The sequence below is a fragment of the Micromonospora sp. WMMD1219 genome (assembly GCF_049315215.1).
Lineage (GTDB): Bacteria > Actinomycetota > Actinomycetes > Mycobacteriales > Micromonosporaceae > Micromonospora > Micromonospora tulbaghiae.
In genome coordinates this window covers 5,229,774-5,343,273 of sequence record NZ_CP186057.1, presented here as the reverse complement: position 1 = coordinate 5,343,273, position 113,500 = coordinate 5,229,774, and the positions used below count along the sequence as shown (strand labels likewise).

Sequence of the window (113,500 nt, the reverse complement as noted above, 5' to 3'; positions counted from 1 at the left end):
GTGACGCCGACGCGCAGCCGCTCTATCAATGGCTCGTCGAGGGTGTGCACACCATGCCCCTCGACAACGGTGTGCGGGGCAGCAAACGTTCGGGGTTCGTCCTGTTGCGTTTCACCCGCTTTCCGACCTCCGACGGGGACGTGATCGTGCGTCTGACCGCAGCGGAGACCGACCGCGCCCTGGACGGCTCACCTCTCGACGACGACGGGGTGTCGGTTCCTGACGGGTAGATTAGGTGACCAGGCCGGTGCGGTACGCGTACACCACCGCCTGTACCCGGTCCCGCAGGTCCAGCTTCGTCAGGATCCGCGACACGTACGTCTTCACCGTCTCCTGGCTGATCACCAGCCGCGCCGCGATCTCACTGTTCGACAGCCCGTCGGCGATCAGCCGCAGCACCTCCAGCTCGCGCGGCGTCAGCCCGACGTCCGCAGGCGTCCCCTCGGCCGGGCGGATGCGCGCTGCGTACCGGCCGACGAGCTGCCGCGTCACCTCGGGCGCGAGCAGCGCGGCGCCGGAGGCGACGGTGCGGATGCCGTGCAGCAGCTGCGCCGGTGGGGCGTCCTTGAGCAGGAACCCGCTCGCGCCGGCGCGCAGCGCCTCGTAGACGTACTCGTCGAGGTTGAACGTCGTCACCACCAGCACCTTGACCGGGTGGGCGACGCCGGCGCCGGCCAGCAGGCGGGTCGCCTCGATGCCGTCGAGCACCGGCATGCGGACGTCCATCACCACCACGTCGGGCCGCAGGCGGCCGGCGAGGTCGACAGCGGCGCGGCCGTCGCCGCACTCACCCACCGCCTCCATGTCCGGCTGCGCGCCGATGATGGTGGCGAATCCGGTACGGATCAGGGCCTGGTCGTCGCAGACGAGCACCCGGATCGGGGCGGTCACGACGCGCTCCCGGTGGGGATGCGGGCCCGGACCACGAAGCCGCCACCGGCCCGGCGCCCGGCGTCGAACTCGCCGCCGAGCACCGTGACGCGCTCGCGCAGCCCGGCCAGGCCGCGTCCGCTGCCGCCCGGACCCGCGGCGCGCGTGCCGGGGCCGTCCGTGCTGATCTCCACCGTGATCTCCCTGTCGCCATGGTGTACGTGGACGGCGGTGGGGCGGCCGTGGGCGTACTTGAGCGCGTTCGTCAGCGCCTCCTGCACCACCCGGTACGCGGCCACCTCCGCGCCGCCGGTCACCTCCGCCGGGCTGCCCTCCTGCGTGAACTCCACCGGCTGCCCGGCCCGGCGGGTCTGCTCCACCAGGGCGTGCAGCTCGCCGACGGACGGCGTGCGTGCCTCCGTACCGTGGTCGGGGTTGAGCACGTCGAGCAGCACCCGCAGGTCGCCGATGGCGCGGCGGCCGGTGTCGGTGACGGCGGTCAGGGCGGCGTCGAGGCGGTCGGGCGCGGCGGTCAGGTAGCGGGCCGCCTCGGCCTGCACCACCATCGCCGTCACGTGGTGGGTCACCACGTCGTGCAGCTCGCCGGCGATGCGGGCGCGTTCGGCGGCGCGGGCGGTCTCGGCCACGTGCCGGCGGCGTTCGGCCTCGGCGATGCGGTTCTGCCGCAGCCACGACCCGGTGCCCCAGGCGAGCGCCAGCAGCAGGTAGAACGTGGTGAAGCCGACCACCCCTTCGGTCGACCCCTGGCGGTCGAGGGCGACGGCCAGTCCGACGTACGCGAGGGAGCCGGCGAGCACCGTGGTACGGCGGACCCGGTCCAGGTGGGCGCCCGCGCTCAGCAGCGCGACGGCGAGCGCGGCGCCCGCGAAGGTGTGGTACGCGCGCACCTGGTCGATGGCGAAGCCGAGTGACACGAGGGCGAGGGACAGCGCGGGACGGCTGCGGCGCAGCGCCAGCGGAAGGCACTCCAGCGCGATCACCACCACTGTGAGCGCGTCGAACGGCCGCGCGGGCAGGTCGCCGAGCTGCGTACCGATGCCACGCAGCGGTGGGGTCACTGATGCGAGCGCGATCACCAGCGCGAGCGGGAGATCCCGGACCGTGACGGGCCAGTGCCGCCACGAGTCCGGGAGCATCCGTCGGGTGATCATCAGGAGACCGTAACGCTCTCCGCCGGGGCCTCGACCGCGCGGCGGCGCCGCCGCACGATGTGGCCGCGGCGGTGGGCCAGCCAGAGGAAGACCACAGTCAGCGCCGCCCCGGCGGCCACCGTGTAGAGGCTGCCCTCCGGCCCGAAGTCGCCGCCGCTGAGCAGCGTCGAACCCGACGTGCTGGCGTCCAGCAGCCCGGTCGACTCGCCGTTGCCGGAGACGACGACGCTGAAGACGCCGCCGGCGGCGAAGTTCCAGCCGAAGTGCAGGCCGATCGGCACCCACAGGTTGCGGGTCGCGGCGTAGCAGGCCGCAAGCATGAACCCCGCCTCGATCGCGATGGCGGTCGCGCCCCACAGGCTGGCGTCCGGGTTCAGCAGGTGCATCAGGCCGAACAGCACGCCGGTCAGCAGCAGCGAGAGCCACGTACCGAGCCGTTCCTCGACCAGACGGAACAGCAGACCGCGGAACATCAGCTCCTCGGTCACCGCCGCGGCGGCCATGAACCCGAACATGCCGACCGCACCGGACACCGAGCCGATGCCGTGTATGTGGTAGCCGCCCATGAGGGCGATGTTGACGATGACCGCCGCGAACATGGCGAAGCCGATCAGCACCCCGCGATGGAGCCGGGCCGCAGCGCCGTCCCGGGCCAGCTCCGTGACCTCGCGGCGTTCGGTACGGCGCACCACCCACCCGTACACCATGATCGCCGCCGCGGCGGTCGCGACGCCGAGGATCAGGCTGAGCCAGGCGTTGTCCTGTGCCGCGACGACCGCCCGGCTGCCGACGAGACTGACCGCGACGACGGCCAGGAGCTGCTTCACCACACGCATGACGATTCCTTCGACAGGTCCGCGGCCGGAGCGCCGCGGTTCACCTGGAACGCTATGGATTCGCGGGTCGGGAATCGTCACCGTGCGGTGGACACTTGCGGGTAGCTCGCACGGGGGACGAGCGCGGCGTTCGGGGCGTGCCCTGAGCAGAACGGCTGGCCTCGGGACGGTCGCGGCGGGCAGGCTGCCGGCATGGCGACGGGCTTCGGCGGTGAGGTGGCGACCTACTACGCACGGCATCGGCGCGGCTATCCGTCCGAGGTGCTCGACGCGCTGGCGGCAGTCTTCCGTCTCGGCGGTGACGACACGGTGGTCGACCTCGGCTGCGGCACCGGTCAGTTGAGCCTCCCGCTCGCCGATCGGGTGGCCGCGGTCATCGGCGTGGATCCGGAACCGGACATGCTGGCGATCGCCCGGCGTGCCGCCCTCGACCAGGGAATCGGCAACGCCACGTGGGTGCTCGGCAGCGACAGGGATGTGCCCGCGTTGTCCCGGCTGGTCGGCGAGCGGACGGTCGGTGCGCTGACCGTCGCCGTCGCCATTCACTTCATGGACCGCGACGCCCTGTTCGCGGCGGCCCGGCCGTTGCTGCGCCCCGGCGGTGGCATCGCCGTCGTCACCAACGGCGAACCCCTGTGGACGCAGGACGCCGATTGGTCGCGCGCGCTGCGCGAATGCCTGGAGCGGATGCTCGGCCACCCCGTCACGGCGCGATGCCAGACCGACGAGGACGGGCGTCGGCGCAACCGGGAGGCGCTCGTGCGTGCCGGCTATCGGTACGAGGAGACGTCGGTGCGGTACGACGCGCCACTCACCGTCGACGACATGGTCGGCGGCGTCTTCTCCGCCATGTCCGCCGAAAAGCTACCGACTGACCAGCAACGCGAACGCTTCGCCGCCGAGCTTCGGGATGCGCTCGGCGGGAGGACCGAGGCGACCGAGAGTGTGCGGGTCTGGTTGCAGTGTGGCGTGCGCAACGAAGGCTAGCTAACTCGCGAAGAGCATGCGTTGCGGGAAGTCGCCCCCGGCGCGCCAGGCGTTGACGATTTTCGCGGTGATCGCGCTGGCAGCGGCATTGAAGTCGCCGTCCTCGACTCGCGCCCGCAAGGTCTGCGGGTCGATGACGAGGATGCGGTCGAACCGGTCCTCGAACCCGAACTCGTAACGCACCTCGCCCGCCGGGGCCTCGACCCGGCGGGCAGCGACCATCATGCCCATGTCGCTCATTCTCCAAGTCTCGAATAGTCCTCGTACGTGGGCCCCGGGATCGAGTCTTCCCAATTCGCGATCCGGTTCGCAGCGAGATGAGCTTCCCGGTAGTCGGCGTGCGGGTTGTCAAGGTAGTACCGCGACTCCGCCAACTCGTGCTCCAGGAGCTTCAAATCCTCCGGCAACGGATCACCGCGCCGCAGACGTAGCCATGCCTCGGCCATCGGCGCACTCGGGTCGTACCGTTGGCGAACGATCCCACCGGCATAGTCGTCCATCGGGTGCTCCTCGAAGAAGATGTGTCGGCGGATCTGCTCGACCTCTGCAGGTGAGAAGCCCCGGGATCCGTCGAGGCGAGGGGCATCAGTGAGATTGCGTGCGACGGCTTCGGCATCCTCGTGTCGGCGGATCGCCTCATAGGCGTCCTTGGCCCAGTTCTCCTGCCGGTCGTAGTCGGACAGATTCCGCGGCCGGCTGGTATGGCCACCATGGATTCCGTCGACAGGCACGTGCGGACGCCCGGGGGTGGAACGGGTTAGCCGGCTCAGCGCCTCGCGGAGCTTCTCGATCAGGTCGCCGAGCCGGCGCATCTCCGGCATCAACCGCCGCAGACTCGCCAGCAGCCCTCGCAGCAACCGCCCGATCCGCGCCGCCCACGACGCCACGGTCGTCGTCACCTGCTCGACCACCAGCGGCGTCGCCAGCCCGGCCGTGGCGACCAGTTCGGCCGCGTACACGATCAGCCGGGACACGCAGGCGGCGATGGCGTCGCGGACCAGCAGCCGCACGGCCGCGACCAGGCCGGCGGCGCCCTCGGTGATCGCGGCCATCGCCTCGGCGCCCTGCGCCAGCCCGGTGACGGCCTGCTGCTGCTCGGCCGCCCAGCGGCGGTAGCCGGTGGCGGCGGCGCCGGTCCAGCCGGCGACCTCGGTACGCACGGCGTGCGACAGCTCGGCGGCGTCCTCGCGCAGCGACGCGGCGACGTTGCGCCAGGTCTGCGCGTGCGCGGTGATCTCGGCGGGGTCGCCGGCGAGCCAGTCGAGGGCCTCGCTGAGCGGCTTGACGTGCTCGATGAGCCAGGCGATGCCGTACTGGAGGAGGACCCCGGCGGGGTCGGACACGAGCGCGAGCGCGTCGAGGCCGGCGCTGACGACGCCGAGGCTGCCGTCGATCCAACTGCCGGTGCGGACGCCCTGAGCGATGAGTTCGATGTCCTCGCAGATCCATACGCCGGCCCAGGGACTCGGTCCGGAGTCCGCCGCGGCGGCGACCAGCGGGTTCGTGGTCACCGCCGCTGCCGTACCCGGTCGAGCAGGTCGGCGGCGTGCGCGTCGGACGCGCGGTAGCGCTCGGCGCTCGACCGCAGCCTCCCGGCGGTGTCCCGGACCGAGGCGGCGGCGGTGCCGATGCCGTCGGTCAGGGTCCGTTGGAGGCCGTCGAGCAGGACCGGCATGATCGCGCAGAGCTGCCCGTACGCGTCGGCGCTGAGCCGGACGTGCTGCCCGGCCTGCCGCGCGGTGTCGATGCTGTCGGCGCAGCGGCCGAGGTGGGCGGCGTGTGCGGTCAGGTCGTCCGGGTCGACCCGGAGGCCGTCACCGGCCGGCATCCGGCGTGCCCGGGTCGGGGTCGAGACGCCGCTGGTGGGTCTCGACGATGGCCCGCGCGGCCGGGTCGTCCGCGCCGAGGGCGTCGGTGGTCGCATCGGTGAGCCGCCGCAGCAGGTCGGCCCGGGCGTCCCGGGTGACCGTCAGGATCTGCCGGGCGGTGTGTGCGGCGGAGTGCTGCCGGACGCGCTCGTCCAGGCGCAGATCCGCCAGCAGCCCGTTCGCGTCGACGGTGACCTCGATCAACCCGTCGGCGGTGCGGGCGGTGCCGGTGAGCGCCTGTGTGCGGGCGGACAGGTCGCGGGCGCGTTCCGCCCGTTCGGCCAGCGACGACTCCCATTCGTCGAGCCGTCGTGCCGCCGCGTCCAGCGCGGCCTCGTCCGCCCACATGACGACCCTCCCCAGAGGACTGCGGTCACCGGCACGGTAGCAACCCGTCGCGCTGCGTGTGGGCCCCGTGACGTCACCGCGACAAGCGCGTTCCCCTGTGGAGGGACGTCCCGGCGAGCCGGGCGTTGCTAGGGTCTGGTTGACCGTGACGGGGAGGCAACGGGATGACACAGGACGCCACGGCCGACGACTACGCGGCGCGCGTCTCCGGCTATCGCGAGGAGCTGGCGGCCCTGCGCGCCGGCGGGCCTGCCGCCGGCGTCACCGCCGAGGCGCACGGCCGCGCCGCCGACGGCCAGGTCGAGGTGACGGCGGAGGACGGGCGGCTGCGCTCGGTGGAGCTGGCGGCGCCGTTGATGCGGCTGTCCGAGGACGAGCTGGGCCGCCTGGTCGAGCAGGCGGTGAACGACGCGCTGACCGCGTCGCGCAGCAGCCTGGCGAGCAGCGAACCGGCGCCCGACCTGCCCGCGCTGGCCGGAAGCCTCGGGGCCGTCCTCGCCGAGAGCGAGTCGGCGATGCGCCGTCTCCACGGCGCGATCGCCGAGGCCGTCGCCAAGGCCGGTCCGGCGACCGGGCTCGGCGGGGATCTCCCGGCGAACGGGCCGGCGGACCTCCTGCACCAGGTCATGGGCGTGCTGGGCGCGGCAACCGGCGGGACGGCCGACGACGGCGGGGCCGAGCGGTGGAGCGGGTCCGATGACGCCGGGACCGTGCGCGCGGAGGTCGACGGCTCGGCTCGGCTGACCCGGCTGGAGGTCACCAGACCGCCCCGCCGGCTGTCCTCGGCGGAGCTCGGCGAGTCGGTGGTGGTCGCGGTCAACCGCGCGCTGGAGCAGATCCCTCAGGCGGCGGCGCCGCAGGGGATCGGCTCGGCCGCGCTCGACGCGCGGCTGCGCGAGCTGCAGGAGGCGAGCGTCCGCCAGATGTCCGCGCTCACCGGCGCGCTGACCGGCGTGATGCAGTCCATCCGGGAGCCGGGACGATGACCGACGGAGGGGAGCGCTGATGGCTCGCGAGATCGAGATCGATCCCGAGTCGATCATCGGGGCGGGTGACGACATCGTCGCCTCGGCGCAGCGTATGCGTGCCGCGCTGTCCGCGTTCGACGCCGAGCTGGCGGCCTTCGGCACGCCGTGGGGCAACGACGACCTCGGCTCGCTCATCGGGATGGTGTACGAGACGATCCGCGACCTGGCGCTGGAGAGCTACGACGCGAACCTCGTCGAGATCGAGGACATCGGCAAGCTGAGCCGGGTGATGGGCCTCAACTACCAGGAGACCGAACGCATGATCACTGAGAGCCTCGGCCGCTTCCGTGAGGTGCTCGGCTGACATGGGAATGACCCTGCCCGGAGAACTGGTGTCCCTGCTCGGCATGCTCGGCTACACCTGGCCGGAGGCCGACGAGACGAAGCTGCTGGAGATGGGCCAGGCGTGGCTCGCCTTCCCGGACCGGCTCCGTGCTCCGGTGGCCGACGCCGACCGGTCGGCGCAGCAGATGTGGACCCAGAACCGCGACGACGCCATCGAACGCTTCCAGACGAGCTGGCAGGCGGCGGACTCGGCGAAGACCAACCTGGACGACGGGGCCTCCGCGGCGGCGCTCATCGGGACCGGGCTCATGGTGTGCGCCGGGATCGTCCTGGCGTTGAAGATCAACGTGATCGTGCAGCTGACGCTCCTGGCCATCCAGATCGCGCAGGCGGTCGCCACGGCGGTGGTCACCTTCGGTGCCTCACTGCTGGAGATCCCGATCTTCAAGCTCATCACCGGTGTCCTCATCGACCAGTTGCTGAACATGGCGACCGAAGCGGTGCTCGGTGGGTAGGCGGGGAAAAGCCGGTCTCTTCACACCGGTGGAGAAGTGGCTGCGGGCCCGGATGCGGCACCGCCGCTACGCGCACATCTTCCGCGGTCACGTGAACACCAACGCCAATCCGCCCCGGGGCACCGGCTTCCACCACCGGTTCATGGGGGAGAACCCGCCGGGTGCCCGGGTCCGCGTCGACGCGGACGGCCGCGAGATGATCCTCGAACGGCACGCCGACGGCACGTACCGCGCCCGCGTCGACGTGCAGGACGACGGCGGCGTCTGGCGTCAGAAGCGCGGTTCGAGCACCTTCTTCCCGGACAACTGGACGCCGCAGCGGGTCGACGAGACGATCGAGGGCGCGTTCCGGTCCGGCGGCCCGCACCCGGACGACCCGAACAAATGGCAGGGGAGGGCCAACGGGCTGCTCGTCGAGGGCTTCTACAATCCCGGTGGCACGACGTGGTACTCGGCTTGGCCGGTGGGGGGACGCTAGCTGTGGGTGACATCCAGTTCGGGCGCAATCAGAACGGCGCGCCCACCATGACCAGCGGCGACGCGCGTTTCCGCCCGTTCGCCTCCCAGCTCGTCAGCGACATCCAGACCTACGCCCCGGACTGCCTCGAGCTGCTGCAGTGCATCGACGACGTGATGTCCGGGCGTTCGGACTACGAGGAGTACGAGGGCAACTCCGCGGTGGTGCGCTGCACGCCGACCGGCGTCAACGTGGACAGCCTCGGACCGGTGCCGTCGGGGGCGTCGTACACGGTCGACGAGGCCCGCACGGTGATCCTCGCCTACTTCGACTTCCTCGCGCCTACGCCTGCGGAGAAGAAGCGTCACCTCGCCACCTGGGAGCGGGAGCACGGCGGCCCCTTCCCCGGGCGGCACCTGCTGCGTCTGGCCGGCTGACGCCGCTCAGCGGGCCAGCCGGGCGATCGCCGCCACCGACCGGTCCACGTCGGCCTCCGTCGTGGTCGCGTTCGACACCGAGATCCGCATCAGCCGCCGTCCCCGCCACGTCGTCCCGCCCGCCCAGCACGTCCCGTCGGCCTGCACGGCGGCCACCACCCGGTCGGTGTGCGCGTCGTCGCGGAACCCGACGAGCACCTGGTTGAGCACCACGTCGTTCGCCACCTCGAACCCGGCGGCGGTCAGCCCGTCGGCGAACCGCCGGGCCAGCGCGCAACACCGCTCGACAAGGGCGGCGACGCCGTCGCGGCCCAGCTCCCGCAGGCCCGCCCAGACCGCGAACCCACGGGCGCGGCGGGAGGACTCCGCGGTCAGATCCGCGCCCACGGGCACCCCACCGGAACCCACGAGGTACGCGGCCGTGTAGGACATGGCCGCCGCGTGAACGTCGGGCCGGGCGCAGAACGCGAACGCGGTGTCGTACGGCACGTTCAGCCACTTGTGGCCGTCGCAGGCCCACGAGTCGGCCGCCTCCAGCCCGTCCACCAGGTGCCGGGTGGCCGGACTGGCGGCCGCCCACAGCCCGAACGCGCCGTCCACGTGCGCCCAGCCGCCGTACCGGTGGACCAGGTCGCAGGCGCGGCGCAGGTCGTCGCACGCGCCGGTGTTCACGTTGCCCGCCTGCAGGCAGACGATCGTCGGTCCGGGACCGGCGTCGCGCAGCGCCGCCGCCAGCGCGTGCGGGTCGACGGCGCCCTGCGGGCCGGCCGGCACCGGGCGCAGCGCGTCGGTGCCGAGGCCGAGCAGCCGCAGCGACCTGTCGATGGTGGCGTGCCGTTCGGCGCCGGCGAACACCCGGACCGCCGGTGCGCCGTGCAGCCCGCGTCGTTCCACGTCCCAGCCGGCGTCGGCGAGCACCTGGTGGCGGGCGGCGGCGAGCCCGGCGGTGTTCGCGGCCTGCCCGCCGGTGACGAACCCGGCCGACGCGGTCGCCGGGATGCCGAGCAGCTCCTTGAGCCAGGTGCCGGCGGCCGTCTCGGCGGCCACCGCGGCGGGGGAGGTGACGGCGTTGAACGCGTTCTGGTCCCACCCGGCGGCCAGCATGTCGGCGGCGGTGGCGGCCGGCGAGGCGCCGCCGATGACGAAGCCGAAGTAGCGCGGCCCGGCGGTGGCCACGAGTCCCGGTTCGGCGGCGGCCACCAGCTCCGCGAGCACCTGCTCGGGCGGGGTGGGCGCGTCCGGCAGCGGGCCGGCGAACGCCCGGGCCAGCGCGGCCTGGTCCACGGGTACGCCGACCGGCCGGTCCGGCAGCGACAGCCGGTAGCCGGCCGCGTGGTCGGCGGCGCGCCGGAACAGGTGCCTCAGCTCGTCCATCGCCGCACCTTAGCCGAGGACACGTTCCTTGCGAGCTGCCCTCATGAACCGTCCTGGCCGTCGGACACGCCGAGTGCGGCGTCGAGGCGGCCCAGGTGCGCGGCGACCGGCCCGGCGGTGAGCAGGCCACTGGCCGCCCCGGCCAGCTCACCCGTCGCCGGCGCGAGCGCGTCCCGCGCCCGGAGCATCGCGTCCCGGTCGCCCAGCGCTACGGCGGCGCGGCCGGTCAGGCACCACAGCGCCTCCATGAGCAGGTCACGCGGTGGCGCCGGGGTGCGACGCAATGCCTTGGCGGCCTCCTCGCGCCGGCCGTCGGCGAGCAGGAGCAGCGGGCGGGCCCAGGGCGCGTACGGGCCCCAGTCCGTGTCCGCCGGGAAGACGGCCGGCAGGTCGTGCCACACCCGCAGGCAGAGCAGTGCGAGCGGCGCCAGCCCACGTTCCACGCCGGGCATTCCGCAGCCGGCCAGCGCGGTCGCCCACGACCGGTACGCGGCCTCCGCCTGCGGATACGCGGCGCCGGTGGCGGCGGTCCGCATGGCCCGGTAGCCGCCGGTGAACACGCCGACGAGCGGGCTCTCGTGCCGGGCGGCGAGCCGGTCCGCCGCGTCGGCGTGCGCGTCGGCGGCGGTGAAGTCGGCGAGCGCGCCGCGCGCCTGCACCCGGATCAGGTGCCCGAGGATCTCGGCTGTGGCCAGGCCGTGCCGGGCGGCGAGCGCGACCAGTTCGGCGCCGATCGCGTCCCGCTCGGCGGCCAGCCCGGCCCGGTGGAACGTCTGCATGTACACGCCGTTGAGCGCCTGCGCCAGCAGCGCCGGGTCGGCCACCCGGCGGGCGATCGCCTCCGCCTCCCGCGCCGCCTGCGCCGGTCCGGGCGACGCCGTACCGCGGGACTCGATCGCGACGGTGGCCAGCAGCCGGGCGCGGGTCGCCTCGGGCGCGTCCGGGCCCAGCCCGGCGAGGGCCCGCTCCGCCGCCGCGACCACCCGGGCCGCCTGCGCCGGGTCGTCCGAGCGGGTCCAGATCGCCGGTACGTCGTACCCGCCGATCACCCGCGCGGTGAACTCGGGGTCGCCCAGATGTTCGGCCGCGGTGATGGCCGCCTCACGCTGGTCCCGGGCGGCCTCCAGTCCGCCCGGCCCGGTGACGGCGAGGCTGCGCAGCATTCCGACGGTGGACTCCAGCCGGGCCCGCGCGCCGGGCACCACACTGCGCTCGTACGCGGCGGCGGTCTCCGCCCAGACCCGCGCCGGACCGGTCGGTTCGGGTTCGGCCTGGCGCAGCAGGTCGGTCTCCAGCCGCCGCAGCCGCGATCCCGGGTCGAGGCCGAGCTGGTCGCGCAGCAGTTCCCGGGCCCGGCGCAGCACGGCGAGCGCGTCGGCCTGCCGTCCGGCCCGGTAGAGCGCCGACGCCAGCAGCGCCCACCCCTCTTCCCGCCACGGGTACGCCGCGACGTGGGCGTCGAGATCGGGTACGGCGTCGGCGGCCCGGTCCAGCGCCAGCAGCGCCTCGGCCCGGCGCTCCACGGCCGTGAGCCGGATCTGGTCGAGCCGGGACCGTTCGGCGTGTGCCCACGGCTGGTCGAAGTCGGCGTACGCGGGTCCGCGCCACCAGCTCAGCGCCTCGTCGAGCCGGTCGAGCGCGGCCCGGGGCGGCGTGTCGGCCGCTGCGGTGACGGTGTCCTCGAACCGCCAGGCGTCGACGGTGTCCGGTTCGGCGCGCAGCGCGTACCCCGGTCCGTCGGTGACCAGCAGCCGGGCCGGCTCGCGTGGCGGACGGTGCGGTTCCAGGCGGCGGCGCAGCGCCGCGACGAACGTGCGGACGGCGCCCACCGCGCCGGCCGGCGGGTCGTCCCACAGGTCGTCGACGATCTGCCCGACCGGCACGGTCCGGCCCCGGGCGGCGACCAGCCGCGCCAGCACGGCCCGGTGCCGGGGCCCCTTGAGGTCGACCGGCGCACCGGCGTCGTCCCAGGCCGTCACCGGACCGAGCACACCGAAACCGACAGGCACCGACCCTCCTCGACCAGGGGTCACCGTATCGCGCTCATCGGTTGCTCATCCGGCGCCGCCACGCTGGACCGGTACGACGAGACGAAAGAGGGATCGAGATGAGCACCGCCATCGCGGGATTCGACTACCAGCGCGTTCCGGTCGCCGAGGGCGTGACGCTGAACGTGGCAGTGGGTGGCTCGGGCAGCCCGGTCGTGCTGCTGCACGGCTTCCCGCAGACCCACCTGATGTGGCGGCACGTCGCCGCCGACCTGGCCGGCGAGCACACGGTGATCTGCCCGGACCTGCGCGGCTACGGCGCCAGCGACAAGCCGGCCGCCGCCACCGAGGACACGTACAGCAAGCGGACCATGGCCGCCGACGTGGTGGCGGTGGCCCGCGCGCTCGGCCACGAGCGGTTCGCGCTCGCCGGGCACGACCGGGGCGCCCTGGTCGCGGTCCGGGCCGGTCTGGACCACCCGGACACCGTCACCCACCTGGCGTCGCTGGACGTGCTGCCCACCCTCGACATGTGGGACGTGCTGCACGGCGTGTCCGCGTCGGTGGCGTTCCACCTCTACCTGATGGCCCAGCCGCCCGGCCTGCCCGAGAAGATGATCGCGGGCAGCGCCGATGCGTTCTTCGGGCACTTCCTCGACGCCTGGGCCGGTGACCCGGCGGCCATGCCGGCGGAGGTGCGTGCCGAGTACCTGCGGGCCTCCCGGGAGGCGGTCGACTCGATCGTCGCGGACTACCGGGCGTCGGCCGGGATCGACGTGGCGCACGACCGGTCGGACCGGGACGCCGGGCGACGGCTGGCCATGCCGGTCACCGTCATCCAGCAGGACTGGGGCGCCGCGCTCGGCTACGACGCGGCGGCGGTGTGGCGGGCGTGGGCCCCGGACCTGGAGCACCGCACCACCACGGCCGGGCACTTCATGGCCGAGGAGGCGCCGGGCGAGATCGCCGAGGCGCTGCGTGCGCTGCTGAAGCGCTAGGTACGGCGGTCCGGGCGCGCGTGGCGCCCGGACCGTCCGCCCCCGTCCGCTCAGCCGGCCCGTCTCCGGACGTGCCACAGGCCGAACGCCGCCAGCAGACCGGCCGCGCCGAGGTGCAGCGCCAGCTCGATCCACTGGAACGCCCAGAACCGGCGGTTCGGCTGGTAGGCCAGGTCCACGTGCAGGTCGAGCTTGCCGAGGCAGACGGCCGTGTCGCCGAACGTGCCGCTGGCGCCGGTGCGCGGCGGGTCACGGAAACAGGTGCCGAACGCCTCGTCGGAGAGCTGCCGCCCGTCGGCGGTCCGCAGCGGGCTGATGTCGGTGACCCACGCGCCCGGCACGTCCAGCCCGCCGACGACCGGCGAGCCGGTGATGCTGCCCAGGTTGCGGGCCCGGTTGACCGCCTCCGAGGTCATCGGCACGGTGACCCGCTCCGGCGGCAGGTAGTGCGGGCGCAGCAGGTTCGGCACCGCGAGCTGCACCACGACCACGGCCAGGAACACCACTGCCATGGCCGGCAGCGTGCGGCGCAGCACCAGCCCGGCCACCACGCCGAGGACGAGGCCGAACACGGCGTACCCGACCGGCGCGATGCCGCGCGCGCCGAACAGCACGGTGCTGAACCGGTCGCCGGCGACCCGGTCGACGGGCGCGGCCGCCCAGGTCAGCAGCGCGCCGAGCACACCGGCGACGAGCGCGGCGGCCACCGACAGCACCGCCAGCTTGACCGCCAGCCAGCGGCGGCGCGGCACGCTCTGGTTCCACACCAGCCGGTGCGTGCCCTGCTCCAGTTCCCGGGCCACCAGCGGCGCGCCCCAGAACGCGCCGATCAGCGCGGGCACCAGCGCGAACCCGCCGGCGAGGAACAGCATCGTCTGCGCGTACCGGTCGGGCAGCCGGGCCGGATCGGGCACGGCCCGGATGTCCGCGCCGAGACGCAGCAGGTAGGCGCCGGCCAGCACCAGCGCGACGACGCCGACGAGCGCCGGGAGGCGGAACTGCCGCAGCGTCATCCGGATCATCGGGTCACCGCCGGGCGGGCGGTGGCCCGGGACAGGTACGCCAGGACCAGCTCCTCCAGCGTGACCGGCGCGCCGTCGCGTACCGCCGGGCCCCGGACCACGACGCGGCCGGGCTCGGCCCAGACCACCTCGGCCCCGGCGGGCGCGGCGGCGGTCTTGCGGTGCGTGGCGAGCAGGTCCGGGACCGGGCCGGCCACCTGGACCCGGGCGGCGCAGAGCACGACCAGGTGGTCGCAGACCTGCGCCACGTCGCCGAGCAGGTGCGAGGAGAGCACCGCCCCGGCGCCGAGTTCCCGCACGAAGCCGACCAGCCCGTGCATGAACTCGCGGCGCGCGAGGGGGTCCAGCGCGGCGGCCGGCTCGTCGAGGATCAGCAGTTCGGGGCGCTTCGCGGCGGCCAGCGCGAGGGCCAGTTGCGCGCGCTGGCCGCCGGAGAGCCGGCCCGCCTTCTGCGCCGGGTCGAGGCCGACCTCGTCGACGCGCCGCCGGGCCAGCGCCGCGTCCCAGGACGGGTTCAGCCAGGCGCCCATCCGCAGGTGCTCGGCCACGGTGAGGGAGGCGTACACCGGCGTGTCCTGGGCGACGAAGCCGACCCGGGCCAGGTGCGCGGCGTCGGCGGCCGGCGGCGAGCCGAGCACCGTCAGCGAACCCGAGGTGGGCGCGATCAGCCCGCAGGCCAGTTGCAGCAGCGTGGACTTTCCGGCGCCGTTGGGGCCGACCAGGCCGACCACGTGCCCGCGCGGAACACTCAGGTCGCAGTCGGCAAGCGCGGTGCGGCGGCCGTACCGTTTGGTCAGCCGCTCGGCGTGCAGGGCGAGTGGTGGATGCATGCGGCTCATCCTGGGCACGCCGCGACCGGCGGACATCGGTCCGGAGCAGGGTCCGGCGCGCGGCGGCCCCTACTTTCGGCCGGTCCGCTGCGGCCGGCGATCTCCTAGCGTGCTGGGCATGGCTACCGAACGGCTCACCCGGGTGGCGGCGACGGCGGGGCTCGCCGTGGTGCTGCTCGCCGCGATCGGCGTCCAGGCGGTCGCGATCGCCGCGAGCTGGGGACTGCGGTACTGGCTCGCCGGCGGCACGGCCGCCGTCGTGGTCGGCGCGCTCGCTCTGGTACGCCACCGGCAGCGCGTCGTCACGGCCGTTGCCGGACTCGTCGTCGCCGGGTCGGCAGTCGCCGCCGCCCGGCTGTTCGACCTGCCGACCGAGCCGGGGCCCGCGCTGGCGATGGCGTCGGCCGTCCTGGTCGGATCGGCGGTACGCGCGCTGCCGCCGCCGCCCGCCGGGCTGATCGCCGCCGGTGGGCTCGTGGTGGCGGCCGGGGCGTGGCCGGCCGCCCGGCCGGGGGCGGGCGGGTCCGGGGTGGTGGCGCTCAACGCCCTGTGCTGGCTCGGCGGGGTCGCCGCCGGGCTCACGTTGCGGCTGCTCGACGAGCGGGCGAAGATCACCGCCGAGCGGGTACGCCGCGACGAGCGGCTGGAACTGGCCCGGGAACTGCACGACGTGGTGGCCCACCACGTCACCGGCATGGTGGTGCAGGCGCAGGCCGCCCACCTGGTCGGGCGCCGGGATCCGGCGCGCGCCACGGAGTCGCTGGCCGGCATCGAGGCGGCCGGCGGCGAGGCGATGCGGGCCATGCGCCGCCTGGTCGGGCTGCTGCGGGACACCGCTGACGCGCCGCCGGCCTCGGCCGGTACGGAGCAGATCGAGGAACTTGTCGAGCGGTTCCGCCGGCAGGGCCCGCCGGTGCGGCTGCGGCTGCCGGAACAGACGGCCTGGCCGCCGGAGGTCACCAGCACCGTGCACCGGATCGTCCGGGAGGCGCTGACGAACGTGGCCCGCCACGCGCCGCACGCCGCCCAGGTCACTGTGGACGTGGCGCGGGAGCCGGACGCCGTGGTGGTCGAGGTGACCGACGACGCGTCCGGCGCGCCCGCCGGGTCCCGGGACGGATACGGCCTGATCGGCCTGCGCGAGCGGGTCGAGGCCCTCGGCGGCACGCTGCGCGCCGGTCCCCGCCCGGATAACTCCGGGTGGTCGGTGCGGGCGGTCGTGCCGAACGGGAGGGCGTGATGACGATCCGGGTGCTGCTCGCCGACGACCAGGCGATGGTCCGCGGCGGGCTGCGGCTGATCCTGGAGGACCAGCCGGACATCTCGGTGGTGGCCGAGGCGTCCGACGGCGTCGACGCGGTCGCCCAGGCCCGCCGGCTGCGCCCCGACGTCTGCCTGGTGGACATCCGGATGCCGCGGCTCGACGGTCTCCAGGTGACCCGGGCGCTCGCCGGGCCCGGGGTGGCCGACCCGCTGCGCGTCGTCGTGGTCACCACGTTCGACCTGGACGAGTACGTCTACGGCGCGCTGCGCGGCGGAGCGGCCGGGTTCCTGCTCAAGGACGCCGGACCGGCCCTGCTGGTGGAGGCGGTCCGGGCGGCGCACCAGGGCGACGCGCTGGTCTCCCCGTCGGTGACGGTCCGGCTGCTGCGCCACCTGACCCCGCCCGCACCACCCCGCGACGACAGCCGCCCGGCGTTGTCCGAGCGGGAGATCGAGGTGGTGCGCGAGATCGCCCGGGGCCGCACCAACCTGGAGATCGGTGCCGAGCTGTTCATCTCGCTGAGCACCGTCAAGAGCCACGTCTCCGCGGTGCAGACGAAGCTCGGCCTGCGCAACCGTACCGAGATCGCGGTCTGGGCGTGGGAGCACCGCATCGTCGACTGAAATCATTGGCGGACGCCATACCGTACGTTGTACGTTAGTGCCCTCGTCGACGGAGGGGACACAGACGTGGAACACGCGATCCTCGCGGAGGGCCTGCGCAAGCGGTACGGGGACACGGCCGCGCTGGACGGATTCGACCTGCGGGTGCCACCCGGCACCGTGTGCGGGCTGCTCGGCCCGAACGGCGCCGGCAAGACCACAGCCGTCCGCATCCTGGCCACGCTGCTGCGCTTCGACGCCGGGCGGGCCGAGGTCGCCGGCTTCGACGTGGCGGAGCAGGCCGACCGGGTACGCCACCGCATCGGCCTGGTCGGGCAGCACCCGGCCGTGGACGAGGCACTGAGCGGGCGGGAGAACCTGGTCATCTTCGGCCGCCTGTTCCGCCTGGACCGGGCTGGGGCGAGACGGCGCGCCGACGAACTGCTCGACCGGTTCGGGCTCGCCGACGCCGGCGGGCGGCCGGTACGCACGTACTCCGGTGGCATGCGCCGCCGGCTCGACCTGGCCGCCGGCATGATCCTCGCGCCGTCGGTGCTGTTCCTCGACGAGCCGACCACCGCGCTCGACCCGCGCGGGCGCAACGAGGTGTGGGGGGCGGTACGCGACCTGGTGCGCGCCGGCACCACGGTGCTGCTCACCACGCAGTACCTGGACGAGGCCGACCAGCTCGCCGACCGCGTCTGCGTGCTCGACGCCGGCCGGGTGATCGCCGAGGGCACCCCGGACGCGCTGAAGTCCCGCCTCGGCGGCGACCGGATCGAACTGGTCGTCCGCGACGTCGCCGACCTCGCCACCGCCGCCGGACGGCTGCGCGCGGTCGCCCACGCCGAACCGGCGGTCGACAGGGACCGGCGGGCGGTCAGCGCCCAGGTCGGCGACCGGGCCGGCGCGCTGACCGAGGTGCTGCGCGCACTCGACGCCGACGGCGTCGGCGTGGCCGACGTGGCGCTGCGGCGACCCACACTGGACGAGGTGTTCCTCCAGCTCACCGGCGTGCCGTCCGCCGCCCGTGCCGGCGTGGAGGTGACCGCGTGACCGCGACGGTGACCCCGGCCCGGCGCCCGTCCCTGGCCGGTGACGGCCTGACGCTCACCGGGCGCGCGCTGGCGCACTGGCGGCGCGAGCCCGGCCCGCTGATCGGCTCGCTGGGCTTCGACATCCTGATGGTGGTGATGTTCGCGTACCTGTTCGGCGGCGCGCTCCAGGTGCCCGGCGGCGGCAGCTACCGCGAGTTCCTGATGCCCGGCATGTTCGCCATGACCATGGTCTTCGGCATCAGCATGACCACCATGGCGGTCTCGGCGGACCTGGACCGCGGCGTCACCGACCGGCTGCGGTCCATGCCGGTGTCCCGGCTGGCCCCGCTGCTCGGCCGCGCGGCCGCCGACCTGATGTTCGCGGTGGTGACGCTCGCCGTCATGCTGCTCGTCGGCCTGGCGGTCGGGTGGCGGGCGCGCGGCGACCTCGGCGACACGCTCGCCGCCTTCGGGCTGATCCTGCTGCTGCGGTTCGCGCTGGTCTGGGTGGGCATCTTCCTCGGCCTGACCGTGAAGGGGCAGAGCGCGGTCACCGCCGTGCAGACGCTGGAGTTCCCGCTCGGCTTCCTGTCCAGCGCGTTCGTGGCGCCGTCCACCATGCCCGCGTGGCTGGGCGCGGTCGCCGAGTGGAACCCGCTGTCCGCGACCGTCGGGGCCACCCGGGAGCTGTTCGGCAACCCCGGCTGGGGCGGCGACTCGTGGGTGGCCGCACACCACCCGCTGCTGGCGGTGCTGTGGCCGCTGGTGCTGGTCGCGGTGTTCCTGCCGCTGTCGCTGCGCCGCTACCGGGCGCTGAGCCGCTGAGCCGGACCCCGGGGCGGCAGCGTGCCGCCCCCGGGGCGCCGGTCACGGCCCGGTGAGCACGACCAGCTCGCCGGTGGCCCGGGTCATCGCGACGTACCGGTCCACCGCCCCGGCGATCACGTCGCCGAACGACTCCGGGTCGACCAGCACCACCAGGTCGAACTCCAGCCCCTTGGCGAGCACCGGGCTCAGTGACCGGACCCGGTCCGAGGCCGGGAACGCCGGATCGCCGATGACGCACGCGACGCCCTCGGCGTGGGCGGCGAGCCAGCCGTCCACCACCGCGCGCAGCTCGGCGCGGTCGCCGTACCGCACGGGGGCGCCGTCGCGGATGGACGTGGGCACGTTGGCGTCCGGGAGGACGGCCCGGATCACCGGCTCGGCCGCCGCCATCACCTGCGCGGGGGTGCGGTAGTTGACGGTCAGCGTCGCCACCTCGACCCGGTCGAACCCGGCCCGCGCCAGCCGCTGCGGCCACGACTCGGTGAACCCGTGCCGCGCCTGCGCCCGGTCACCGACCACTGTGAAGCTGCGCGACGGGCAGCGCGCCAGCAGCATCTGCCACTGCGCGTCGGTCAGCTCCTGCGCCTCGTCCACCACGACGTGCGCGAACGGCCCCGCCAGCAGGTCCGGATCCGCCGCACTCAGCGCGCTGGAGTCGACCAGGCTGGTCCGCATGTCCTCGCCGTACAGCATGGTCATCAGACCCTCGCCGTCGTCGTAGGCGTGCGACGCGATCAGCGCGTCGACCACCGTGTCCATCTCGACGCGCTGCGCGGCCAGCACCGCCTCGTCGCGGCGCCGCCGCAGCGACGCCTCCGGGTCACCGACCCGCCGCCGGGCCGCGTCCAGCCACGGCAGGTCCGCCACCGTCCAGGCCCGGGCGTCGGCCCGCCGCAGCGTACGGATCTCCTCGACGCTCAGCCAGGGTGCGCACCGGCGCAGGTAGGCGGGCACCGACCACAGGTCGGCGACCACGTCGAGCGGGTCGAGCAGCGGCCACGCCCGGCCGAACGCGGTGGCCAGTTCGCGGTCGCGTCCCAGGGCCCGGCGCACCGCCTCCTCCGGCTCGTCGCCGCGGTACTTCTCCACCAGGATCGTCAGCAGTTCCTCCCACACGTCGTCGCGGGCCTCGTTGTGCGGGACGCCCGGCCCGGCCGCCTCGAACGCCGTCCGCCAGTCGTCGGCGGTCAGCCCCAGCTCGGCGTCCCCGACACCGACAGTCATCCCGGTCGTGGGTGGCTCCTCGTAGAAGCGGACCGCGGCGTCGACCGCCCGCACCGGGTCCGCGGACGCCTTCAGCCGGGCCACCGCCGGGTCGGTCTCCGGCGCCGCCGCCGCGCACTCCGGCACCAGGTCGGCCAGGGTGCAGATCTGCACGTCCTCCTCGCCCAGGCTGGGCAGCACGTCGGAGACATAGTTCAGGTACGGCTGGTGCGGCCCGACCACCAGCACCCCGCCCCGGCGCTCGCCCAGCCGCGGGTCGGCGTGCAGCAGGTACGCGGTGCGGTGCAGCGCCACCACCGTCTTGCCGGTGCCGGGACCGCCGTCGACCACCAGCGCGCCCCGGGAACCGGCCCGGATGATCGCGTCCTGGTCGGCCTGGATGGTGCCGAGCACGTCGCGCATCCGCGCCGACCGGGTCGCGCCCAGGCTGGCGACGAACGCCGACTGGTCGTCCAGCGCGGCGTGCCCGGCCAGACCGTCGGCGGTGAACACCTCGTCCCAGTAGTCGGTGATCCGGCCTCCGCTCCACCGGTACCGGCGGCGGCTGACCAGGCCCATCGGGTCGGCGTGGGTCGCGCCGAAGAACGGCTCGGCAGCGGGGGAGCGCCAGTCCAGCAGCAGCCGGCCGCCCGCGCCGTCGGTCAGGCCGAGCCGGCCGACGTACACCGGGGCCGCGCCGTCCGCGCCGACCATCCGGCCCAGGCACAGGTCCAGGCCGTAACGGCGCAGCGTACGCAGGCGCGCGCTCAGCCGCCGGACCTCCTGGTCCCGGTCGACCGCCTGCCGGCCCCGGCCGCCCGCGGCCCGGCGCGTCGCGTCGAGCCGGTCGGTCAGGTCGGCGATCGAGCGGCGCAGGCTGTCCGCGATGGCGGCGAAGTGCCGCTCGTCGGCGGCGATCAGGCCCGGGTCGGCCTTGGCCGACAGACGCTCGGGAAGATCGAAAACGCTTGTGGTGGGCAGATTCAACTCGTCTCCGATCACGGGCACGGCCGAGCCTCCGCTCTTCGCGGCTTTTCGAATGCCTCGGCAATGGGTTACGGCCGGCAATTGTGCGCCGTCACCCGGGTCTTGCGGCAAGACCGGGGGTGCGCTATATGTTGGTAGTGGCGGGAGAACCCGCCATTCTTTTTGCGCGGACAATTCTCGGGCTCCCCTTTTCCGGCGTCCCGCCGGCGGCCGGTGCCCGGCGCGGCCGGTAGGATGACGGCACCATGTCGAAGGAGCGCCGGCGCAAGGCCGATCCCGCCCGCAGCCTGGCCCTTCTCTGGCGTACCCGGGAGCCGGCCAGCCGCGGCGCCGGTCCCGGCCTCAGCGTCGACCGGATCGTGCGCACCGCGATCGAGATCGCCGACGCCGAGGGCATCGACGCGCTCACCATGCGCCGGGTCAGCGAGGCGCTCGGCGTCGGCACCATGTCCGTCTACACGTACGTGCCGGGCAAGGCGGAACTGCTCGACGTCATGGTGGACACCGTCCTCGGTGACCTGCCGCGCCCGGCCGACGTGCCGGGCGGCTGGCGCGGCCGGCTGGAGCGCATCGCCCGGGACAACCTCGCGCTCTACCGGGCCCACCCGTGGCTGCTGCGCGCCGAGACGACCCGGCCGGTGCTCGGCCCGAACGTGCTCGCCAAGTACGACTACGAACTGCACGCCGTGGCGGACATCGGGCTCGACGACGTGGAGATGGACGCCGTTCTCACGCTCCTGCTGGGGCACGCCAAGAACGCGGCCCGGGGCGCGCTGGACGTGGCCGAGCTGGAACGTGAGACCGGGATGACCGACGACCAGTGGTGGCAGACGCACGGCCCCTGGCTGGAGAAGTTCATGACCGCCGGCAGTTTTCCGCTCGCCGCGCGGGTCGGCACCGCCGCCGGGATGGCGCACGGCGGGGCGTACGGACCGGACCACGCCTTCGAGTTCGGTCTCCAGCGGGTGCTCGACGGCATCTCGGTGGTGGTGGCCGCCCGCGCCGCCGACGAGCCGGAGCCCGGGAAGACCTTGTAATCCTACTAGTTAAGTAGGAAACTCTCACTGGGTCGATGATCCCCTGTCACCCGTCGCCTCCGGCTGCCCTCCGTCGCCCGCGCGTACCCGTAGGAGCCCCTCATGAGCAACGCGCCCACGCCACCCGAACCGCCCACCGCAGGCACGTCCCGGCTCGCCTTCAGCGAGGACTGGGCCGCCACCGTCCTCGGCCTCGCGCTGCTGCTCCTGGTGCTGGCCGGTGCGATCCCCGCCGGGCTGGTGCCGTGATGGCCGCCGCCCCGGAACCCGCCGTCCGCAGCACCGCCGCCGGGCCGCCCGCGGCCTCCACCGCGGATGCCCCGGCCGCCGCGACCCCGGACCGACCCGCCGGTACGCCCGCGGTCGCGCCACCCCGGGCCGACCTGCGCACCGGCGCGTTCTGGGCCTGGACCGGCCTGGGCCTGCTGGTGGTGCTGGGTCTCGCCGCGCTCACCCGGTACCTCGAACAGAACGTGCCGGTCTGGGCCGAGGGCAGCGCCATCGAGGACGTGGCCGGCGCGGTCGAGTACCCGGTCTACGCGATCCTGCTCGGCCTGCTCGGCAACCTGGTCGTCACGGTGACCGGGCTGCGGGACCGGATCTCCGCCGCGTTCCGTACCGAGTTCTTCATCAAGACCGGTCTGGTGCTGCTCGGCGCCTCGATCAACCTCGCCGTCATCGCGAGCGCCGCCGGGCCCGCCATCGCCCAGGCGCTGCTGCTGATCAGCGGCGTGTTCCTGTTCACCTGGTGGCTGGCCGGGCGGTTCGGCCTGGACGAGAAGCTGCGGGCGCTGCTCGCCTCGGCGGTGTCGATCTGCGGAGTCAGCGCCGCCATCGCCGCCGCCGGTGCGGTACGGGCACGCCGCGAACAGCTCGCGTACACGGCCAGCCTGGTCATCGCGTTCGCGCTGCCGTCGATCTTCCTGCTGCCGTGGCTGGCCGACGTGCTCGGCCTCTCCGACGCGGTCGCCGGCGCGTGGATCGGCGGCAACATCGACACCACCGCCGCCGTCACCGCGGCCGGCGCGCTCGCCGGTGAGGACGCGCTCCAGATCGCCAGCATCGTCAAGGTCACCCAGAACGCGCTGATGGGCGTGGTCGCGGTGGCGCTCACCGCGTACTTCGCGCTGCGCGTGGAGCGCCGCCCGGACGCGCCGCGCCCCGGGCTGGGCGAGCTGTGGCGCCGGTTCCCGAAGTTCGTCCTCGGGTTCGTCGCCGCCTCGGTGATCGCCACCTGGTACCTCGACGCGGCCGGGTCGGACGGCAAGGCCACCATGGCGATCGTCACCGACCTGCGGGTCTGGTTCCTCATCCTGGCCTTCGTCAGCATCGGCCTGGAGGTCCGCGTGTCGTCGCTGCGCGAGGCCGGCTGGCGGCCGGTGACCGTGTTCGGCGCCGCCACCGTGTTCAACCTGGTGCTGGCCCTCGGACTGGCGTCGGTGCTGTTCCACGGCTTCACGGTCTGACCGCCGTCCGTCCCCGTACACCTTGGAGGAACGCCGTGCCCGAGCCCGCCGACACCCCGGTCGATGCCGACGCCGACGCGCTGCGGACGCTGCTGCGCCACCAGGCCAGCACCGTCACGGTGGTCACCGCCGCCGGACCGCCCGCGGCCGGGTTCACCGCCACCTCGTTCACCGCGGTGTCGCTGCGACCGCCGATCGTCTCGTTCTGCCTGGACCTGGGCTCGTCGAGCTGGCCGGTGGTGTCCCGGGCGCGGCACGTCGGTGTGCACCTGCTCGGGCACGGCCAGCACGAGGTGGCCCGGAGGTTCGCCACCAGCGGGATCGACCGGTTCGCCGAGCCGACGCGGTGGCGGCCCGGCCCGGAAGGGGTGCCGGTCCTCGACGACACGCTGGCCTGGCTGCTGTGCCGGGTGGTGGACCGGGTCGTCGTCGGGGACCACGCCGTCGTGCTGGCCGAACCGGAACTGCTGCGGCACGCCGACGTCGGTTCGCCGCTGCTCTACCACCGGGGGCGGTACGCCGGGCTCGCCGACACGACCGACCCCGGCGACCGCCGCTCCGCGGCCTGAGCGCCCGGGGCCGGGCGTCGCTATCGTGGCCGCGTGATCACCTGCGTCGTGCACTACACGATCGACCCCCGCGCAGATCGAGGCGTTCGAGCGCTTCGCCCGCGCCTGGATGCGGCTGGTGGCACGGCACGGCGGCGTGCACCACGGCTACTTCCTGCCCGCCGAGGGCGCCAGCGACCGGGCCGAGGCGCTGTTCAGCTTCTCCAGCCTGGCGGCGTACGAGCAGTACCGCGCCCGGTTCGGGGTGGACCCGGAGTTCGTCGCCGCCGACCGGATCCGCGACGAGTCGGGCTGCGTCCTGCGGTACGAGCGCACGTTCATGCGTCCGCTCCTGCCCACCGACTGACACCCCGACCGGCCCGGCTACCGAGGCGGGCCCGGGGGCTCCGCCGCGGCGGCGTAGCGGCGGGCCAGGCGGGCGAACGCCTCGCGCAGCTCCGGCGGCCCGACCACCTCGATGTCGGCGTCGTAGCGGCCGAGCACGGCGGCCAGCCCGGGCCACGACCAGGCGCCGAGCACCAGCCGGCAGCGGTCCGGGCCCAGTTCCTCGACGATCCCGTCGCGGGTCCACCCGGACACCACGCGGGCGGGCAGGTCGAGGATCACCTCGCCCCGGCAGGGCCAGTCACCCGGCCCGGTGGCGCCCTTGAACCGGCCGGCGACGTACGCGGCCACGTCCCCGCCGGGCAGCTCGCGGGGCGTGAACCGGGGGCCGGTGGGCGTACGCGGGCTGATCCGGTCGACCCGGAACGTGCGCCAGTCGTCGCGGTCGAGGTCCCAGGCGACGAGGTACCAGCGCCCACCCCAGGTGACCAGGTGGTGCGGCTGCACCCGGCGCGGCGGCCGGTCCGGATCCGGTGGCGCCGTGGACACCGCCTCGTAGTCGAAGCGCAGCTCCTCGCGGGCGTGCACGGCGGCGCTCAACGTCATCAGCAGCGCCGGTTCCACCCGGTGCCGGGCGGGCGTGCCGGCGCGTTGCGCGTCCACCACCCGCAGCGCGTCCACCCGGTGCCGCAGCCGCGCGGGCATCACCTGCCGCACCGTGGTCAGCGCCCGCGCGGCCGCCTCCTCGATGCCGGTCACGCCGCCGGCGGCGGTCTGCAGCGCCACGGTGAGCGCGACCGCCTGCTCGTCGTCGAAGAGCAGCGGCGGCAGCGCGGAACCGGCACCCAGCCGGTAGCCGCCGTCCGGCCCCTTGGCGCTCTCGATCGGATAGCCCAGCTCGCGCAGCCGGTCGACGTCGCGGCGCACGGTACGCGGGCTGACCCGAAGCCGTTCGGCGAGCAGCGAGCCCGGCCAGTCCCGTCGCGCCTGCAACAGGGACAGCAGCGAGAGCAGTCGGGCGGAAGTCTTCGGCACGACACGCATTCTGCCGCGAGAAGAGGACACTTCCTGACCGCTACGCCTGCGAGGGTGGACCCGTACCCGATCAGGACCGGAAGGAACCGATGACGATGACCGGCACCACCACGACCCCCACCACCCTCGACGCCGAGCGGGCCGACCTGCTGGCCGAGCTCGCCGACGCCCGGAACATGCTGATCAACACGGTGCGCGGCCTCACCGACGAGCAGGCCGGGCAGAAGCCGACCGTCAGCGCGCTCTGCCTGGGCGGGTTGATCAAGCACGTCGCGTCCACCGAGGAGGCGTGGCTGCGGTTCGTGGTCGAGGGCCCCTCGGTGATGTCCTTCGCCATGCCCGAGGGCGTCACCTGGGAGGACTTCATGGCCGGCCGGGCCCGCGAGCTGCCGCAGTGGGCGATCGACCGGGGGCGGGACTTCCAGATGCTGCCCGAGGACACGCTGCCGGCGATCCTGGACCGGTACGCCCGCATCGCCGCGCGTACCGAGGAGATCGTCGCCGGCGTCGAGGACCTGTCGGCGACCTGGCCGGTGCCCGACGCGCCGTGGAACGAGCCCGGTTCGGTCCGCAGCGTCCGGCGGGTGCTGATCCACGTCATCGCCGAGACCACGCAGCACGCCGGGCACGCGGACATCCTGCGCGAGAGCATCGACGGCCAGACCACCACCTGAGCCGGCCGGAGAACGAAGCCGTGACGGTGCTCGACCGGCGCACGCTCAACCGGGCGACGCTCGCCCGGCAACTGCTGCTCGACCGCGCCGCCCTGCCGGTGGCCGGCGCGGTCGAGCACCTGTGCGGGTTGCAGGCCCAGGAGCCCCAGGAGCCGTACGTCGGGCTCTGGTCGCGGCTGCGGGCCTTCGACCCGGCGGTGCTGTCGGACCTGCTGGTGCGCCGCCGGCTGGTGCGTACCCACCTGATGCGCCGCACCGTGCATCTGCTCGCGGCGGACGACGTGCTGGCCTGGCGGTCCCGGCACGACGCGATGCTGCGGCAGCGGGTGCTGGGTGTCTACCGCGGCGAGTTCGACGGGGTCGACCTCGACGAACTCGCCGCGGCGGCCCGGGACGTCCTGGCCGACGGCGAGCCGCGCACCACCGCCGAGGTCGTGGGGGCGCTCGCCGCGCGCTGGCCGGCGACCGACCGCCGGGCGCTCGGCGAGATCGTGCTCGCGCTGGTCCCGGCCGTGCAGGCGCCGCCGCGCGGGCTGTGGCGGACCACGGCCGGCGTCCGTACCGTCGCTCTGGCCCGGTGGCTGGGCCGCGACGCCGACCCGTCCGGCTCCGACGGCGACGACCCGGCCGGGCGGGCGCTGGTGCGGCGCTACCTGGCCGCGTTCGGCCCGGCCGCGTCGGCGGACCTGCGCGCCTGGTGCGGCCTCGCCGGGCTGCCCGCGGCGGTCGCCGCGGTCCGCGACGAGCTGGTGGCCTTCCGGGACGCGCGCGGCCGCACGCTGCTCGACCTGCCGGGCGCGCCCCGGCCCGACCCGGACACCCCCGCGCCGGTACGGTTCCTGCCCGCCTTCGACAACGCCGTGCTCGGCTACCACGACCGCAGCCGGATCATCGACGACGCCCACCGCAACCTCTCCGTGGCCGGGGCCCGGTTCGTGCTCGTCGACGGCCGGGTCGCCGCCACCTGGACGGTCGACGCGGGCGTCGTGGTGGTCACGCCGCTGCGCGCGTTCACCCGCGCCGAGCGCACGGCCGCCGCCGAGGAGGGCGCCGCGCTGGCGTCGTTCCTGTCCGAGGGCGACAACCAGGGGGTACGCGTCGCCGCGAGCTGACCGTGGGCTGCCGGTCAGTCGCGTACGGCGCGGCCCATCCGGGTGACCGCCTCGGTGAGCACGGCGGGGGAGGTGGCGAAGTTGAGCCGCACGAACCCGGCGCCACCGGCGCCGAAGACGTGCCCGGAGCTGAGCGCCACCCGGGCCCGGTCGAGGAACATCCGCGCCGGCCCGGCCAGATCGCTGGCCACCCCCGGGCCGTCGCCGGCCTCGGTGGGCACGCCGAGGTCGCGGCAGTCCAGCCAGGCCAGGTACGTGCCCTCGGGCGGCCGCCACGACACGGTGGGCAGGTGCTCGGCCAGCAGCGACCCGAGCAGCGCCCGGTTCGCGTCCAGGCCGTCGAGCAGCCGGTCCAGCCATGGACCGCCGGCCCGGAACGCGGCGGTGTGCGCGAGCACGCCGAGGTGACTCGGACCGTGGCTGACCTCCTCCGGCATCCGGGCCAGGTCGTCCGCCGCGTCCGGCCCGGCGACCGCCAGCGCCGCCTTGAGCCCGGCCAGGTTCCACGCCTTCGACGCCGACACCAGCGCGAACGCGTTCGCCGCACCCGGCACCGTCAGGTACGGGGTGAACCGCGCGCCGGGCAGCGCCAGCGGCGAGTGGATCTCGTCGGCCACCACCCGTACGCCGTGCCGGGCGGCCAGCTCGGCGACCGTGGCCAGCTCGTCGGGCCGGTGCACCACGCCGGTCGGGTTGTGCGGGTTGCAGAGCAGGAACGCCGGCCGGTCGCCGATCACGCGGGCGCGCCGGAACGCCTCCTCCAGCGCGGCCGGGTCGAGCCGCTGGTCCGCGCCGAGCGGCGCCTCGATCACCTGCCGCTCGGCGTGCGTGACGAACGCGTAGAACGGCGGGTAGACCGGGGGAGTGACCACCACCGCGTCACCGGGGCCGGTGACCAGGCGCAGCACCTCGACCGTACCCATCATCACGTCCGGCACCAGCGTGGCCCGGCCGACCGGGAAGTCGGCCCAGCCCCACCGCTGGGCGGCGAACCCGCCGACCGCCTCGGCGTACGCGGTGCCGTACGAGTAGCCGGTGTCGCCCAGCTCGACCGCCCGGCGCAGCGCCTCGGCCACCGGCGGCGCCAGCGGCACGTCCTGCTCGGCGACCCACAGCGGCAGCACGTCCGGCGGGTACAGCCGCCACTTCACGCTGGTGCGCTGCCGGAGCTGGTCGAGCGTGAGCTGGGTGAGCGGGTTGCCGTCCTCGGCGGAAACGACCATGCGACCCACCCTAGGTTCCTCCTACGATCGCCCGATGACCCACCCGGCGTACCCGGTGCGCACGTCCCGGCTGCTGCTGCGCCCGGTCACCGTCGACGACCTCGACGACGTGCACGCCTGGCAGCGCCGCCCGGACGTGGTCCGCTGGATGGCGGGCGCCGCGCCGCGTACCCGGGCGGAGTCCCTGGCGTCGGTGACCGCGATGGCCGGCGAGGACGCGCTGCGCGCGGAGGGCGACTGCCTGACGCTCGCCGTGGTGCGCGGCGGGCGGGTGATCGGTGCGGTCGAGCTGGTCTGGCGCAGTGCGGCGGACCGCACCGCCGAGCTGGGGTACGTCTTCCACCCCGATCACGCCGGCCGCGGGCTGGCCACGGAGGCGGCCGGCGCGCTGCTGGACTGGGGGTTCGGCGAGTTCGGGCTGCACCGGGTGGTGGCCCGCTGCCACGCGGACAACGAGCCGTCGGCGCGCCTGATGGCCCGGCTCGGGATGCGGCGGGAGGCGCGGCACGTGCGCAGCTACCGGTTCCGGGGCGGCTGGGCCGACCAGCTCGTCCACGCGATCCTGGTCGACGAGTGGCGTCGCCGCTGAGCCGCCGGATCAGGAGACGGCGACCGGGTCGCCGACCCGGATCTCGCCGGTGCTCAGCGGGACCAGGCGGACGCCGAACCACGTCTTCCCGTCGTGGCGCCGGTGCCGGGCCAGCGTGCGGATCGGCTCCTTCCCGCCGGCGAGGGTCTCCGGGTCGATGAGCGTCACCGAACAGCGGTCGCAGCGTTCGGACACCCGGAAGTCCACCGCGCCGATGCGCACCCGCGTCCAGCCGTCCTCGGCGAACGGTTCGACCGGCCCGTCCAGCACCACAGTCGGCCGGAACCGGGCCATCGCCAGCGGCTCCGGCGCGGGCTCGCCGCGTTCCAGCGCGCCCTCGACGATCCAGTCCCGCAGCCGCCGCAGCGACGGCAGTGTGGCCACCAGCAGCGGTCCGGCGTCGGACAGGTTCAGCGGATCACCGGGCCCGCCGCCGTGCTCGGCCGACATCGGCCGGCGGCGCGGGTCGTCCAGCCAGGCCAGCCGTACGGGCCGGCCCAGCCGCGCGGAGAGCCAGTCGTGGGCCTCGTCGGTGGCGAGCCGGACCGTGTCCAGCAGGGACACGTCGGTGGCGACCGGCGGCCCGTCCACCGGTTCGGCGACGGTCAGCGACGACCCGTCGCGGGCGGTGAGCGTGATCGACCCGGAGCCGGGGGCGGCGGTCAGGCCGAGCAGCGCGGGCAGGGCGGTCGAGCCCAGTTTGCCGCCGTCGGGGCGCAGCACCAGCCAGCGGCGGTCGTGACGCAACCCCCACGGCTCGACGTCGGCCCGGTCGACGTCGACGCCGCCGAGGGACTTGACCGGGTACAGGTGCACCGAGGCGAGTCGCGTCACCACGCCCTCAGCCGATCTTCGGGGAGGCGCGGTCGATGATCGCTGCGAGGTCCAGCCCGCCCGGCAGCGTCCCGTACGCCTGCCCGTGGTCGCCGTCGAGCCGGGACGCGCAGAACGCGTCGGCGACCGCCGGGTGGCCGTGGCGCACCAGCAGCGCGCCCTGGAGCACCAGCGCCAGCCGCTCCACCACCCGCCGGGCGCGCAGCTCCAGGTCGGTGTGGTCGGCGAGTTCGTCGCGCACCCGGCGCACCGCGGCGTCCAGCCGGGCGTCCGCGCCGGCCGCGGCGGCCACCTCCGCCTCGTACGCGGCGAGCACCTGCGGTTCCCGGGTGAGCGCGCGCAGCACGTCCAGCGCGGCGACGTTGCCGGAGCCCTCCCAGATCGAGTTCAACGGCGACTCGCGGAACAGCCGCGGCATGCCGGACTCCTCCACGTAGCCGTTGCCGCCCAGGCACTCCAGCGCCTCGGCGGCGTGCCCAGGCCAGCGCTTGCACACCCAGTACTTGCCGACGGCGAGGGCGAGGCGCTTGAACGCGGTCTCGCCGTCGTCGCCGCGCGCCGACCGGTCGGTCGCCCCGGCCAGCCGCATCATCAGCACTGTGGCGGCCTCGGACTCGACGGCCAGGTCGGCCAGCACGTTGCGCATCAGCGGCTGGTCGGCGAGGTAGTCGCCGAACGCCCGCCGGTGGGTGGCGTGGTGCACGGCGGTGGTGACGCCGTGGCGCATCCCGGCCGCGGCGCCGATCACGCAGTCGAGCCGGGTCAGGTTGACCATGTCGATGATGGTGCGCACGCCCCGGCCCTCGTCGCCGACGCGCCACGCCACCGCGTGCTCGTACTCGACCTCGGCGGAGGCGTTGGAGCGGTTGCCGAGCTTGTCCTTGAGCCGCATCAGCCGCATCGGGTTGCGGCTGCCGTCGGGCAGCACCCGGGGGACGAGGAAGCAGGTGAGGCCGCCGGGCGCCTGCGCGAGGGTGAGGAACAGGTCGCACATGGGCGCCGAGGTGAACCACTTGTGCCCGACGAGCCGGTAGCTGCCGTCCGGCTCCGGCCGGGCCGTGGTGGTGTTGGCGCGGACGTCCGAGCCGCCCTGCTTCTCGGTCATCGACATGCCGGCGAGCAGCCCGCGCTTGGTCTGCGGCGGGCGGAGCCCGAAGTCGTACTCGCGGGTGGTGAGCAGCGGCTCGTAGCGGGCGGCCAGGTCCGGGCTGTGCCGCAGCGCGGGCACTGCCGCGTACGTCATCGAGATCGGGCAGCCGTGCCCGGCGTCGGGCCGCCACAGGTAGAAGCCGGCGGCCCGGGCCACGTGCGCGCCCGGCCGGTCGTCGGCCCACGGCGCGGCGTGCAGGCCGTGCCCGACGGCGGTCCGCATCAGCTCGTGCCAGGACGGGTGGAACTCCACCTCGTCGATCCGGTGGCCGTACCGGTCGTGGGTGCGCAGCACCGGCGGGTGCTCGTTGGCGAGCCGCCCGTGTTCGGCGGCCTCCTCACCACCGGCGAGCCGGCCCAGCTCGTGCAGCCCGGGCAGCGCCCAGCCGGCGCCCTCGCGGGCCACGCCGTCGCACAGCGCCGGGTCGTCGGCGGTGTCGTGGCCGACCATCGGCGGGACCTGGTTGACGACCTCGTGTGTGGTCACGGCGGCAACTCCCAGCGCTGGTGGCGGATCGGGTCGGGGCCCGGATTGAACCACCGTTCACTCCGCACCGGCAAGCACTCGACGACAAGTCAATTTGGCTGGATTCGTTTGACATGATCCGGCTCGGAGAGAAGACTCGCCGAAACTTTCTTTTGTCCGGGAAGTCGCTAGGGGGGCCTGTGTCCAGGAAGAAGCTCGGCGCGCTCGGCGCCGCACTCACACTGACAGTCGGCGTCCTGTCCGGATGCACCGGCGGCGAGGCGGTCGACGTCGGCGGCGGGGGGAACGCCGGCGGCGCCGGCGGGGTCCTCAACGCCGCGATCGGCGGCGAGCCGGACCAGCTCGACCCGCACAAGACCTCCGCGTACTACAGCTTCCAGGTGCTGGAGAACGTCTACGACACGCTCGTCGAGCCGGACGCCGACCTGAAGATGGTGCCGTCGCTGGCGACGAAGTGGACCACCAGCGCCGACCAGCTCACCTGGACGTTCACGCTGCGCGAGGGCGTCACGTTCTCCGACGGGTCGCCGCTGACCTCCGAGGACGTCGTCTACTCCTTCGAGCGGATCATCAAGGAGAAGCTGAACAACGCGTACAAGTTCGCCACCGTCAAGTCGGTCACCGGGCCCGACCCGGCCACGGTGGTGGTGACGCTGAGCGCGCCCACGCCGAACCTGCTGGCGAACCTCGGCGGGTTCAAGGGCGTGGCGATCGTGGAGAAGTCCAACGTCGAGTCCGGCAAGGTGAAGACCGCACCGGTGGGCAGCGGCCCGTTCAAGGTGGCCGGCTACACCTCCGGCGACAGCGTGAAGCTGGTGCGCAACGACTCCTACTGGGGCGAGAAGCCGAAGCTGGACGGCGTCACGTTCACCTTCGTCAAGGACCCGACTGTGGCGTTGCAGAACCTGCGCAGCGGCCAGGTCCAGTGGACCGACAACCTGCCGCCCCAGCAGGTCGGCTCGCTCAAGGACGACGGCGACATCACGGTGAAGTCGGCGCCGTCGACCGACTACTGGTACGTGGCGCTCAACGAGGCCCGCAAGCCGTTCGACAACCCCGAGGTGCGGCGCGCGATCGGGTACGCGCTGGACCGCGAGGCGATCACCAAGGCGGCGAAGTTCGGGCTGGCCACCGTCAACCAGACCGCCATCCCGAAGGCGAGCGCGTTCTACTACGACTACGCGCCCTACAGCCACGACCCGGGCAAGGCGAAGCAGATGCTCGGCCAGGCCGGCGTGAGCAACCTGACCATGGACCTGATGGTCACCAGCGAGTACCCGGAGACGGTCACCGCCGCGCAGGTCATCGCCGCGCAGCTCAAGGCCGTCGGCATCACCGTCAAGATCCGTACGCTGGACTTCGCCCAGTGGCTCGACGAGCAGGCGAAGGGCAACTTCGACGGGTTCATGCTCGGCTGGCTCGGCAACATCGACCCGGACGAGTTCTACTACGCCCAGCACCACAGCGGCGGCACGTTCAACTTCCACAAGTACAAGAACCCGGCGGTCGACAAGCTGCTCGACGACGCCCGTACCCAGACCGACCAGGGCGCCCGCAAGCAGGCGTACGAGCAGGCCGCGAAGCAGATCGTCGACGACGCCAGCTACCTCTACCTCTACAACCCGGACGTGGTGCAGGGCTGGTCGAAGAAGGTCTCCGGCTACGACGTGCGCACCGACCGGGCGATCCGGTTCCGGTCGGTCGCCCTGGCCAAGTGATGGCCCGCTTCGTCCTGCGGCGGGTACTCCAGTCGGCGGTCGTGCTTGTCGGTGTGACCCTTGTGGTGTTCCTGCTGCTGCAACTGGTGCCGGGCGACCCGGTCCGGGTGGCGCTCGGCACCCGGTTCGACCCGCAGACGTACGAGGCGCTGCGGGAACGCGCCGGCCTCGACCAGCCGCTGCCGGTGCAGTACGTCAGCTACCTCGGGCACGCGCTCACCGGTGACCTGGGAGTCAGCTTCCGCACCGGCCAGCCGGTGAGCGCGATCGTGCTGGAGCGGCTGCCCGCCACGCTGTCACTGGCCGTCACCGCCGTGGTGTTCGCGCTGCTCGTCGCGTTCCCGCTGGGCATCGTCGCGGCGGTACGCAGCGGCTCCGCCGTCGACCACGCGGCCCGCGTGTTCAGCCAGTTCGGCGTCTCCGTACCGGACTTCTGGATGGGCATCATGGGCATCCTGCTGTTCGCCGGGGTGCTCGGCTGGCTGCCCCCCTCGGGTTACGTGGCGCTCACCGACGACCCGGGTCGGTGGGCCACCCACGTGGCGCTGCCGGCGGTCACCGTCGGCCTGGTCACCGCCTCGATCCTCACCCGGTTCATCCGCTCCTCCGTGCTGGAGGTGCTCTCGGCCGACTACGTGCGCACCGCCGAGGCGAAGGGGCTGCGCAACCGGGTGGTGATCCTGCGGCACGTGCTGCGCAACGCGCTCATCCCGGTCGTCACCGTGGTCGCGGTGCAGCTCGCGAGCCTGCTCGGCGGCGTCATCGTGATCGAGGTGCTGTTCGCCTGGCCCGGCATCGGGCGGCTCACCTTCGACGCCGTGCAGGCCCGCGACTATCCCGTCCTGCAGGGCGCGGTGCTGCTCGTCGCGGCGCTGTTCCTGCTGGTCAACCTGCTGGTGGACATCCTCTACGCCCGCCTCGACCCGAGGATCACGGTCAAGTGAGCGCCACGGCCGAGAGCACCGGACGCCGCGTCCTGGACGCGCTGCGCCGCGACCCGCTCGCCGTCGGCGGCACGATCGTGCTCGTGCTGCTGGTCGTGGTGGGCGTGGCCGGCCCGTGGCTGGCACCGGCCGGCGTCAACGACGTCGACGTGGACCAGATGCTGCGCCCACCCAGCGGCGCGCACCCGTTCGGCACCGACGAACTGGGCCGCGACGTGCTCAGCCGGGTGCTCGTCGCCGCCCGCGTGTCGCTTCAGGTCGGCGCCGTCAGCGTCGGCATCGCGCTGGTCGCGGGCGTGACGCTCGGGCTGTTCGCCGGCTACTACCGGGGCTGGCTGGACAGCGTGCTCATGCGGTGCATGGACGTGCTGTTCGCGTTCCCGGTGCTGCTGCTGGCGGTGGCGATCGTGGCGGTGCTCGGCCCCGGCCTGCTCACCGCCATGGTCGCCATCGGAGTGGTCTACACGCCCATCTTCGCCCGCATCACCCGCGCCGGCGTGCTGTCCGTACGGGAGCAGGTGTTCGTCCGGGCCGCCGTCTCCATCGGCGCGTCCGACCTGCGCATCATGCGCCGGCACGTGCTGCCGAACATCGCCGCGCCGCTGATCGTGCAGACGTCGCTGTCGCTGGCGTTCGCGATCCTCTCCGAGGCCGCGCTGTCCTTCCTCGGCCTGGGCATCCAGCCGCCCGCGCCGGCCTGGGGCCGGATGCTGTTCGACGGGCGCGGCTTCGTCACCGACGCGTGGTGGCTGGGCGTGTTCCCGGGCGCGGCGATCTTCCTCACCGTGCTGGCGTTCAACCTGGTCGGCGACGCGCTGCGGGACGTGCTCGACCCGCGCCAGCTCACCCTGGGCGAGGCCCGCAGGAGCACCCCATGAGCCATTCGACAGTGCTGTCAGTGGACGACCTCACCGTCACCGTCGGCACCCGCCGCGGCCCGGTGCGCGCCGTCGCCGGGGTGTCCTGGCAGGTGCGGCCGGGGGAGACGTTCGCCCTGGTCGGCGAGTCGGGCAGCGGCAAGAGCATGACCCTGCTCGCCGCCACCGGCCTCGCCCCACGTGCCGCCACCGTCACCGGCCGGGTCCGGCTGCTCGACACCGAGCTGACCGCGCTGCCCGACGACCGCCGCCGCAAGGTACGCGGCCGGCACGTCGGGTTCGTCTTCCAGGACCCGATGACCTCGCTCAACCCGGTGCTGCCGGTGGGCCGGCAGGTCACCGAGGCCGCGGAGGAACACCTCGGGCTGACCCGCCGGGCCGCCCGGGACCGGGCGGTGGAGCTGCTGGACTTGGTGGGCATCCCGTCGGCGGCGCGGCGCGTCGACGCGTACCCGCACCAGTTCTCCGGCGGCATGCGCCAGCGCGTCGCCATCGCCATGGCGCTCGCCTGCGAGCCGGACCTGCTGATCGCCGACGAGCCGACCACGGCGCTCGACGTCACCACCCAGGCGCAGATCATCGAACTGGTCGCCGACCTCCAGGCGCGGCTGGGCACCGCCGTCGTCTGGGTCACCCACGACCTGGGCGTGGTCGCCGGCATCGCGGACACCGTCGCGGTCATGTACGGGGGACGCATCGTCGAGCAGGGCCCGGTCGACGCGGTGTTCGACACGCCCACGCACCCGTACACCCGGGCGCTGCTGGCGGCCCGGCCGGACCCGTCCCGGCGCGGCGAGGACCTGGTGGCCATCCCCGGGTCGCCGCCGAGCCCGCTGGACCTGCCCCCGGGCTGCGCGTTCTGGCCACGCTGCCCGGTGCGCGCCGATCCCCGCTGCGAGCACGAACTGCCCCCGCTGACGCCGGTCGGCGACGGGCACACGGTCCGCACCTTCTACCGTGGAGAAGCCGGATGAGCGCCGACACCCCGGACGTGGTCGCCGAGCTGGACGACCTGAAGGTGCACTTCCCGACCCCGGCCGGAACGGTCCGCGCGGTCGACGGCGTCAGTCTCGCCGTACGCCGGGGTGAGACGCTCGGGCTGGTCGGCGAGTCGGGCAGCGGCAAGTCCACAGCCGGTCTGGCGCTGTTGCGGCTGGTCGACCCGACCGCCGGGCGGGTCCGGGTGGCGGGCGAGGACGTGACCCGCTGGTCGCGCCGCCGCCTGCGGGCGACGCGGCGCCACGTCGCGATGGTGTTCCAGGACCCGCAGGCGTCGCTGGATCCACGCCGGACGGTCGGTGACAGCATCGCCGAGCCGCTGATCGTGCACCGGCTCGCCGCGTCCGCCGCCGCCCGGCGGGCCCGGGTCGCGGAGCTGCTGGACCTGGTCGGCCTGCGCGCCGACACGGCGGGCCGCTACCCGCACGAGCTGTCCGGCGGCCAGCGCCAGCGCGTCGGCGTGGCCCGGGCACTGGCCGGGGAGCCGGACCTGATCGTCCTGGACGAGCCGATCGCCTCGCTCGACCTGAGCGTGCAGGCGCAGATCATGAACCTGCTCCGGCACCTGCAACGCGACCTCGGGCTGACCTATCTGTTCATCGCGCACGACCCGGCCGCCGTCGAGCACATGAGCGACCGGATCGCGGTGATGTACCTGGGCCGCATCGTCGAGACCGGCCCACCCGAGCGGATCTACCGGCACCCGGCGCACCCCTACACGGCCGCGCTGCTGTCGGCGGTGCCGGTGGCCGATCCGCGCGTCGAACGGGAGCGCCGCCGGATCGTGCTCACCGGCGACATCCCCAGCCCGGTGGACCCGCCGAGCGGCTGCCGCTTCCGTACCCGATGCCCCCAGGCCCGACCCGCGTGCGCCGAGACCGATCCGGCGCTCGCCGAGGTCGGCCCCGGCCACCACGCGGCGTGCCTGTTCCCGCTCGACGGCGAGCGCGACGGCGGCCCGGGGGAGGAGGGCGCGACGACGCGCGCCGACACCGCCGGCGCGGCGTAGGCTCACCGCCGATGACGTTCACCACCCGGCCCACGCTGCGCGGCACGTTCGGCATGGTCTCGTCCACGCACTGGCTGGCCAGCCAGTCCGCGATGGGCGTGCTGGAACGCGGCGGCAACGCCTTCGACGCCGCTGTCGCCGCCGGGTTCGTGCTGCACGTCGTGGAACCGCACCTCAACGGCCCGGCCGGCGAGGTGCCCGCGATCCTCGCCACCGCGACCGACCCCACCCCGCGCGTGCTCTGCGGTCAGGGACCGGCCCCGGCCGCCGCCACCGTGGCGCACTTCCGCTCGCTAGGCCTGGACCTCGTGCCCGGCGCCGGCCCGCTCGCCGCCGTGGTGCCGGGCGCTGTCGACGCCTGGCTCCTGCTGCTGCGCGACCACGGCACCCGCACGCTCGCCGAGGTGCTGGAACCGGCGATCGGCTACGCCGCCGCCGGCCACCCGCTCGTCGGCGCCGCCGGGCAGACCGTGGCGCGGGTCCGGTCGCTGTTCACCGACCACTGGCCGACCTCCGCGCGGCTCTGGCTCCGCGACGGCCGCCCGCCCACGCCGGGGGAGATGGTCACCAACCCGGCGTACGCGGACACGCTGCGCCGCCTCGTCGACGCCGGACGGGCCGCCGGTACGGACCGCCAGGCGCAGATCGAGGCGGCCCGGCGCGCCTGGCGGGAGGGTTTCGTCGCCGAGGCGATCGACGCGTTCAGCCGGCTGCCGTTGCGCGACTCCAGCGGCCGCGCCCACGCCGGGCTGGTCACCGGCGACGACCTGGCCCGCTGGTCGGCCACCTGGGAGGAACCGGTCACGCTGGACTGGCACGGGCACACGATCGCCAAGACCGGCTTCTGGGGCCAGGGCCCGGTGCTGCTCCAGACGCTCTCGATCCTGGACGCGCTCGACGACCCGGCCGTCTACGACCCGTCCCGCCTGGACGGCATCCACGCGCAGGCCGAGGCGCTGAAGCTCGCGTTCGCCGACCGCGAGGCGTGGTACGGCGACACCGACGTGCCGGGCTCCGCGCTGCTGTCGGCCGGCTACGCCCGTTCGCGGGCCGCGCTGGTCGGTGACCGCGCCGACACGTCGCTGCGCCCCGGCAGCCCGGCGGGTGAGCCACCCCGGCTGCCGTCGCACCTGCGCGACCACGCCGCCGGGCGGGCCGTCCCGCAGGACCCGAGCACCGGCGAACCCACGGTACGCGCCGACGGAGTGACCCGCGGCGACACCTGCCACGTCGACGTGGTGGACCGGTGGGGCAACATCATCTCCGCCACGCCCAGCGGTGGCTGGCTGCAGAGTTCACCCACCATCCCGGAGCTGGGCTTCCCGCTCGGCAGCCGGTTGCAGATGTGCTGGCTGGAGGAAGGGCTCGCCTCGACGCTGCGGCCGGGCCGGCGCCCGCGTACCACGCTCAGCCCGACGCTGGTGCTGCGCGACGGCGAGCCGGTGATGGCGTGCGGCACGCCGGGCGGCGACCAGCAGGACCAGTGGCAGCTGCTGTTCCTGCTGCGGCACCTGGCCGGCGGGCAGGAGTTGCAGGAGGCGATCGACGCCCCCACCTGGCACACGACGAGCTTCCCGGCGTCGTTCTACCCGCGCGAGGTCGAGCCCGGCGTGCTGGTGCTGGAGGACCGGATCGACGGCGGCGTGCTGGCGGGCCTGCGCGCAAGGGGCCACACCGTACGCCTGTCCGACCCGTGGAGCCTGGGCCGCATGTGCGCCGTGACCCGCGACCCGCGTACCGGAGTCCTGTCCGCGGCGGCCAACCCCCGAGGCGCCCAGGGCTACGCCACAGGCCGCTGACCCGCCCCCACCGCGTCCCCCGCCGCGCTGATCTTGCACTTGCTGCCCGGGTATTTCCGGCATAACGGGCGCGGGCCGGGCCGAGAGTGCAAGATCGACGCGGAGGGTCGGCAGGGTCAGTCGTTGATCCGGGTTATGTTGCGGATCTTGTTCGCGGCGTCGAGGGCGGCCACCTTGTACGCCTCGGCCAGGGTCGGGTAGTTGAAGACCGCGTCCAGCAGGTAGTCGACCGTGCCGCCGCAGCCCATCACCGCCTGCCCGATGTGGACGATCTCGGTGGCGCCGGTGCCGAACACGTGCACCCCGAGCAGCCGGCCGTCCTCGGGTGAGACGAGCAGTTTCAGCATCCCGTACGAGTCGCCGACGATCTGCCCCCGGGCCAGCTCCCGGTAGCGGGCGATGCCCACCTCGAACGGGACGGACGCCTCGGTCAGCTCCTCCTCGGTCTTCCCGACGAAACTGATCTCCGGAATGGTGTAGATGCCGATGGGTTGCAGGTCCGACATGCCGCGCGCCGGTTCGCCGCAGGCGTGCTGGGCGGCCAGGCGGCCCTGTTCCATCGAGGTGGACGCCAGCGCGGGGAAGCCGATCACGTCGCCGACGGCGTAGATGTTGTCGACGGCGGTGCGGTAGTCGGCGTCGACGGTGATCCGGCCCCGGTGGTCGGCGGTGAGCCCGGCCGCCTCCAGCGCGAGGTCGTCGGTCTGCCCCTGCCGGCCGGCGGAGTACATCACCGTGTCCGCGACGATCTTCTTGCCGCTGCGCAGGATGCAGAGCGCGGCGCTGCGGTGCTTCTCCACGGCGGCCACCTCCTCGCCGAAGCGGAAGGTCACCGACAGGTCCCGCAGGTGGTACTTCAGCGATTCGACGATCTCCTCGTCGCAGAAGTCGAGCATCCGCGGGCGGCGCTCGACCACTGTCACCTTGGTGCCGAGCGCGGCGAACAGGGACGCGTACTCCATGCCGATCACCCCGGCGCCGACCACGACCATGCTGCCCGGGACGGCCTGGAGGTTGATCACGCCGTCGGAGTCGACGATGGTCCGGTCGTCGAAGTCGACGCTGTCCGGGCGGGCCGGGCGGGTGCCGGCGGCGACGACCGCCTTGTCGAAGCTGACCCGGGTCTCCCGGCCGGAGCCGGCGTCCACCCAGACGGAGTGGGCGTCGGCGAACCGGCCGGTGCCGGTGATCAGCGAGACCTTGTTGCGGGCCAGCTGGTTGCGGATGACGTCGGTCTGCCGGGTGATCACGTGCTGGGTACGGGCGGCCAGGTCGGCGACGGTGATGTCCTCCTTGACCCGGTAGCTGCTGCCGTAGAGGTCGCGCTGGCTCAGGCCGGTCAGGTAGAGCACCGCCTCGCGCAGCGTCTTGGAGGGCACGGTCCCGGTGTTGATGCACACGCCGCCGAGCATGTCGCGGCGGTCCACTATCGCGACGCGGCGGCCCAGCTTGGCCGCGGCGATGGCCGCCTTCTGTCCACTCGGTCCGGAGCCCAGCACCAGCAGGTCGTAGTCATACACGAGCGCCAGCCTGGCAGGGTCTCGCAACCGGTGCCAGCCGAGGCGCCCCCACGAAAGCTGATCACTGCCGTAGGGTGCGCTGATGCGCCGCCCCGTAACCCTGATCATGCTCCTCGGACCGCTGCTCGTCGCCGGGTGCACCACGACCCCCGCCGCCCCGGCCGCGACGCCCTCCGCCTCCACCCCGCCGAGCCCGACCGCGCCCGCCGTCGACTACGCCGCCTGGCAGGCGGGGCGGTCGACGCCGGTGGCCGACCCGGTCTATCCGGCCCGGGGCACCGACGCGCTGGACGTCCTGCACTACGACCTCGCGCTGGAGTGGGCGCCGTCGACCACCACCCTCACCGGCACCGCCACGCTGCGGATCCGGCCGGTGAAGGACGCGCCGAACCTGGTCCTCGACTTCATGCCCTACCAGGTCGACAGCGTCACGCTGGACGGCGCGACGGTTCCCGGCGCGGTGGCGAAGGAGAAGCTGACCGTGTCCGCCCCGGTGGTGGCCGACAAGCCGGTCACCCTGGTGGTCACCTACCACGGCCGGCCGAAGACGACCCCGATGCCCTCGCACCGCAAGGACACCGAGGCCCTGGGCCTCACCGTCACCAAGGAGGGCGGCCTCTGGACCATGCAGGAGCCGTTCGGGGCGTTCACCTGGTACCCGGCGAACGACCAGCCGTCGGACGAGGCGCTCTACGACATCCGGGTGACGGTGCCGGCGGGCTGGTCCGCGATCGCCGGCGGCACGCCCGCCGGTCAGTCCGGCACCACGTTCAGCTACCGCAGCACCGACCCGGTCGCGACGTACCTGACCACGCTCGCCGTGGGGAAGTACCAGAAGCTGACCGCGGCGGGGCCGCGCGGCGTGCCGCTGACCTACTGGTACCGCAAGGGCGCGGACGACAAGCTGCTGCCGTACCTGAAGAAGTCCCCGCAGTACCTGACGTGGCTGGAGAAGAAGTTCGGCCCGTACCCGTTCCCCTCCGGCGGCGTCGTGGTGGTGGACTCGGCGTCGGGCATGGAGACCCAGCAGATGATCACGATGGGCCGGAAGATCGAGAACACCGCGGCCCGCCGGGACCGCTGGGGCAGCGACCTGCTGCACGAGTACGCCCACCAGTGGTTCGGCAACTCGGTCACGCCCACCACCTGGCGGGACCTGTGGCTGAACGAGGGCTGGGCGACGTACATCCAGGACCTGTACACCAAGGAGACGCAGAAGCTCAGCGAGGCCAGCCTGGACCGGTACCTGCGCGAGGGTGACGCCGTCCTGCGCAAGAAGCTGGGCCCGCCCGGCCGGCCCGACCCGAAGCGGTTCGCCGAGGGCAACGTCTACCTGTGCCCGGCGGCGATGCTGCGCGAGATCCACCGGACGGTTGGCGACGCGGCGTTCTTCGCGCTGGCCCGCGCCTGGGTCCAGGAGCAGCGCAACACGCCGCAGGACCGGGCCTCGTTCATCGCCTTCGTCAACAAGCAGACCGGCCGGGACTTCACCGCGCTGATCAACGCCTGGCTGGACTCGCCGACCACACCGAAGAAGATCACCCCGAAGAAGATCGCCTGACCCGGCGCGGGGCCCCGCCCGTCCGGCGGGGCCCCGCGGCGCGTCTCAGCGGCCCTGGAGCGAGCGGACGTTGTCGCCGAACGTCCAGCCCTTCGACCCGTCCCAGTTGACCGACCAGGTCATCAGGCCCTTGAGGCGTCCCTGGTAGGTGTTCCACGCCTGGGCCACCAGTGCCGGGCTCATGTAGCCGCCGCCGGCGCCGACCTGCGCGGGCAGCCCGGGGACCTGCCGGTCGAGCGGTACGCGGACGGTGGTGCCCTGCACGACCAGGCCGGCGTCGAGGCAGTTGGTCTGCGCGACGAAACCGGCCACCGTGCCGGCCGGGTACGAGTCACCGGCGCAGCCGTACATCGAGCCGTTGTAGTACTGCATGTTCAGCCACCACAGCCGCCCGTTGTCGGCGTACTTCTTGACGATCGGCAGGTACGCGCCCCAGATCGAGCCGTAGGTGACGCTGCCGCCGGTGACGTACGCGGTCTCCGGCGCCATGGTGAGCCCGAAGCCGGCCGGCATCTGGGCCAGCACCCCGTCGATGATCCGGATCAGGTTGGCCTGGGAGGGGGAGAGCTGGTTGATGTTCCCGCTGCCGGTCAGGCCGGTCTCGATGTCGATGTCGATGCCGTCGAAGTTGTGCCGCTTGAGGATCGGCACCACTGTGGCGACGAACCGGTCGGCGACCGCGCTGGAGCTGAGGTCGATCCCGGCGGTGGCGCCGCCGATGGACAGCAGCACGGTCAGTCCGGCGGCCTTGGCCTGGCACACCTGCGCGGGGGTGGGCACCTTGACGCCGGCGTCCATGCCGTCCTCCCAGAGCACTGTCCCGTCGGCGCGGATGACCGGGAACGCGGCGGTCACCACGTTGTAGCCGTGCCCGGTGATCCGGGAGTCGGTGATCGGGATCCAGCCGAGCCCGGGGTGCACGCCGTTCGCGGCTCCGTCCCAGTTCTCCCAGTAGCCCTGGAGCACCTTCCCGGACGGCCGGGACCGCAGCGCGCAGGTGTCCCCGCCCGGCGTGGTCGGGCTGGACGACACAGTGGGCGTGGGGGTAGGCGTCCGCGTGGGGGAAGCCGTCGGGGAGGGGGAGGCGGACGGCGTGGGGGACGGCGGCCGGGTGGTGGGGCTCGGCGACGGCGTGCCACCGGTGCAGGCGCCGAGGTCGGTCCAGAGCGCCGGTACGGCGGCCGGGGTCCAGCCCGCGCCGGCCGGCGGGGTGTGCGTGACGAGCGCCTGGTAGAGCCGGCCGCCGTAGGTCACCCGGCTGCCGGCGGTCCAGGTGACGCCCTCGGCCCAGGCCGGCGCGTCGCAGGCGACGAGCGTGCCGACGGCGCCGGTCGGCGTGGCGGCGGTGGCGGGCAGGGCGGCGGCGGTGGCGGCGAGCAGCGCGACGCCACCGAGCAGAGCGGTCATCCCACGTCCGAGTCGCATGACATACCTCCTCATCGATGCGCCGGAGGTTATCAGTTAACTTTGTTAAGTGTAAATGCGGCGTACCCTGTCACCACCCCGCTCAGGGCGTGAAGCAGGAACGAAAGCCGCCCGCGGGCGGCCGGGAAGGACGGCGGCGGACGTGGACGCCAGACGCACCACGGTGCGCGACATGCGCCGGGCCAACCGCTCGGTCCTGCTCACCCGGATCTGGCTGGACGGCCCGCTCAGCCGGCACGAACTGGGCCAGTCCACCGCGTTGAGCCTGGCCAGCGTCAGCAACCTGGTCGGCGAGATGATCAACGAGGGCCTGGTCGAGGAGGCCGGCTCGGTCGAGTCCGACGGCGGCCGTCCCCGCGTGCTGCTGCGCGTCGCGCCCGGCTACGGCTACCTGGTCGGTGCCGACGTGGGCGAGACCCGCGTCCAGGTGGAGTTGTTCGACCTGAGCATGACCGCGCTGGCCAAGGCGGAGTACCCGATCGCCGCGGCCGGTCCCGACCCCGAGCGGGTCGCCGCTCACCTGCGGCACGGCCTCGCCGCCGTCACCGAGCAGGCGGGCGTCGACCCGGCCGCGGTGCTCGGCTTCGGCGTCGCCGTCGCCGGCACCGTCGAGCGCACCGCCGACGCCGTGGTGCACGCCCAGACGCTCGGCTGGGACGGCGTCCCGCTCGGCGCGATGCTGCGCGCCGGCACCGACGTGCCGGTGCACGTGGACAACGGCGCGAAGACGCTCGGCCAGGCCGAGATGTGGTTCGGTGCCGGCCGCGGCGTCCGGCACGCGGTGGTCGCCCTGGTCGGCTCCGGCGTCGGCGCGAGCGTGGTCGCCGACGGCGTCGGCTACCGCGGCGCGCACAGCAGCGCCGGGGAGTGGGGCCACACCACCATCGTGTACGGGGGCCGCCGCTGCCGCTGCGGCAACCTCGGTTGTCTGGAGGCGTACGTGGGCGCGGAGGCGGTGCTGGACCGGTTCCGGCAGGCCAACCGGGGCCGCCCGGCGCCGGGCGCGGACGAGGAGACCGCCTTCGGTGAGCTGCTGCGCTCCACCGGCCGCACCGCCGCGAAGGTGATCGACGAGACGGTCGGCTACCTGGGCGCCGGGGTGGCCAACCTGGTGAACCTGTTCAACCCGGAGCGGGTGGTGCTCGGCGGCTGGGCCGGGCTGGCCCTGGGCGAACGGCACCTGCCCGCGATCCGCGAGGCGACCGCGCGGCACGCGCTGCGCCAGCCGTACGCGCAGACCTCGATCGAGCTGTGCCGGCTCGGACCGGACGCGGTCGCGATGGGCGCGGCCACCCTGCCGATGACCCGGCTGCTGCGCGACGGCGGCGTGCCCCGCGACCCGGCCGCCCGCCCGGGCCCGGCGTGGGGGCCGGGCCGCCGTCACTGACCGGCCCGGCCCCCACGCTGGCGTCAGCGCTGCCCGCGGACCCGCCGCACGGTGTCCCGGTACCACAGCGCGCTGCGCTTGGGGGTGCGGCGCTGCGTGTCGTAGTCCACCCGGACGATGCCGAACCGCTTGTCGTAGCCGTACGCCCACTCGAAGTTGTCCAGCAGCGACCAGGCGAAGTAACCGCGTACGTCCGCCCCGGCGGCCCGGGCGCGGGCCACCGCCCGCAGGTGCTCGGTGAGGAAGCCGACCCGGTCGTCGTCGTTCACGAACCCGTCGGCGTCCGGCTCGTCGTCGAACGCGGCGCCGTTCTCGGTGATCACCATGGGCGTGCCCGGGTAGTCGCGGTGCAGCCGCACCAGCAGGTCGGTGAAGGACTCCGGCACGATTTCCCAGTCCATCGCGGTACGCGGCAGGTCGCGGCGGACCACCCGGCGCACCGGCCTGCCGGCGTCGTCGCGATCGCGGCCCTGCTCGTCCACCCCGGAGTGCAGCTGCCCGAAGTAGTAGTTGACCCCGAGCACGTCGATCGGGGTGGCGATGACCTCCAGGTCACCGTCCTGCACGGGGATCCGCACCCCCTCGGCGGCCAGGTCGGCCACCACGTCCTGCGGGTACTCCCCGCGCAGCACCGGGTCGAGGTAGAGCCGGTTGGCCAGCCCGTCGGCGGCCCGCGCCGCGTCCCGGTCCGCCGCGCTGCCGGTCTCCGGGTCGGCGGTGGACAGGTTCAGCGTCAGGCCCAGCTCGATCGGGGACCGGGCCGCCTCCCGCAGCCGCCGGGTCGCCAGCCCGTGCCCGAGCAGCAGGTGGTGCGCCGCGGCGATGCCGTCGCCCAGGTTCCGCCGGCCCGGGGCGTGGTCGCCGTAGGCGTATCCGAGCATCGCCGAGCACCACGGCTCGTTGAGCGTGGTCCAGGTGCGGACCCGGTCGCCGAGCGCGGCGAAGACCAGCTCCGCGTAGTCGGCGAACCGGTACGCGGTGTCCCGGTTCGGCCAGCCGCCCGCGTCCTCCAGCTCCTGCGGCAGGTCCCAGTGGTAGAGCGTCACCCACGGCTCGACACCCCGGCCGAGCAGCTCGTCCACCAGCCGGTCGTAGAACGCCAGCCCGGCCACGTTCGCCGGACCGCGCCCGCCCGGCTGCACCCGCGGCCAGGCCACCGAGAACCGGTACGTGTCCAGTCCCAGGTCCGCGATGAGCGCGACGTCCTGCGGCATCCGGTGGTAGTGGTCGCACGCCACGTCGCCGTGGTCACCGTTGGCGACCGCGCCCGGCACCCGGCAGAACGTGTCCCAGATCGACGGTGTGCGGCCGTCCTCGGCCACCGCGCCCTCGATCTGGTACGAAGACGTCGCCACCCCCCACCGGAAGGTCGGCGGCAGCGTGTCGATCGGGTCCGCGCCGGCGACCGACGACGGGCGGGTGAGATCGGTGTCCATGGTTCTCCTCGCGGGTAGCGGGTGGTGGTGTCGGGCGGGTCAGCGGGACAGCGGCGCGACGGCCGGGTGCAGATGGCACGCGACGGCCCGCGTCGGATCGTCGACGCGTGGCGGTCCCAGCGCCGGCACCTGCTCGTCGCAGGGCTCGAACGCCTTCGGGCAGCGGGGGTGGAACGCGCAGCCGGACGGCATGGCGCGCAGGTCCGGCGGGGAGCCGGGGATGCCGGTCAGCTCGCGGCGGGGACCGTGCAGCGCCGGGAACGAGTGCAGCAACCCCTCGGTGTACGGGTGCAGCGGCTCGGCGTACAGCCGGGCGGCGGGCGCCTCCTCGACGATCCGGCCGCCGTACATGATCGCGATCCGGTCGGAGAACTCGACCAGCAGCGACAGGTCGTGCGTGATGAACAGCACCGCGAAGCCGAGGCGTTCGCGCAGCTCGGCGAGCTGGCCGAGGATCTGCCGCTGCATCACCACGTCCAGCGCGGTGGTCGGCTCGTCCATGATGACCACCTGCGGTTCCAGCGCCAGCGCCATCGCGATCATGACCCGTTGCCGCATGCCGCCGGAGAGCTGGTGCGGGTAGCTGTCCAGCCGGTCGGCGGAGATGCCGACCAGGCGCAGCAGCTCCTTCGCCCGGGCCAGCCGGCTCGCCGCCGTGCTCTTCGGCTCGTGCGCCCGGATCACGTCGAGCAGTTGGGTGGAGACCTTGTGCACCGGGTTGAGCGAGTTCATCGCGCCCTGGAACACGATCGACGTCTCCGCCCACCGGAACTCGCGCAGCTTCGCCGGGCTGAGCGTGAGCACGTCGACCGGCGGGCCGTCGGCCGGGTGGTAGATCACCTGGCCGCCGCTGACCACGCCGGGCGGGGGCAGCAGCCGGGTCAGCCCGTACGCCAGGGTGGACTTGCCGCTGCCGCTCTCCCCGGCCAGGCCGAGCACCTCGCCGCGGTGCAGCGTCAGGTCGACGTCGCGGACCGCGCGGACCGCGTCCGCGCCGACGCCGTAGTCGACGCACAGCCCGCGGATCTCCAGCACCTGGTCGCTCATGAGGTCGCGTCCTCTCGGATGGGGTCCGCCGGCCGCTGCATGGGGACCGGCGCCGGGTTCGGCGCGAGCACCGGGGTGAACCCGACGCGCATCGCGACGGTGCGACCGTCGGCGGTGCGGATCCGGGTCCGGCCGCCGGTGCGCAGCCGGGGACTGACGAACTCGTCGATGCCGAAGTTGATCAACGCCAGCGCGGTGCCGAGCAGCGCGATGGCCAGCCCGGCCGGGACGAACCACCACCAGGCGCCCTGCGCCAGCGCCTGCTGCCCCTGCGCCCAGAACAGGATCGTGCCCCAGTTCCACGACGACACCGACGAGACGCCGATGAACGCCAGCGTGATCTCCGACATCACCGCGAAGATGACGGTGCCGACGAAGCCGGAGGCGATGATCGCGGTCAGGTTGGGCAGGATCTCGAACCCGATGATCCGCCAGGTCCGTTCGCCGGTGGCCCGTGCCGCCTCGACGTAGTCGCGGCGGCGCAGCGACAGCGTCTGGGCGCGCAGCACCCGGGCGCCCCACGCCCACGAGGTGAGGCCGATGATGAGCGCCACGAGCATGTCGCTGGCCTGCTCGACCAGGGACGTGACGATGATGATCAGCGGCAGCGCCGGGATCACCAGGAACACGTTCGACACCGCCGACAGGCCCTCGTCGGCCGCGCCGCCCAGGTAGCCGGCGGTCACGCCGATCAGGATGGACAGGATCGTGGCGAGCACGCCGGCGATCAGGCCCACCACCATCACGCTGCGCGCGCCGACCAGGATCTGGCTGAAGATGTCCTGCCCGAGGTGGGTGGTGCCGAACCAGTGCCGGGCCGAGGGCGCCTGGAGCACGTCGGCGCTGCGCGCGTCCGGGTCGTACGGCGCGATCCACGGCCCGATCACCGCGAGGAGCACGTACACCCCGAGGACGGCGAGGCCGGTCGCGGCCTTGGCGTTGGCGACGAAGCGGAACCGGCGGCGGCGGGCCCGGGCCGACGGCTGCGCCATCGCCCCCTGGCCGGGGATGACCTGCTCGATGCTGGACGGGGAGAGTGTCATCGCTCAGCTCTTTCGGGTCCGCGGGTCGAGGAGCAGGTACGCCACGTCGGCGAGCAGGTTCGCCACCAGCACCGAGATCGTGATGATCAGGAAGATGCCCTGCATCAGCGGGTAGTCCTTCGCGCCGACGGCCTGGAAGAGCTGGAACCCCAGACCCGGGTACGAGAAGACGATCTCCACGAGCAGAGTGCCGCCGACGATGAAGCCCAGCGACAGCGCGAACCCGGACACGTTGGGCAGCAGCGCGTTGCGGGCGGCGTAGCTGAGGGCCACCCGGCGCTCGGACAGCCCCTTGGCGTGCGCCACGGTGATGTAGTCCTCGCTGGCGACGGTGACCATCATGTTGCGCATGCTGAGGATCCAGCCGCTCATCGACGACACCAGGATGGTCGCGGCGGGCAGGATGCTGTGCTGGAGCGCGCTCGGGATGAAGTACGCGTCGAACGCCGGCACCAGGCCCGGCTCGTACCCGCCGGAGGACGGGAAGAAGCTGCCCGGCCCGGCGAACAGCGCGATCGCGACCAGGCCGAGCCAGAAGTACGGGATCGAGGAGAGGAACGTGGTGGCCGGGAGCAGCCCGTCGATCCACGAGCCGCGCCGCCAGCCCGCGCCGACGCCGAGCGCGGTGCCGAGCAGGAAGCTGACGATCGTGGTGACGCCGACCAGGCCCACCGTCCACGGCAGGCTGCTCCCGATCACCTCGGACACCGGCGCGGGGAAGAACGTGAACGACAGTCCCAGGTCGCCGCGCAGGAGCTGCCCCCAGTAGGCGACGTACTGCTCCCACAGCGAGCGGTCGGAGTCCAGCCCGAACAGCACCCGCAGCGACGCGACCGCGTCGGCGCTGATCCGGCCCTGGTTGCGGGAGATCAACGACTGCACCGGGTCGCCCGGCACCATCCGCGGGATGAAGAAGTTGAGCGTGATCGCCGCCCAGGCGGTGAACAGGTAGAAGGCCACCCGTTGCAGCAGGAACCTCATCGGGCCGCCTCCGTCCCGGCCGGCTCTGTCTTCTGCGCCTGCTTCACCGGCTCTGCCTGCTCCGCCTTCTGCTCGGCGACGGTGTCCGCGTCGTACAGCCAGCACGCCGCCCAGTGCCCGGGCGCGTCGTCGACCGGGATCGGCGGCGGCAGGTCGGTGGCGCAGCGCGGCATCGCCGCCGGGCAGCGCGGGTGGAACCGGCAGCCGCCCGGCGGGCGGATCAGGCTGGGCGGCTCGCCGTGGCCCCGCTCGCCCGCCGCCGCGCCGTCGCCGCCCGCGCCGGTGATCCGCTCCGGGTCCGGCGCCGATTCGATCAACAACCGGGTGTACGGGTGAGCCGGGCGCTGGGTGACGGTCTCGCTGTCGCCGCCCTCGACCATCCGCCCGGCGTACATGACGATCGTCTCGTCGGCGAAGTAGCGGGCCGAGGCGATGTCGTGGGTGATGTAGAGGATCGCCAGGTCGAGCCGGTCCTTGAGGTCCTGGAGCAGGTTGAGCACGCCGAGGCGGATCGAGACGTCGAGCATGGACACCGGCTCGTCGGCGAGCAGCACCTCGGGGTCGGCGCCGAGCGCCCGCGCGATCGCCACCCGCTGGCGCTGCCCGCCGGACAACTCGTGCGGGAACGCGTCGAGGTAGCGCTCCGGCGGGGTGAGCGCGACCCGGGTCAGCAGGTCGGCCAGTGCCTTGTCCAGCCCGTCCGGCCCGGTCCCGGCGTTGCCGTGGATGCGCAGCGACCGGGTCAGGTGGTAGCGGACCGTGTGCACCGGGTTCAGCGAGGCGAACGGGTCCTGGAGGATCAGCTGCACCCGGCGCACGTACGCCCGGAACCGGCGCCCGCCGCGTACCCGGGTCGATCGGCCGTGCAGCCGGATGTCGCCGGCGGTGCGCGGGTAGAGCTGGGCCAGCAGCCGGGCCACTGTGGACTTGCCCGAGCCGGACTCGCCGACGAGCGCTGTCACCCGGCCGCGGCGCAACGCGATCGATACGTCGTCGACGGCGTGCACCACCGCCGGGGTGCGGGAGAGGAGGTCACGCAGCCGCCGGCGGACGGGGAAGTGCTTGGTCAGGCCGACGGCCTCCAGCACCACCTCGTCGGCCGGCGCCGGTGCGCTCTCGGTCAACGTCATGCCGAATTCCTGTCTGGGGTTGCCGGTAGCGAGGGGCGGGCGCCGCCGGCCCGGCCGGGCGATCGTGGCCGGGCCGGCGGCGCCGGGTCAGCCGTTGGCCGGTTTGAGGTGCAGCACCACGTCCACCGCGTTGGGCTGGGTGGGCTGGAGCGCGCCGTACGGGTTCGAGTCGTCCGGCCAGCCGGTCCAGTTCTTCGTGCTGTACGCGCCGCCGATGTTGTCCGCGCCCACCGGGATCATCGGCATCTGCTCGACGAAGATCTTCTGCAGGGTGCCCAGGGCGGTGGTGCGGGTGGCGTCGTCGGTGGCGTTGGCGTACGACACCAGCGCGTCGGTCGCCTCCTTGCTCTGGAACCGGCCGAAGTTACCGGCGGGCGAGGCGGTGCCGACCGGCTTGAGCACCCGGCCGTCCATGATGGTCCGGTAGATGTCGTACGGCGTGGCGCCGCTCTCGGTCCACCGGAACGTGGCCTCGAAGTTGCCCTGCTCGACGTTGCGGAACCAGGCGTCCTGGTTGGCCTTGTCGACGGTGGCCGCGATGCCGATCTTCGCCAGGTTGCCCTTCACGATCTCCAGGCTGGTCTGGTAGTCGGACCAGCCGGCCGGGTCGGTGAGCCGGATCGTGACCGGCTTGCCGCTGCGGTCCTTCAGCGTGTTGCCGTCGAGCTTGTAGCCGGCGCCGGTGAGCAACGCCTTGGCGCCCTCGACGTCGACCTTGTGCTCCTGGCCCTTGTACTCGGGCGCGATGAACGAGTCACCGGCCGGGCTGGGCAGGCCGGTCACGCTCTTGACCTCGGGGTGGAAGTAGCCGGCCTCGGCGGTGGTGAAGATGTCCGCCCGGTCGATGACCATGTTCATCGCCTTGCGCAGCGTCGGGTCGTCGAACGGCTTCTTCGTGGTGTTCAGGTAGAGGCCGTGGATGCCCAGCACCGGCGGTGCCCACATCTTGTGGTTCTTCTGGTCCTTGGCCACGAAAACGGTCTGGTAGTTCGGGATGAAGACGAAACTCCACTCCGACTCGCCGTTGGCCAGCGCGGTGGTCTGCGCGCTGTTGTCGGTGTACGAGGTGTACCGCAGCTCCTTGACCTTCGGCGCGTCCTGCCAGTAGCCGCTGTCGCGTACCGCGAGCGTCATGCTCGCCGGGGTGAACGACTTCAGCGTGTACGGGCCGCTGCCGACCGGCTGCTTCACCGGGTCGCTCGCCGGGTCGGCGATCTTCTCCCACAGGTGCTTGGGCACGATCGGCACCCGCCACAGCACCTTCTGCTGGTTGACGAACTGCGGGCTGGCCATCGAGATGGTGACCTCGTTGCCGCTCGCGGTCGCGTCCGTGTACGGCACGCCCTGGTCGTTGAGGGCCGGGAACTTCTTCACCAGGTTGTAGGTGAACGCGACGTCCTCGGCGGTGACCTTCTGCCCGTCGGACCAGGTGGCGTTCTCCCGGATCGTCACCTTGACCGTCTTGTAGTCCGACGACCACTCGGCCTTGGTGGCCAGCCACGGCTTGAACGGCTCGGCCGGCTTGACCGGGTTCCACATCATCAGCGGCTCGTAGATCTGCCACCGGTAGCCGAGCGACGCGGCGGCCGAGGTGGTGAGGAACGGGTTGTTGTTCTCCGCCTGCGGACCGTTGGGCATGCCGACGTTCAGCACTGTCGCGGCCTGGCCGCTCTTCTTGTTCGCGTTCGGGCTGTCGCCGCAGGCGGCGGCGCCGGTGACCATCGCGCCGGCCAGCGCGAGGGCGAGGACTTGCCGTCTTCTCATGGAGGTCTCCCTCGGTGGTCCCGCATTCCTCGGGCGGGATGTGGTGGATGGAGGGTGTGCGGTGGTGCCACCGGCGGGCGGGCCCGCCGGCGTGGTCGCCGGGTGCGGCGGGGTGGGTCAGGTGACGCGGGCGCCCGTCGGCTCCCGCGCGACTGTCGAGTCCGGTGCGGTCGGGTCGTCCGCGTTCGCCGGGTCGCCCGCGCCCGTCGAGTCGCGGGCGGTGAAGCCGGTCGGGATGACGGTCGGGGTGTCCGGCAGCGGGGTGCCGGTGAGGTGGCCGATGAGCAGGCGGGCCGCGGCCGTACCCATCTCCCGCAGGGGCTGGCGAACGGAGCTCAGCGGCGGGTGGGTGTGCCCGGCCAGCGGGAGGTCGTCGAAGCCGACCACCGCCACGTCCTGCGGGACGCGCCGCCCGGCGTCGCGCAGCGCCTGCAACGCCCCGGCGGCCGACAGGTCGTTGTGGGCGAAGACGGCGTCGAACGGTACGCCGTCGGCGAGCAGCCGCCGCACCGCCGCGCGCCCGCACTCGAAGGTGAAGTCGCCCTCCACCACCCGGTCCGGCTCGATCGGTACGCCCGCGTCGGCGTAGGCGCCGGCGAACCCGGCGAGCCGCTCCCGGGTGCAGCCGAACTGACGCAGGCCGGTGATGACGAGCGGCCGCCGCCGGCCGAGCGCCAGCAGGTGCGTGGCGGCGGCCCGCGCGCCCTCCTCGTTCGTGGTCCGCACCGACGGGAAGCCGGGCTGGTGGCCCCGGTCGTCGATGAGGATGACCGGCAGGCCGCGCCGGTGCAGCTCGGTGATGTAGTCCAGCGTCCCCTCGGGTTCGACCACGAGCAGGCCGTCGAACGACTTGGCCGAGACCTGGGAGGCGAACCGGCGCATCGACTCGTCGCCGTGGGTGCAGGTGAACAGCAGCATGCCGTAGCCGGCCGCCTCGACCACGTCGGCCGCGCCCTGCAGGACCTCGCCCATCCAGGGCCAGGTCAGCGCCGGGACCAGCATCCCGACCACCCGGGTACGCCCCCGGGCCAGCCCGACCGCGCGGGCGCTCGGCACGTACCCGAGGTCGCTGATCACGGCGCGGACCCGGTCGGCGGTGCGCACGTGCACCTCGCCCTTGCCGTTGAGCACCCGGGAGACCGTCGTCTTGCTCACCCCCGCGCGGGTGGCGACGTCGGCGATGGTGATCGGCACGTGACGCTCCCGGGTCGCAGGGATGAGCGGGGTGTTTCGGAACCGGTTGCGGAAGCGGTTCCGTGGCAGTCAACCCAAGTGGCGCGGCTCACGTCAATCACAGACGGATAACGATGCACTCCTAAGTTCGAGCTTTGAAAAAAGTGCCCGGGCTGCGACTCCGCCGATCACGGCGATGAGCAGGGTCGATGCCTTCCGGTCCGGCCCGCGTCTCTCCGAAGTGGAGGTTCAGGGGCGGGCGTACACGTCGCCGGAGTTGGCCTCGTCCGGCAGCGCGCCCAGGTACGCGGCCACCTCGGCGGCCGGGCGCCAGCCGGGCAGCGCGAACTCCATCTCGTCGCCGAGCGCCACCGTGAACCGGGTGAAGCCGAGCGCGGTGAGCCGGTCCAGGCAGCGGGCCGCCGCCACCCGGGCAATGGTGGTGAACTCGAACGACAACGCCGGGACCGGGCGGCTCAGCCCGGCCAGCACGGCGTCCTCGAAGCCCTCCACGTCGATCTTCACGAACGCCGGCACGCCGTACGCGGCCACGAGCGCGTCGAGCGTGGTGCCCGGCACCTCGATCTGCGCGTCCCAGGTCTCGCCCGCCCAGCCGGGCGCGCCGTCGGCGGCGCGGACGAACCCGGGGGAGGCGGTGGAGACCGTCGGGTTGGCCGAGTTGACGTGCAGTCGCACCGGCCCGGCGGTACGCCCGCACGCCGCCTCCACCACAGTCACCGCGTCGTCGCCCGCGTACATCTCGCGCAGCACCCGGGCGCACAGCGGCTGCGGCTCGACCGCGACCACTGTCGCGCCGAGCCGGCGGAAGCTGCCCAGCCGGTCGCCCACGTGCGCGCCGACGTCGAAGACCAGGTCACCGGCGCGGACCAGCGGGGCGTAGAACGCGTCGAGGGCGGCGTCCCGCGCCGGGTCGCCGTGGTAGAAGTCCAGCGACCGGCGCAGGCCGGACATCGCCGGGTCCGCCTTGAGCGTCTCGATCACTCCGTCCCGCACGCCTCCGACGCTAGCCAGCGCCGCGTTGGTACGAGCCGCATTCGCATCCTTCCCGCGAACTCAAGCAATCACCCCATCCTCCTAGGACGCTGTAGGGGTGGTGGGACCACCCCGCGAGATCTTGGTACGAAACGGCCCTCATAGGGGCCACTTCCTACCAAGATCTGCATGCTGTCTCGCGTCACAGGACACCGATCCCGGTTGCTGAGATCGTTCGAGTCGTCTTCGGCCGCGAACGTCAAGTCGCCGCGCAACCGTGGTGGGAGTGGAACGCCGTGGGTGTCGAACAGGGCCGGAGACACCCATGGCGTTCCAGTGGCCGGGCGGGATACCCGTGGCAGGGAGGGGTGGACGGGGGCAGGGGATCGGCGGGGCCGACGGTCGGTCCGTCAGCCGCGCCGTCGGTGGGCCCGTCGCCCGCGCCGACTGTCGACGGTCAGCGCCGGCTGTCGACGGTCAGCCGCGCCTGTTTCCGGCGGTCAGCCGTGCCGATGCTGGCGGTCAGCCGGGGCGGCGAGGTGGGTGGCCCGCCGGGGCGGCTACGGCGTTTCGACGACCTCCTGGCCGAGCGGCCACAGCGCCGCCGGGACCAGCTTGAAGTTGGCCACCCCGAACGGGATGCCGATGATCGTCACGCAGAGCGCGATCCCGGCGAGGATGTGCGACAGGGCCAGCCACCAGCCGGCCAGCACCAGCCAGAGCACGTTCGCCAGTCCGGAGGGGAGCCCGGCGCCCGGCTTCGACACGAGGGTGCGGCCGAACGGCCACAGCGAGTACGAGGCGAGCCGCAGCGAGGCGACGCCGAAGGGGATGGTGACGACGAGGACGAAGCAGATCAGGGCGGCGATGCCGTAGCCGAGGGCCAGGACGAAGCCGCCGCCGAAGACGAGCCACAAGAGGTTCAGCAGAAAGCGGATCACCACCCCATGGTCGCTCGTGCGGGCAAACCCGCCAACGCCGCCCGTGCGCGGACAGCGACGGCACCGCCGAGACGACGCCGCCCGGTCCGCCAGGACCGACGCCACTGGGGAGACACGCACCGTTCAGCAGCGCCCGCCGCGGAGCGGACCGCCGCCGCTCCGCTCCGGCAGCGCCGCCAGCACGTAGACCGACATCGCTCAGTTCCGGCAGCGCCGTCACCACGTAGACCGCCGCCGCTCAGTCCGCCAGCAGCACCGCCGCCGCGTGCGCCGTCGCCGGATGGGTGGCGACCAGCACCGACGCCGGCCCGCCCGGTGGAGTGCCGTCGTCGCCGTCCGGCTGCCACTCGCCGGCGCAGCCGAGCAGCGCGGCCACCGCGTCGACCGTCTCCGGGTGGGCCACCAGCAGACCGTGTACCGGACCCGTCGCCGCGGCCGGTGCGGGTGCGCTGGACGGGGCGGGCCGGGCGGCCCACGGTGGTGTCCAGGAGTCCAGTGCCGGCAGCGTGGCGGGGAACGTGCGTTCCGCCTCGCGGACCAGCAGCGGCACCAGCTCCGGGCCGTGCTCGCGCAGCGTGGTGATCAGCGTCGGCAGCCAGGGCAGCAGCACCGGGTCGGGCAGCCCGGCGAACGCGGCGGACATGGTCTCGACCACGAACGGCGCGAGCCCGGGCACCGGTTCGAGCGCGTGCACGAAGCCGGACAGGTACTGCGGGAACGCGGGCACCACGAGCGGGTTGGCGAGCATCTCGGCGCACTGTTCGCGCAGACGCGCTAGCGGCAGCAGGCCGAGCTGGTGGCGGGCGGCCCAGAGCAGTGCCAGCTTGGCGGGCGCCTCCGGGTGGGCCTGCGCGACCGCCAGTTCGAGCTGGGAACGGTCGCAGCCCAGCGACAGCGCGAGACTCTCCATGCTGAACAGGAAGCCGAGCATCGCGCCGACCTGCCGGACGCCGGTGGCCTCGTCGACGAACGCGGTGGGCAGCAGCGTGCAGTAGTGGGCGTACCCGGTGGTGACGAACGCCCGGCACCAGGCGGGCAGCGCCGGTGCGGTGGTGCGGTGGTGGGCGAGCAGCCGCCGGATGCGGCGCAGCACCTCCGGCGCGTCGTCCACAGTGCGTTCGGCGGCGAGCAGCTCCACCGCCCGCGCGCCGAGTTCGTCGACCAGTCGAGGGCTGTCCAGCAGCCGGATGGCGTCCTCCACGGCGGCGAGCGCGCGGGCGGCGGTGGCGTCGGGGCCGCGTACCGCCCGGCGCAGCCGTTGTTCCAGCACCTGCTCGACCGTGACGCCCTCGTATCCGAGCTCGATGAGCGCGCGCTGGTTGCGGCCGAGCGCGAGATCCCAGCTCTCCTGCTCGGAGCGGTGACCGAGGCGACGCTCACCCATGATCGGGCGGACCGCGTCGGCGGGCAGCAGGTGCCGCAGCATCCACAGCAGGTCGGAGCAGGGCGCCAGCGCCGGGTCGGCGCGCAGGTCGAGCAGCGCCCGCTGGACGGTGCGCCGTTCCAGGTCGAGGCCGAGCGGGCGGAGCCGGTCGAGGACGTCGCGGGCCAGCGGCGGCAGTGAGTCGTAGCCGACCTGGCCGACGCGGTCGCCGCCGAGCAGGATCTCGCAGAGCCGGCGGACGTCGCGCCGGCCGGGTACCACGTCCTTCTCGATGCAGGTGACGGCGGCGTCGGCGAAGTCGTACGGCGTGGGCCGGGCGCGGTTGCGCAGGTTCGCCAGCAGGATCGACGTCTCGAACACGGCGATCGCGTCGGCGGTGCTGGCGAGGTAGCCGTTGCGGCGGGCCAGCCGGACGATGTCGACGCACCAGCCGCGCAGCTCGGCCTCGTCCAGTTCGTCGAGGACGGGCGGGGCGGCGAGGAACCCGCTGAGCCGGTCGGTGGCCGGGCCCGCCGGGACCGGTGCGGCGGCGCGGGAGCGGCGGCCCTTCTTCTCGGTACGCTGCCCGGCCAGCCGGTACGGAGTGAGCCGGGTGCGGCTGACCGCCGCCGTCCAGTTGGCGGCGGCGATGGACACGGTGCCCGGGGCCAGGCCGAACTGCGCCTCGATGGCCGAGTGGCTGGACGGGATGAGGCCGTAGCGCCAGCGGGTGCCGGTGCGCGGGCTGATCGGGAAGTCCGGGGCGGTGGAGTCGAGGCCGAACTGTTCGACCCGGCTGGCGGCGTGGAAGGCGCCGCAGACGTAGAGGCAGTCGGCCGGGTCGGCGCCGCTTTCGGCGAGGTGCTGCCGCATCCGGGTCCACATGTACCGTTCGCGGTCCTCGTCGCGTTCGTCGCGGGCGGACCGGGACGGGCGCAGCCGCCGGAACAGGCTGCCGATCAGCACCATGACCTGCCGGTAGGTGTCGTGGTCGGCGTCGGCGAGCGGCCGTTCGACGTACTGGTCCCACCATTCCGACCAGTGGCGCACCTTGCCGTGGTGCAGCAGGTGGGCCTCCAGCTCGGCGAACCGGGGGCGCAGGTCGCCGATCTCCACGCCGACCGCGTCGCCGTGCAGTCCCGCGTCCTCGTCCGAGGACGGAACGTCGGAGCCCCGCTCCGGGCCGGTGTCGTCGCGGTGCGTCCACTGGAAGACGTGGTCGGTGGAGCGGTCCACGAGCACCAGCTCCACGCCGGGGGTGTCCAGGGCGTACGCGATGGCCTGGTATTCGGCGGACGCCTCGGTGACCGGCGCGACCACGCTCAGCGGGCTCCACTCGGCGGGGAAGCCGTCGAGTTCGGTGGCGAACGCCTGCACCGCGACCGGCAGGCGGCAGTTGCGCAGCTCGTCGAGCAGCGGTCGCAGGTCCTCGCACAGCTCCAGGTAGATCACCTTGGGTGGCCGGGCGCGCAGCCGCCGCGCCATGGACAGCGCCGAGGCGGGGGAGTGGTGGCAGACCGGGAAGATCTCCAGCCGTTCGCGGAGCGCCCGGTCGACGTCGTCGACCATCCCGGCGAGGATGCCGGCGAGCGCGTCCGGGGAGCCGGCGAACGCGGCGGCTGCTTCGGTGAGCTGCTCGCGCAGCGGGCCGAACAGTCCGGTCGGTGCGGGCGCGGTCATGACAGCGACGCGATCGCCTGGCGGCCGCCGTCGAGGAAACCCTCCCAGTCGCCACCGTCGGCCTTGGCGCGGGGTTCGACCACGCCGTGCAGGTACTTGTTGAGGATGGCCAGGTCCTCCGGGGCGCGGCGGGCCAGTGAGCCCATCAGCGAACCGGCGAGCGTCTGGGCGCGCAGGGTGCGGTCGCCGAAGAACTGGCTGTGCAGGATCGCGTCCTCCAGCACGCCGATCTGCTCGGCGGTGGACAGCGCCGACTCCAGCTTCTCGTCGTCGCTGGTGGCGGCGGACGCGGCGGCGCGCAGGTCGGCGAAGCTCTGGAGCAGGATGTCGAGCAGGGTGGGCGGCACGTCGAGTTCGATGCGGTGCCGGCGCAGGAGCTCCTCGGTGCGGAAGCGGACGATCTCGGCTTCGCTGCGCTTGTTGGTGACCACCGGGATGCGGACGAAGTTGAACCGCCGCTTCAGCGCGGAGGAGAGGTCGTTGACGCCCCGGTCGCGGCTGTTGGCGGTGGCGATGATCGAGAAGCCGGGCTTGGCGAAGACGATGTTGTCGTGGTCCAGCTCGGGGATGGAGACGTACTTCTCGGACAGGATCGAGATGAGCGCGTCCTGGACGTCGCTGGTGGAGCGGGTCAGCTCCTCGAACCGGCCGATCACGCCCTGCTCCATCGCGGTCATGATGGGGGAGGGGATCATCGAGTCGCGGGACTGGCCGCGGGCGATGACCATGGAGACGTTCCACGAGTACTTGATGTGGTCCTCGGTGGTGCCGGCGGTGCCCTGCACGACGAGCGTGGAGTTGCGGCAGATCGCGGCGGCGAGCAGCTCGGCGAGCCAGCTCTTGCCGGTGCCCGGGTCGCCGATGAGCAGCAGGCCGCGGTCGGAGGCGAGGGTGACGATGCTGCGTTCGACGAAGCTGCGGTCGCCGAACCACTTCTGCGGGATCTCCCGGTCGAGGCCGTCGGCGCGTTCGGAGCCGAGCACGAACAGGCGGACCATGCGGGGGCTCAGCCGCCAGGAGAACGGCTTCGGCCCGGTGTCGACCGATTCCAGGTAGGCCAGCTCGTCGGCGTACTTGACCTCGGCCGGGGCGCGGAGCATGTCGGACATCAGGGGTGCTCTCCTAGGTGAGGAAGTTCTTCAGCTCGACGACGAGCTTGCGGATGTGGCCGGAGATGACGGGGGTGCCGAGGTCGGAGAAGCGCTGCCGGAACCAGGGGTTGACGCTCTGGTTGCCGGAGCTGTTGACCGAGCCGACGGGGATGAACTTCACCCCGGAGCGGTGTACGGCCTCGATGCCGTCGAACAGCGGCTGGGATCGGTCGAACTCGTAGAAGTCGGAGATCCAGACCATGACCGTGTTGCGCGGCTCGACGATCTTGGGGCGGGCCAGGGCCACGGCGACCGGGCCGTCGTTGCCGCCGCCGAGGTTGGTGCGCAGCAGCACCTCGAACGGGTCGTGCACCCACGGGGTGAGGTCCAGCGCCCGGGTGTCGTACGCGATCAGGTGTACGTCGACCTTGGGCAGGCCGGCGAAGATCGAGGCGAGGATGGTGCAGTTGACCATCGAGTCGACCATCGAGCCGGACTGGTCGACCACCACGATCAGCCGCGACGGGGTGGTCCGCCGGGCGGTCTGCCGGTAGTAGAGCCGGTCGACGTAGAGGCGCTCGTCGTCCGGGCTCCAGTTGGTGAGGTTCTGCCAGATGGTGCGGTCCAGGTCGAGGTTGCGGTAGACCCGCTTCGGCGGGATCGACCTGTCGACGGCGCCGACCGTGGCCTGCGCGACCTGGGTGCGCAGCACCTCGGCGACCTGGTCGACGTAGCGGCGGATCAGCGACTTGGCGTTCGCGAGCGCCACTCCGGACAGGTTGGACTTGTCCCGCAGGAGCTGCTCGATCAGCGACATGCTCGGGGTCAGCCGGGCGGCCAGCGCCGGGTCGGCGAGCACCTCGCGCAACCGCATCCGGGCGACGAGGTCGCCTTCCAGCCCGGCGAGCGTGGCGCCCAGGCCGGTGCCCTCGCGGCGCAGCTCACCGGCCTGCGCGCCGCACGCCTGCTCGAACCAGCCGGCGTCGGCCTGCCAGCGGGCGAGCTGCCCGGCGCTGACCTCGCCGCCGCCGGTGGCGAAGACGTTGAGCAGCAGCTTGGACGCCAGCGCCGCGCGGCGTACCTCGGTCTCGGCCGGCTGGAACGGCCCGGCGGCGGCGGTGTCGTCGCCGGGGGTGAGCAGGCCGCGCAGCTCGCCGGCCAGCGCCGGGAAGCGCTGGACGACGGTGTCGACGGAGACGGCCGGGTCGAGCAGCGCGGCGGGCAGGCCGAGGTCGTCGACGACGGCGACGCTCGCCGACTCCAGCCCGGGTTGCTCGTCGGGGCTGAACAGGCGGGCGAGCAGCCGCCAGTAGAGCACCTGGCGGCGGTTGGCGTGGGTCCGGTCGTCGGTCATCGGCGCAGCAACCGTCCCGCGCGTTCGCGCAGCACGGCCACGGCGTCGCCCGCCTTGGCCTCGGCCTTCGCCGTCTTCGGGTCGGTGACGCCGCACGCCCAGTCGCCGTTGTGCGCCTCGACGGTCTGCTTCCTGACGGTGGCCCGGACCGCGAGGGGTTGCAGCAGCCAGCGGCCGTCGTCCCAGCGGAGCAGGCCCAGGCAGGCGGTCGAGGCGGCGACGAGCGCCGGGGTGAGCGGACCGGCGGCGGGCAGCCGGCCGGTGGCCAGGCGCAGGGGCCGGCCGTCGAGGTCGAGCGCCGGGGCGCCGTCGTCGTCGCGGACGGTGTAGCCCTCGACCAGGACCGGTTCGGCGATCGTGGCGGGGTGGCGCAGCAGCGGCGCTGTCGCCGCGGCGGTGGCGCCGGCGAGCAGCACCCGGGCGGTGGCGAACGGGTCGGCCGGCTCGCCGAGCGTGGCCCGCTCCTCGGCCCAGCGCAGGTCCGCGCCGTGGGCGGTCAGGTCGGTGACGGTGACCGCCCGCCGTTGGGCCAGGGCGGTGAGCAGGATCGGGTACGCCTCCAGCAGCCGCCAGCCGGCCGGGCCGACGATGGTGGCGACCTTCGCCGCGACCACTGTGACCCGGACCAGCCGGGCGGTGCCGCCGCCGGCCGGTTCGAGCAGCGCGTGCACCTGTGCCTGGAACGCGGTGTCGTGCTCGTGCACGTCGACGCCGAGAGGTAGCAGCCGTCCGGATACCGGCTCGCCGGGCGCGATCTCGCCGTGCGCGCCGTGGCTGAGCAGGACGGCGCGGGTCCACAGGTCGGCCCACCGGCGGGCGGGCACCTGCGGCAGGGCCGCCACCGGCAGCGCGGCGCGCAGCTCGGCGGCGAGGCCGTCGAGCAGCACCGCGAGGCGGCGCAGTGCCGGTTCGGCGAGCGCGGCTTCGATCGGCGCGGCGGCGCCGGAGAGCAGCTCGTGGTCGGTGCCGCGCCAGCCGGCGAGCGCCAGCTCGTGCAGCCAGGCTCGTGCGCCGGCCAGGGCGGGGAGGGACGCGGCCGGGGCGGCGGGCGTGGCGGCCCACGGGGCGCGGGACCGGCCGAGCGCCGTGTCGAGGCGGTCGAGCAGGGCGTCGTGTGCGGCGCCGAGCAGCGCGGAGCGGGCCCCGGCGAGGGCGGCCAGGTGGTCCTCGGTGAGCGCGCCGGTGCGTACCGCGCCGGCCGCCTCGGTGACGCGGGCGGCCAGCGGGGTGCCGCCGACCGCGCCGGCCAGTGCGGCCCAGGCGGCGGCGCCCGGCTCGTCGAGGCGGGCCAGGCCGGCGGTGAGCGTGTCGTCGGCGCCGTCGACGACGGCGAGCGTCTCGGCCAGCGCGGGGATCGCCCCGTCGTGGAGCTGCGTGAGCTGCGCGGCGAGCATCAGCGCACCCCCGCCGTGGCCGGGAACCAGTGCAGCTCGGGCACCGCTGCCGTGTCGGCGGGGACCTCGAGGTAGGCCAGGTGGCGCAGGAAGCGGCTGAACACCACGGCGGCCGGGCCCGGCTCGTGCCGCGCGTCGGTGCGAGCCAGCAGGGCGGTGCCGCCGGCGACGCCGTCGCCCACGTCGACGCGCAGGTAACGGGCGACCTGCTCGACGCCGTACTGAAGGACCGCCTCGTCGGCCAGCGCGTGCAGGTGCTTGCAGAGCATGCTGCCGCGCAGGCCGCCGCAGGGCCGGTTGTTGTTCGTGCTGCAGTTGACCGCGTGCGTGCCGGCGGTCACCGAGGAGACGTAGACCCGCTCCACGTCGGAGCCGCTGGACACCACCCCCTGCAACCGCCCGTCGGCCAGCTCCACGAAGGGCACCTTGGCCAGCTTGCGGGCCCGCGCGGGCGGCGCCACCCGCAGCACGCTGCGCCGTCGCCACGAGGCGTCCGTCGCCTCCGTCATCTTCCCGACCTCCCCGCCGGCCGGCCGCCGCCGGGCACGCCGGAACGCCGTCGCCGGCCGTGATCCGTGCCGCTGTGACGACAAGGATCATGGACCACGGGTACGACAGGACCGCCGTCGCGGGCGGCGCCGGGAATACCGCGCTGCCCGGCGGGTAGAGGAGGGCGTGGTCGAGCCCGAGCCGTCGTGCCCGTGGCGCCCGGGCGGGCGGGTGGTGCCGTGACCCCCGCGGCTCCGGCGGCGCGCCGCGAGGTCCGGGAGGCGTACGAGCGGCTGCGCCGGTACTTCATCGTGGCTCTCCAGGCCGGTCTGGCCGCCGGTCTGGCCTGGTACGTGGCCAGCACGCTGCTCGACAATCCGCAGCCGCTGTTCGCACCGGCGGCGGCGGTGGGCACCATCGCCGCGGCGATCGGTAACCGGATCCGCCGGACCGCCGAGCTGCTCGGCGGCGTGATCCTCGGCGTGCTGGTCGGTGACCTGATCATCAAGTTGATCGGTGCGGGTCCGGTGCAGACCGGCCTGGTGGTCGCGCTCGCCATCTCGGTGGCGGTGGTGATCCGCGGCAGCGGCGCCGTGATGGTGCAGGCGGGCAGTACGGCGGTGCTGCTGGGCACCGTCGAGCCCAACGCGCCGGACCTGGCCGTGCCGCGTACCGCGAATGCGCTCGTGGGCGGAGCGGTGGCGATGGGGGTGGCGCTGCTGGTGCTGCCGCTGAACCCGGTCCGGGTGGTGCACCGCGCGGCCGGGCCCACGCTGGACCTGTTCGCCAACGAGCTGACGGCCACGGCGAACGCGCTCACCGCCCGGGACGCCGGGGCGGCCGATGCGGCGCTGCTCCGGCTGGAGGCGGCCGAGGTCGAGCGGCAACAGACCACCGAGATCGTCGCGGCGGCCCGGGAGGTGACGACGTTGTCGCCGTGGCGGTGGCGGCGCCGGGCCCAGTTGCGCCGCTACGAGCACGCCTCGGCCCACCTGGAGCTGGCGTACACCAACAGCCGCAACATGGTCCGCCGGGTGGTCGCGTTGCTGGAGGCCCGGGAACCGGTGCCCTCGCCCCTGCCGGCCGCGGTCGAGGCGTTCGGGCAGTCGCTGCGGCTGCTGCACCGTGACTTCCTGGCCGGGCGCACGCCGGACATCGCGCGCGCCCGGGCGCGGGAGGCCGCGCGGGAGGCCGGCCGGGCGCGTGCCGCCGGTCTGGGTTTCTCCGGCACGATCGTGGCCTCGCAGCTGTTCATCGTGGTCGGCGAGTTGCTCCAGGCGTCCGGCATGACCAAGATCGAGGCGGACCGGATGGCCGGCGTGCGCGAGCATCGACCGGACTCCCGCCCGGACCCAAACGACCGTTAAGCTTCCGGTGTGGGAACCGACGAGTTGTACCCCGCCGGGCGACTGACCGCGGCCCAGCGGGCCACCGCCGCGGCGGGCCTGGACGCGCTGCTGCTCACCCCGGGTTCCGACCTGCGCTACCTGACCGGCTACGACGCCCGGGAGGGGGAGCGGCTGACCTGCCTGGTCCTGCCCGCGGAGGGCGAGCCGACGCTGATCGTGCCGGTGCTGGAACGGCCGGACGCCGAGGCCGCGCCCGGCACCGGGTACCGGATCGTCGACCACGCCGACGGCACCGACCCGTGGCCGCTGGTGCGCGCGGCGCTCCCCGGCCCGGTCCGCGCCGTCGGGCTGGCCGACCGGATGTGGGCGCAGCAGGTCCTCGCGCTGCGCGACGCGCTGCCCGGCGCGGCCCAGCGGCTCGCCTCCGACGTGCTGCGGGAGATGCGGATCCGCAAGTCGCCGGCCGAGGTGGCGGCGCTGACCGAGGCGGGCGCCGCGATCGACGCGGTGCACCTGCGGATGGGGGAGTGGCTGCGTCCCGGCCGCACCGAGCGGGAGGTCGCGGCCGACCTCGCCGCCGCGATCCGGGCCGCCGGGCACGCCGCCGTCGACTTCGTCATCGTCGCCGCCGGCCCGAACGGCGCGAGCCCGCACCACGGCACCTCGGACCGCCCGATCGGCGTGGGCGAGCCGGTGGTGGTCGACATCGGCGGCACCATGCCGTCGGGCTACCGGTCCGACTGCACCCGCACGTACGTCGCCGGCGGCCCCGCCCCGGCGGAGTTCGTGGACTACTACGCGGTGCTGTGGGAGGCGCAGCGCGCCGCCGTGGCCGCCGTCGCGCCGGGCGTGACCGCCGAGGCCCTCGACGCGGTCGCCCGCGACGTCATCGGCGCCGCCGGGTTCGGCGACGCCTTCCTGCACCGCACCGGTCACGGCATCGGCCTCGACGGCCACGAGGAGCCGTACGTGGTGACGGGCAACCCCCGGCCGCTTCAGGCCGGCATGGCTTTCTCGGTCGAACCCGGGATCTACCTCGCCGGGCGGCACGGAGCCCGGATCGAGGACATCGTCGTCTGCACGACGGACGGCGGGCAACGGCTCAACACCACCCCCACGGAGCTCATCGCGCTATGAACGTCGACCGGATCCTGCCCACCGACGAGGCCCACGACCTGCTGGACCTCGCCACCGAACTCGCCGACCGGGAGCTGGCCCCGGCCGCCGCCGGTTTCGAGGCCCGCGCCGAGTTCCCCCGGGAGGTGCTGCGCACCCTGGGCCGGGCCGGCCTGCTCGGCCTGCCGTACGCGGAGGAGCACGGCGGGGCCGCCCAGCCGTACGAGGTGTACCTCCAGGTGCTGGAGATCCTCGCCAGCCGGTGGCTGGCAGTGGCCGAGGCGGTCAGCGTGCACACGCTGTCCTGCCACCCGGTGGCCCAGTTCGGCACCGACGAGCAGCGCAAACTCCTGCCGGACATGATCGGCGGGGAGCTGCTCGGGGCGTACTGCCTCTCCGAGCCGCAGGGTGGCTCGGACGCGGCGGCCCTGACCACGCGGGCGGTGCGCGACGGCGACGCGTACGTGGTCACCGGCACCAAGGCGTGGATCACGCACGCCCGGGTGGCCGACTTCTACAACATCTTCTGCCGCACCGGCGGCCCCGGCCCGAAGGGCATCTCCTGCCTGCTGGCCGACCGGTCCACGCCGGGCATCCACCCGCAGGCCGCCGAGCGCACCATGGGCCTGCACGCCTCGCCGATCGCGCAGATCGCCTTCGACGACGCCCGGGTGCCGGCGGAGCGGCTGATCGGCGGCGAGGGCGCCGGGTTCACCATCGCGATGTCCGCGCTGGACTCCGGCCGCCTGGGCATCGCCGCGTGCGCTGTGGGCCTGGCCCAGGGCGCGCTGGACTACGCGGTCGGCTACGCCCGGGAGCGCCGCCAGTTCGGCCGGGCGATCATCGACTTCCAGGGGCTCGGGTTCAACCTGGCCGACGCCGCCACGCAGATCTCGGCCGCACGGGCGCTCACGCTCGCCGCCGCGCGGCTGCGCGACGCCGGACGCCCGTACTCGATCGAGGCGGCCAAGGCGAAGCTGTTCGCCACGGACGTGGCGATGCGGGTGACCACCGACGCGGTGCAGGTGCTCGGCGGCGCCGGGTACGTCGCCGACCACCCGGTCGAGCGGTACATGCGCGAGGCCAAGGTGCTCCAGATCGTCGAGGGCACCAACCAGATCCAGCGGCTGGTCATCTCCCGCGCGCTGGCGAAGGGCTAGCCTGTCGCGGTGACCTTCCCCCGGATCACCGTGGACCCCGACGTCATGGGGGGTGCGCCCTGCGTACGGCAGTCGCGCATCCCCGTGGCCACCCTGCTGGCCATGATGGCCGAGGGCATGTCCGTCACGGACATCCTCACCGACCTGCCGTTCCTGGACGAGGAGGACATGGCGGAGGTGCTGAACTTCGCCGCGGACGCGGTGCGCGACCGGACGGCGCGCTGAGCGTCACCGCGGCGGGCCGGGTGCGGCGTGGGAGCGCTTTTCCGGCTAGGGTGCAGCGCGTGGAGGAGATCGACCGTGCCATCGTCGCCGCGCTGACCGGGGACGGTCGGCTGTCGTACACGGATCTGGCCGAGCGGGTGGGCCTGTCGGTGTCGGCCGTGCACCAGCGGGTCCGCCGGCTGGAGCAGCGCGGGGTGATCAAGGGGTATGCCGCGCGGGTGTCGTTCGAGGCGCTGGACCTGCCGCTGACCGCGTTCGTGGCGATCCGGCCGTTCGACCCGTCGCAGCCGGACGACGCGCCGGAGCGGCTGGCGCACCTGTCCGAGATCGACTCGTGCTACTCGGTGGCGGGGGAGGACTTCTATCTCCTGCTGGTGCGGGTGGCCGGTCCGGCCGACCTGGAACGGGTGCTGCAGGAGATCCGTACCGCCGCGAACGTCACCACGCGCACGACTGTGGTGCTGTCCACGCCGTACGAGAACCGGCCGCCGAAGATCAATGGCGAGCTGACCGGTCGGGGGCGTCCCCGTCCGTCGGCGGAGCCGGCAGGTTCCACCGCCTGACCACCCGCCGGCCGTGCTCGTGACCGAGCACGCTGAGCGTGGCGGTGTCCAGCCGCAGCAGCGCGCCGGCCGAGGGCGGCAGCCCGATCCAGCGCGCCCCCAGCACCCGCAGGCTGTGCCCGTGCCCGACGAGCGCGACGTCGCCCTCCTCCAGCAGCGGCGCGACCCGGTCCAGGACGCGGTCGAGGCGGGCGCCGACCTGCTCCGGTGACTCCCCGCCGGGACCGCCGTCGGTCCAGATCGTCCAGCCGGGCCGTTCGGCCTGGATGTCGGCGGTGGTGCGGCCCTCGTACTCGCCGTAGTGCCACTCGGCCAGGTCGGGCTCGATCGCGTCCACCGTGAGCCCGGCCAGGGCGGCGGTGCGGGTGGCGCGCTGCCGGGGGCTGGACAGCACCCGGGCGAAGCGCCGGCCGGCCAGCAGGGGAGCCAGCGCGGCCGCCTGCCGCTCGCCGTCGGCTGTCAGCTCCAGGTCGGTGTACGAGGTGTGCCGGTGGGCGGCGCTCCACGTGGTCTCGCCGTGCCGGATCAGCAGGATCTCGTTCACCGGCCCAGTCAACCACGGTCGGGCGGCGTCGGCCGGGCGTCGAACCTTCAACCTATTGTCCTAGGACGCACTACGCGATGTGCACCGGTCAACAGCGTTTCACACGACAGTCACCGGGGACGCGACAAGGGCAAGGCGTAGCCGGACGAGGGAGGGCGACATGAGCTTCACCGACAAGGCGAAGAACAAGGCCCAGGAGATGAGCGGCATGGCCAAGGAGCGCATCGGAGACGTGACCGACAACGAGCGGTTGCGGGCCGAGGGCGCCTCCGAGCAGAGCACGGCGCGCGCCCGGCAGGCCGGGGAGCACGCCAAGCAGGCGGGCCGCGACGTCAAGGACGCCTTCAACAAGTGAGTACGCGAACGGCGGGCCACCTCTGCGATGAGGTGGCCCGCCGTTCGGGTGTCCGGGGTCAGTCGTCGCGGTGGGCGAGCCACCAGGCCTGGCCGGCCTCGGGCAGCGTGTCGATCGGGTCGTAGTAGGCGTAGCGCTTGTTCAGCGCCTCCAGGTCGGCCGACTCGATCGAGGTGCGGTAGTTCTTCGTCCAGTAGGAGATGCCGCGCTCACGGTCGTAGTCGGTGAGCATGTGCACCCAACGCTTGCCGACGAACGGCACGTCGCAGACGATCCGCGGGGTGGCGTAGCCGGGCAGGTAGCCCATGATGTCGTGCTGGAGCTGCTGGGCGTGCCAGACCGGAACGCGCCAGTGCTCGGCGTTGGGGATCATGTCGCACATGTAGAAGTAGTACGGCAGGATGCCCGCCTCGCCCTGGAGCGCGAAGCAGAGGTCGAGCAGGTCGGCGCTGGTGGCGTTGACGCCGCGCATGAGCACGCCCTGGTTGCGGACGTCGCGTACGCCGACGTCGAGCGCGGTCTGGGCGGCCTTGGCGACCAGCGGGGTCAGCGACTGGGCGTGGTTGACGTGGGTGTGGATGGCCAGGTTGACGCCGCGGCGGGCGGCGGTGCGGGCGACCCGTTCGAGACCCTCGACCACGTCGGGCTGGAGCCAGTGCTGGGGCAGGCCCATGAGCGCCTTGGTGGCGAGCCGGATGTCGCGGATCGTCTCGATCTCCAGCAGGCGCATCAGGTACGACTCGAGGTTGCGCCACGGCACGTTGGCGACGTCGCCGCCGGAGACGACAACGTCGCGTACGCCGGGGTGGGCCTTGAGGTACGTGATGTGGGCGTCGTAGCGGTCGACGGGCTTGAGGGTGAGCTTGAGCTTGTCGACGGCGGGGGTGGAGTTGCCGACGAGGTCCATGCGGGTGCAGTGGCCGCAGTACTGCGGGCAGGTGGAGAGCAGCTCGGCGAGGACCTTGGTGGGGTAGCGGTGGGTGAGGCCCTCGGCGACCCACATGTCGTGCTCGTGGAGGCTGTCGCGGCTGGCGTACGGGTGGGACGGCCAGTCGGTGCGCCGGTCGGAGGCGACCGGGATCATGTAGCGGCGGATCGGGTCGGCGAGCAGCGCCTCGGTGCTGATCGTCTGATGCGGCACCATGGTGTTGAGCATCTGCGGCGGCACCAGCATGGACATGGTGGCCAGGGCCTTCTGGTCGGCCTCCAGGTCGGCGTAGAAGGTCTCGTCGACGGTGTCGCCGAGGACGGCGCGCAGCTGCTTGATGTTCTTGACGCAGTTGACCCGCTGCCACTGGGCGCTCTCCCACTGGTCGCGGGTGATGTGGCGCCAGCCGGGGAAGCGGGTCCAGTCGGGTTCGACGAGGGGCGCGCGGCGGTATTCGTAGGGCTGTCCGGCGGCCGGGACGGTGGCCGGCGCGTGGCGGGGCGTCGGGATGGTCTCCACCGGTTGGGTCTGGGTCACGGCCCCTCCTCGTCAGTGTGCGGGTTGATCAACGGTTGCGAAGGCTACTGGAAAATCTGCGGTGAAGAAATTAGTCTGCCGTAAGTTTTCCCGCGACGCGACCCCTGGCCGGGGGTTCGGGCGGCTGGACATAGGGGGTCGGCGTGACGTCACCGGTGGGTCTGCACCGAGTCGTGGAACCGGCGGGGGTGCTCCCGCAGGCGGCCTGGCGGTTGGACCCGGACCCGCGGATCGCGGCGAACGAGGTGCGGATCCGGGTCGAGCGGCTGAACCTGGACGCGGCGAGTTTCCGGCAGTTGGCGGAGAAGCACGGCGGCGACGGGGAGAAGGTCCGCGCCGAGGTGCTGGAGATCGTGTCGACCCGGGGGAAGATGCAGAACCCGGTGACCGGTTCGGGCGGCATGCTGATCGGCACCGTCGAGGAGGCGGGCCGCCGGTCGCCGCTGGGGCTGAAGGCGGGTGACCGGGTGGCGACGCTCGTGTCGCTGACGCTGACGCCGCTGACGATCCTCGACGGGCTGGCCCGCTGGGACGGGCGCAGCGAGCAGGTGCCGTGCGACGGGTACGCGATCCTGTTCGCCCGGTCGATCGCGGCGGTGCTGCCGCCGGACCTGCACCCCGAGCTGTCCCTGGCGGTGCTGGACGTGTGCGGGGCGCCGGCGTTGACGGCGCGGGTGGTGGCCGAGCAGGTGGCGCGGCGCTCGCGTGAGGGTGATCCGCGTCCGGTGTCGGTGGCGGTGATCGGCGGGGCCGGCAAGAGCGGGTCGTTGTCGCTCGCGGCGGCGCGGCGGGCGGGCGCCGCCCGTACCGTCGGGGTGGTTCCGGTGGCGTCGGAGCAGGACGCGCTGACGGCGGCCGGGCTGGCCGACGTGGTGGCGCTGGCCGACGCGCGGGATCCGGTGGGGTTGTCGACGGCGGTGACGACGGCGCTGGGTGTGCCGGCGGACGTGACAGTGGTGTGCGTGGACGTGCCGGGGTGTGAGCACGGCGCGGTGCTGGCCACGGCGGACGGCGGTACGGTGATCTTCTTCTCGATGGCGACGAGTTTCGCGGCGGCGGCGCTGGGCGCGGAGGGCCTGGCGGCGGACGTGACGATGCTGGTGGGCAACGGGTACGTGCCGGGGCACGCGGCGCTGGCGTTGGATCTGTTGCGGGCCGAGCCGGGGGTGCGCGGTCTGTTCGAGGCGCGTCTGGCGGCAGACTGAGGCCATGACGAACCCCTCGACGCTGTATCGCGGTGGAGTGCTGCACTGTCCGGCGGACCCGAGCGCGACGGCGCTGCTGGTGCGGGACGGGCGGATCGCCTGGTTGGGTACTGATGCGGACGCGCCGCGGGCGGACCGGGTGGTGGAGCTGGGCGGTGCGCTGGTGACGCCGGCGTTCGTGGACGCGCACGTGCACGCGACGGATACCGGGTTGGCGTTGTCGGGGCTGGATCTGTCGGCGGTGCGGTCGGCGGGTGGGCTGCTGGAGGCGGTGTCGGCGTTCGCGGCGGGCCTGCCGGGTGACGCGGTGGTGCTGGGGCACGGCTGGGACGAGTCGGGCTGGGCGGATCGGGCGTTGCCTGATGCGGCGGCGCTGGACCGGGCGGCCGGTGGGCGGCGGGTGTATCTGTCGCAGGCGTCGATCCATTCGGCGCTGGTGTCGGCGGCGTTGCTGGCGGCGTGCCCGGAGGTGGTGTCGGCGGCCGGGTACGAGGCGTCGGGGTGGTTGCGGCGCGACGCGCATCACGTGGTGCGGGCGGCGGCGTTCGCGTCGGTGACGCGGGCGCAGCGGGTGGCGGCGCAGCGGCGGGCGCTGGAACACGCGGCGTCGCTGGGTGTCGCGGCGGTGCACGAGTGCGGTGGTCCGGACATCTCCGACGAGGAGGACTTCACCGGGCTGCTGGCGATCTCGGGGGCCGGGGTGCCGGAGGTGTACGGGTACTGGGGTGAGCTGCTGGGTGCGGCGAAGGCCCGGGAGCTGGGTGCGGTGGGCGCGGGTGGTGACCTGTTCGCGGACGGGGCGCTGGGGTCGCGGACGGCGCACGTGTCGGCGGCGTACCTGGACGGTGAGGCGGGGGCGTGCGGGCACGGGTACGTGTCGGCGGAGCAGGTGCGTGATCATCTGCTGGACTGCGCGGCGCACGGGTTGCAGGGCGGGTTCCACGCGATCGGGGACGCGGCGATCGGGACGGTGCTTGCGGGGTTTGGGCTGGCGGCGCGGTCGCTGGGTGTGGACCGGTTGCGGGCGGCCCGGCACCGGGTGGAGCACGCGGAGATCATGAGCAAGGCGCTGATCGCCGGGTTCGTGGAGTACGGGATCGTGGCGTCGATGCAGCCGGCGTTCGACCGGTTGTGGGGTGGCGCGGGCCGGATGTACGAGTCGCGGCTGGGGTTGGCCCGGTCGTTGGAGTCGAATCCGATGGGTGCGATGCACGGGGTCGGTGTGGCGTTGGCGTTCGGGTCGGATTCGCCGGTGACGCCGTTGGATCCGTGGGGGTCGGTGCGGGCGGCGGCGGCGCATCACAACCCGGCGCAGCGGATGAGTGTGCGGGCGGCGTTCGCCGCGCACACGCGTGGCGGGTGGCGGGCCGTGCACCTGGACAACGAGGGCGTGCTGGCGTTGGGGGCGCCGGCGACGTTCGCGGTGTGGGACACCCCGGCGGGCGTGGAGCGGGGGCTGCCGGTGGTGCTGGCCGAGGATCCGGAGTTGCGGGGCGCGGACGATCCGACGCCGCTGCCGGTGTGCCGGGCCACCGTGTTGCGCGGTGACGTGATCTATGAGGAAGGGTCTTCGTGACAGGGAAGCTTGGGCTGGATCCGGCGCTGGTGGCGCGGGCGCGGGAGTTGGCGCGCCGGGCCGGGCAGCCGGTGGTGGATCTGGCGCGCAGCCACACCACGGTGTCGGTGGAGCGGGCGGTGCTGCGGCTGGCCGGGGTGACCGGCGCGGACCCGGACGGTATTCCGTGGGTGAACCGGCTCGTGGACGCGGTGGTCGCGGACGTGGGTCTGGGGCACGGGGTGGCGGCGCCGGTGTTCGACGCGCTGGCGCGTGAGGGCATCGCCGATGTGACGTTGCTGGCGCAGAAGGCCGCGGCCGGGTCGGTGCGGTTCGCGCAGCCGTCGGGGAAGGCGGCGACGGCTGCGCGGCGGGCGTCGCGTAAGGCGGTCGCGGCGGGGATCCGCGGCATCGACCGGCGGCGCGCGGAGCGGGATCGGCTGGTGAAGCGGTTCGGGGATCCGGAGCGGCGGCCGTGGATCTACCTGATCGTGGCGACGGGTGACATCTACGAGGACATTCCGCAGGCGCAGGCGGCGGCGCGGGCCGGCGCGGACGTGATCGCGGTGATCCGGTCGACGGGGCAGTCGCTGCTGGACTACGTGCCGGAGGGGGCGACCCGGGAGGGGTTCGCGGGCACGTACGCGACGCAGGAGAACTTCCGGCTGATGCGGGCGGCGCTGGACGAGACGTCGCGGGAGCTGGGCCGGTACGTGCGGCTGACGAACTACGCGTCGGGTCTGTGCATGCCGGAGATGGCGACGCTGGCCGGCCTGGAGCGGCTGGACATGATGCTCAACGACTCGATGTACGGGATCCTGTTCCGCGACATCAACCCGATCCGCACGTTCGTGGACCAGCGGTTCTCGCGGCAGGTGCACGCGCGGGCGGGGATCATCATCAACACCGGTGAGGACAACTACCTGACCACCGCTGACGCGGTGGACGAGGCGCACACGGTGACGGTGTCGCAGCTGCTCAACGAGTTCTTCGCGCACGAGGCGGGGCTGGCGGACTGGCAGCTGGGGCTGGGGCACGCGTTCGAGATCAACCCGGATGTGCCGGAGTCGTTCCGGTTGGAGCTGGCGCACGCGTTGCTGGCGCGGGAGTTGTTCCCGGACGCGCCGTTGAAGTGGATGCCGCCGACGAAGCACATGACCGGTGACGTGTTCCGGGGAAACCTGCTCGACGGGTTCTTCAACCTGGTGGGCACGATGACCGGGCAGGGGATCCTGCTGGTGGGGATGATGACCGAGGCGGTGGTGACGCCGTGGCTGTCGGACCGGGACATCGCCCTGCAGAACGTGCGGTACGTGCTGGGTGCGGCGGGCGGGTTGCACGAGGACTTCGTGCCGGCGCCGGGCGGGTTCATCCAGCAGCGGGCGCACCGGGTGCTCGGTGAGGCGGTGGATCTGCTGGAGCGTATCGGGGACCAGTCGTTGCTGACGGCGATCGCCGAGGGCACGTTCGGGATCATGAAGCGGCCGGCGGACCGGGGCAAGGGCCTGGACGGGGTGGCGCGGCACGAGGCGGACTACTACAACCCGGCCACGGAGATCCTGGAGCAACCCTCATGAGTGAGAAGACGGTCGTGCGGCCGTACGGGGACACCACCGGTGACGGCATGGTGCAGGTGTCGTTCACGTTGCCGGTGCCGCACGACAAGCGGGCCGAGGGCGCGGCGGTGCAGCTCGCCAACAAGATGGGCATGGACCCGGCGATGCTGGTGCACGCCAAGCCGATCGGGGACGGGTTCACGTTCTTCGTGGTGTACGGGCGGGTGAACCACCTGGTGGACCTGGCGAAGGTGCAGGTGGTGGAGCGTGACTATCCGCTGCTGTCGGCCAAGGAGGTCAACGCGGTGGTGAAGCGGCAGCTGCGCCGCAAGCTGTCGGTGGTGGGCGCGTGCATCGGCACGGACGCGCACACCGTCGGCATCGACGCGATCCTCAACGTCAAGGGCATCGCTGGTGAGAAGGGCCTGGAGTACTACCGGGAGCTGAAGGTCACGAACCTGGGCGCGCAGGTCAGTGTGCCGGAGCTGGTCGAGGCGGCCCGGCGGGAACGCGCCGACGCGGTGCTGGTGTCGCAGGTGGTGACGCAGCGCGACGCGCACCTGCACAACACGCGGGAGATGTCCGCGGCGTTCCGGGAGGCGATGCCGGCCGGACGCCGGCCGCTGCTGATCGTCGGCGGGCCGCGGTTCGACGAGACGATGACCGGCGAGCTGGGCGTGGACCGGATCTTCGGCCGTGGCACCACTCCGGGTGAGGTCGCCAGTTACCTCGTCCACGCTTTGATCACCTCCAGGAAGGCGAACACCCCATGAGCGATCCGCGTGTCGGTCTCACAGTCGTCCACCGCCGGTACGTGCCGTACTCCCACGCCCACTACGCGGGCAACCTGGTCGACGGGGCGTACGCGCTGGGGTTGTTCGGTGACGTGGCCACCGAGGTGTGCATCCGCACCGACGGCGACGAGGGGTTGTTCGCCTCGTACGCCGACGTGCAGTTCCGGGCGCCGATGAAGGCCGGTGACGTGCTGGAGGTGACCGCGACGGTGACCCGGGTGGGCACCCGCAGCCGCACCATCGACTTCGCCGCCACCGTGGTGTGCCGGGGCCGTCCGGACAAGGGCGAGTCGGCCGCCGAGGTGCTCGACGAGCCGATCGTCGCGGTCACCGCGACCGGCACTGTGGTCGTACCGCCGTCCCCGTGAGCGAGCCGATGTTGCGCGCCGTCGTCTGCGCCGACGTCGGGTCGACGTACACGAAGGCGGCGGTGGTGGACCTCGACGGCGGCCGGCTGGTCGCGGCGGCGTCCGCGCCCACCACGGTGGGCACTGACGTCCTCCACGGCCTGGACGCCGCGGTCGGCGCGGCCACCGCGTCGGCCGGGGTCGCTGAGGTGCCCTGGTACGTGTGCTCGTCGGCCGGGGGTGGGCTGCGCCTGGCGGTGGTGGGTTACGAGCCCCTCGTCACCGCTCAGGCGGGCCGGCGGGTCGGTCTGTCGGCGGGCGCGAACGTGGTGCACGTGGCGGCGGGGCGGCTGTCCGGGGCGGACGTGGCGGCGTTGCGGGCGGCCCGCCCGGACGTGGTGCTGCTGGTGGGCGGCACCGACGGCGGCGACGCGGACACGGTGACGCACAACGCGACGCGGCTGGCGAAGGCCCGGTTCCGGGTGCCGGTGGTCCTCGCCGGCAACGCCGACGTGCGCGACGACCTGCACGCGCTGCTGGCCGGCGCGGGAGTGCCGGTGACGGTGGCGGACAACGTGCTGCCCCGCATCGGGGTGCTGGAGCCGGCGTCGGCGCGGGCGGCGATCCGGGAGGTGTTCCTGCGGCACGTCATCGGCGGCAAGAAGCTGTCCCGAGGTACCCGGTTCGCGCGGCTGGTCCGCGCCGCCACCCCGGACGCGGTGCTCACCGGCGTGGAGGTCCTCGCCGGCACGCTCGGCGGTGACCTCGCAGTGGTGGACGTGGGTGGGGCCACCACCGACGTGTACTCGGTGCTCACGCCCGACGAGCGGGACAGCGGGCCGAGTCAGGAGGTCGCCGGGACGCTGTGGCGGGCGCGCACCGTCGAGGGTGACCTGGGCATGCGGTGGAGCGCGCCGGGTGTGGTGCGCGCCGCGGTCGAGGAGCGGCTGCTCGACCGCGCCGAGGAGGCGGATCTGGCGGCCGCGGCGGCGGTACGGGCCGCCGATCCGGGGTTCCTGCCCGCCGGTGACGGCGAGCGGGCCGTGGACCGGCGCATCGCGGCGCTGGCCGCGACCGTGGCGTTGCGGCGGCACGCGCGGGGCGCGGCGACGGGGGAGCGGGCCGGGCGGGACCTGCGGGAGGTGAAGCTGCTCGTCGGCTCCGGTGGGGTGCTGCGGCACGCCGAGCCGGGCGACGCGGCGGCGGTGCTCGACGCGGTGCTGACCGATCACGCGGGCGGGTGGGCGTTGCCGCGGGCGGCCCGGCCGGTCGTCGACGTGGACTACGTGCTGGCCGCCGCGGGGCTGCTCGCCGCCGACCATCCGGGTGCGGCGGCGGCGATGCTGCGGCACCACCTGAGCGCCTGAACCGCGCTCAGGAATCGAGACGCGCCGACGCGACACGCCGTGTCGCAACACACGACAGGCCCGGGTGGGTTGACAGCGGCGGGGGTCTACGCCGTACCGTCTTTGAGTCCTACCACGGGAAGCGGCTGTTGTTCGCTTCGTCCCTTCGTCCGCTGGCCGAGCGACCGGAAGGTTGCGGCGGCCAGGTCCAGCGGGCGGGGGTCGGCGGGGCGGCGCGAACCGGCCGCGGTTACCGGTGTACGGGCAGGGTGAAAGGCACGGCCAGTAGACAACGGCCAGGCGGGGGCAGCCAGTCCACGTCGGGTCGGTCCGAAGGTCGGCGCCGATCGTCTTCGCCCCACCGGCCGGGAAGGGCCTGGGAGCATCGGGGCGCGGCTTCGGCCGCGCCCCGATTTCATCCCCCCGATGTTCCCCGTGTCAGCGGCCCAGCCCTCTCAGCGGCCCAGCCGCCGGTAGCGGCGCACCGCTGCGGGAGCGGCCACCGCGATCAGCGCCAGCGGCCACGCGACCGCCAGTACCAGCGCGTGCCGCGCCGGCCACGAGTCCCCGCCCAGGCCCGGGTTGCCGAACAGGTCCCGGGCCGCCGCCACCGTCGCCGACAGCGGGTTCCACGCGGCGATCGCGCCCAGCCAGTCCGGCATCAGCTCCGGCGCCACGAACACGTTGGACAGGGCGGTCAGCGGGAACGCCAGCGGGAACACCACCACCGCGACCGTGTCCGGGTTCGGCACGAGCAGCCCGAACAGGATGCCCACCCAGGTCATCGCGACGCGCAGCAGCAGGATCAGCGCCACCGCGGCCAGCGCCGCGCCGGCGCCTTCGCGCCACTGCCAGCCGACCAGCAGCCCGCACACCACCAGCGTGGTCATCTCCAGGCACGCCCGTACCAGGTCGGCCCCGGCGCGGCCGGACAGCAGCGCCGAGCGGGCCATCGGCAGTGACCGGAACCGGTCCACCACGCCCCGGCCGGCGTCGGCCGCGATCGCCGACGCGGTCGCGCCGAGGCCGTAGAGCATCGTCATGACGAACACGCCGGGCAGCAGGAACTCCCGGTAGCTGCCGTCGCCCGGCACGGACATGCCGCTGCCGAACACGTAACCGAACACCAGCACGAACATGATCGGCAGGCTGAAGTAGAGGATGATCTCCTCCGGTGCTCGGACCACGTGCCGCATGTTCCGCCCGGCCATCAGCCATCCGTCGGTGAGCGCCCTCACGACGCCACCCCCACCCGCTGCGTGTCGGCGTGGGCGCCGGTGAGCCGCAGGAACGCCTCGTCGAGCGTGGGCCGGCGGACCAGGACGTCCTCCACGGCGATCCCGGCGTCGTCGAGGGCCCGCAGCACGGCGGTGAGCACGGCGATCCGGTCGGCCACCGGCGCGTCCACACGCCGCAGCTCGGCGTCCACCGTCGCGGTCGCGCCGGTGGCGCGTTCCACGACGGCTGCCGCCGCGGGCAGGTCCGCCGCGTCGCGGACCACCAGTTCCAGCCGGTCGGCGCCGATGCGGGCCTTCAGCCGCTCCGGGGTGCCCTCGGCCACGACCCGGCCGGTGTCGATGACGCAGACCCGGTCGGCGAGGTGGTCGGCCTCCTGCAGGTACTGGGTGGTCAGCAGCACGGTGGTGCCGTCGTCGACCAGTTCCCGCACCGCCGTCCACAGCCCGTTGCGGCTGCGCGGGTCCAGGCCGGTGGTCGGCTCGTCGAGGAACAGCACCCGCGGTGGCACCACCAGGCTTGCCGCCAGGTCCAGGCGGCGGCGCATCCCACCGGAGTAGCCGCCGGCCGACCGGTCCGCGGCCTCGGTCAACCCGAACCGGTCCAGCAGCTCCTCGGCGCGGTCGCGGGCCCGGCGCGCGGACAGCCGGCGCAGCCGGCCGAACAGCACCAGGTTCTGCCGGCCGCTGAGCACCTCGTCGACGGCCGCGTACTGGCCGGTCAGGCTGATCGCGGCGCGGACCCGGTCCGGGTCGGTGGCGACGTCGTACCCGGCCACCCGGGCCCGGCCGGCGTCGAACCGCAGCAGCGTGGTGAGGATCCGCACCGCAGTGGTCTTGCCGGCGCCGTTGGGGCCCAGCACCCCGTACACGGTGCCGGCCGGCACGGCCAGGTCGAAGCCGTCCAGGGCGGTGGTGCGGCCGTACGTTTTTCGGATCCCGTCGGCCAGCACGGCCGTCGTGTCGTCGGTCATGGGTGTCAGCGTCACCGGCGTCGCTGACCGGGCGCGTACCGGGCGCGCACCGGGCGGTGCCGCGCCGGTCAGCGGCCGTCGAGCAGTGCCAGCGCCCGCTGCCGGGGCAGGTTCGCGCCGCCGGCGTACGCGGCGGCGAACGCCGCCTCACCCAGGCGTTCCCGCAGCGTGGCGGCGGTCGGCGTGCCGGCCGGGGCGTCGGCCGCGCCGGTGCCGGCCAGCAGCGCCGCCGCCGCGCCCAGCAGCCGGGCCGCCGCCTCGTGGTCGCCGTCGCGCAGCAGCGGCCCGGCCAGCCCGTCGGCCGCCGCGGCCACCACCGGCGCGTCCCACACCCCGGCGCCGGCGGTGAGGACCTGCCGGTAGTGGGCGCGGGCGGCCGCCGGGTCACCGGCGGCGTCGGCGAGCTGCCCGAGCGTCACCAGCGCCGCCAGCCGCACCACCTCGGCGCCGAACCAGCCCGACGGGCACTGCGCGACCGCCCGCTCGCACAGCGCCCGCGCCCGCTGCGGGTCGCCGTCGCGGCGGGCGATCTCGCCGAGCCCCAGATCCGCGGCGGCCACCAGCTCCGGCGCGCCGGCCGGCCCGGCGATGCGCCGCACCCGCCGGTAGTCCTCCGCCGCGCCGGCCAGGTCACCGGCGACCAGCCGCCCGTCGGCGCGGGTCCGCAGCAGCTCCGCCAGGTCCAGGGTGGAGCCGAGCTGTTCGGCCAGGTCCAGCGCCTCCGCCATCGGCGCGGCCGCCGACGCGACGTCACCGGTGCGGTAGGCGGCCTCGGCGCGGGTGGACAGCGTCACGATCATGCCCCAGCGGTCTTCGAGGGCCCGGAAGCCGGTCAGCGCGGCGTCCAGCTCGGTGCGGGCCTGCTCGTGACGGCCGTGCAGCAGGCTGACCATCGCGGTGCCCAGCAGGCCCAGCGCCCGGCTCCACGGGTCGGTGCCGAGCAGCCGGTCCCGCACGGCCTGCTCGTGCAGCGCCGCCGCGTCCTGCGGTGACGGGGGGCCGCTGGCCATGCCGGACAGGTACAGCAGGAACGGATGCCGGGGCGGCCGGGCCAGGGTCCACAGGATCCGCGACGCGGTGTCCACCTCGCTGCGGTCACCGCCGCCGGCGAGCGTGGCGACCAGCAGGCTCAGCGCGTACTCCTCGGCCAGGCCGTCGGGCGGGCCGTCGAGCCGGTCGACCAGCCGCCGGGCCGGCGCCGAGCCCTCCCCGCGCAGGCCCCGCAGCCACCAGTAGAACGCCAGCGCCGCGACCAGCCGCAACCCGATGCCGGTGTCCGCGTGCCGCAGCGCCGCGTGCAGGTCGTCGCGCGCGGCGTCCAGGCGGCGCAGCCACCGGTCCTGGCCACCGCCGCGCAGGCCCGCGTCGCCGGCCAGCGCCAGATCCAGGAAGTACGCGGCGTGCGCGTCCCGCACCCGCCCGGTCTCACCGTGCTCGGCGAGCCGGGCCGCCGCGAACTCGCGGATCGTCTCCAGCATCCGGTAGCGCCCGCCGGTGGCCTCCACCAGTGACTTGTCCACCAGGCCGGTGAGCACGTCCACGACGTCCTCGGCGTCCGGCGCGCACACCGCCTGCACCGCGGCCAGGTCGGCGGCGCCGGCGAACACGCTCATCCGGGCGGCCAGGCGGCGCTCCGGGGCGTCGAGCAGGTCCCAGCTCCACCCCACGACCGCCTCCAGCGTGCGGTGCCGGGGCGCCGCGGTGCGGTCGCCGCGGCGCAGCAGCCGGAACCGGTCGTCCAGACGCGCCGCGACCTGCGTCACCGGCAGGGCCCGCAGCCGCGCCGCGGCCAGCTCCAGGGCCAGCGGCAGCCCGTCGAGGGTACGGCAGATCCGCAGCACCGCCGGGGTGGTGGCGGCGTCGAGGGCGAACCCGGGTGACACGTCGGCGGCGCGGTCGGTGAACAGCCGCACCGCCGGGTACGCGGCTGCCGTCTCGGGCGCGGCCGGCCCGTCCGGGGCGGGCAGCCCGCCGACCGGGCACAGCGCCTCGCCGGTGAGGCCCAGCGGCTCCCGGCTGGTGGCGAGCACCCGCAGCCCGGGCGCGGCGGCGAGCAGCCGGCCGGTGAGCCGGGCCGCGTCGTCGACGACGTGCTCGCAGTTGTCCAGCACCAGCAGCAGCCGCCGGTCGGCCAGCGCGGCGACCAGCCGGTCGGTGAGGTCGGCCGGGCCGCCGGGTGTGCGCAGGCCGGCGTCGCGCAGGTCCAGCGCGGCCAGCACCGCCGGCGCGACCGGCGCCCCGGGTGCCACGGCGGCCAGCTCCACCAGGCACACCGGCCCGTCGTGGCCGGACGCGACGGTGGTGGCCAGCCGGGTCTTGCCGGCGCCGCCCGGGCCGTGCAGGGTCACCAGCCGCGCCGCGCCGAGCAGGTCGTGGACCCGCCGCAGTTCCGGTTCCCGGCCGACGAAGCTGGTGAGCGGGCTGGGCAGCCGGGCGGGCGGCGCGGCGTCGTCACGCAGCAGCGCCGCGTGCAGCGCGACCAGCTCCGCCGACGGGTCGGTGCCCAGTTCCTCGGCCAGCACCCGGCGGGCGTCGGCGTAGACGGCGAGCGCCTCGGCGCGGCGGCCGGCGCCGTGCAGGGCCCGCATCAGCAGCCCGTGCAGCCGTTCCCGCAGCGGATGCGCCGCCACCAGGTCCCGCAGCTCGGCGATCAGCGGCGCACCGGCCGGCGCCAGCGCCAGCTCCGCCTCGACCCGGTCCTCGACCGCGGCCAGCCGCGCGTCCCGCAGCCGGGCCGCCTCGGCGTCGGCGAACGGCGCGCCGGTCACGTCCGCGAGGGGTTCGCCGCGCCACAGGCCGAGCGCGTCGCGCAGCAGCGCCGCCGCGCCGGCCGGATCACCGGCGGCGAGCGCCGCCCGCCCGGCCGCCGCCAGGCCGGTGAACCGGTGCAGGTCGACGCGCTGCGGGTCCACGGCCAGCCGGTAGCCGGCCGGGCCGAACTCGATGTGCGCGTCCGGCAGCAGCCGCCGCAGCCGCGACACCTGCGACTGCAGCGCGTTCGCGGCCTGTTCGGGTGGCCGGTCGCCGTACACGCCGTCGACGAGGCGCTGCGGCGCCACGGTGCGGCCGGCGTCGAGCAGCAGCAGCACCAGCAGCGCGCGCAGCCGCCCGCCGGCGACGGGCAGCACGCTGCCGTCGGCCGCGTACGCCTGGGTCGCGCCGAGCACACCGAACCGCATGCGCCCGATTGTCGCCTGTCGCCGGTGACGCCCACACTCCCCACCCGCCGGTCACAGATGGTGCCGGCGCCATTCGGACTGCTCCTGTTCGGCGGTGTGACGGTCAGCTATAGATGTCACTTTTCGGCGGTGGTTGTCACCGGGGCTGATGCGGCGCTTGTCACCGGGGCTGATGCGGCGCTTCGGACGTGCTGGCTCGGAGACGATCGAGCGCTTATCGAAGCGACGGCTCGTTCGCGTCGATCTCGTAGGCGAGTCGGCCGATCAGGAGGTTGAGCTGTTCGCGGAGTGCCCTGAAGTGGCCGTTGACTGATGGCCGCAGGAGGTGGTTCCAGCGGGAGTAGATGTAGCGGGTTTCATCGCCGGGTGATCGTCGAGCGTGAAGGTCGGGGCGGATCGTGGGGGCGTAGATGTGGTCCCCGTGGGTGATCTCGGTCCAGACCCAGGTGCTGGCGAGTCGGCGTTTGCCGTGGCCCCAGTCGGTGTGTGGCACTCGCCGCTTGTTCACGAGTTGTTCGGGGAGTCCATCGGTGATCTCGCGCCACTGGTGTTCTGGGATCTGCCAGTTGGCGAGCGCGTCGCGGCGTCGGCCGTAGTCGAGCAGTTCGGCGTCGGTGTCGAGGTGGTGGGCGAGTGCGTCGACAGCGTGGTGGAACGCGGCGGTGCGGGCGGAGGTGGTGAGCGCGCGGTGCACGACGTTCATGGCGTTGACGGCTGCATGCCGGGGTATGCCGAGGTGGGTGGCGGCGTCGGTGCTGGTGCTGTCGGAAGCGATGTGCGCGAGGCGTATGGCCACTGCGTGCTGAAGCAGCCGGGGCTTGAGGTCGGTGAAGTCGCTGAGGTAGTTGTCGATCCAGTGCTGTGGTGGCCGCTGCGGGATGTGCTGGACGCGCAGGCGTGTGGGTGGTGGTCCGGTCAGGCCTTGGCGGCGGGTGGCCCGGCTGGGGACTCCTGTGCGTTTGATGATGTGCAGGGCGCCGACTTCCGGGCCGAGCGCGGTGTGCAGGCCGGGTGAGCAGTAGCCGTCTCCGGGGAGGTACTGCTTGATCCACGGGCGAAGGCTCGGCCTATTGTCGAGGAGATTCGCGAGGAGATGCCGGACGGTGTCTGAGTCACCGGCTGAGGTGATGGCTGAGGCGGTGGTGAGCAGGGCCGCGTTCGTAGCGGCGTCGGTGGGTGGTTTGTCGTAGAGGGCGTTGTCGCGCGCTCGTCCGCGCTGCTGGCGGTCCTTGGCGATCTGGCGGCGGATGTGCTCGACGTGCCGGTCGATGAGCGCCGCGTTCCGGGTTGTGGTGACGAGAGGGCGGGCCAGCGGCCAGGATCCACCGATGACGCAGCTGAGGATGCGTAGGTCGGTGACGTATTGTCCGGCGGCGGCGTGGCCGCCGGCGCTGCGGGTGGGGCTGTTGTCGTGCAACAGGGTGAGCAGGCGCTCTTGCAGCGCGAGTGCCGCGGAGTCGGCGTCGTGAACGGCTGGCGGCGATTGGTCGAGCCGTTGGCCGCAGCCGCGCTCGGCTGAGCGGCAGGGGCTTGGGCGGAGGTTGGCGCGGCAGGCGACGGGATGCAGGGTGGCGTCAAGGCGCCGAGGCAGCATCCTGGTGCCGCTGTCACGGGCCAGCGCGGGTTGGCCGCAGGCCGGGCAAGCGTGGGCGAGCAGCCGCTGGTGCGCGGTGCAGGCGAACACGACGGGTAGCCGCCAGAGCTTGCTCCAAGCGCCGCCGTGCTGGTTCTGGATGTCGCTGCCGTCGCCGGCCAGGCATTGGGGGCAGTGTCGGGTGAACCGGGCGAAGATCCAGTTCTCCTTGACGAGCATGCCGTGGGCGAGGCGTCGGTGCCGTCCGGTGCGCAGCGGGTTCAGTGGCGGGTAGGGGGTGCTCAGGCTGTCCAGGGTCAGGGCTGCGACTTCGTTCGGGGTGAGCCGGGTGGTGCGGGCGAACGTGGCCGCGCTGTGGCGGGTGAGGGTGATCATGTTGCTGGCGCGGGCGCCGTCGGGTGGTTGTGCGAGACCGGTGAGGTGTTCCAGTCGGGCGGGAGTGAGGTCCAGCCGGTGCGCGAGGCGCAGGATGTAGCCGGGCAGCGACTCGTCTGGCAGTGGTGTGAGGCTGCGTGGCAGCGGTGTGCCACTCACGGACCGGCGGGGGTGTTGTGGGGAACGGCGAGGTTCGCCTGGCGGTGGTCGCGGCTGTCGATTTCGGCGGCGAGTTGGGTGGCGTAGTCGACGAGCAGGCGGTCGAGGGCGATGTCGTGCGGGCGGGTGCAACCGTCGCGGAAGCGGGCGACCATCGCGTAGGCGCTCAGACGCCAGGCATTGTGCAGGTGAGGGGGCTGCCGGTCGCGGATGGGATGCGGGGCGAACAGGTGCTCGCTGCCGGTCAGCCGTGACCAGACGATGATGGAGGCGCTCTGGCGTTTGCGGTCGCCGAGTTCGGGTTCGCGTCCGTGGATCCACTCCGGCGGTGGCAGCTGTTGCGTGAGCTGCCGCCAGGTGGCGGGGTCGATGCACCAGTCGCGCAGCGCGGTGCGCCGTTGGTGGTAGTCGATGCGGCTGGAGGCGGCTTCGATGTGGTCGGCGAGGTCGTGGATGGCTGCCTCGAACTCGTGGGGGTCGCTGCGCTGGCGCGCCCACGCGTGCACCGCTTTGACGCTGGAGTAGCAGCGGGAGCGTGCGGCTGCGGTGTCGGGCAGTCCGAGACGCGCGGCGGCCTGGCCGATCGAGCCCCCTGCGGTCGTTTGACACAGGTGCAGCGCGGCGGTTCGTCGCAGGTGCACCGGGTTGACGTCGTCGAAGTGGGCCAGGAACCGCATGAACCAGTCGGGTTGCAGGAACTGGGCGATGTGTTCGGGGCCGAAGGGTGTGCGTCGGATCGGGACGCGCAGACCGCGGGCACGCCGTGGGCGGGCGTAGGTCTGCAGGGCCGGGGCGATGGCTTGGCGTAGCCCTTCGGAGCTGTTGGGACGTTCTTCGAGGAATTGGCGGCTCCAGTCGGCGCGGGCCGGGCGGCGCGAGTCGTGGGTAAGCAGGCCGCGCAGGTGGCCGGTCAACTCGCGCGGATGCGCGAGGGTCAACAGTCGGTCGGCGGTGGCCAGCAGCGCCGCGCAGGCGATCGCGTTGGCGGGCGGGCTGCGGTGATCGTCGATCGTCGGCGTCCGGTGCTCGCTGCCAGAGCGGTCCGTCGGATGGTGTGGGGCTGCGGTGAGGTGGCGTTCGAGCACGTCGGCGAGCTCGATGGTGGGCACCAGGTCGTGGGCCAGCGGCCAGGAGCACCGGATGAGGTAGCTGAGTTGGATCAGGTCGGTGAAGTACTGGATGGCGGTGGTGCGTTGACCGAGGACGACGACGTTGTCGGGTCGGGTGGTGTCGAGCGCGTCGCGGATGCGCTGCTGCAGGCGCAGCGTTGCCGGTGGCGGCGTGACTGCGGTGACAGCGCCGGTCAGCCAGACCCCGCAGCCGGCGGCCTGGTCTCGCCGGATCGGGCTGATGGTGGCCCGGCACTGGCTCGGGTGCAGGGTTTCGTCGGACCAGCGAGGTAGCGCTCCGTTCTCCTTGTGGTGAGCGAGGTGCCCGGAACTGCACTGGTGGTTCAGGTAGCAGCGATGCACCGGGCAGGCGAACACGACGGGCAGCCGCCAGGCGCGTCGCCAACTGCCGGCATGCGGCCACGAGGCGGTGGAATCCGGCGGGGCGAGGCAACGCGGACAGTAGCGGGAGTAGTTCGTCAACAACCAGCCGTCGAGGTGGCGCTTGACGCCGCGGCGTCCGCTCGGCTGCGGCCGGGGTCTGGCAGCGGGGTAGCGGGGTGCGTACGCGGCGAGGAACAACGCCTCGGTCTCGGCGTGGGTCAGCCGGGTGGCGTGCGCGAAGCGGTGACGCGCGGCCGGCTCGCCGTCAACGAGCAGCCCGGTCCGCGCCGCTGCGCGGTATCGGCTGCCCGTTGGCGGACAGACCAGGCCGGTGGCGACCACCAGCCGGGCCGGCGACGTCTCGAGCCGGCGCGCTAGGCGCAGCACGTAACCGACGATCGATTCGTCGGGAAGCGGATCCAGGCTGCGGGGCAGTGGCAGGCGGCCGGTCACGCGCTGCGGGCGGAGTCAGCGGCGGGGATGCCTCGATCGTCGAAGACGGTGTTGCGGCCACGTTTGGCGGGCCGTCGGCGTGCGGCGTTGTCGGTGCCGACCGGGGGGACGGGCGGAATCTCACCGGCGGACACATCGCGGGTCGGGTCGTCGCCGACCTCGACCACGACCCTGTCCAGCAGCGCCTGGGTGAGGCGTTCCTCGCCGCTGTCGAGGGCTTCGGCGCAGCCGTCCTCGATGAGCCGTTCCAGCAGGCCGACCACCCCGCCGGTGCGTCGGAACAAGTATTCGGGCATGGTGGCCTCGGTGAGCATCGCCGGGGCGGCGTTGAGCAGCCGCAGGTGCTGCTCCAGGCCGGTCAGGTGCGCGGTCCACGCGGCGATGTGTCCTGCGGTGTCGTAGCGGAAGGGCTCGAGATGGACGAGGTCGAACCGGCGTTCGGTCTGGGTGGAGAGGCCCTCCCCACTGGGCGGGGGTGGGAAGACGATTTGACCGGTGCGCCGGTCGTGGCGGCCTTCGCGCAGCAGGCCGGAGCCGGGGATGTCCACGCCGATGAGGATCAGCGTGGTGTGCATGCTCATGAACGCCCGCAGCAGGTCGAGGGTGTCTTGGTCGTCGGCGCGGTGCATCTTCAACCGGGTGATGTCGTCGAGCAGCAGCGCCCGGACGCCGTGATCGTGCAGCGACGTCCGCACCGATCTGGTCAGCTGCGGCAGCGTCATCTTGTGGTGATCGGCGCCGAAGAAGTCCAGGATCGCCTCGCAGGTGCTCTTCGGCTTCGCCGTCACCGGGGTCTGGACGTAGGCGACCGGCGCGTGCAGGTCCCGTGTGCCGGGGACTGCATTCGGGTTGAGCTGGGCGTGTAGCTCCAGCCAGACGTCCTCGAACGCCGCGGCGATCTCGCAGGCGGTCTCGGTCTTGCCCTGGTATCCGCCACCGGTGATCATCAGTCCGGCGCGGGTGGTCGGTTTGTGTTTGAGGGCGTTACTCTGCAGCCGCGAGCGCATCATCCGGGTGACCGTGAGGCTCATCGGAGTGTCCTGCATCGGCAAGTTCGCGTGGGTGGCGGCCCGGTGCAGATCATGCAGGTGACGTCGGCGGGGGCTCAGCAGCCGGTAGTCGGCCAGACTCAGCCGTGGTGCCGGAACGAAGGCATGCCGGGTCAGCCGCCACCGCCGCCACCCGTCGACGGTCTCCCGGTCGGTGATCGGCCCGGGCAGGATGAACGGTGCCGTCCCGGTCGTTTGCTGATCGTCTGCGGCACTCACCGCTCCTCCGTGCGGTGCTGCCGCTGTCCCGGACCGTCGGCGTCGACGTCCGCGGTGTCCTCATCAGGCAGTAGGAACAGGTTGCGGCGTCGGAATCCGTCACCGAGGCGCGCCGAAGCGGCAGCGGGTTGCCCGGTAAGGGCTTGGCGGCGTCGGTGGGCGCGGTCATCGTCGACGGCTTGCTGCGCCTGCCGGGCACGGTCGCGCCAGCGGGGCTGCTCGACGGATCCGTCACCGCCGCGGCTGGCACGACGACGCGCCGCCTGGTCACCGGCGAGGGCGGGGCGGTCAGTGGCGGCGGCGCCGGCCTGGGTGCTCTCCCGTGCATGGGTGGTGCGTTCGGTCTTGCTCATCCGGGTCGGCCAAGCCTCCACGGGAATGTGCGCGCCGATCAGGTCCAGCAGCAACGGAAGCAGTTCGGCGTCCGAACGGGGCCGCAACCCGGCCCGGCGCGCCGTGGTGAGCAGCTCGCGTACGCGGGCATCGCTGAACGCCGGCACCTCACCGTCCGACGGCGATCCGACCCAGTCCAGGCGATGCCACTGATGCGTCGCCGGGTCCTGGAAGAACACCAAGCGGGCATCTCGCGGATCCCGGCGCACCACCCACTTCCCGGCATTGCGGCCACCGCGCCCGGACGGAGTATGGCGGTAGGCGTCCAGCGCAGGGCCGTCGTACCACAGTCCGCGGACCTTGACCCCGCGCTGGCCATGGATCGCGACGTGGTGGGCCGGCAGCAGTTGGTAGTAGAGCTCTGGCGACGGGATCTGCATGGCGAAGCCGCCCTGCGCCATGGCCGCCGCGAACAGCGTGTTCGGGCTGTGGTCACCGGCCGGGTCCCAGCACGGGGCGTGCTCACCCAGGCGGCGGTTCTGCCAAATCTTCACCGTCCACGTCGCGATCAGGTGCTCCATCGCGTCGATGGTCAACACCGCGTCGGCTTCCGGATCGACGCCGCGGTCGGCGACGTCGACACCGCTATAGCCGAGCAGGTGCTCGAACAGCAGACTGCGCACCGCGCCGAAGGCCCGCTCAACCGCCTGCTTGTCGGTCGGGCGCAGCACCCGCGCCGGCAGGATGTTGGCCCCCAGCACACGCTGCACCTCCACCAGGTGGTGGTTGCGGTAGACGCTGCCGTGGTCGGTGGTCACCGTCTCCGGAGCGAAGAACGGCAGCCCGGCCACCTCGTAGCCGGCGAACTCAGCCACCACCGCACCGGGCAGTCCCGGATAGGGCCAGGCCATGTCCTCGCCCCAGTCCGGGCGCATCGGCAGCGGCATGGTCACATCACGCAGCAGCATCGCCACGTCCACGGCACTGTCGGAGACCAGCGTCAACCGGAACGCCACCATCGAGTGCGTGTAGACATCCAAGGCGAGGGTCAGATGCACTGAGACCGGCTCCGCGAAGACCGTCTCACGGACCTTCACCGGCAGGACGGTGGTGTCCAGCGCGAGGACCTGCCCCGGCCGGTGCACCACCACATGTCCGCCGCTGGCCGGTAGCTCGCCGCCGCGGGCGTAGCGCTGCCGGGCACCGCCCGGCCCGAACCACTCCCGCCAAACCAGCCGCAGCGTGCCGTAACTCGGCACCGCGGCCTGCGCGTCGGCACCGAAGCGCTCCCGCACGTACTGATGGATCATCCGCTCGCGGGTGCGCATACTCACCCGCGAGCGGTGCAACGTCTCCTGACGCACCGCGTAGATGGCCTCACGGACCTGCTCACCGACGCTCGGATGACCGCTGCGGGGCCGCAGCCACCGGTCGTCGGCGCAGCCGACCAGCCCGAACCGTCGCCGCCGGGCCTCCCACCGCAGCAGCGTGCGGTAACCCACCCGCTGCAACGCCAACAGCCGCGCCTGCTCCGCGTCCAGCAGGGCCAACTCGGCGGCCTTCGCCCGTCGCCGCTGCGTCACCGTCGTCGCCGTCGGGTCATAGCAGGCCTTCGGCTCGCCCGGCCCCGGCCGCAGTGGATCCCCGCCGCGGAATCCGGTCTCCACCTCCAGCAGATGCGCGACCCGCAACGCCACCCATTCCCGCTGCCGCTGACTCAGGTCACCCAGCACCGCCGGCTGCCGACCCCGGTCCGCAGCCGGAAGCAACGGCGATCGGCTCGACTGCCGGCAGCCGGGGTTGCCGACCAGGAACCGCAGGCTCACCGGCATCCGCCGGCCCGCTGCGGACAGCAATACCACCCGCCCGTGATGCGGCTCTGCCCGCTCGACCACCCACTCCGTCCCGTCGAGCACCAGAGCTGCGCCTGGCGACAGGTCCAACACCGCCGCCGCCGCGGTCACCGCCCGCGGCCTTCCGTCGCGCACAACAGCGTGGCATCAGTAAGCGGACGACTCAGCTCCATGCCTAATCGTCGATGCCACAACAAGTGCAGCAGATACGCCCGCGCGACCGCCGGAGCCGACGTCGCGTCCGCGACCTCGGCGAACCCGCGCGGCCCCGCGGACACCACCGCCAGCACCTGATCGACCAACCCCAACCGGTCGATCAGCGGACGGCGCTGCGCCGACATCGCATCCAACGAGGCCGGCACGTGCCGGTGCCAGCCGGTCACCACCGCGTAGCGCCACCCCAGACTCAGCGCCACCTCCGCGGTGGCGGCGAACGCCACCAGGTCCTCGTTCCGCACCCGTGCCGCCGGGCGCACGTCAATCAGCCACCGCCCCGCCCGCGTGTAGGCGAGGAAGTCAGGGATGTGCTCGTGCGCGCCGGAGTCGGTCACATACCGCAGCCGCAGCGGCTGCGCCAGCACGTCAATCAGGTCGCCGGCGAAGTCCAGCGCCAGCAGCAGCCGCGCCTCCTGCAACGACTCGAACCCGTGATGGCGGCCAGTGCTCACCAGGAACTGCAACCCCGAGCGGTGCCGCTGCCCCCGCCGCCACGAGAACCGGCGCATCGGCTGACAACCCGAGGCCGGCATCGAGGCCAGATCACGTACCGGGCAGAGGACCTCACCGCCGGCGTACCGCCACGCCGCCGTCCACCTCCGCGTCCAGCCATCCCGCAGATCCAGGACCTCACGCAGGCCGTCCAGGCCACGACACAGCACGGCGAGATCATTCCAACGACACACGTGTGACCACTGCCGCTCTTGATCAGCGCGACGCGCATAGCCGGCACCTACGCCTCGTGTTCCTTCAGCCACCGTGCCATCGAAGCCTACGACGGCCTCACGGTCGCCGCGACGCGCCGTCGCGAAGTGTGCGGTGGATCAACCAACGACGATCAGCCACAGCTCGTCAATGCTGCAATCTGCGCCGCGTCCGTCTCGCTGATAGAGCACAATACAGCGGACATGCCGGCGGCGCGCAAACGGCACGAACCAAGATGGGAAAGCGATTTTCTTTCGCGCTTCTGCCTGAACGGCGCCCACCCAAAGGTGGACGCCGTTCAGGGGTGCGTCATCCTAAGCGACACGAAGGACCCGCCGGCCCGACTGCCGCCAGCGAGATCAGACCGTGTAGGTGTAGACCTCGGCGGCGTTGCCCGGGCCGGACCAGCTGAAGTACTTGGTCGTTCCGCTCGGACAGGCCTTCTCGCTGTAGTTCCAGCTCCCGTTGATCAGCGCCTTGACCTGAACGCACTTGCCGTCGGACTTGGTGTCCTTGACTCGGCCGTCGACGTAGACGCTGCCACCGCTACAGGAGATGGTGTAGTGGGACTCGCCCCCAGGGATGTACACGTCCCGGGTCTTCGGGCACGTCTCGGCCAGCGCGGGGGCTCCGTCGAGAACCACAGCACCCATACCGGCCATCACCGACACGCCGGCGATCCCCAGCATTCGACGAACATTCATGTTGAGCCCTTTCTGATTGATGGGCTTCGCTGCGCGCGCGATAAACAACCTATAAGATCCAATTGCATAGAGCAAGGTCGCTGTCAAGTCGCGTAATGCCAGGTAGGTCATTTCGGCCATCCGACCACTCGCGCGTGATTTATTGATCACCGAGGATGGTCGCATCGTGGGCATTGGGCTACCTTGGTCCTGATTCACCGAGCGGGCAACAGGGCGGTGCAGGACGACCAGGATCCTTGGGGTGAACTAGCCTGGCCGATGACGTCGCCCCTGTATATTGATCAGCAGCCCGGGATTGCTTGCCGGGTGTCCGGCCGGGCGGTGACCGACGAGCCGTCGATATTGGATATTGGCGAGGGGTATGGTGATTGTCGATGACTACTCCCGTTTTGTGGTTCGACTCGGTGCGGAGGGACTACGTCACGGGTCCGGTGACGGTGCGAGCACTCGACAGTGTTGATCTAGCCGTGTCGGAAGGCGAATTCGTGGCCGTGATGGGGCCGTCGGGATCAGGCAAGTCAACACTGCTGGCTCTTGCGGGAGGCTTGGACTCGCCGACGGCAGGTGAGGTGTGGGTTGAAGGACGACCGTTGTCGGGTCGCTCGATGGCCGACCGCGCACGACTTCGTCGCGACCACGTCGGGTACGTCTTCCAGGACCTCAACCTCATCAGCGCGCTGACCGCCGCCGAGAACGTGGCCATGCCTCGGGAACTGGCCGGAGTGGCGTCTCGTGTTGCACTGAGCGAGGCGCACGCGGCGCTTGACGAGGTTCAGCTGGGCGATCTTGTCGACCGGTATCCGGACCAGATGTCTGGAGGGCAGCAGCAGCGTGTCGCGATCGCGCGAGCGTTGATGGGTGACAGGCGGCTCGTGCTGGCCGACGAACCGACGGGTTCGCTGGACAGTGAGACGGGGGACACCGTGCTGGCGGTCTTGCAGCGCAGGGTGCGAGACGGCGCGGCTTGCGTTCTTGTCACGCATGACGAGCGGTCAGCGCGTTTGGCCGACAGAGTGATCAGGTTGAAGGACGGCAGGGTGACGTCCGGTGGCCTTGCAGACCGAACTGAGACGGCTGGGTCCGCGTCATGACCGTGCCCGCACGACGCAGCGGACTTGCACCGTGGCTGCTGGCGATGCGCATCGCGCGTAGGTCCGCCATCCGCAACAAGGGTCGCGCCCTACTGATCGCTCTCCTGCTGGCCGTCCCAGTGTACGCCGGTGCGACCCTGCTGCTGGTGTGGCAGGCCAGCTACGCCTCGACGCAGAGCGAAGCTAGCTGGAAGCTTGGTCAGGCAGACCTTCGCCTGGACGTTCCTTCGACGGACGCCGTGACATCCCGGCTGCCGGCCGGCAGCAACGTCGTGGCGTTCAGTTCCGGCGAAACGGTGATCGACGCACCCGCCGGCTATCGGGTCACCACGTTCGATGCTGCCGACGTGAGTGATCCGATGCATCAGGGGCGATATGTGGTGAGATCGGGCCGGCCCGCAGGACACGCGGGAGAGGCCACACTCTCCTCCTCCTTGGCTGAGTCGATCGGTGTCAGACCGGGGTCGACGATCAGCCTGGGAGGCGCACCCGGGCGCGCACTCGCCGTCGTCGGAGTAGTGGACACGGCCGACCAGCTCAGTCGGCAGATGATGGTCGTGAGCAGCGCCGACCCGCTTGCCCAGCGGGGCACCCAGCACCTGCTCGTAGATCTACCCGGTGACCAGGCGCGGTGGGAACCGCCGGCGATCAACGGGCTCAGCTATGCCGACCGGGCCTCGATCGAGCCCACAGCCGCCCAGCAAGCAACGCGTATCGCCGGACTCGTCGTCGTAGTCGGATTCGCCGGGGTCCAGGTGGGCCTGCTGGCCGCGACCGCGTTCTCCGTCGGAGCACGCCGTCAGCGGCGTGAGATGGCCATGCTCAGCGCCGTAGGCGCCACACCGCCACAGGTGACACGAGTACTCCTGGCAGATGGTGCACTACTGGGACTCCTCGGCGGCGCGACCGGGGTGATCGCCGCAGTCGCCACCTTCGCAGCCGCCCGAGACACGCTCGAACGGCTGGTCAACCACCCCCTGCAGGACACCGCACCGCCGGTCACGGCGTTACTCCTGCTTGTCGCCGGCGCGATCGGGTTCGGCCTGCTCGCCGCCCTCGGACCTGCATGGAACCTCGCGCGGCTGCAAGTGTGGACGGCTCTCGCTAGCCGCGAACTCAAGCCGCGCGCACAGGCACTGCGGCTGACCAGGGCAGCGGGGGCGTTGGCCGCAGTGGGACTCCTCATCGTGCTCTACGCCGTCCGACCCCAGGTCAGCGACGCCAAATTCGCAGCCATCGGCGCAGGACTGATCCTGCTTGGACTCGCTGCCGCCGGCCCGGCATTGGTAGCCGTTGCCAGCCGGGTAGTGACACGCCTGTCATTTCCTGCACGTATGGCGGTGCGACACGCAGACCGACACCGGCTCCGCACCGGCGCAGCCGTCGCCGCCATCTGCGCCGCAGTCGCCGGTAGCACAGCGATCGTTCTTTTCTTCTCGGCCGACACCAGCACCGGGGCGGCACGGCAACCCAACATCCGCTCCGGGCAACTCCTCATCCCAGCTCAAGGCGCCAGCGCACTCACCGAAGGTGACCAGACGGCACTCCGGCAGCGCCTGCCCATTCGGGCTCTCGTGCCCATCACCACCGCACCCGCGACTGCCGGCTACTTCAGCCAAGGAGGCCCGTCGAATGAGCCTCCGCCGGACCTGTCCCAGGCCGTGGCCGTTGGTGGGGAGGACTTGATCAGCGCGGTCACCGGACGCGCCCCAACCGCCGAGGCACGCGACGCACTCAACCGCGGCGACGCGGTAGCGTTCTACCCGGCCTTCGCCAAGGACGGACGCGCACGACTGGACATCAACGGCAAGAACGTCGACCTTCCCGCCCTCGTCGTACCGATCGACAACTACTACCGGCAGCTACCAGCAATCATGATATCCGCTGCCAGTGCTCAGCGACTGAACCTGTCCACGTCTAGCGCGGGCCTGATCATCGACACCATGCGTCCTCCCACGACGGAGGAAACCCAAGCCGCCGAGTCCGTCGTGCTCGGAGCCCAGGTCCGCGCCGAGGGCAACTCCCTTAGCCAGCCTGCCCGACTCGTCTCGCCGACCAAGGTCGGCACCGGTCAAGCCACGGACCCCTTGCTGTATGTCCTCGCGATCGTCAGCGGCGTCGTCACCATCGTCGCCACCACCGTGGTCGTCGGCCTAGCCCGCGTCGAGATGCGCACCGACCTGAGCACTATGTCAGCGATCGGAGCCGGACCTCGCATACTCAGATTCGTCAATGCTGTTCAAGCAGCGTTTATCGTCGGGCTCGGAGCGCTCGCCGGCACTGTGGCCGGGATCGCCCCTGCAGCGGGACTTGTCGCGCTGCGTCCCGACATGACGTGGCGCATGGCGTGGGGACCCCTTGTCATCATCGTAGTCGGAGCCCCCATCCTCGCCATGGCCGTCGCTGCGACACTCCGCCAGCCCAGACTTCTGCTAACCCGACGTCTAGGTTGACGCATCCGACGCCCAGCTCCCCTCTCAGCGGATGACTGCCCCATCGTCATCAGCGCCCGGACGAGCCAGCCTGCGACCGAGGGACCGACAGCGGTACCGCTGCCCGGAGTCGCGGCATGAGAACGCCGAGGCCCGGGCAAGGTGTGCCCACAGCGACGAGAGACAGCATTCCCTTCTCGCTCGCTCCGACCGACGCAGGTGCCAACTATCTGTGAAATCAAGTGACACCAAGCTGGAACCAACCCAACCAGGACAGCAGGCCCGCTCCATGATCCGGTGACAACTACAGCTGATAGTCACAGGCGGCGACCTGCTCGTCCAACGCGGTCCGGCGCACCTGACTGCGCCACGGGTCGGTCGACCGCAGGCCCAGCAGGACCACCGAGACGCCGGCCACCGCCACAATCGCCAGCGCGGCCACCGCCGGCAGCCGGCCGGCCCACGGCAGTCCCACAGCCATCGCGACCACCACGGCGGTGGGTACCGGCGAAACCCGGTGCGTCGCGCGCACCCCCAGCGCCAGCAGCCCCGACAGGTAGATGACCAGCCCGGCGAACAGCACCCGGTTGTCCAGAGCGGCGGCGTGTGCCCGCCAGGGATCACCGTGCGGGTGGGAGATGACAGCGAGGTAACGCTTGAGGCCGAGGGCGAACAGGATGATCCCGGTGATCAGCGGCAGATGCAGGTAGGCGTAGGCGTCGCGGGCGAGGGCTGCCCGTGCGCGCACGTCGCGGGTGCGATGCAGGCGCTGCTCCAGCGCGGGCGCCAGGCTGTCGAAGTACAGCCACCACAGCGCCGCGATGATGGTGACGCCGAGCACCGACGCCACGATCACCGGCCACGTGGCCGGCAGACCGGCGCTCAGCTTCGGCCCCAGCCCGAGCGAAATGATCGACTCGCCGAGCGCGATGAGCAGGATCAGGGCGTACCGCTCCGCCCAGTGGGCGGCGGACACGACTGTCAGCCCGGTGCTGGGGGCGAGGCCCCCGGAGGTGTACTCGATGCAGAACGCGGCCAGCCACAGCGCCAGCGGCAGCCACGCCTGCCAGGTCTGCCGGGGCGACTCGGGCAGGGCCGCGGTGGCGAGGATCAACGCCACGCTGATCAGCGGCGGCAGGCCGAGGCGCACGGCGGTTCGTCCGCGGTGGCTGCTGCGGCTGAGGAACACCAGCACCTGGGCCGCCCGGATGACCAGATAGCAGCAGGCGAACAGGACCGGGGCGGGTGGCCCGGAATGCCGCTGCGCCGGCTCGTCGGCGAACGCCGCCGGCATGGCCAGGGTCAGGACGAACAGGGCCGCCACAGTCACCGCGCCGACAAGCGGCATCGCCCCCTGGTCGGTGCGTACGACGTTGCCCAGGGCGGCGAAGGACACCCAGCACCACCACAGCAGCAACAGCCCGGCCAGCAACGACCTGCCGCTCAGGGTTTCGGAGAGCACGTTGGTGACGTTCAGGAACGCGAACACGAACACGAGGTCGTAGAACAACTCGACCCGGGTGACGCGGGAGCCGGGCGCGGTCGGCAGGATGCGGCCCCGTCCCCGCTCAGCGCTCATGCTGCCGAGCATGACAGCGGGGCTCCGCCCGCCGGGCGCAGTTGTCCGATCGGTGGCGCAGGGGCGCGGGCCGACGACCGGTACGGGCGGGTAGCCTTCGGCCCGTGATCGTGGGGAGAAGCCGGTGACGACGCTGGACCGGGAACAGCCGCGTGCCACCGACGGGGCACCCGGCGACGGCGGCGCGCGTCCCCTGCCGCTGACGCTGGCCGTGCCGGCCGCCGTGCTCGCCGGGATGGCGCTGCTGCTGGCGTTCCCGCCGTACGGGTGGTGGCCGCTCGCGCCGGTCGGTGTGGCGTTGCTGGCCGCCGCGGTGCACCGGCGGCGGCTGCGCGCCGGCGCGGGGCTGGGCTTCCTGACCGGGGTGGCGTTGTTCGCGCCGCTGCTGGAGTGGACGAACCTGCACACCGGCTACCTGCCGTGGGCGCTGCTGTCGCTGTTGCAGGCCGCCTATCTGGCGCTGCTGGGCGCCGCCACCGCCTGGGTGTCGCCGCTCGCCGACCGGCACCGGGCGGCGTGGCCGCTGCTCACCGGTGTGCTGTGGGTGGGGCAGGAGGCGCTGCGTGACCGCACCCCGTTCGGCGGGTTCCCGTGGGGGCGGCTGGCGTTCAGCCAGGACACGTCGCCGCTGCTGAAGCTCGCGGCGCTCGGCGGCGCCCCGCTGGTCACGTTCGCCGTCGCGGTCGCCGGTGGGCTGCTGGTCACCGCCGCGTGGCGGGACTGGCGGCGTGCGCCCGGGCAGTGGCGGCCCGTCGCCGGGCTCACCGCCGCGCTGGTGGCGCTGCTCGCCGCCGGTACGGCCGTGCCGACCGGGGTACGCGGCGCGGGCGACACCGTGACCGTCGCGATCGTGCAGGGCAACGTGCCGCGTCTCGGGCTGGACTTCAACGCGCAGCGGCAGGCGGTGCTGAACAACCACGTCGACGCGACGCTGGAGCTGGCGCGTCGGGTCGCCGAGGGCGGGCAGGACCGTCCGGACGTGGTGGTGTGGCCGGAGAACTCCAGCGACATCGACCCGTTGCGCAACCCGGGTGCGGGGGAGCGGATCTCCCAGGCGGCCGACGCGATCGGCGCGCCGATCCTGGTCGGCGCGGTGCTGGTCGGGCCCGGCCGGGGTGAGGTGCGCAACGCGGGGCTGCTGTGGCGGCCGGGCACCGGCCCGGATCTGGGCCAGGTGTACACGAAACGGCATCCGGTGCCGTTCGCCGAGTACGTGCCGCTGCGGTCCATCGCCCGCAAGGTCAGCTCCCAGGTCGACCGGGTCCGGTCCGATTTCGTCCCCGGTGACCGTCCCGGCGTGCTGAACACCGGCCCGGCGGTCCTCGGCGACGTGATCTGCTTCGAGGTCGCCTACGACGGCATCGTCCGGGACACCGTCACCGGCGGCGCGCAGCTGCTGGTGGTGCAGACGAACAACGCCACGTTCGACGTGGCCGAGGCCCGCCAGCAGCTGGCCATGGTGCGGCTGCGGGCCGTGGAGCACGGCCGGGCCGCGTTGATGGCCTCCACGGTCGGTGTGTCCGGGTTCGTTTCCCCGGACGGGCGGGTAGACGGTGCGACCGGGTTCAACACCGCCGCGGTGGTGGTGCGGCAGATGGAACTCGGTAACGGGCGTACCCCGGCGACCACGGCCGGGGTGTGGCCGGAGGTGGCGCTGACGGCGCTGGCGGTCGCGGCCCTGGCCGGCGCGGCCGTGCTGCGCCGCCGCCGGGAGGTCGCTCCCGGCTGAGCCGACGAGCGGGAGGCGGTGCGACGGTGGGCGTGGCAGCCGGCAGGCGGACGGTCGGCCATCCCGGGGTGGGGCGGGTCCTGGTGGTCATCCCCACCTACAACGAGGCCGACAACGTCGGGCGCATCGTCGCCCGGGTACGCGCGGCGGCGCCGGCGGTGGACGTGCTCGTCGCCGACGACAACAGCCCCGACGGCACCGGCGCGATCGCCGACACGCTCGCCGGGAACGACCCGCGGGTGCACGTGCTGCACCGGGAGGGCAAGGAAGGGCTCGGCGCGGCCTACCTGGCCGGTTTCGCCTGGGCCCGCGCCCACGGCTACGACGCGGTGGTGGAGATGGACGCCGACGGCTCGCACGCCCCGGAGGACCTGCCGGCGCTGCTGCACGCCGCCCGCGACGCCGACGTGGTGATCGGCTCCCGGTGGACCCGCGGGGCGCGGGTGCTGAACTGGCCGTGGCGGCGGCTGCTGCTGTCCCGGGTGGGCAACCTGTACGCGCGGCTGGCGCTGGGCATGCCGGTCAGCGACGCCACCGGCGGGTACCGGGTGTACCGGTCGAGCGCGCTGGACGCGATCGACCTGGACTCGGTGCGTTCCCAGGGGTACGCGTTCCAGGTGGAGCTGTCGCGGCTGGCGCACCGCGCCGGGGTGCGGATCGTGGAGGTGCCGATCACGTTCGCCGAGCGGGAACACGGCGACAGCAAGATGAGCCCGCTGATCGTGGCCGAGGCGCTGTGGCGGGTCACCCGCTGGGGGGTGCGGGACCGCCTGGCGACCGTGTCCGCCCGCCCGGATGCGCTCGCGCGCTGGCCTTGAGCGAGGGCGTGTCATGCTTGAGGGGCGTGATGACCCCGGGCTGATGAGGTGAGATGCGCCGAGGACTGAAGTACGTACCACCGGCCCTGCTGCTGCTCGCGCTGCTGGAGCTGACCGTTTTCGTGCTGGTCGGCCGGGCCGTCGGGTTCGGCGCGGCGGTGCTGCTGGTGTTCGGGGCGTCCCTGCTGGGTCTGGTGCTGCTGCGCCGCGAGGGCATGCGGGCGTGGCGGAGTTTCCGGGCCGCCGCCCAGGCGGGCCGTCCGCCGGGGCCGGAGGTGACCGACGGGCTGGTCGGTCTGCTGGGTGCGCTGCTGCTGGCGATGCCGGGCCTGGTCAGCGGCGTGGTGGGCCTGCTGTTGCTGGTGCCGCCGCTGCGCCGGCTGGCCGGTGGCGGGGTGCGCCGGGCGACCGAGCGGCGGGTGTCGTCGATGGTCGCCGGTGACCTGTTCGGGCCGCGCCGGGTACGCGTGTACCGGGGTGCGCCGCAGCCGGCCCCGGAGCCCGCACCGTCGCCTGGTCCTGCGCCCTCGCCGCAGCCGGTCACCGACCCGGGCAAGGCCATCGAGGGCGAGATCGTCGACCGCTGACGCGCGCCCGCCTCGCCATCGGCTTGATCAACTCCACTTCGTCGAGGTGGCGGCATCAAACCGCGCCCGACCCCACCACCTCCCCGAACTGGCGGCCCGACCCTCGATTCGGCACGGCGGGCCCGCGGTTACCGGGTCGTCGCCGACGAGCCCGTGCCGGGTGGCCTGCTCGCATGATCGACGCCAGCTCGGCGAGGTGGTGGCATTACGGCGGCCCGGACACACCCACATTCCCGAGGTGGTGCCCATTCACCGGCCGGGCGGGGCGAATGGACGCGACGCGCGCCGGATCAGCCGCCCACGGCCTCTCCGCCCGCCCCATGATCGGACACCACTTCGGGGGAGGTGGCGGCATCAAGGCACGCGCGTTACCGCTACCTCCCCGAAATGGCGGGCCGACATCGATCTGGCACGCGGATCAGGCGCCAGGGCGAGCCCCGCCCTCACCCTCACCCGCCCGACCTCGTGATCAACACCAGCTCGGCGAAGCGGTGGCATCATCGACGCCCGGATACACCCAGCTCGCCGAATTGGTGGCCGAGCGCGAGTCGACGCCCCGACCACCCCATGATCGGCACCATTTCGGGGACGTGGCGGCATCAGGGCATGTGCGATACCGCGACCTCCCCGAAGTGGCGGCCGGCCCTTCCCGGTCCGGGCAACGGAAACGCCCCCGGGTGATCCCGAGGGCGTTTCGGCGCGTTACGGACGGTCAGGCACGACCGCGGCGGGTCCGGACCTCCTGGAGCCGCTCGGCGAGGATGTCCTCCAGCTCGGCGATCGAACGCCGCTCCAGCAGCATGTCCCAGTGGGTACGCGGCGGCTTGGCCTTCTTCTGCTCCGGCTCGGTGCCGTCGACCAGGCGGGCGACGCTGCCGTCGAACTTGCACTCCCAGGTCGTCGGGACCTCGGCGTCGACGGCGAACGGCACCTCGAACTGGTGGCCCTTGGCGCAGAGGTACTCGCGGGTCTGGCGCGGCGCGAGCTCCGTGTTGCGGTCGGATTCGTAGCTGACCGCGCCCAGCCGGCTACCGCGCAGCATGCGCTCGCCCATGATCGACTTCCCCTCGTTCGTGGTGCTGGTCTTCAGGTGTAACGACCGGTCACCGCTCGCCCATTCCCCGGCCCACGGCGGCAGGGCCGTACGCGGGTCGGGAGTGTCAAGGGTAACCGGCCATGACAGCTGCCCGGCGGGGTCGTCCCCGGCCGGGCCGAATCGGTGGAGTGTTTCGCCTGTCAACGGGGATGTTACCCACCTGTTTGCGTGCCGGAGGTGACGATGAGCAGTGACGCGCCGGTCGGGGCCCGACCGCCAGCCGGGAAGACCTTCTTCGGTCACCCGCGCGCGCTGTCCACGCTCTTCCTCACCGAGATGTGGGAGCGGTTCAGCTTCTACGGCATGCGGGCGATCCTCGTGCTGTACCTGACCGCGGCGGTCGCCGACGGCGGGCTGGACCTCGGCGAGTCCAGCGCGAACGCCGTGTACGGCACGTACAACGCCATGGTCTACCTGATGGCGCTGCCCGGCGGCTGGGTCGCCGACCGGCTGATCGGCGCGCGGCGCAGCGTGCTGTGGGGCGGCGTGGTGATCGCCGCCGGCCACTACGTGATGGCGATCCCCACCGGGTGGAGCGTGTTCGCCGGCATGGCGTTGATCGTGCTCGGCACCGGCCTGCTCAAACCGAACATCTCCACCATGGTCGGTGACCTGTACGAGCGCGACTCACCCCGGCGCGACGCCGGGTTCTCGATCTTCTACATGGGCATCAACCTGGGCGCGTTCATCGCGCCGCTGATCACCGGATTCCTCGGTGAGAGGATCAACTGGCATCTGGGGTTCGGCGCCGCCGCGGTCGGCATGACCTTCGGCGTGCTCCAGTACGTGCTGGGCCGGCGCAACCTCGGCGACGCCGGCGCCCGCCCGGCGGACCCGCTGCTCGGCGCCGACCGGCGGCGCGCACTGACCCGCATCGGCGTGGCGACCGTCGTGCTGCTCGCCGTCCTGCTGGTGCTGCTGGTGGCCGGCTGGTTCACCGTCGACACGGTGGTCAACCTGCTGACCGTGGTGACGGTGCTGGTGACTGTCGGCTACTTCGCGCGGATCCTCACCGACCGGGAGATCAGCGGCACCGAACGCAGCCGGATGAAGGCGTACGTGTGGCTGTTCCTGTTCGCCGCCTCGTTCTGGCTCATCTACGACCAGGCCGGGTCGGTGCTGAACATCTTCGCCGCCGACCGGACCGACAGGTCGCTGGGCGGGTTCACGTTCCCGGCGTCCTGGCTGCAGTCGGTGAACCCGATCCTCATCATCATCGGCGCACCGCTGGCCGCCGCGCTGTGGCTCAAACTCGGGCACCGGGTGTCCACGCCCACGAAGTTCGCCGTCGGCCTGGTGCTCAACGGCCTGTCGTTCGTGCTGATGGCCGCCGCCGCGCAGGCCGCCGTCGGCGGCGACCTGGTCTCACCGCTGTGGCTCGTCGCGGTGTACGCGATCCAGGTCGCCGGTGAGCTGTCGCTGAGCCCGGTCGGCCTGTCGGCCACCACGAAACTCGCCCCGGTCAAGTACGCCAGCCAGATGCTGGGCCTGTGGTTCCTCGCCACCGCCGTCGGCGACGCCATCGGCGGCCAGGTGGCCCGGCTGGCCGACACCTGGTCCCAGCCGGTGTACTTCCTGACCTTCGGGCTGGCCTCGGTGGTGCTGGGCCTGGCCGCGGTGATGTTCACCCGCCAGATCCGGCACCTGATGGCCGGCATCCACTGACCGCTCACACCGCCGGCGTGGGCGGCAGCGGCAACGGCAGGCCGGGCAGCCCGTCGATGCTCGTGGCCACGTGGTCCTTGCCCGCGAAGTACGCGCTCAGCGACGCGTCGTCCTCCCGGGCGAACCGCCGCTCGTGCAGGTCACGGTCGGCGTCGTAGGTCATGAAGGGCACCGCGTAGCCGCAGGTGTCGCGGATCAGCTCGGCGTGCACCACGATGACCGCCCGCAGCCCGTGCGGACCCGGGTCGATGTCGGGGAAGTGGGCCAGCAGGCCGGGCCAGCGCGGATCGTCGCGGAACACCGGCTCGCCGCGCCCGTGCACCCGCACGATGTTGGGCGGGCCCGCGAACGCGCACCACATCAGCGTGACCCGGCCGTTCTCCCGCAGGTGGGCGATGGTCTCGGCGTTGCTGCCGGCGAAGTCGAGGTATGCCACCGTGTGCTCGTCGAGCACCGCCAGGCAGCCGCGCAGCCCTTTCGGGGAGAGGTTGACGGTGCCGTCACCGGACAGCGGGGCGGTGGCGACGAAGAACATCGGCTGCGCCTCGATGAAGTCCCGCAGCCGGCCGTCGATGCGCTCGTATGTCTTTCCCATGCCCCGATCCTCGCCGCCGGCCCGGGTGTGGCGCTGCCCCGTTCCCAGCCCGTGGCCGCCTCAGCCGGTCCGCGTGCCCAGCCGCGCCAGCGCCGTCGCCAGATCGCTGACCTGGTCGGCGAGCTGCCCGGCGCGGCGCTGCGCGGCGTCCCGGTCGGCCTCGATCACCGCCGTCCGCGCGGCCAGGTCGGCCGCCCGGGCCTCCGCGGCGCTCACGGCCCGCCGCGCCTCGGCCAGCTCCGCGGCCAGCGCGTCCCGCTCGGCGGTACGGGCGGCAGCCTGCTCCACCGCGGCGGCCACGTCCGCACGGGCCCGCTCGGCCGAAGCGGCAGCCTCGGCGCGCACGCGCTCCAGTGCCGCCTCGGTGTCGACACGTGCCGCCTCGGCGCGGTCCCGCTCGGCCCGAGCCTGCCGGACGGCGGCCGCCTGCGCGTCGGCCTGCTCGGTCGCGACCCGGGCCGCGCGTTGCGCCTCGGCGGCCCGGCCCTGGGCGGCCTGCGCGTCGGCGCGCGCCCGGTCGGCCTCGGCGCGGGACTGTTCGGCCCGGTCCAGGGCCTCGGTGGCGGAGCGGGTGGCCCGCTCGGCGTCGGCCCGGGCGGTGTCCCGTTCGGCGGTCAGCTCGGCCGCCCGGCGGCGTTCGGCGTCGCGTTCGGTGCGTACCGTGCGCAGTTCGTGCCGCGCGGCGTCGCGGTCGCGTTCGGCCTGCACCCGCAGCGCCTGCGCGGCACCGGCCTCGGCGCGGGCCGCGTCGCGGGCGTCCTCGGCCGCGGCGGCCCGTTCGGCGGCGGCGGACGCGGTGACCTCCGCCCGTTCGGCGCGGTCGGTGGCGGCGTCGCGTTCGGCGTACGCGGCGCGGGCCTGCTGCCGTTCGCGGGCCGCCGCCGCGGTCGCGTCCTCGGCCTCGCGGCGGGCCTCGTCGCGTTCGGCGTGCGCCGCCGCGACCTGCGCTGACGTCTCCGCGCGCAGCTCGGCGAGCTGCCGTTCCACACCGGCCGGTGACAGTTCGGCGTGCAGCGCCTCGGTGAGCGTCTCCACGATCTGGTCGAGCCGGTCCACCGCCTCCCAGGTGCGCGCCACCTGCCCGGGCAGGCCGGGGGAGTTGCGGTGACGCATCCGCGAGTTGCGGGCGGCCCGCTGGCAGGCGCCGTCGTTGTCCCGGCAGTAGCGGAACGGGCGGCCCGCGCCGGCGCGTTGCGGCACGTCGCGTCCGCAGTGGGCGCAGGGGCGGATGTCGGTGGCGGGCTCGGCGTCCATCGGGCGCGAAGTCTATCCGGCGGTGTCGGCGCGGGCCGCGCCGTCGAGGGTGTAGCAGCGCTGCAGCAGCACCGCGACCACCATCACGGCGGCGGGCAGCAGCCCGAAGCCGTAGCGCAACGCGTCCAGCGCCGCCGGGGACTGGGTCACCGTCTGCCCGGCGGTCGAGGCCACGAACCCACCGGCGGCCAGGCACAGCGCGTACGCGTAGGGGCCGAGCGCGGCGCCGGTGGCCTCGGTGGCGGTCCACACCCCGGTGTACGTGCCGGCCCGCTCGGTGCCGCCGGCCGCGCGGATCACGTCGGGCAGCATCGAGAACGGCAGCAGTTGCATGCCGGCGAACGCCACCCCGAGCACCGCCACGGCGGCCACCAGCACCGGCAGCCCGGCGGGGCGGCCGATCGCCAGCACCAGCGACCCGGCGGCGAACGCGGCCTGCCCGGCGAGCAGGGCACGTTGCTTGCCGATCCGCCGCGCCACCGCCAGCCAGCCCGGGGTGACCAGCAGCGCGGGCGCGACGAACGCGGCCACCAGCACTGTGGTGAGCCCGGGGCGGCCCAGCTCGTACTCGGCGTAGTAGGGCACCCCGGCGAGCACCAGGTGGGTGGTGGTGGACATGGCCAGGTACGCGCCGACCAACCAGCGGAACTGCCGGTCCCGCAGGCTCGCCGCCAGCGCCCGCCACCCGCCCGCTCCGTGTGGCGGGACCGTGTCGGCGGCGGTACGGCGCAACCGGCCGATCCCGGCGACGCCGACCAGCATCGCGGCGAGCATCCCGGCCGACAGCACCACACCCATCCGCAGGTAACCGGCGCGGGTGGCGTCGTCACCGCCGGCCAGCAGCGGCGCGAGCAACCCGGAAACCAGGATGCCGAGTGTCAGCACCACCATCCGGAACGCCATCAGCCGGGTCCGCTCGTGGTAGCCGATCCGCAGGTCCGCCGGGGTCGCCAGGTAGGGCACCTGGTACGCGGCGAACAGCAGGTTGCCGGCGACGAAGAACACCGCCACCCAGCCCGCCGCGGCGGCGCCGGTGAGACCGCCGGGCACCGCGAACAGCGCGGCGAACGCCAGCGGCAGCACACATCCGGCCAGCAGCAGCCGGCGGCGGTGACCCCGGCGGGCCTGCTCCACGTCGCAGCGGTGCCCGATCCACGGGTGCAGCAGCACATCGGCGATCTTCGGCAGCAGCAGCGTGAGCCCGGCCAGCCACGGCGCGACCGCCAGCACGTCGGTCAGGAAGTAGAGCAGCAGCAGCCCGGGCACTGTCACCCAGACGCCCATGCCGAGCGAGCCGGTGGCGAACCCGACGAGCGGGCCGCGCGGCAGGGTGACCGCGTCGGAGCGCTGATCCAACCCGGTCATGGCGGTCTCCTGTCCTCGGGGCACACCGCCCCCAATCCAACGGTTGCTGGATTGTAGGGGGAACAATGGCCGGATGACCATGCCCCGCCGCCGCCCGGGCCGGCCCCGCCGCGACGACCAGCGGCCGACCCGTGACCTGGTGCTCGCCGCCGCCACCGCGTCGTTCGCCGAGCGCGGCTTCGACGCGGTGAGCGTCCGCGACGTCGCCGCAGCGGCGGGCGTGGACGCGGCCACCGTCGTGCACCACACCGGCACCAAGGCGCAGCTCTACGACGCCTGCTTCGCCCGGGTGTTCAGCGCCGAGCGGGAGGTCATCGAGGCGGCCGGGGAACGCGCCCGGTCGGCCCTGGCAGCGGGCCCGCAGGACGCGCTGCGCGCGCTGCACGACCTGCTGGATGTGTTCGTCGACTTCCTGGAGGACCGGCCGGAGACCACAGCGCTGTGGCTGCGCCGCTGGCTGGAGCCGCAGCGCCACGGCGAACTGGACCGCCGCTACGCCGCCCCGCTGTACGGGCTGGTCGAGGAACTGCTGGTGGCGGCGTCCGGAGCGGGCGCGCTGAGTGAGCCGACCCCGCACGTGACGGTGCGCTCCCTGGTCTGGGCGGTGCACGGACACGTGGTGGCGCTCGCCGCCGGGGCCGGCTCGGGTGCGCGGGAGCGGCGGGAGTTCCGGGCGTTCGTGCACCGGTTCCTCGACGCGCTGTACGCCGGCGGCCCGGGAGACACCCGGCCTTGACGCCGGCCCGCGCTCCGGGGATTATCCATCGGTCGTTGGATAAAAGGAGGCGGGCATGGCCACACCCAGGGTCGCCGTCGTCGGCGCCGGAGCCGCCGGGCTGGCCACACTCAAGGCGCTCGCCGACGCCGGTGTCCCGGCGATCGCGTTCGAGACGGCCGACACGCTCGGCGGCCTCTGGGTGTACGGCGCACCCGGCTCGCCCGCGTACCGCACGCTGCACCTGAACACCAGCAAGGGGCGCACCGAGTTCGCCGACCACCCGATGCCCGCCGACTGGCCCGACTACCCCGACCACACCCGCATCGCCGGCTACCTCGGCGACTACGCCGACCGGTTCGGGCTGCGCGAGGCGGTACGGCTGCGGCACACCGTCGACCGGGTCACCCGCACCGGCGCCGGCTGGCGGGTACGCGCCACCGGCCCGGACGGCCCGGTCGCTGTCGACGTCGAGGCGGTGGTGGTCGCCAACGGGCACAACCGGGTGCCGAAGAGACCCGAGCCGTACCCGGGCGAGTGCACCGCCGAGCAGATGCACAGCCACGACTACCGCGGCCCGGAGCAGCTCGCCGGGCGCCGGGTCCTCGTGGTCGGCGGCGGCAACTCCGCCATGGACATCGCCGTCGACGCCTCGTACGCCGCCGCGCGCACGCTGCTGTCGCTGCGCCGGGGCGTGTGGGTGGTGCCCAAGTACCTGCTGGGCCGCCCGTCGGACACGCTCAACGGCGCGCTCGCCCGCCGGCTGCCCTGGCGGCTGCGGCAGCGGATCAGCCAGACCATGATCACCACCGCCGTCGGGCCGCCCACCCGGTACGGGCTGCCCGCACCGGCGCACGGCTTCCTCCAGGACCACCCGACGCTGTCCGACGCGCTGCTGTCCCGGCTCACCCACGGCGACATCCAGGCCCGGCCCGGCATCGCCCGCTTCGACGGCGACCGGGTCGAGTTCACCGACGGCCGCCACGACGAGGTCGAACTGGTCGTCTGGTGCACCGGCTACCGGGTGGAGATGCCGTTCCTCGACCCGGCGCTGCTCGGCGACGGCGCGGACCGGCTGCCCCTGTACCGGCACGTGTTCCACCTGGACGCGCCCGGGCTGGCGTTCGTCGGGCTCATGCAGTCCACCGGCGCGGCGTTCCCCCTGGTCGAGGCGCAGGCCCGGCTGGTGGCCGCGCGCCTGGCCGGCACCTGGGCGCCACCGGACCCGGCCCGGCAGGCCGCCGCCTGCCGCGAGGAGCTGCGTGCCGCCACCGCCCGGTGGGGGCAGCGCCGCCCGCACATGCGCGTCGACTTCGACGTCTACCTGGCCGAGCTGGGCCGCGAACTGGCCGTCGGCCGTCGCCGCGCCGGAGCGGCACGATGAGCGCGCCGGGCCGGACCAGCGGGCTGGCCGGGCGGCGGGTGCTGGTCACCGGCGCCCGGGGCACGTTCGGGCAGCACCTGGGCGCGGCGCTCACCGCCGCCGGCGCGCACGTGGTCGGGCTGGACCTGCACGCCGACCCCGACGCCAGACCGCCGGTCCTCGGCGTCGACCTGACCGACCCGGCCGCGACGCCACCGGCGGTGGCCGCCGCCGTCGACCGGCTCGGCGGGCTGGACCTGCTGATCAACAACGCGGGTGTGGGCGGCCCCGCGCCCGCCGAGCTGCCGCCGGACGAGGTGGTCCGCCGCCAGATCGAGGTGAACCTGCTCGCCGCCTGGCGGACCACCGCCGCCGCCATGCCGGCCCTGGAGGCCGCCCGCGGCCGGGTGATCTTCGTGGCCAGCCGGATGGCCGTGCTGCCGCTGCCGCTGGCCGCCGCGTACGGGGTCAGCAAGCGGGCGCTCGTCGCGTACGCCGACGCGCTGCGCCACGAGGTCGGCACCCACGTCGGCGTCAGCGTCGTCTACCCCAGCATGGTCGCCTCCCCGATCCACGACAGCACGGTGGCGGCCGGGCTGTCGCTGAGCGGGGTGTCGCGGCCGGAGCCGGTCGAGGGCGTGGTCGCGGCGATCCTGCGCGCCGCCACCGCCCGGCGCGCGCCACGGGACGTGGCCACCACCCGGCGTGGCCGGATCGAGATGGCGCTGGCCCGGCACGCTCCGGCGCTCGCCGACCGGATGGTGCGCCGTACCGTCGCCGGGCGGCTGGCCGCCGGTGACCTGGACGGCGCGGCGCTGGCCGAGGGCATGGTCCGGCGGCACGGGCAGGCCCGCCGGTAGCCTGCTCGCCATGGCCGTCTCGCCCTACATCGCCCGGCTGCGCCGCCACGTCGGCCACGACCTGCTGATGCTGTACGGCGTCAGCGGCGTGGTCACCGACGACGCGGGGCGGGTGCTGCTGGCCCGCCGGGGCGACAACGGCCGCTGGTCCGTTCCGGCCGGCACTGTGGACCCGGGTGAGCAGCCCGCCGACGCGCTGGTGCGCGAGGTCCACGAGGAGACGGGCGTGGCGGTGACGATCGACCGGCTGGCAGGTGTCGCCACCCATCCGGTGGTCTACCCCAACGGCGACGCCTGCGAATACCTCAACGTCTGGTTCCGCTGCCGGGCGATCGGTGGAGCGCCGACGGCCGACGGCGACGAGTCGCTCGCGGTGGCCTGGTTCGCGCCGGACGCGCTGCCGGACCTGGACGACTGGGCGCGGCTGCGGATCGGCACCGCGCTGACCGACGACGCCCTGCCCTGGTACGCCGCTCCGGGGGAGAGCCACCCGGCGCTGCACCAGCCCGACAACATCTAGCCGAACACCACCTCGCACGGCCGGTCCGGGGTCAGCTCCACCGCACGGTGGCCGCCCGGCGCGTGCACGACCACGCGCTGCGCCACCGGGGACACCAGCCGCGCCCGCACCCGGCCCGGCGCCCAGGTCAGCTCCTCGACGGTGACCCGGCCCCGGCAGGTGATGCCGCGCAGCGTGCCGGCGGGCAGGCCGGGCGGCGGCGCGGGCAGCAGCCGCAGCGTCCCCGGGCGCGACTGGACCAGCGACTCGATCAGCACCGCCGGCAGCGCGTGCGCGGCGTCGGCGTTGTACGTGGTCCGGCCCGGGTTGTGGGCGCTCATCAGCGACCGGAAGAACATGTCCGCGCCGAGGATCTTGCGCAGGTTCGCCGCGACCAGTTCGCCGTCGCGCAGCCGGGCCGCCGCCAGCGCCCGGTGCAGGCTGCCGTGCGCCGACCGGTTCTCGTCGCCGCGCAGCGTCAGCGCCCGGTGCGCGGCGGCGGCCAGTTCCGGGGTGTCGTCCGGGTTGATCTCGTCGAGCGGCCACACCGGATACAGGTGGCTGACGTGCCTGTGGTCCTCGTCGCCGGTGCTGCCGGGCCACGCCCACTCGGCCAGCGCACCGACCCGCTCGCCGTGCTCTACGTGATCTGGTTCAAGCGCCCGTCGACCAGGTAGTCCGGCTCCCGCACCCCGGCCCACCGGTCGCCGCCGGTCACCTCGGCGGCCAGCCGCAACGCGTGCCGGGCCGCGGCGACGTCCATGGTGGCGTTGACCGCGACGGGCGCGGTCCGGCCGGTGTCGTCGTACGGGCCGGTCTCCGGCGAGTACGAGGGCACCAGTGCGGGACGGCCGTCCACGACGGTCAGCACGTCGGCGAAGAAGTCCGCCACCTCGGCCAGCCAGCCGGCCACCTCGCCCAGCGGCTCACCGGTGACCAGGTGGTGCTCGTGCAGCGGGTGCAGCAGCCAGTCCGCGCCGGCCAGCCACGCGGTGAACGGCCACTCCGGGTGGACGTGGAACAGGTGCCCGTGCTCGCCGTCGGTGCGGCTGGGTGCCAGCAGCCCGCGTGCCCCGTACACCGCGCGGGCGTTGGCGCGCCAGTGGTCCACCTGCGCGGCGACCAGCCGGGCGTGCGCCGCTGTGACTTCCGGCAGCGCGCCCACGTTCGCGCCCGCGAGCTGGAGGTTCAGGTTCGCGTCGGTGGTGAAGTCGCCGGCCCACGCGGCGTCCCAGGAACCCAGCCACAGCCCGGTCAGCCGGGGCGGCAGCACCCCGCTGGCGCTGAACAGCAGGTAGCGGCCGGAGTGGAACAGCCGTTCCAGCAGCGCCGGGTCCAGCCGGTCCGGCGCGGCGGCCTGCCGGGCCAGCAGCTCACCGACTGGCAGCGCCCGGTCGGCGGCGGGCACGCCGAGGTCCAGGCCGACCCGGGTGTACGGACCGCGATGGCGGGGCACGTGCCGGGCCAGCAGCTCCTCGTAGTTCCCGGCGAGCGCGGCGAGCCGCCGTTCCGAGGTCCGGGTACGCCAGGGCGGCGCGTCGGGCCGGTCGACGAGCGTGGTGAGCAGCGCCGGTCCGCGTACCCGCACCCGGTCGCCGTCGACGCTCACGTCGCCGCGCAGCAGCGTCAGCCCCTCGAACCCGTACGCCCCGCCGGCGTCCGGGTAGCGGGCGCGTACCCGCAGGAACACCAGCCCGTCGCGGCGGTACGCGGCCTGCTCGTACACCACGTCGGCCGGTCTGCCGGGCAGCTCACCCGTCACCCCGACCACGCAGTCGCCCTGGTCGAGGTGGAGCACCGCGACACCGTCGGCGCGGGACGCGAAGCAGCGCCGCCGCCCGCCCGGCCACTCGACGGTCACCTCCCCGGTGGTGAAGTCGGTGTCACGCCCGTAGCCGCGTACCGGTCCGGGCGGCGCGTCGACGGTGAGCGCGAACCCGGGGTGGAACGACTGGGTCCACTCCAGCTCCCGGCCGCCGGTGAGCAGCCGGGCCGCCTCGGCCCGTCGCCCGGCGAGCACCAGCGCGCGGATGTGCGGCATCCGGCCGGCCAGCTCGGGTGCGCGGGCGTGCCGGGTGCCGTTGGGCAGGACGAGCCGGTGGTGGTTCACCACGATCCGCTCCGCGTGCGGCCGTCCCGGGACCATCAGCCCGAGTTCGCCGTTGCCGGTGAGGAACGCGTCGGTCCAGTCGCCGGCCGGCGCGATGTCGTGGATGCGGTGCGCCGTCACCGTCCGGTCCCGGCGCTGGTGTCCCGCACGGTGAGGTGCGGTTCCAGCAACGTCACCTCCGGCACCGGCTCGCCGCTCAAGCGCCGCATCAGCAACGCCACCGCCTGCCGGCCGACCTCCTCGGCGGGCACCGGCACGCAGGTGAGCCCCGACTGTTCGGCCAGCTCGTCCGGGCAGATCGCGACGACCGACACGTCGCGGGGCACCCGGCGGCCCAGCAGCGGCAGCGCGGCGAGCACCGGGCCGACCGCCGACTCGTTCTGCACCACCAGTCCGGTGACGTCCGGGTGGTCGGAGAGCAGCGCCTCCAGGTCGCGGCGTACCGCCGCCGGTCCCTCCTCGCAGGGGCGGGTCACCGCGTCGACGCCGAGCCGCTGCGCGGCGGCGCGTACCCCGGCGCGGGTGCGGTGGGCGAACCCGGTGCCCCGGTCGTAGACCGCGGCGGGCGCGCCGAGCAGCGCGACGCGCCGGTGCCCGGCGGCGGCCAGGTGTTCCACGCACAGCTCCCCGGCGCGCCGGAAGTCGAGGTCCACGCAGGCCAGTCCGGTGCTGTCGGCGGGGTGCCCGATCAGGACGCCGGGTAGCGCCAGCTCGCGCAGCAGCGGCACCCGGGAGTCCTCCAGCTCCACGTCCATCAGCAGCACGCCGTCGACGAGCGCGCTGCCGGCGATGCGGTGCAGGCCGGCCGGTCCCTCGTTGGCGGTGACCAGCAGCACGTCGTGGTCGTGGCGGCGGGCGGTGGTGACCACGGCGGTGGCGAAGCGCATCACCACTGGCACCTGCATGCCGGTACGCAGCGGCAGCACCAGCGCGATCACGTTGGCCCTGCGGCTGGCGAGCGCGCGGGCCCCGGCGTGCGGGTGGTAGCCGAGCGCGCGGACGCTGGCGAGCACCCGGCTGCGGGTGGTGGCCGAGATGGTGCGTTTGCCGCTGAGCACGTACGACACGGTGCTGGCGGCCACCCCGGCGTGGCGGGCCACGTCGGCGATGGTGACCTGCTCGCCAGGGGTCCGGCCGGTCACCGGGCCGTCCCGAAGCTGGTGCCCGCCGGCTCGGCCGTGGCGTCGCCGCCGGTGACGGTGAGCGCGCCGGCCAAGCGGATGTCGCGCGCGGACCGGCCGACCAGCACCGAGTGGACGGCGTCCTCCACCACCATCGCGGCGCGGGTCTCGTCCCACCAGGCCAGTTCGGCGGTACGCAGACGCATCGTCACCCGGGCGGCGCAGCCCGGGTCGAGCGTGACGCGGGCGAAGTCGCGCAACTGCCGCAGCGGCTGCTTGACCCGGGAGCGCCGCTGCCGGGTGTAGAGCTGCACGACCTCGGTGCCCGGGCGGCGGCCCGTGTTGGTGACCTCGACGCTCACCTCGACCTCCTCGCCGGCGCGCGCCGTGGCGGTGCTCAGCCGGAGGTCAGCGTAGTCGAACTCGGCGTAGCTGAGCCCGTGCCCGAACGGGTACAGCGGCTCGCCCCGGTGGTAGAGGTAGGTGGCGTCGGCGCCGATGACGTCGTAGTCGAGCAGGTCGGGCAGTTCGGCGGCGTCGGCGTACCAGGTCTGGGTGAGCCGCCCGCCCGGGTCGGCGGCACCGAGCAGCACGTCGGCCAGCCCGTTGCCGTGTTCCTGTCCGCCGTGGGCGCTCCACAGCACCGCCGGCAGGTGCTCCTGCGCCCAGCCGGCCGCGTACGGGTAGCTGCTGGTCAGCGCCAGCACGGTTCGCGGGTTCGCGGCGTGCACGGCCCGCAGCAGCTCCGCCTGGCCGGTCGGCAGCGCCAGGTCGGCCCGGTCCTCGGTCTCCCGGCCGTCGACCATCGGGTGGTTGCCGAGCACCACCACCGCCACGTCGGCGGCGGCCGCCAGCGCGGCGGCCTCGGCGGCCCCGTCCACGAGCAGCGTCACGGTGAACCCGGCCGGGTCGCCGGTGGCGACGCTCAGCCGCCCGTCCGGTGCGACGCCGACGTGCCGGCCGGTGGCCAGGTGGTGCAGCAGCGCGGTGCCGTCGGGCCGGTGGTGCAGGCGGAACGTCTCGCGTACCACCCACCCGCCCGGTCCGTCGCGGTCGGCCACGAGGGCCCCGGTGTCGTCGGCGCCGACGTACCGGCCGGTGCCGACGGCACGTAGCGCCACCACGTCGCGCCCCCAGTCGACCACGTCGAACTCGGCCGGGCTGTCGCCGAGCGCCAGCGGGCCGTCGCCGTCGTCGCGTACCGCCCGGTCGCCGACGTGCAGCGTGATCCGGTCCGCGCCGGGATGGGTGGTCACCTCGGGCAGGCGTCCGAGCAGGCCGGCGTACGCGCTGATGGTGTACGGCGGGGTGCCGCTGTACCAGTCGGTGAGCACGGTGTCGGCGAGCGGGCCGAGCACGGCGACGCGGGTGCCGGGGCGCAGCGGCAGCAGGCCGTCGTTGCGCAGCAGCACGACCGACTGGCGGGCGGCCTCGCGGGCGAGTTCCCGGTGGGCGAGGCTGTCGAGCGTGTGGGGCGGCACGTCGTCGTGGGGATCGGGGTCGAGGTCGCCCAGCCGCGACCGGACGGACAGGATCCGCCGCACCGCCCGGTCCACGTGGGAGGGCTCGATCAGCCCGCGGGCCAGCGCCTCGGTGAGACGTTCCACTGTGGGGGTGCTGTCCTCGTCGTCCTCGGTGAAGCTGTCGATGCCGGCGCGCAGCGCGGCGGCGAACCCGGCCACGTGGTCGGGCAGGTACTCCTGCACGCCGGCGATGTTGCCGACCGCCCCGGCGTCGCCGACCACCATGATGTCGTCGTCGGCGTAGCCGCGCAGCTCGCCCTCGATGAGCGGGCTGAGGTGCGCCGGCACGCCGTCGACCAGGTTGTACGACGCCATCACCGCCACCGCCGCGCCGGCGGCGAGGGGGGCGCGGAACGCCGGCAGCTCGTACTCGTGCAGCACCCGGGGCGGCAGGTCGCTGGAGGTGGTGGCCCGGTCGGTCTC

Annotated in this window: 102 protein-coding genes (2 of these 102 only partly in view); 50 read left to right on the top strand and 52 right to left on the bottom strand. The window is 73.5% G+C overall.

Annotated elements, in window-relative coordinates; translation table 11 throughout:
- On the top strand, window positions 1-230 hold the end of the coding sequence (locus tag ACN27C_RS24950) for a hypothetical protein (RefSeq protein WP_422748494.1). 382 nt of this gene lie to the left of the window's left edge; 230 of the gene's 612 nt are visible here — the last part of the coding sequence; its start codon lies beyond the left edge, outside the window; it ends in the stop codon at window positions 228-230.
- 1 nt (window position 231) lies between these two features.
- Here the strand turns inward: ACN27C_RS24950 and ACN27C_RS24945 are convergent, their stop codons facing one another.
- From ACN27C_RS24945 to ACN27C_RS24935, 3 genes are read right to left on the bottom strand one after another with little or no spacing between them, the layout of a single operon-like run.
- Complete coding sequence (locus ACN27C_RS24945; protein WP_319616949.1) at window positions 232-891, bottom strand: response regulator transcription factor; 660 nt, start codon at window positions 889-891, stop codon at window positions 232-234.
- On the bottom strand, window positions 888-2,042 hold the full coding sequence (locus tag ACN27C_RS24940) for a sensor histidine kinase (protein ID WP_422748492.1): 1,155 nt from the start codon (window positions 2,040-2,042) through the stop codon (window positions 888-890). Before ACN27C_RS24940 ends, ACN27C_RS24945 begins: the two co-directional genes overlap by 4 nt.
- Window positions 2,042-2,878 carry a lysostaphin resistance A-like protein gene (locus tag ACN27C_RS24935; RefSeq protein ID WP_422748490.1) on the bottom strand — a complete coding sequence of 279 codons (837 nt, stop codon included), beginning with the start codon at window positions 2,876-2,878 and terminating at the stop codon, window positions 2,042-2,044. The genes ACN27C_RS24940 and ACN27C_RS24935 overlap by 1 nt, the downstream gene beginning before the upstream one ends.
- A 192-nt stretch (window positions 2,879-3,070) precedes the next feature.
- On the opposite strand from ACN27C_RS24935, the gene ACN27C_RS24930 reads away from it, so the two are divergent.
- Window positions 3,071-3,865 (top strand): class I SAM-dependent methyltransferase, encoded by a 795-nt coding sequence (locus ACN27C_RS24930; RefSeq protein WP_422748488.1) that lies wholly within the window; start codon window positions 3,071-3,073, stop codon window positions 3,863-3,865.
- On the opposite strand, the gene ACN27C_RS24925 is transcribed toward ACN27C_RS24930, so the two are convergent.
- From ACN27C_RS24925 to ACN27C_RS24910, 4 genes are read right to left on the bottom strand one after another with little or no spacing between them, the layout of a single operon-like run.
- Window positions 3,866-4,105, bottom strand: a complete 240-nt coding sequence (locus tag ACN27C_RS24925) for a hypothetical protein (protein ID WP_350816631.1) — start codon at window positions 4,103-4,105, stop codon at window positions 3,866-3,868. It abuts the gene before it with no gap.
- The gene (locus tag ACN27C_RS24920; protein ID WP_422748486.1) at window positions 4,102-5,376 is read right to left on the bottom strand and encodes a WXG100 family type VII secretion target; all 1,275 of its coding nucleotides are present in this window, start codon (window positions 5,374-5,376) and stop codon (window positions 4,102-4,104) included. The genes ACN27C_RS24925 and ACN27C_RS24920 overlap by 4 nt, the downstream gene beginning before the upstream one ends.
- Complete coding sequence (locus ACN27C_RS24915; protein WP_252452692.1) at window positions 5,373-5,693, bottom strand: type VII secretion target; 321 nt, start codon at window positions 5,691-5,693, stop codon at window positions 5,373-5,375. Before ACN27C_RS24915 ends, ACN27C_RS24920 begins: the two co-directional genes overlap by 4 nt.
- Window positions 5,680-6,081, bottom strand: coding sequence for a YbaB/EbfC family nucleoid-associated protein (locus ACN27C_RS24910; RefSeq protein ID WP_350816633.1), 402 nt, complete (start codon window positions 6,079-6,081; stop codon window positions 5,680-5,682). The genes ACN27C_RS24915 and ACN27C_RS24910 overlap by 14 nt, the downstream gene beginning before the upstream one ends.
- 164 nt (window positions 6,082-6,245) lie before the next feature.
- On the opposite strand from ACN27C_RS24910, the gene ACN27C_RS24905 reads away from it, so the two are divergent.
- From ACN27C_RS24905 to ACN27C_RS24885, 5 genes are read left to right on the top strand one after another with little or no spacing between them, the layout of a single operon-like run.
- Entirely contained in the window at window positions 6,246-7,067 is an 822-nt protein-coding gene (locus ACN27C_RS24905) for a hypothetical protein (protein WP_422748483.1), read from the top strand.
- 19 nt (window positions 7,068-7,086) lie between these two features.
- Window positions 7,087-7,413 (top strand): hypothetical protein, encoded by a 327-nt coding sequence (locus tag ACN27C_RS24900; RefSeq protein WP_091427010.1) that lies wholly within the window; start codon window positions 7,087-7,089, stop codon window positions 7,411-7,413.
- A 1-nt stretch (window position 7,414) separates the two neighbouring features.
- The gene (locus ACN27C_RS24895; protein ID WP_120569992.1) at window positions 7,415-7,909 is read left to right on the top strand and encodes a hypothetical protein; all 495 of its coding nucleotides are present in this window, start codon (window positions 7,415-7,417) and stop codon (window positions 7,907-7,909) included.
- A gap of 28 nt (window positions 7,910-7,937) precedes the next feature.
- Window positions 7,938-8,387 (top strand): EndoU domain-containing protein, encoded by a 450-nt coding sequence (locus tag ACN27C_RS24890; protein WP_120569991.1) that lies wholly within the window; start codon window positions 7,938-7,940, stop codon window positions 8,385-8,387.
- A gap of 2 nt (window positions 8,388-8,389) precedes the next feature.
- Window positions 8,390-8,803: a hypothetical protein gene (locus ACN27C_RS24885; protein ID WP_121684952.1), complete on the top strand. Its 414-nt coding sequence runs from the start codon at window positions 8,390-8,392 to the stop codon at window positions 8,801-8,803.
- A 6-nt stretch (window positions 8,804-8,809) separates the two neighbouring features.
- On the opposite strand, the gene ACN27C_RS24880 is transcribed toward ACN27C_RS24885, so the two are convergent.
- Window positions 8,810-10,177 carry a pyridoxal phosphate-dependent decarboxylase family protein gene (locus tag ACN27C_RS24880; RefSeq protein ID WP_422748481.1) on the bottom strand — a complete coding sequence of 456 codons (1,368 nt, stop codon included), beginning with the start codon at window positions 10,175-10,177 and terminating at the stop codon, window positions 8,810-8,812.
- Between the two features lie 41 nt (window positions 10,178-10,218).
- Window positions 10,219-12,186, bottom strand: coding sequence for a BTAD domain-containing putative transcriptional regulator (locus ACN27C_RS24875; RefSeq protein ID WP_422748479.1), 1,968 nt, complete (start codon window positions 12,184-12,186; stop codon window positions 10,219-10,221).
- A gap of 98 nt (window positions 12,187-12,284) precedes the next feature.
- Here ACN27C_RS24875 and ACN27C_RS24870 point away from each other — a divergent pair, with 98 nt between their 5' ends.
- A complete protein-coding gene (locus tag ACN27C_RS24870) occupies window positions 12,285-13,163 on the top strand; it encodes an alpha/beta fold hydrolase (RefSeq protein WP_120569987.1) in 879 nt (292 codons plus the stop codon).
- A gap of 50 nt (window positions 13,164-13,213) precedes the next feature.
- On the opposite strand, the gene ACN27C_RS24865 is transcribed toward ACN27C_RS24870, so the two are convergent.
- Window positions 13,214-14,185, bottom strand: a complete 972-nt coding sequence (locus ACN27C_RS24865) for an ABC transporter permease subunit (RefSeq protein WP_120569986.1) — start codon at window positions 14,183-14,185, stop codon at window positions 13,214-13,216.
- On the bottom strand, window positions 14,182-15,015 hold the full coding sequence (locus ACN27C_RS24860) for an ABC transporter ATP-binding protein (RefSeq protein ID WP_422748476.1): 834 nt from the start codon (window positions 15,013-15,015) through the stop codon (window positions 14,182-14,184). Before ACN27C_RS24860 ends, ACN27C_RS24865 begins: the two co-directional genes overlap by 4 nt.
- 118 nt (window positions 15,016-15,133) lie before the next feature.
- Here ACN27C_RS24860 and ACN27C_RS24855 point away from each other — a divergent pair, with 118 nt between their 5' ends.
- From ACN27C_RS24855 to ACN27C_RS24840, 4 genes are all read left to right on the top strand, one after another.
- Window positions 15,134-16,255, top strand: a complete 1,122-nt coding sequence (locus ACN27C_RS24855; protein ID WP_422748474.1) for a sensor histidine kinase — start codon at window positions 15,134-15,136, stop codon at window positions 16,253-16,255.
- Entirely contained in the window at window positions 16,255-16,902 is a 648-nt protein-coding gene (locus ACN27C_RS24850; RefSeq protein WP_121683282.1) for a response regulator, read from the top strand. Before ACN27C_RS24855 ends, ACN27C_RS24850 begins: the two co-directional genes overlap by 1 nt.
- Window positions 16,903-16,968: 66 nt before the next feature.
- The gene (locus ACN27C_RS24845; RefSeq protein WP_422748472.1) at window positions 16,969-17,937 is read left to right on the top strand and encodes an ATP-binding cassette domain-containing protein; all 969 of its coding nucleotides are present in this window, start codon (window positions 16,969-16,971) and stop codon (window positions 17,935-17,937) included.
- Window positions 17,934-18,743, top strand: a complete 810-nt coding sequence (locus ACN27C_RS24840; protein WP_422748470.1) for an ABC transporter permease — start codon at window positions 17,934-17,936, stop codon at window positions 18,741-18,743. The genes ACN27C_RS24845 and ACN27C_RS24840 overlap by 4 nt, the downstream gene beginning before the upstream one ends.
- Before the next feature lie 42 nt (window positions 18,744-18,785).
- Here the strand turns inward: ACN27C_RS24840 and helR are convergent, their stop codons facing one another.
- The gene (gene helR / locus ACN27C_RS24835; protein ID WP_422748468.1) at window positions 18,786-20,957 is read right to left on the bottom strand and encodes an RNA polymerase recycling motor ATPase HelR; all 2,172 of its coding nucleotides are present in this window, start codon (window positions 20,955-20,957) and stop codon (window positions 18,786-18,788) included.
- A gap of 224 nt (window positions 20,958-21,181) precedes the next feature.
- On the opposite strand from helR, the gene ACN27C_RS24830 reads away from it, so the two are divergent.
- The 5 genes from ACN27C_RS24830 to ACN27C_RS24810 all read left to right on the top strand — a co-directional run bounded on the left by ACN27C_RS24830 (window position 21,182) and on the right by ACN27C_RS24810 (window position 24,354).
- Window positions 21,182-21,973 (top strand): TetR/AcrR family transcriptional regulator, encoded by a 792-nt coding sequence (locus tag ACN27C_RS24830; RefSeq protein WP_120569981.1) that lies wholly within the window; start codon window positions 21,182-21,184, stop codon window positions 21,971-21,973.
- 102 nt (window positions 21,974-22,075) lie between these two features.
- A complete protein-coding gene (locus ACN27C_RS24825) occupies window positions 22,076-22,222 on the top strand; it encodes a hypothetical protein (protein WP_162959099.1) in 147 nt (48 codons plus the stop codon).
- Window positions 22,222-23,439 (top strand): YeiH family protein, encoded by a 1,218-nt coding sequence (locus ACN27C_RS24820; RefSeq protein ID WP_357828802.1) that lies wholly within the window; start codon window positions 22,222-22,224, stop codon window positions 23,437-23,439. The genes ACN27C_RS24825 and ACN27C_RS24820 overlap by 1 nt, the downstream gene beginning before the upstream one ends.
- Before the next feature lie 35 nt (window positions 23,440-23,474).
- On the top strand, window positions 23,475-24,008 hold the full coding sequence (locus tag ACN27C_RS24815; protein ID WP_120569979.1) for a flavin reductase family protein: 534 nt from the start codon (window positions 23,475-23,477) through the stop codon (window positions 24,006-24,008).
- Window positions 24,009-24,126: 118 nt separating this feature from the next.
- Window positions 24,127-24,354, top strand: a complete 228-nt coding sequence (locus ACN27C_RS24810) for an NIPSNAP family protein (protein ID WP_422748465.1) — start codon at window positions 24,127-24,129, stop codon at window positions 24,352-24,354.
- Window positions 24,355-24,371: 17 nt separating this feature from the next.
- Here ACN27C_RS24810 and ACN27C_RS24805 read toward each other — a convergent pair whose 3' ends face one another.
- The gene (locus ACN27C_RS24805; protein ID WP_120569977.1) at window positions 24,372-25,376 is read right to left on the bottom strand and encodes a helix-turn-helix transcriptional regulator; all 1,005 of its coding nucleotides are present in this window, start codon (window positions 25,374-25,376) and stop codon (window positions 24,372-24,374) included.
- Between the two features lie 86 nt (window positions 25,377-25,462).
- Here ACN27C_RS24805 and ACN27C_RS24800 point away from each other — a divergent pair, with 86 nt between their 5' ends.
- Window positions 25,463-26,041 carry a DinB family protein gene (locus ACN27C_RS24800; protein WP_422748463.1) on the top strand — a complete coding sequence of 193 codons (579 nt, stop codon included), beginning with the start codon at window positions 25,463-25,465 and terminating at the stop codon, window positions 26,039-26,041.
- A 20-nt stretch (window positions 26,042-26,061) separates the two neighbouring features.
- Entirely contained in the window at window positions 26,062-27,153 is a 1,092-nt protein-coding gene (locus tag ACN27C_RS24795) for a winged helix DNA-binding domain-containing protein (RefSeq protein WP_422748461.1), read from the top strand.
- 14 nt (window positions 27,154-27,167) lie between these two features.
- Here the strand turns inward: ACN27C_RS24795 and ACN27C_RS24790 are convergent, their stop codons facing one another.
- Window positions 27,168-28,376, bottom strand: a complete 1,209-nt coding sequence (locus ACN27C_RS24790; protein ID WP_422748459.1) for a MalY/PatB family protein — start codon at window positions 28,374-28,376, stop codon at window positions 27,168-27,170.
- Window positions 28,377-28,410: 34 nt separating this feature from the next.
- On the opposite strand from ACN27C_RS24790, the gene ACN27C_RS24785 reads away from it, so the two are divergent.
- Entirely contained in the window at window positions 28,411-28,965 is a 555-nt protein-coding gene (locus tag ACN27C_RS24785; RefSeq protein ID WP_422748457.1) for a GNAT family N-acetyltransferase, read from the top strand.
- Between the two features lie 9 nt (window positions 28,966-28,974).
- Here the strand turns inward: ACN27C_RS24785 and ACN27C_RS24780 are convergent, their stop codons facing one another.
- Together ACN27C_RS24780 and ACN27C_RS24775 are read right to left on the bottom strand one after the other, a co-directional pair.
- The gene (locus ACN27C_RS24780; RefSeq protein ID WP_422748455.1) at window positions 28,975-29,802 is read right to left on the bottom strand and encodes an MOSC domain-containing protein; all 828 of its coding nucleotides are present in this window, start codon (window positions 29,800-29,802) and stop codon (window positions 28,975-28,977) included.
- Between the two features lie 4 nt (window positions 29,803-29,806).
- A complete protein-coding gene (locus ACN27C_RS24775; RefSeq protein WP_422748453.1) occupies window positions 29,807-31,435 on the bottom strand; it encodes an isovaleryl-CoA dehydrogenase in 1,629 nt (542 codons plus the stop codon).
- Window positions 31,436-31,614: 179 nt separating this feature from the next.
- On the opposite strand from ACN27C_RS24775, the gene ACN27C_RS24770 reads away from it, so the two are divergent.
- Genes ACN27C_RS24770 through ACN27C_RS24745 form a run of 6 tightly spaced genes read left to right on the top strand, consistent with a single transcriptional unit; the run spans window position 31,615 to window position 38,782 of the window.
- Window positions 31,615-33,153, top strand: coding sequence for an ABC transporter substrate-binding protein (locus ACN27C_RS24770; protein WP_121683267.1), 1,539 nt, complete (start codon window positions 31,615-31,617; stop codon window positions 33,151-33,153).
- On the top strand, window positions 33,153-34,097 hold the full coding sequence (locus tag ACN27C_RS24765) for an ABC transporter permease (protein WP_120569970.1): 945 nt from the start codon (window positions 33,153-33,155) through the stop codon (window positions 34,095-34,097). Before ACN27C_RS24770 ends, ACN27C_RS24765 begins: the two co-directional genes overlap by 1 nt.
- A complete protein-coding gene (locus ACN27C_RS24760; protein WP_121683266.1) occupies window positions 34,094-34,975 on the top strand; it encodes an ABC transporter permease in 882 nt (293 codons plus the stop codon). The genes ACN27C_RS24765 and ACN27C_RS24760 overlap by 4 nt, the downstream gene beginning before the upstream one ends.
- Window positions 34,972-35,949 (top strand): ABC transporter ATP-binding protein, encoded by a 978-nt coding sequence (locus tag ACN27C_RS24755; RefSeq protein WP_120569969.1) that lies wholly within the window; start codon window positions 34,972-34,974, stop codon window positions 35,947-35,949. Before ACN27C_RS24760 ends, ACN27C_RS24755 begins: the two co-directional genes overlap by 4 nt.
- The gene (locus ACN27C_RS24750; protein ID WP_422748450.1) at window positions 35,946-36,983 is read left to right on the top strand and encodes an ABC transporter ATP-binding protein; all 1,038 of its coding nucleotides are present in this window, start codon (window positions 35,946-35,948) and stop codon (window positions 36,981-36,983) included. Before ACN27C_RS24755 ends, ACN27C_RS24750 begins: the two co-directional genes overlap by 4 nt.
- 11 nt (window positions 36,984-36,994) lie before the next feature.
- Window positions 36,995-38,782 carry a gamma-glutamyltransferase family protein gene (locus ACN27C_RS24745; RefSeq protein WP_422748447.1) on the top strand — a complete coding sequence of 596 codons (1,788 nt, stop codon included), beginning with the start codon at window positions 36,995-36,997 and terminating at the stop codon, window positions 38,780-38,782.
- A 116-nt stretch (window positions 38,783-38,898) separates the two neighbouring features.
- On the opposite strand, the gene sthA is transcribed toward ACN27C_RS24745, so the two are convergent.
- Window positions 38,899-40,302 carry a Si-specific NAD(P)(+) transhydrogenase gene (gene sthA, locus ACN27C_RS24740; RefSeq protein ID WP_334463408.1) on the bottom strand — a complete coding sequence of 468 codons (1,404 nt, stop codon included), beginning with the start codon at window positions 40,300-40,302 and terminating at the stop codon, window positions 38,899-38,901.
- An 82-nt stretch (window positions 40,303-40,384) separates the two neighbouring features.
- Between sthA and ACN27C_RS24735 the strand changes: the two genes are divergently transcribed.
- Window positions 40,385-41,863: a M1 family metallopeptidase gene (locus ACN27C_RS24735; RefSeq protein WP_334463411.1), complete on the top strand. Its 1,479-nt coding sequence runs from the start codon at window positions 40,385-40,387 to the stop codon at window positions 41,861-41,863.
- 45 nt (window positions 41,864-41,908) lie between these two features.
- Here the strand turns inward: ACN27C_RS24735 and ACN27C_RS24730 are convergent, their stop codons facing one another.
- Complete coding sequence (locus tag ACN27C_RS24730) at window positions 41,909-43,288, bottom strand: carbohydrate-binding protein (protein WP_120569964.1); 1,380 nt, start codon at window positions 43,286-43,288, stop codon at window positions 41,909-41,911.
- Between the two features lie 142 nt (window positions 43,289-43,430).
- Here ACN27C_RS24730 and ACN27C_RS24725 point away from each other — a divergent pair, with 142 nt between their 5' ends.
- A complete protein-coding gene (locus tag ACN27C_RS24725) occupies window positions 43,431-44,675 on the top strand; it encodes an ROK family transcriptional regulator (RefSeq protein WP_120569963.1) in 1,245 nt (414 codons plus the stop codon).
- Between the two features lie 23 nt (window positions 44,676-44,698).
- Here the strand turns inward: ACN27C_RS24725 and ACN27C_RS24720 are convergent, their stop codons facing one another.
- The 14 genes from ACN27C_RS24720 to ACN27C_RS24655 all read right to left on the bottom strand — a co-directional run bounded on the left by ACN27C_RS24720 (window position 44,699) and on the right by ACN27C_RS24655 (window position 62,535).
- Window positions 44,699-46,111 (bottom strand): GH1 family beta-glucosidase, encoded by a 1,413-nt coding sequence (locus tag ACN27C_RS24720; protein ID WP_422748444.1) that lies wholly within the window; start codon window positions 46,109-46,111, stop codon window positions 44,699-44,701.
- Between the two features lie 39 nt (window positions 46,112-46,150).
- A complete protein-coding gene (locus ACN27C_RS24715) occupies window positions 46,151-47,158 on the bottom strand; it encodes an ABC transporter ATP-binding protein (protein WP_120569961.1) in 1,008 nt (335 codons plus the stop codon).
- Entirely contained in the window at window positions 47,155-48,201 is a 1,047-nt protein-coding gene (locus ACN27C_RS24710; protein ID WP_358176824.1) for an ABC transporter permease, read from the bottom strand. The genes ACN27C_RS24715 and ACN27C_RS24710 overlap by 4 nt, the downstream gene beginning before the upstream one ends.
- A 3-nt stretch (window positions 48,202-48,204) precedes the next feature.
- A complete protein-coding gene (locus tag ACN27C_RS24705) occupies window positions 48,205-49,182 on the bottom strand; it encodes an ABC transporter permease (RefSeq protein ID WP_013476848.1) in 978 nt (325 codons plus the stop codon).
- Window positions 49,179-50,312 carry an ABC transporter ATP-binding protein gene (locus ACN27C_RS24700; protein ID WP_120569960.1) on the bottom strand — a complete coding sequence of 378 codons (1,134 nt, stop codon included), beginning with the start codon at window positions 50,310-50,312 and terminating at the stop codon, window positions 49,179-49,181. The genes ACN27C_RS24705 and ACN27C_RS24700 overlap by 4 nt, the downstream gene beginning before the upstream one ends.
- Before the next feature lie 87 nt (window positions 50,313-50,399).
- Window positions 50,400-52,076 carry an ABC transporter substrate-binding protein gene (locus ACN27C_RS24695; RefSeq protein WP_120569959.1) on the bottom strand — a complete coding sequence of 559 codons (1,677 nt, stop codon included), beginning with the start codon at window positions 52,074-52,076 and terminating at the stop codon, window positions 50,400-50,402.
- A 117-nt stretch (window positions 52,077-52,193) separates the two neighbouring features.
- Window positions 52,194-53,270: a LacI family DNA-binding transcriptional regulator gene (locus ACN27C_RS24690; RefSeq protein ID WP_357895357.1), complete on the bottom strand. Its 1,077-nt coding sequence runs from the start codon at window positions 53,268-53,270 to the stop codon at window positions 52,194-52,196.
- 228 nt (window positions 53,271-53,498) lie between these two features.
- Window positions 53,499-54,221, bottom strand: a complete 723-nt coding sequence (locus tag ACN27C_RS24685) for an FkbM family methyltransferase (RefSeq protein WP_205776103.1) — start codon at window positions 54,219-54,221, stop codon at window positions 53,499-53,501.
- Window positions 54,222-54,802: 581 nt separating this feature from the next.
- Window positions 54,803-55,183: a YccF domain-containing protein gene (locus tag ACN27C_RS24680; RefSeq protein WP_175438877.1), complete on the bottom strand. Its 381-nt coding sequence runs from the start codon at window positions 55,181-55,183 to the stop codon at window positions 54,803-54,805.
- 238 nt (window positions 55,184-55,421) lie between these two features.
- Window positions 55,422-58,226, bottom strand: coding sequence for a hypothetical protein (locus tag ACN27C_RS24675; RefSeq protein WP_422748439.1), 2,805 nt, complete (start codon window positions 58,224-58,226; stop codon window positions 55,422-55,424).
- Window positions 58,223-59,335 carry an ATP-binding protein gene (locus ACN27C_RS24670; protein WP_120569954.1) on the bottom strand — a complete coding sequence of 371 codons (1,113 nt, stop codon included), beginning with the start codon at window positions 59,333-59,335 and terminating at the stop codon, window positions 58,223-58,225. Before ACN27C_RS24670 ends, ACN27C_RS24675 begins: the two co-directional genes overlap by 4 nt.
- A 13-nt stretch (window positions 59,336-59,348) precedes the next feature.
- Window positions 59,349-60,671 carry a VWA domain-containing protein gene (locus ACN27C_RS24665; RefSeq protein WP_422748437.1) on the bottom strand — a complete coding sequence of 441 codons (1,323 nt, stop codon included), beginning with the start codon at window positions 60,669-60,671 and terminating at the stop codon, window positions 59,349-59,351.
- A complete protein-coding gene (locus ACN27C_RS24660) occupies window positions 60,668-62,065 on the bottom strand; it encodes a hypothetical protein (protein WP_422748435.1) in 1,398 nt (465 codons plus the stop codon). The genes ACN27C_RS24665 and ACN27C_RS24660 overlap by 4 nt, the downstream gene beginning before the upstream one ends.
- Window positions 62,065-62,535, bottom strand: a complete 471-nt coding sequence (locus ACN27C_RS24655) for a hypothetical protein (RefSeq protein WP_364807636.1) — start codon at window positions 62,533-62,535, stop codon at window positions 62,065-62,067. Before ACN27C_RS24655 ends, ACN27C_RS24660 begins: the two co-directional genes overlap by 1 nt.
- Before the next feature lie 258 nt (window positions 62,536-62,793).
- Here ACN27C_RS24655 and ACN27C_RS24650 point away from each other — a divergent pair, with 258 nt between their 5' ends.
- Genes ACN27C_RS24650 through ACN27C_RS24630 form a run of 5 tightly spaced genes read left to right on the top strand, consistent with a single transcriptional unit; the run spans window position 62,794 to window position 66,967 of the window.
- Window positions 62,794-63,921, top strand: coding sequence for an FUSC family protein (locus ACN27C_RS24650; protein ID WP_162959098.1), 1,128 nt, complete (start codon window positions 62,794-62,796; stop codon window positions 63,919-63,921).
- A 9-nt stretch (window positions 63,922-63,930) separates the two neighbouring features.
- Entirely contained in the window at window positions 63,931-65,040 is a 1,110-nt protein-coding gene (locus ACN27C_RS24645) for a M24 family metallopeptidase (protein WP_422748433.1), read from the top strand.
- Window positions 65,037-66,179 carry an acyl-CoA dehydrogenase family protein gene (locus ACN27C_RS24640; protein WP_422748431.1) on the top strand — a complete coding sequence of 381 codons (1,143 nt, stop codon included), beginning with the start codon at window positions 65,037-65,039 and terminating at the stop codon, window positions 66,177-66,179. Before ACN27C_RS24645 ends, ACN27C_RS24640 begins: the two co-directional genes overlap by 4 nt.
- Before the next feature lie 9 nt (window positions 66,180-66,188).
- Window positions 66,189-66,404, top strand: coding sequence for a DUF433 domain-containing protein (locus tag ACN27C_RS24635; RefSeq protein ID WP_091426971.1), 216 nt, complete (start codon window positions 66,189-66,191; stop codon window positions 66,402-66,404).
- Window positions 66,405-66,463: 59 nt separating this feature from the next.
- Entirely contained in the window at window positions 66,464-66,967 is a 504-nt protein-coding gene (locus tag ACN27C_RS24630) for an Lrp/AsnC family transcriptional regulator (protein ID WP_120569948.1), read from the top strand.
- On the opposite strand, the gene ACN27C_RS24625 is transcribed toward ACN27C_RS24630, so the two are convergent.
- Window positions 66,900-67,511, bottom strand: coding sequence for a histidine phosphatase family protein (locus ACN27C_RS24625; protein WP_120569947.1), 612 nt, complete (start codon window positions 67,509-67,511; stop codon window positions 66,900-66,902). The two genes, ACN27C_RS24630 and ACN27C_RS24625, sit on opposite strands and share 68 nt — an antisense overlap.
- Window positions 67,512-67,671: 160 nt before the next feature.
- Here ACN27C_RS24625 and ACN27C_RS24620 point away from each other — a divergent pair, with 160 nt between their 5' ends.
- Window positions 67,672-67,866: a CsbD family protein gene (locus ACN27C_RS24620; protein ID WP_073829538.1), complete on the top strand. Its 195-nt coding sequence runs from the start codon at window positions 67,672-67,674 to the stop codon at window positions 67,864-67,866.
- Between the two features lie 58 nt (window positions 67,867-67,924).
- Here ACN27C_RS24620 and ACN27C_RS24615 read toward each other — a convergent pair whose 3' ends face one another.
- Window positions 67,925-69,331, bottom strand: a complete 1,407-nt coding sequence (locus ACN27C_RS24615; RefSeq protein WP_422748427.1) for a KamA family radical SAM protein — start codon at window positions 69,329-69,331, stop codon at window positions 67,925-67,927.
- 143 nt (window positions 69,332-69,474) lie between these two features.
- Here ACN27C_RS24615 and ACN27C_RS24610 point away from each other — a divergent pair, with 143 nt between their 5' ends.
- Genes ACN27C_RS24610 through ACN27C_RS24585 form a run of 6 tightly spaced genes read left to right on the top strand, consistent with a single transcriptional unit; the run spans window position 69,475 to window position 76,155 of the window.
- Window positions 69,475-70,536, top strand: a complete 1,062-nt coding sequence (locus ACN27C_RS24610) for a zinc-binding alcohol dehydrogenase (RefSeq protein ID WP_422748425.1) — start codon at window positions 69,475-69,477, stop codon at window positions 70,534-70,536.
- Between the two features lie 4 nt (window positions 70,537-70,540).
- On the top strand, window positions 70,541-72,112 hold the full coding sequence (locus tag ACN27C_RS24605) for an amidohydrolase (RefSeq protein ID WP_120569944.1): 1,572 nt from the start codon (window positions 70,541-70,543) through the stop codon (window positions 72,110-72,112).
- Window positions 72,109-73,668 (top strand): lysine 5,6-aminomutase subunit alpha, encoded by a 1,560-nt coding sequence (locus ACN27C_RS24600; protein WP_350816546.1) that lies wholly within the window; start codon window positions 72,109-72,111, stop codon window positions 73,666-73,668. Before ACN27C_RS24605 ends, ACN27C_RS24600 begins: the two co-directional genes overlap by 4 nt.
- On the top strand, window positions 73,665-74,420 hold the full coding sequence (locus tag ACN27C_RS24595; RefSeq protein WP_252452793.1) for an OAM dimerization domain-containing protein: 756 nt from the start codon (window positions 73,665-73,667) through the stop codon (window positions 74,418-74,420). The genes ACN27C_RS24600 and ACN27C_RS24595 overlap by 4 nt, the downstream gene beginning before the upstream one ends.
- Window positions 74,417-74,809, top strand: a complete 393-nt coding sequence (locus tag ACN27C_RS24590; protein ID WP_120569941.1) for a hotdog domain-containing protein — start codon at window positions 74,417-74,419, stop codon at window positions 74,807-74,809. The genes ACN27C_RS24595 and ACN27C_RS24590 overlap by 4 nt, the downstream gene beginning before the upstream one ends.
- Window positions 74,810-74,820: 11 nt before the next feature.
- Window positions 74,821-76,155, top strand: a complete 1,335-nt coding sequence (locus ACN27C_RS24585) for a glutamate mutase L (protein WP_422751670.1) — start codon at window positions 74,821-74,823, stop codon at window positions 76,153-76,155.
- 434 nt (window positions 76,156-76,589) lie between these two features.
- Here ACN27C_RS24585 and ACN27C_RS24580 read toward each other — a convergent pair whose 3' ends face one another.
- From ACN27C_RS24580 to ACN27C_RS24540, 9 genes are all read right to left on the bottom strand, one after another.
- On the bottom strand, window positions 76,590-77,372 hold the full coding sequence (locus ACN27C_RS24580; protein ID WP_422748422.1) for an ABC transporter permease: 783 nt from the start codon (window positions 77,370-77,372) through the stop codon (window positions 76,590-76,592).
- On the bottom strand, window positions 77,369-78,343 hold the full coding sequence (locus ACN27C_RS24575; RefSeq protein WP_422748420.1) for an ATP-binding cassette domain-containing protein: 975 nt from the start codon (window positions 78,341-78,343) through the stop codon (window positions 77,369-77,371). Before ACN27C_RS24575 ends, ACN27C_RS24580 begins: the two co-directional genes overlap by 4 nt.
- Before the next feature lie 68 nt (window positions 78,344-78,411).
- Window positions 78,412-81,522: an ATP-binding protein gene (locus ACN27C_RS24570; RefSeq protein ID WP_422748417.1), complete on the bottom strand. Its 3,111-nt coding sequence runs from the start codon at window positions 81,520-81,522 to the stop codon at window positions 78,412-78,414.
- Window positions 81,523-81,736: 214 nt separating this feature from the next.
- Window positions 81,737-83,650 (bottom strand): TniQ family protein, encoded by a 1,914-nt coding sequence (locus ACN27C_RS24565; RefSeq protein WP_387375247.1) that lies wholly within the window; start codon window positions 83,648-83,650, stop codon window positions 81,737-81,739.
- Window positions 83,647-85,596 carry a TniQ family protein gene (locus ACN27C_RS24560; RefSeq protein ID WP_387375249.1) on the bottom strand — a complete coding sequence of 650 codons (1,950 nt, stop codon included), beginning with the start codon at window positions 85,594-85,596 and terminating at the stop codon, window positions 83,647-83,649. Before ACN27C_RS24560 ends, ACN27C_RS24565 begins: the two co-directional genes overlap by 4 nt.
- Window positions 85,593-86,864 (bottom strand): AAA family ATPase, encoded by a 1,272-nt coding sequence (locus ACN27C_RS24555; RefSeq protein WP_387375251.1) that lies wholly within the window; start codon window positions 86,862-86,864, stop codon window positions 85,593-85,595. Before ACN27C_RS24555 ends, ACN27C_RS24560 begins: the two co-directional genes overlap by 4 nt.
- Window positions 86,861-89,113: a hypothetical protein gene (locus ACN27C_RS24550; protein ID WP_387375253.1), complete on the bottom strand. Its 2,253-nt coding sequence runs from the start codon at window positions 89,111-89,113 to the stop codon at window positions 86,861-86,863. Before ACN27C_RS24550 ends, ACN27C_RS24555 begins: the two co-directional genes overlap by 4 nt.
- A gap of 44 nt (window positions 89,114-89,157) precedes the next feature.
- On the bottom strand, window positions 89,158-89,799 hold the full coding sequence (locus ACN27C_RS24545; protein WP_387375369.1) for a TnsA-like heteromeric transposase endonuclease subunit: 642 nt from the start codon (window positions 89,797-89,799) through the stop codon (window positions 89,158-89,160).
- Window positions 89,800-90,330: 531 nt separating this feature from the next.
- Window positions 90,331-90,786: a hypothetical protein gene (locus tag ACN27C_RS24540; protein WP_387375254.1), complete on the bottom strand. Its 456-nt coding sequence runs from the start codon at window positions 90,784-90,786 to the stop codon at window positions 90,331-90,333.
- Window positions 90,787-91,049: 263 nt separating this feature from the next.
- Here ACN27C_RS24540 and ACN27C_RS24535 point away from each other — a divergent pair, with 263 nt between their 5' ends.
- Window positions 91,050-91,766, top strand: a complete 717-nt coding sequence (locus tag ACN27C_RS24535) for an ABC transporter ATP-binding protein (protein WP_387375256.1) — start codon at window positions 91,050-91,052, stop codon at window positions 91,764-91,766.
- A complete protein-coding gene (locus ACN27C_RS24530) occupies window positions 91,763-94,219 on the top strand; it encodes an FtsX-like permease family protein (protein WP_387375258.1) in 2,457 nt (818 codons plus the stop codon). Before ACN27C_RS24535 ends, ACN27C_RS24530 begins: the two co-directional genes overlap by 4 nt.
- Before the next feature lie 283 nt (window positions 94,220-94,502).
- Here ACN27C_RS24530 and ACN27C_RS24525 read toward each other — a convergent pair whose 3' ends face one another.
- Window positions 94,503-95,777: a low temperature requirement protein A gene (locus ACN27C_RS24525; RefSeq protein ID WP_422748413.1), complete on the bottom strand. Its 1,275-nt coding sequence runs from the start codon at window positions 95,775-95,777 to the stop codon at window positions 94,503-94,505.
- 133 nt (window positions 95,778-95,910) lie between these two features.
- Between ACN27C_RS24525 and lnt the strand changes: the two genes are divergently transcribed.
- From lnt to ACN27C_RS24510, 3 genes are read left to right on the top strand one after another with little or no spacing between them, the layout of a single operon-like run.
- Window positions 95,911-97,506: an apolipoprotein N-acyltransferase gene (lnt, locus tag ACN27C_RS24520; RefSeq protein ID WP_422751669.1), complete on the top strand. Its 1,596-nt coding sequence runs from the start codon at window positions 95,911-95,913 to the stop codon at window positions 97,504-97,506.
- 26 nt (window positions 97,507-97,532) lie between these two features.
- The gene (locus ACN27C_RS24515; protein WP_121683590.1) at window positions 97,533-98,324 is read left to right on the top strand and encodes a polyprenol monophosphomannose synthase; all 792 of its coding nucleotides are present in this window, start codon (window positions 97,533-97,535) and stop codon (window positions 98,322-98,324) included.
- 53 nt (window positions 98,325-98,377) lie between these two features.
- Entirely contained in the window at window positions 98,378-98,911 is a 534-nt protein-coding gene (locus ACN27C_RS24510; protein ID WP_357895316.1) for an FxsA family protein, read from the top strand.
- Window positions 98,912-99,623: 712 nt separating this feature from the next.
- Here the strand turns inward: ACN27C_RS24510 and ACN27C_RS24505 are convergent.
- Entirely contained in the window at window positions 99,624-99,965 is a 342-nt protein-coding gene (locus ACN27C_RS24505) for an RNA polymerase-binding protein RbpA (protein ID WP_007070998.1), read from the bottom strand.
- A gap of 225 nt (window positions 99,966-100,190) precedes the next feature.
- Here ACN27C_RS24505 and ACN27C_RS24500 point away from each other — a divergent pair, with 225 nt between their 5' ends.
- Window positions 100,191-101,672 carry a peptide MFS transporter gene (locus ACN27C_RS24500; protein WP_357895313.1) on the top strand — a complete coding sequence of 494 codons (1,482 nt, stop codon included), beginning with the start codon at window positions 100,191-100,193 and terminating at the stop codon, window positions 101,670-101,672.
- A gap of 4 nt (window positions 101,673-101,676) precedes the next feature.
- Here ACN27C_RS24500 and ACN27C_RS24495 read toward each other — a convergent pair whose 3' ends face one another.
- The 3 genes from ACN27C_RS24495 to ACN27C_RS24485 are packed head-to-tail and all read right to left on the bottom strand — an operon-like array spanning window position 101,677 to window position 104,886.
- Window positions 101,677-102,267 (bottom strand): pyridoxamine 5'-phosphate oxidase family protein, encoded by a 591-nt coding sequence (locus tag ACN27C_RS24495; protein WP_422748408.1) that lies wholly within the window; start codon window positions 102,265-102,267, stop codon window positions 101,677-101,679.
- Between the two features lie 60 nt (window positions 102,268-102,327).
- Window positions 102,328-103,521: a hypothetical protein gene (locus tag ACN27C_RS24490; RefSeq protein WP_422748406.1), complete on the bottom strand. Its 1,194-nt coding sequence runs from the start codon at window positions 103,519-103,521 to the stop codon at window positions 102,328-102,330.
- Window positions 103,522-103,533: 12 nt separating this feature from the next.
- On the bottom strand, window positions 103,534-104,886 hold the full coding sequence (locus ACN27C_RS24485) for an MFS transporter (protein ID WP_422748404.1): 1,353 nt from the start codon (window positions 104,884-104,886) through the stop codon (window positions 103,534-103,536).
- A 73-nt stretch (window positions 104,887-104,959) separates the two neighbouring features.
- Between ACN27C_RS24485 and ACN27C_RS24480 the strand changes: the two genes are divergently transcribed.
- Genes ACN27C_RS24480 through ACN27C_RS24465 form a run of 4 tightly spaced genes read left to right on the top strand, consistent with a single transcriptional unit; the run spans window position 104,960 to window position 108,344 of the window.
- On the top strand, window positions 104,960-105,622 hold the full coding sequence (locus ACN27C_RS24480) for a TetR/AcrR family transcriptional regulator (protein ID WP_422748402.1): 663 nt from the start codon (window positions 104,960-104,962) through the stop codon (window positions 105,620-105,622).
- A gap of 55 nt (window positions 105,623-105,677) precedes the next feature.
- Entirely contained in the window at window positions 105,678-106,985 is a 1,308-nt protein-coding gene (locus ACN27C_RS24475; protein WP_422748400.1) for a flavin-containing monooxygenase, read from the top strand.
- Complete coding sequence (locus tag ACN27C_RS24470; RefSeq protein ID WP_358176767.1) at window positions 106,982-107,824, top strand: SDR family NAD(P)-dependent oxidoreductase; 843 nt, start codon at window positions 106,982-106,984, stop codon at window positions 107,822-107,824. The genes ACN27C_RS24475 and ACN27C_RS24470 overlap by 4 nt, the downstream gene beginning before the upstream one ends.
- 10 nt (window positions 107,825-107,834) lie before the next feature.
- A complete protein-coding gene (locus ACN27C_RS24465; protein WP_121683596.1) occupies window positions 107,835-108,344 on the top strand; it encodes an NUDIX hydrolase in 510 nt (169 codons plus the stop codon).
- On the opposite strand, the gene ACN27C_RS24460 is transcribed toward ACN27C_RS24465, so the two are convergent.
- The 4 genes in view from ACN27C_RS24460 to ACN27C_RS24445 are tightly spaced (each overlapping or abutting the next) and all read right to left on the bottom strand, a layout consistent with a single transcriptional unit that may run on beyond the window.
- A complete protein-coding gene (locus ACN27C_RS24460) occupies window positions 108,341-109,024 on the bottom strand; it encodes a glycosyl hydrolase family 95 catalytic domain-containing protein (RefSeq protein ID WP_422748397.1) in 684 nt (227 codons plus the stop codon). The two genes, ACN27C_RS24465 and ACN27C_RS24460, sit on opposite strands and share 4 nt — an antisense overlap.
- Window positions 108,964-110,553 carry a glycoside hydrolase family 95 protein gene (locus ACN27C_RS24455; RefSeq protein ID WP_422748395.1) on the bottom strand — a complete coding sequence of 530 codons (1,590 nt, stop codon included), beginning with the start codon at window positions 110,551-110,553 and terminating at the stop codon, window positions 108,964-108,966. Before ACN27C_RS24455 ends, ACN27C_RS24460 begins: the two co-directional genes overlap by 61 nt.
- The gene (locus ACN27C_RS24450) at window positions 110,550-111,575 is read right to left on the bottom strand and encodes a LacI family DNA-binding transcriptional regulator (protein ID WP_422748393.1); all 1,026 of its coding nucleotides are present in this window, start codon (window positions 111,573-111,575) and stop codon (window positions 110,550-110,552) included. Before ACN27C_RS24450 ends, ACN27C_RS24455 begins: the two co-directional genes overlap by 4 nt.
- Window positions 111,572-113,500, bottom strand: partial view of a beta-glucosidase family protein gene (locus ACN27C_RS24445; RefSeq protein ID WP_422748391.1) — the 3' portion only. It continues 480 nt past the right edge of the window; the window shows 1,929 of its 2,409 coding nt (coding positions 481-2,409); its start codon lies beyond the right edge, outside the window; its stop codon occupies window positions 111,572-111,574. The genes ACN27C_RS24450 and ACN27C_RS24445 overlap by 4 nt, the downstream gene beginning before the upstream one ends.

Coding starts and splice junctions, on each gene's coding strand:
- ACN27C_RS24940 (WP_422748492.1), bottom strand. CDS start 2,042: ATGATCACCCGACGGATGCTCCCGGACTCGTGGCGGCACTGGCCCGTC.
- ACN27C_RS24935 (WP_422748490.1), bottom strand. CDS start 2,878: ATGCGTGTGGTGAAGCAGCTCCTGGCCGTCGTCGCGGTCAGTCTCGTC.
- ACN27C_RS24930 (WP_422748488.1), top strand. CDS start 3,071: ATGGCGACGGGCTTCGGCGGTGAGGTGGCGACCTACTACGCACGGCAT.
- ACN27C_RS24925 (WP_350816631.1), bottom strand. CDS start 4,105: ATGAGCGACATGGGCATGATGGTCGCTGCCCGCCGGGTCGAGGCCCCG.
- ACN27C_RS24915 (WP_252452692.1), bottom strand. CDS start 5,693: ATGCCGGCCGGTGACGGCCTCCGGGTCGACCCGGACGACCTGACCGCA.
- ACN27C_RS24910 (WP_350816633.1), bottom strand. CDS start 6,081: ATGTGGGCGGACGAGGCCGCGCTGGACGCGGCGGCACGACGGCTCGAC.
- ACN27C_RS24905 (WP_422748483.1), top strand. CDS start 6,246: ATGACACAGGACGCCACGGCCGACGACTACGCGGCGCGCGTCTCCGGC.
- ACN27C_RS24900 (WP_091427010.1), top strand. CDS start 7,087: ATGGCTCGCGAGATCGAGATCGATCCCGAGTCGATCATCGGGGCGGGT.
- ACN27C_RS24895 (WP_120569992.1), top strand. CDS start 7,415: ATGGGAATGACCCTGCCCGGAGAACTGGTGTCCCTGCTCGGCATGCTC.
- ACN27C_RS24880 (WP_422748481.1), bottom strand. CDS start 10,177: ATGGACGAGCTGAGGCACCTGTTCCGGCGCGCCGCCGACCACGCGGCC.
- ACN27C_RS24870 (WP_120569987.1), top strand. CDS start 12,285: ATGAGCACCGCCATCGCGGGATTCGACTACCAGCGCGTTCCGGTCGCC.
- ACN27C_RS24865 (WP_120569986.1), bottom strand. CDS start 14,185: ATGATCCGGATGACGCTGCGGCAGTTCCGCCTCCCGGCGCTCGTCGGC.
- ACN27C_RS24860 (WP_422748476.1), bottom strand. CDS start 15,015: ATGCATCCACCACTCGCCCTGCACGCCGAGCGGCTGACCAAACGGTAC.
- ACN27C_RS24855 (WP_422748474.1), top strand. CDS start 15,134: ATGGCTACCGAACGGCTCACCCGGGTGGCGGCGACGGCGGGGCTCGCC.
- ACN27C_RS24850 (WP_121683282.1), top strand. CDS start 16,255: ATGACGATCCGGGTGCTGCTCGCCGACGACCAGGCGATGGTCCGCGGC.
- ACN27C_RS24830 (WP_120569981.1), top strand. CDS start 21,182: ATGTCGAAGGAGCGCCGGCGCAAGGCCGATCCCGCCCGCAGCCTGGCC.
- ACN27C_RS24825 (WP_162959099.1), top strand. CDS start 22,076: ATGAGCAACGCGCCCACGCCACCCGAACCGCCCACCGCAGGCACGTCC.
- ACN27C_RS24820 (WP_357828802.1), top strand. CDS start 22,222: ATGGCCGCCGCCCCGGAACCCGCCGTCCGCAGCACCGCCGCCGGGCCG.
- ACN27C_RS24805 (WP_120569977.1), bottom strand. CDS start 25,376: ATGCGTGTCGTGCCGAAGACTTCCGCCCGACTGCTCTCGCTGCTGTCC.
- ACN27C_RS24800 (WP_422748463.1), top strand. CDS start 25,463: ATGACCGGCACCACCACGACCCCCACCACCCTCGACGCCGAGCGGGCC.
- ACN27C_RS24790 (WP_422748459.1), bottom strand. CDS start 28,376: ATGGTCGTTTCCGCCGAGGACGGCAACCCGCTCACCCAGCTCACGCTC.
- ACN27C_RS24785 (WP_422748457.1), top strand. CDS start 28,411: ATGACCCACCCGGCGTACCCGGTGCGCACGTCCCGGCTGCTGCTGCGC.
- ACN27C_RS24765 (WP_120569970.1), top strand. CDS start 33,153: ATGGCCCGCTTCGTCCTGCGGCGGGTACTCCAGTCGGCGGTCGTGCTT.
- ACN27C_RS24755 (WP_120569969.1), top strand. CDS start 34,972: ATGAGCCATTCGACAGTGCTGTCAGTGGACGACCTCACCGTCACCGTC.
- ACN27C_RS24750 (WP_422748450.1), top strand. CDS start 35,946: ATGAGCGCCGACACCCCGGACGTGGTCGCCGAGCTGGACGACCTGAAG.
- ACN27C_RS24745 (WP_422748447.1), top strand. CDS start 36,995: ATGACGTTCACCACCCGGCCCACGCTGCGCGGCACGTTCGGCATGGTC.
- ACN27C_RS24735 (WP_334463411.1), top strand. CDS start 40,385: ATGCGCCGCCCCGTAACCCTGATCATGCTCCTCGGACCGCTGCTCGTC.
- ACN27C_RS24730 (WP_120569964.1), bottom strand. CDS start 43,288: ATGCGACTCGGACGTGGGATGACCGCTCTGCTCGGTGGCGTCGCGCTG.
- ACN27C_RS24720 (WP_422748444.1), bottom strand. CDS start 46,111: ATGGACACCGATCTCACCCGCCCGTCGTCGGTCGCCGGCGCGGACCCG.
- ACN27C_RS24715 (WP_120569961.1), bottom strand. CDS start 47,158: ATGAGCGACCAGGTGCTGGAGATCCGCGGGCTGTGCGTCGACTACGGC.
- ACN27C_RS24710 (WP_358176824.1), bottom strand. CDS start 48,201: ATGACACTCTCCCCGTCCAGCATCGAGCAGGTCATCCCCGGCCAGGGG.
- ACN27C_RS24705 (WP_013476848.1), bottom strand. CDS start 49,182: ATGAGGTTCCTGCTGCAACGGGTGGCCTTCTACCTGTTCACCGCCTGG.
- ACN27C_RS24700 (WP_120569960.1), bottom strand. CDS start 50,312: ATGACGTTGACCGAGAGCGCACCGGCGCCGGCCGACGAGGTGGTGCTG.
- ACN27C_RS24695 (WP_120569959.1), bottom strand. CDS start 52,076: ATGAGAAGACGGCAAGTCCTCGCCCTCGCGCTGGCCGGCGCGATGGTC.
- ACN27C_RS24685 (WP_205776103.1), bottom strand. CDS start 54,221: ATGTCCGGCCTGCGCCGGTCGCTGGACTTCTACCACGGCGACCCGGCG.
- ACN27C_RS24675 (WP_422748439.1), bottom strand. CDS start 58,226: ATGACCGCGCCCGCACCGACCGGACTGTTCGGCCCGCTGCGCGAGCAG.
- ACN27C_RS24670 (WP_120569954.1), bottom strand. CDS start 59,335: ATGTCCGACATGCTCCGCGCCCCGGCCGAGGTCAAGTACGCCGACGAG.
- ACN27C_RS24665 (WP_422748437.1), bottom strand. CDS start 60,671: ATGACCGACGACCGGACCCACGCCAACCGCCGCCAGGTGCTCTACTGG.
- ACN27C_RS24660 (WP_422748435.1), bottom strand. CDS start 62,065: ATGCTCGCCGCGCAGCTCACGCAGCTCCACGACGGGGCGATCCCCGCG.
- ACN27C_RS24640 (WP_422748431.1), top strand. CDS start 65,037: ATGAACGTCGACCGGATCCTGCCCACCGACGAGGCCCACGACCTGCTG.
- ACN27C_RS24620 (WP_073829538.1), top strand. CDS start 67,672: ATGAGCTTCACCGACAAGGCGAAGAACAAGGCCCAGGAGATGAGCGGC.
- ACN27C_RS24605 (WP_120569944.1), top strand. CDS start 70,541: ATGACGAACCCCTCGACGCTGTATCGCGGTGGAGTGCTGCACTGTCCG.
- ACN27C_RS24595 (WP_252452793.1), top strand. CDS start 73,665: ATGAGTGAGAAGACGGTCGTGCGGCCGTACGGGGACACCACCGGTGAC.
- ACN27C_RS24590 (WP_120569941.1), top strand. CDS start 74,417: ATGAGCGATCCGCGTGTCGGTCTCACAGTCGTCCACCGCCGGTACGTG.
- ACN27C_RS24575 (WP_422748420.1), bottom strand. CDS start 78,343: ATGACCGACGACACGACGGCCGTGCTGGCCGACGGGATCCGAAAAACG.
- ACN27C_RS24570 (WP_422748417.1), bottom strand. CDS start 81,522: ATGCGGTTCGGTGTGCTCGGCGCGACCCAGGCGTACGCGGCCGACGGC.
- ACN27C_RS24545 (WP_387375369.1), bottom strand. CDS start 89,799: ATGCCGGCCTCGGGTTGTCAGCCGATGCGCCGGTTCTCGTGGCGGCGG.
- ACN27C_RS24540 (WP_387375254.1), bottom strand. CDS start 90,786: ATGACCTACCTGGCATTACGCGACTTGACAGCGACCTTGCTCTATGCA.
- ACN27C_RS24535 (WP_387375256.1), top strand. CDS start 91,050: ATGACTACTCCCGTTTTGTGGTTCGACTCGGTGCGGAGGGACTACGTC.
- ACN27C_RS24530 (WP_387375258.1), top strand. CDS start 91,763: ATGACCGTGCCCGCACGACGCAGCGGACTTGCACCGTGGCTGCTGGCG.
- ACN27C_RS24525 (WP_422748413.1), bottom strand. CDS start 95,777: ATGAGCGCTGAGCGGGGACGGGGCCGCATCCTGCCGACCGCGCCCGGC.
- ACN27C_RS24510 (WP_357895316.1), top strand. CDS start 98,378: ATGCGCCGAGGACTGAAGTACGTACCACCGGCCCTGCTGCTGCTCGCG.
- ACN27C_RS24505 (WP_007070998.1), bottom strand. CDS start 99,965: ATGGGCGAGCGCATGCTGCGCGGTAGCCGGCTGGGCGCGGTCAGCTAC.
- ACN27C_RS24500 (WP_357895313.1), top strand. CDS start 100,191: ATGAGCAGTGACGCGCCGGTCGGGGCCCGACCGCCAGCCGGGAAGACC.
- ACN27C_RS24495 (WP_422748408.1), bottom strand. CDS start 102,267: ATGGGAAAGACATACGAGCGCATCGACGGCCGGCTGCGGGACTTCATC.
- ACN27C_RS24490 (WP_422748406.1), bottom strand. CDS start 103,521: ATGGACGCCGAGCCCGCCACCGACATCCGCCCCTGCGCCCACTGCGGA.
- ACN27C_RS24485 (WP_422748404.1), bottom strand. CDS start 104,886: ATGACCGGGTTGGATCAGCGCTCCGACGCGGTCACCCTGCCGCGCGGC.
- ACN27C_RS24480 (WP_422748402.1), top strand. CDS start 104,960: ATGACCATGCCCCGCCGCCGCCCGGGCCGGCCCCGCCGCGACGACCAG.
- ACN27C_RS24475 (WP_422748400.1), top strand. CDS start 105,678: ATGGCCACACCCAGGGTCGCCGTCGTCGGCGCCGGAGCCGCCGGGCTG.
- ACN27C_RS24470 (WP_358176767.1), top strand. CDS start 106,982: ATGAGCGCGCCGGGCCGGACCAGCGGGCTGGCCGGGCGGCGGGTGCTG.
- ACN27C_RS24465 (WP_121683596.1), top strand. CDS start 107,835: ATGGCCGTCTCGCCCTACATCGCCCGGCTGCGCCGCCACGTCGGCCAC.